The 110,510-nt window shown below is 46.1% G+C and carries 127 protein-coding genes, 1 tRNA gene and 1 other annotated feature (1 of these 129 running past the window's edge); of the genes, 14 read left to right on the top strand and 114 right to left on the bottom strand.

Translation table 11 applies throughout. The annotated features are described in order from the left end of the window. The 7 genes from A3GW_RS10875 to A3GW_RS0105680 all read right to left on the bottom strand — a co-directional run. Positions 1-658, bottom strand: partial view of a bactofilin family protein gene (locus A3GW_RS10875; RefSeq protein WP_018368342.1) — the 5' portion only. Its footprint begins 119 nt before the window's first position; 658 of the gene's 777 nt are visible here — the first part of the coding sequence; its start codon is at positions 656-658; the stop codon falls past the left edge of the window. 114 nt (positions 659-772) lie between these two features. Continuing rightward, the gene (locus A3GW_RS12210; protein ID WP_169333183.1) at positions 773-922 is read right to left on the bottom strand and encodes a pentapeptide repeat-containing protein; all 150 of its coding nucleotides are present in this window, start codon (positions 920-922) and stop codon (positions 773-775) included. After that, the gene (locus tag A3GW_RS0105700) at positions 885-1,157 is read right to left on the bottom strand and encodes a winged helix-turn-helix transcriptional regulator (protein ID WP_018368341.1); all 273 of its coding nucleotides are present in this window, start codon (positions 1,155-1,157) and stop codon (positions 885-887) included. The genes A3GW_RS12210 and A3GW_RS0105700 overlap by 38 nt, the downstream gene beginning before the upstream one ends. Positions 1,158-1,256: 99 nt before the next feature. Next, a complete protein-coding gene (locus A3GW_RS11835) occupies positions 1,257-1,403 on the bottom strand; it encodes a BOW99_gp33 family protein (protein ID WP_018368340.1) in 147 nt (48 codons plus the stop codon). Then, a complete protein-coding gene (locus A3GW_RS11830; RefSeq protein WP_169333182.1) occupies positions 1,379-1,552 on the bottom strand; it encodes a hypothetical protein in 174 nt (57 codons plus the stop codon). Before A3GW_RS11830 ends, A3GW_RS11835 begins: the two co-directional genes overlap by 25 nt. 217 nt (positions 1,553-1,769) lie before the next feature. Further along, a complete protein-coding gene (locus A3GW_RS0105685; RefSeq protein ID WP_018368338.1) occupies positions 1,770-2,054 on the bottom strand; it encodes a helix-turn-helix domain-containing protein in 285 nt (94 codons plus the stop codon). Between the two features lie 6 nt (positions 2,055-2,060). Further along, entirely contained in the window at positions 2,061-2,288 is a 228-nt protein-coding gene (locus A3GW_RS0105680) for a transcriptional regulator (RefSeq protein WP_018368337.1), read from the bottom strand. 379 nt (positions 2,289-2,667) lie between these two features. Here A3GW_RS0105680 and A3GW_RS12205 point away from each other — a divergent pair, with 379 nt between their 5' ends. The 6 genes from A3GW_RS12205 (at position 2,668) to A3GW_RS0105650 (ending at position 5,611) form a co-directional block, all read left to right on the top strand. After that, entirely contained in the window at positions 2,668-3,033 is a 366-nt protein-coding gene (locus A3GW_RS12205) for a helix-turn-helix domain-containing protein (RefSeq protein WP_018368336.1), read from the top strand. A 9-nt stretch (positions 3,034-3,042) separates the two neighbouring features. Further along, a complete protein-coding gene (locus tag A3GW_RS0105670; protein ID WP_018368335.1) occupies positions 3,043-3,264 on the top strand; it encodes a hypothetical protein in 222 nt (73 codons plus the stop codon). Further along, entirely contained in the window at positions 3,265-3,540 is a 276-nt protein-coding gene (locus A3GW_RS0105665) for a type II toxin-antitoxin system RelE family toxin (protein ID WP_018368334.1), read from the top strand. Positions 3,541-3,552: 12 nt separating this feature from the next. Continuing rightward, complete coding sequence (locus A3GW_RS0105660; RefSeq protein WP_018368333.1) at positions 3,553-3,939, top strand: ImmA/IrrE family metallo-endopeptidase; 387 nt, start codon at positions 3,553-3,555, stop codon at positions 3,937-3,939. A 94-nt stretch (positions 3,940-4,033) separates the two neighbouring features. Continuing rightward, positions 4,034-4,468 (top strand): Ltp family lipoprotein, encoded by a 435-nt coding sequence (locus tag A3GW_RS0105655; RefSeq protein WP_018368332.1) that lies wholly within the window; start codon positions 4,034-4,036, stop codon positions 4,466-4,468. Positions 4,469-4,528: 60 nt separating this feature from the next. Next, positions 4,529-5,611: a site-specific integrase gene (locus tag A3GW_RS0105650; protein WP_018368331.1), complete on the top strand. Its 1,083-nt coding sequence runs from the start codon at positions 4,529-4,531 to the stop codon at positions 5,609-5,611. Between the two features lie 28 nt (positions 5,612-5,639). Here A3GW_RS0105650 and A3GW_RS0105645 read toward each other — a convergent pair. The 3 genes from A3GW_RS0105645 to A3GW_RS0105635 form a co-directional block, all read right to left on the bottom strand. Then, positions 5,640-5,711, bottom strand: a tRNA-Arg gene (locus A3GW_RS0105645). A 145-nt stretch (positions 5,712-5,856) separates the two neighbouring features. Next, positions 5,857-6,327: an HD domain-containing protein gene (locus A3GW_RS0105640; protein ID WP_018368330.1), complete on the bottom strand. Its 471-nt coding sequence runs from the start codon at positions 6,325-6,327 to the stop codon at positions 5,857-5,859. Positions 6,328-6,379: 52 nt separating this feature from the next. Then, a complete protein-coding gene (locus tag A3GW_RS0105635) occupies positions 6,380-7,126 on the bottom strand; it encodes a TrmH family RNA methyltransferase (RefSeq protein ID WP_018368329.1) in 747 nt (248 codons plus the stop codon). 180 nt (positions 7,127-7,306) lie between these two features. Between A3GW_RS0105635 and A3GW_RS0105630 the strand changes: the two genes are divergently transcribed. After that, positions 7,307-8,290 carry an L-lactate dehydrogenase gene (locus A3GW_RS0105630; RefSeq protein ID WP_018368328.1) on the top strand — a complete coding sequence of 328 codons (984 nt, stop codon included), beginning with the start codon at positions 7,307-7,309 and terminating at the stop codon, positions 8,288-8,290. 180 nt (positions 8,291-8,470) lie between these two features. Here A3GW_RS0105630 and yidD read toward each other — a convergent pair whose 3' ends face one another. The 16 genes from yidD to A3GW_RS0105550 all read right to left on the bottom strand — a co-directional run bounded on the left by yidD (position 8,471) and on the right by A3GW_RS0105550 (position 21,426). Continuing rightward, positions 8,471-8,707 carry a membrane protein insertion efficiency factor YidD gene (gene yidD, locus A3GW_RS0105625; protein WP_018368327.1) on the bottom strand — a complete coding sequence of 79 codons (237 nt, stop codon included), beginning with the start codon at positions 8,705-8,707 and terminating at the stop codon, positions 8,471-8,473. Then, positions 8,704-9,429 (bottom strand): pseudouridine synthase, encoded by a 726-nt coding sequence (locus tag A3GW_RS0105620; protein ID WP_018368326.1) that lies wholly within the window; start codon positions 9,427-9,429, stop codon positions 8,704-8,706. Before A3GW_RS0105620 ends, yidD begins: the two co-directional genes overlap by 4 nt. Next, positions 9,419-10,009, bottom strand: coding sequence for an SMC-Scp complex subunit ScpB (scpB, locus tag A3GW_RS0105615; protein ID WP_018368325.1), 591 nt, complete (start codon positions 10,007-10,009; stop codon positions 9,419-9,421). The genes A3GW_RS0105620 and scpB overlap by 11 nt, the downstream gene beginning before the upstream one ends. Then, a complete protein-coding gene (locus tag A3GW_RS0105610; RefSeq protein WP_018368324.1) occupies positions 9,993-10,727 on the bottom strand; it encodes a segregation/condensation protein A in 735 nt (244 codons plus the stop codon). The genes scpB and A3GW_RS0105610 overlap by 17 nt, the downstream gene beginning before the upstream one ends. Beyond that, positions 10,717-11,460, bottom strand: coding sequence for a site-specific tyrosine recombinase XerD (xerD, locus tag A3GW_RS0105605; RefSeq protein ID WP_018368323.1), 744 nt, complete (start codon positions 11,458-11,460; stop codon positions 10,717-10,719). The genes A3GW_RS0105610 and xerD overlap by 11 nt, the downstream gene beginning before the upstream one ends. Continuing rightward, complete coding sequence (cbpB, locus tag A3GW_RS0105600) at positions 11,450-11,932, bottom strand: cyclic-di-AMP-binding protein CbpB (protein ID WP_018368322.1); 483 nt, start codon at positions 11,930-11,932, stop codon at positions 11,450-11,452. Before cbpB ends, xerD begins: the two co-directional genes overlap by 11 nt. Next, positions 11,929-12,450, bottom strand: coding sequence for a metallophosphoesterase (locus A3GW_RS0105595; RefSeq protein WP_040798609.1), 522 nt, complete (start codon positions 12,448-12,450; stop codon positions 11,929-11,931). Before A3GW_RS0105595 ends, cbpB begins: the two co-directional genes overlap by 4 nt. Beyond that, complete coding sequence (locus A3GW_RS0105590; RefSeq protein WP_018368320.1) at positions 12,432-13,421, bottom strand: nucleoside-triphosphate diphosphatase; 990 nt, start codon at positions 13,419-13,421, stop codon at positions 12,432-12,434. Before A3GW_RS0105590 ends, A3GW_RS0105595 begins: the two co-directional genes overlap by 19 nt. Then, positions 13,418-13,813 (bottom strand): hypothetical protein, encoded by a 396-nt coding sequence (locus A3GW_RS0105585; protein ID WP_018368319.1) that lies wholly within the window; start codon positions 13,811-13,813, stop codon positions 13,418-13,420. Before A3GW_RS0105585 ends, A3GW_RS0105590 begins: the two co-directional genes overlap by 4 nt. Continuing rightward, positions 13,810-14,634: a glutamate racemase gene (racE, locus tag A3GW_RS0105580; protein WP_018368318.1), complete on the bottom strand. Its 825-nt coding sequence runs from the start codon at positions 14,632-14,634 to the stop codon at positions 13,810-13,812. The genes A3GW_RS0105585 and racE overlap by 4 nt, the downstream gene beginning before the upstream one ends. 155 nt (positions 14,635-14,789) lie before the next feature. Beyond that, entirely contained in the window at positions 14,790-15,035 is a 246-nt protein-coding gene (locus A3GW_RS0105575) for a YneF family protein (RefSeq protein WP_018368317.1), read from the bottom strand. Between the two features lie 80 nt (positions 15,036-15,115). Next, complete coding sequence (locus tag A3GW_RS0105570) at positions 15,116-16,363, bottom strand: diaminopimelate decarboxylase (RefSeq protein WP_018368316.1); 1,248 nt, start codon at positions 16,361-16,363, stop codon at positions 15,116-15,118. Between the two features lie 139 nt (positions 16,364-16,502). Next, positions 16,503-17,486, bottom strand: coding sequence for a GMP reductase (gene guaC / locus A3GW_RS0105565; RefSeq protein WP_018368315.1), 984 nt, complete (start codon positions 17,484-17,486; stop codon positions 16,503-16,505). Positions 17,487-17,648: 162 nt separating this feature from the next. After that, a complete protein-coding gene (locus A3GW_RS0105560; RefSeq protein WP_018368314.1) occupies positions 17,649-19,226 on the bottom strand; it encodes a coiled-coil domain-containing protein in 1,578 nt (525 codons plus the stop codon). Positions 19,227-19,341: 115 nt separating this feature from the next. Then, on the bottom strand, positions 19,342-20,589 hold the full coding sequence (locus A3GW_RS0105555; protein ID WP_018368313.1) for an MFS transporter: 1,248 nt from the start codon (positions 20,587-20,589) through the stop codon (positions 19,342-19,344). Between the two features lie 225 nt (positions 20,590-20,814). Beyond that, positions 20,815-21,426 carry a DUF5052 family protein gene (locus A3GW_RS0105550; RefSeq protein WP_018368312.1) on the bottom strand — a complete coding sequence of 204 codons (612 nt, stop codon included), beginning with the start codon at positions 21,424-21,426 and terminating at the stop codon, positions 20,815-20,817. Positions 21,427-21,501: 75 nt separating this feature from the next. Here A3GW_RS0105550 and A3GW_RS12045 point away from each other — a divergent pair, with 75 nt between their 5' ends. Further along, complete coding sequence (locus A3GW_RS12045) at positions 21,502-22,194, top strand: hypothetical protein (protein WP_018368311.1); 693 nt, start codon at positions 21,502-21,504, stop codon at positions 22,192-22,194. A 38-nt stretch (positions 22,195-22,232) separates the two neighbouring features. Here the strand turns inward: A3GW_RS12045 and A3GW_RS0105540 are convergent, their stop codons facing one another. Further along, complete coding sequence (locus A3GW_RS0105540; protein ID WP_018368310.1) at positions 22,233-22,658, bottom strand: Lrp/AsnC family transcriptional regulator; 426 nt, start codon at positions 22,656-22,658, stop codon at positions 22,233-22,235. 109 nt (positions 22,659-22,767) lie between these two features. Here A3GW_RS0105540 and A3GW_RS0105535 point away from each other — a divergent pair, with 109 nt between their 5' ends. Next, positions 22,768-23,547, top strand: coding sequence for an MBL fold metallo-hydrolase (locus tag A3GW_RS0105535; protein WP_018368309.1), 780 nt, complete (start codon positions 22,768-22,770; stop codon positions 23,545-23,547). Between the two features lie 36 nt (positions 23,548-23,583). Here A3GW_RS0105535 and A3GW_RS0105530 read toward each other — a convergent pair whose 3' ends face one another. From A3GW_RS0105530 to fabM, 19 genes are all read right to left on the bottom strand, one after another. Then, positions 23,584-24,438: a bifunctional methylenetetrahydrofolate dehydrogenase/methenyltetrahydrofolate cyclohydrolase gene (locus A3GW_RS0105530; RefSeq protein ID WP_018368308.1), complete on the bottom strand. Its 855-nt coding sequence runs from the start codon at positions 24,436-24,438 to the stop codon at positions 23,584-23,586. 199 nt (positions 24,439-24,637) lie between these two features. Continuing rightward, positions 24,638-25,144, bottom strand: coding sequence for a phosphatidylglycerophosphatase A family protein (locus tag A3GW_RS0105525; protein WP_018368307.1), 507 nt, complete (start codon positions 25,142-25,144; stop codon positions 24,638-24,640). Between the two features lie 58 nt (positions 25,145-25,202). After that, positions 25,203-25,451 (bottom strand): hypothetical protein, encoded by a 249-nt coding sequence (locus A3GW_RS0105520; RefSeq protein WP_018368306.1) that lies wholly within the window; start codon positions 25,449-25,451, stop codon positions 25,203-25,205. A gap of 98 nt (positions 25,452-25,549) precedes the next feature. Further along, positions 25,550-28,201 (bottom strand): valine--tRNA ligase, encoded by a 2,652-nt coding sequence (locus A3GW_RS0105515; protein WP_018368305.1) that lies wholly within the window; start codon positions 28,199-28,201, stop codon positions 25,550-25,552. Positions 28,202-28,229: 28 nt separating this feature from the next. Then, positions 28,230-28,802: a flavin reductase family protein gene (locus A3GW_RS0105510; RefSeq protein ID WP_018368304.1), complete on the bottom strand. Its 573-nt coding sequence runs from the start codon at positions 28,800-28,802 to the stop codon at positions 28,230-28,232. A 15-nt stretch (positions 28,803-28,817) separates the two neighbouring features. Further along, positions 28,818-29,201 carry a VOC family protein gene (locus A3GW_RS0105505; protein ID WP_018368303.1) on the bottom strand — a complete coding sequence of 128 codons (384 nt, stop codon included), beginning with the start codon at positions 29,199-29,201 and terminating at the stop codon, positions 28,818-28,820. 255 nt (positions 29,202-29,456) lie between these two features. Continuing rightward, positions 29,457-30,227: an acetyl-CoA carboxylase carboxyl transferase subunit alpha gene (locus A3GW_RS0105500; RefSeq protein WP_018368302.1), complete on the bottom strand. Its 771-nt coding sequence runs from the start codon at positions 30,225-30,227 to the stop codon at positions 29,457-29,459. Next, entirely contained in the window at positions 30,224-31,090 is an 867-nt protein-coding gene (accD, locus tag A3GW_RS0105495; RefSeq protein ID WP_018368301.1) for an acetyl-CoA carboxylase, carboxyltransferase subunit beta, read from the bottom strand. Before accD ends, A3GW_RS0105500 begins: the two co-directional genes overlap by 4 nt. A gap of 66 nt (positions 31,091-31,156) precedes the next feature. After that, complete coding sequence (accC, locus tag A3GW_RS0105490) at positions 31,157-32,527, bottom strand: acetyl-CoA carboxylase biotin carboxylase subunit (RefSeq protein WP_018368300.1); 1,371 nt, start codon at positions 32,525-32,527, stop codon at positions 31,157-31,159. Positions 32,528-32,910: 383 nt separating this feature from the next. After that, positions 32,911-33,333: a 3-hydroxyacyl-ACP dehydratase FabZ gene (gene fabZ / locus A3GW_RS0105485; RefSeq protein WP_018368299.1), complete on the bottom strand. Its 423-nt coding sequence runs from the start codon at positions 33,331-33,333 to the stop codon at positions 32,911-32,913. Then, positions 33,330-33,806, bottom strand: coding sequence for an acetyl-CoA carboxylase biotin carboxyl carrier protein (gene accB, locus A3GW_RS0105480; RefSeq protein ID WP_018368298.1), 477 nt, complete (start codon positions 33,804-33,806; stop codon positions 33,330-33,332). The genes fabZ and accB overlap by 4 nt, the downstream gene beginning before the upstream one ends. Then, a complete protein-coding gene (gene fabF / locus A3GW_RS0105475; RefSeq protein ID WP_018368297.1) occupies positions 33,806-35,041 on the bottom strand; it encodes a beta-ketoacyl-ACP synthase II in 1,236 nt (411 codons plus the stop codon). The genes accB and fabF overlap by 1 nt, the downstream gene beginning before the upstream one ends. Positions 35,042-35,273: 232 nt before the next feature. Next, on the bottom strand, positions 35,274-36,008 hold the full coding sequence (gene fabG, locus A3GW_RS0105470; protein WP_018368296.1) for a 3-oxoacyl-[acyl-carrier-protein] reductase: 735 nt from the start codon (positions 36,006-36,008) through the stop codon (positions 35,274-35,276). Between the two features lie 8 nt (positions 36,009-36,016). Beyond that, on the bottom strand, positions 36,017-36,937 hold the full coding sequence (fabD, locus tag A3GW_RS0105465) for an ACP S-malonyltransferase (RefSeq protein ID WP_018368295.1): 921 nt from the start codon (positions 36,935-36,937) through the stop codon (positions 36,017-36,019). Between the two features lies 1 nt (position 36,938). Beyond that, positions 36,939-37,904, bottom strand: a complete 966-nt coding sequence (gene fabK / locus A3GW_RS0105460) for an enoyl-[acyl-carrier-protein] reductase FabK (protein WP_018368294.1) — start codon at positions 37,902-37,904, stop codon at positions 36,939-36,941. 187 nt (positions 37,905-38,091) lie between these two features. After that, positions 38,092-38,313 carry an acyl carrier protein gene (locus A3GW_RS0105455; RefSeq protein ID WP_018368293.1) on the bottom strand — a complete coding sequence of 74 codons (222 nt, stop codon included), beginning with the start codon at positions 38,311-38,313 and terminating at the stop codon, positions 38,092-38,094. A gap of 59 nt (positions 38,314-38,372) precedes the next feature. Continuing rightward, complete coding sequence (locus tag A3GW_RS0105450; protein ID WP_018368292.1) at positions 38,373-39,350, bottom strand: beta-ketoacyl-ACP synthase III; 978 nt, start codon at positions 39,348-39,350, stop codon at positions 38,373-38,375. Beyond that, positions 39,350-39,784 (bottom strand): fatty acid biosynthesis transcriptional regulator FabT, encoded by a 435-nt coding sequence (fabT, locus tag A3GW_RS0105445; protein ID WP_018368291.1) that lies wholly within the window; start codon positions 39,782-39,784, stop codon positions 39,350-39,352. The genes A3GW_RS0105450 and fabT overlap by 1 nt, the downstream gene beginning before the upstream one ends. 92 nt (positions 39,785-39,876) lie before the next feature. Further along, positions 39,877-40,665 carry a trans-2-decenoyl-ACP isomerase gene (fabM, locus tag A3GW_RS0105440; protein ID WP_018368290.1) on the bottom strand — a complete coding sequence of 263 codons (789 nt, stop codon included), beginning with the start codon at positions 40,663-40,665 and terminating at the stop codon, positions 39,877-39,879. Between the two features lie 173 nt (positions 40,666-40,838). Between fabM and A3GW_RS0105435 the strand changes: the two genes are divergently transcribed. Then, positions 40,839-42,188 (top strand): aspartate kinase, encoded by a 1,350-nt coding sequence (locus A3GW_RS0105435; protein WP_018368289.1) that lies wholly within the window; start codon positions 40,839-40,841, stop codon positions 42,186-42,188. Positions 42,189-42,292: 104 nt separating this feature from the next. Here A3GW_RS0105435 and A3GW_RS0105430 read toward each other — a convergent pair whose 3' ends face one another. The 28 genes from A3GW_RS0105430 to A3GW_RS10870 all read right to left on the bottom strand — a co-directional run bounded on the left by A3GW_RS0105430 (position 42,293) and on the right by A3GW_RS10870 (position 70,446). Further along, a complete protein-coding gene (locus A3GW_RS0105430) occupies positions 42,293-44,056 on the bottom strand; it encodes an ABC transporter ATP-binding protein (RefSeq protein WP_018368288.1) in 1,764 nt (587 codons plus the stop codon). A 2-nt stretch (positions 44,057-44,058) separates the two neighbouring features. Further along, positions 44,059-45,801, bottom strand: a complete 1,743-nt coding sequence (locus A3GW_RS0105425) for an ABC transporter ATP-binding protein (protein ID WP_018368287.1) — start codon at positions 45,799-45,801, stop codon at positions 44,059-44,061. Between the two features lie 50 nt (positions 45,802-45,851). Then, positions 45,852-46,325 carry a GNAT family N-acetyltransferase gene (locus tag A3GW_RS0105420; protein ID WP_018368286.1) on the bottom strand — a complete coding sequence of 158 codons (474 nt, stop codon included), beginning with the start codon at positions 46,323-46,325 and terminating at the stop codon, positions 45,852-45,854. A 3-nt stretch (positions 46,326-46,328) separates the two neighbouring features. Next, on the bottom strand, positions 46,329-48,197 hold the full coding sequence (locus A3GW_RS0105415) for an ABC-F family ATP-binding cassette domain-containing protein (protein ID WP_018368285.1): 1,869 nt from the start codon (positions 48,195-48,197) through the stop codon (positions 46,329-46,331). A gap of 16 nt (positions 48,198-48,213) precedes the next feature. After that, complete coding sequence (locus A3GW_RS12040; protein WP_083907118.1) at positions 48,214-48,420, bottom strand: Imm70 family immunity protein; 207 nt, start codon at positions 48,418-48,420, stop codon at positions 48,214-48,216. Between the two features lie 239 nt (positions 48,421-48,659). After that, on the bottom strand, positions 48,660-49,400 hold the full coding sequence (locus A3GW_RS0105410; RefSeq protein ID WP_018368284.1) for a TraX family protein: 741 nt from the start codon (positions 49,398-49,400) through the stop codon (positions 48,660-48,662). 210 nt (positions 49,401-49,610) lie between these two features. Beyond that, on the bottom strand, positions 49,611-50,837 hold the full coding sequence (locus A3GW_RS0105405; protein WP_018368283.1) for a CCA tRNA nucleotidyltransferase: 1,227 nt from the start codon (positions 50,835-50,837) through the stop codon (positions 49,611-49,613). Positions 50,838-50,956: 119 nt separating this feature from the next. Beyond that, positions 50,957-51,745, bottom strand: coding sequence for a hypothetical protein (locus A3GW_RS0105400; protein WP_018368282.1), 789 nt, complete (start codon positions 51,743-51,745; stop codon positions 50,957-50,959). A 22-nt stretch (positions 51,746-51,767) separates the two neighbouring features. Beyond that, positions 51,768-52,649 (bottom strand): GIY-YIG nuclease family protein, encoded by an 882-nt coding sequence (locus tag A3GW_RS0105395; RefSeq protein ID WP_026216612.1) that lies wholly within the window; start codon positions 52,647-52,649, stop codon positions 51,768-51,770. Beyond that, positions 52,633-52,926, bottom strand: coding sequence for a hypothetical protein (locus tag A3GW_RS0105390; RefSeq protein WP_026216611.1), 294 nt, complete (start codon positions 52,924-52,926; stop codon positions 52,633-52,635). Before A3GW_RS0105390 ends, A3GW_RS0105395 begins: the two co-directional genes overlap by 17 nt. Further along, positions 52,919-54,853, bottom strand: coding sequence for a DEAD/DEAH box helicase (locus tag A3GW_RS0105385; protein ID WP_018368281.1), 1,935 nt, complete (start codon positions 54,851-54,853; stop codon positions 52,919-52,921). Before A3GW_RS0105385 ends, A3GW_RS0105390 begins: the two co-directional genes overlap by 8 nt. A gap of 35 nt (positions 54,854-54,888) precedes the next feature. Next, the gene (locus tag A3GW_RS0105380; protein ID WP_018368280.1) at positions 54,889-55,650 is read right to left on the bottom strand and encodes a DUF6261 family protein; all 762 of its coding nucleotides are present in this window, start codon (positions 55,648-55,650) and stop codon (positions 54,889-54,891) included. Positions 55,651-55,683: 33 nt separating this feature from the next. After that, the gene (locus A3GW_RS11685) at positions 55,684-55,866 is read right to left on the bottom strand and encodes a hypothetical protein (RefSeq protein ID WP_149036273.1); all 183 of its coding nucleotides are present in this window, start codon (positions 55,864-55,866) and stop codon (positions 55,684-55,686) included. A gap of 70 nt (positions 55,867-55,936) precedes the next feature. Then, positions 55,937-58,648, bottom strand: coding sequence for a DNA methyltransferase (locus tag A3GW_RS0105375; RefSeq protein ID WP_018368279.1), 2,712 nt, complete (start codon positions 58,646-58,648; stop codon positions 55,937-55,939). 434 nt (positions 58,649-59,082) lie between these two features. Continuing rightward, the gene (dapB, locus tag A3GW_RS0105370; protein ID WP_018368278.1) at positions 59,083-59,847 is read right to left on the bottom strand and encodes a 4-hydroxy-tetrahydrodipicolinate reductase; all 765 of its coding nucleotides are present in this window, start codon (positions 59,845-59,847) and stop codon (positions 59,083-59,085) included. Between the two features lie 9 nt (positions 59,848-59,856). Then, positions 59,857-60,699 carry a DegV family protein gene (locus A3GW_RS0105365; protein WP_018368277.1) on the bottom strand — a complete coding sequence of 281 codons (843 nt, stop codon included), beginning with the start codon at positions 60,697-60,699 and terminating at the stop codon, positions 59,857-59,859. Then, on the bottom strand, positions 60,700-61,074 hold the full coding sequence (locus A3GW_RS0105360; RefSeq protein WP_018368276.1) for a DUF1149 family protein: 375 nt from the start codon (positions 61,072-61,074) through the stop codon (positions 60,700-60,702). It abuts the gene before it with no gap. A gap of 9 nt (positions 61,075-61,083) precedes the next feature. Next, positions 61,084-61,605: a hypothetical protein gene (locus tag A3GW_RS0105355; RefSeq protein ID WP_018368275.1), complete on the bottom strand. Its 522-nt coding sequence runs from the start codon at positions 61,603-61,605 to the stop codon at positions 61,084-61,086. 259 nt (positions 61,606-61,864) lie between these two features. Then, entirely contained in the window at positions 61,865-63,454 is a 1,590-nt protein-coding gene (gene cshA / locus A3GW_RS0105350; RefSeq protein WP_018368274.1) for a degradosome RNA helicase CshA, read from the bottom strand. 383 nt (positions 63,455-63,837) lie between these two features. Further along, positions 63,838-64,056: a YdbC family protein gene (locus tag A3GW_RS0105345; RefSeq protein WP_018368273.1), complete on the bottom strand. Its 219-nt coding sequence runs from the start codon at positions 64,054-64,056 to the stop codon at positions 63,838-63,840. 103 nt (positions 64,057-64,159) lie between these two features. Continuing rightward, the gene (gene recN, locus A3GW_RS0105340; RefSeq protein WP_018368272.1) at positions 64,160-65,818 is read right to left on the bottom strand and encodes a DNA repair protein RecN; all 1,659 of its coding nucleotides are present in this window, start codon (positions 65,816-65,818) and stop codon (positions 64,160-64,162) included. 53 nt (positions 65,819-65,871) lie between these two features. After that, positions 65,872-66,702 (bottom strand): TlyA family RNA methyltransferase, encoded by an 831-nt coding sequence (locus A3GW_RS0105335; RefSeq protein WP_018368271.1) that lies wholly within the window; start codon positions 66,700-66,702, stop codon positions 65,872-65,874. Next, the gene (locus A3GW_RS0105330; protein WP_018368270.1) at positions 66,695-67,561 is read right to left on the bottom strand and encodes a polyprenyl synthetase family protein; all 867 of its coding nucleotides are present in this window, start codon (positions 67,559-67,561) and stop codon (positions 66,695-66,697) included. The genes A3GW_RS0105335 and A3GW_RS0105330 overlap by 8 nt, the downstream gene beginning before the upstream one ends. 1 nt (position 67,562) lies before the next feature. Continuing rightward, on the bottom strand, positions 67,563-67,775 hold the full coding sequence (locus tag A3GW_RS0105325; RefSeq protein ID WP_018368269.1) for an exodeoxyribonuclease VII small subunit: 213 nt from the start codon (positions 67,773-67,775) through the stop codon (positions 67,563-67,565). Further along, positions 67,753-69,093, bottom strand: a complete 1,341-nt coding sequence (gene xseA / locus A3GW_RS0105320) for an exodeoxyribonuclease VII large subunit (protein WP_026216610.1) — start codon at positions 69,091-69,093, stop codon at positions 67,753-67,755. The genes A3GW_RS0105325 and xseA overlap by 23 nt, the downstream gene beginning before the upstream one ends. A 213-nt stretch (positions 69,094-69,306) precedes the next feature. After that, on the bottom strand, positions 69,307-69,645 hold the full coding sequence (locus A3GW_RS0105315) for an ATP cone domain-containing protein (protein WP_018368267.1): 339 nt from the start codon (positions 69,643-69,645) through the stop codon (positions 69,307-69,309). A 144-nt stretch (positions 69,646-69,789) separates the two neighbouring features. Further along, positions 69,790-70,047, bottom strand: coding sequence for a DUF2129 domain-containing protein (locus tag A3GW_RS0105310; protein WP_018368266.1), 258 nt, complete (start codon positions 70,045-70,047; stop codon positions 69,790-69,792). Positions 70,048-70,074: 27 nt separating this feature from the next. Continuing rightward, entirely contained in the window at positions 70,075-70,446 is a 372-nt protein-coding gene (locus A3GW_RS10870; RefSeq protein ID WP_018368265.1) for a rhodanese-like domain-containing protein, read from the bottom strand. Positions 70,447-70,548: 102 nt separating this feature from the next. Here A3GW_RS10870 and A3GW_RS0105300 point away from each other — a divergent pair, with 102 nt between their 5' ends. Continuing rightward, positions 70,549-71,184 (top strand): MBL fold metallo-hydrolase, encoded by a 636-nt coding sequence (locus A3GW_RS0105300; protein ID WP_018368264.1) that lies wholly within the window; start codon positions 70,549-70,551, stop codon positions 71,182-71,184. A 110-nt stretch (positions 71,185-71,294) separates the two neighbouring features. Here the strand turns inward: A3GW_RS0105300 and dnaX are convergent, their stop codons facing one another. From dnaX to A3GW_RS0105280, 4 genes are read right to left on the bottom strand one after another with little or no spacing between them, the layout of a single operon-like run. Then, positions 71,295-72,953 (bottom strand): DNA polymerase III subunit gamma/tau, encoded by a 1,659-nt coding sequence (gene dnaX, locus A3GW_RS0105295; protein ID WP_018368263.1) that lies wholly within the window; start codon positions 72,951-72,953, stop codon positions 71,295-71,297. Further along, positions 72,953-73,447 (bottom strand): GAF domain-containing protein, encoded by a 495-nt coding sequence (locus A3GW_RS0105290; protein WP_018368262.1) that lies wholly within the window; start codon positions 73,445-73,447, stop codon positions 72,953-72,955. Before A3GW_RS0105290 ends, dnaX begins: the two co-directional genes overlap by 1 nt. A 51-nt stretch (positions 73,448-73,498) precedes the next feature. After that, on the bottom strand, positions 73,499-73,783 hold the full coding sequence (locus tag A3GW_RS0105285) for a DUF1294 domain-containing protein (protein WP_018368261.1): 285 nt from the start codon (positions 73,781-73,783) through the stop codon (positions 73,499-73,501). Next, positions 73,774-74,502 (bottom strand): sulfite exporter TauE/SafE family protein, encoded by a 729-nt coding sequence (locus A3GW_RS0105280; protein WP_018368260.1) that lies wholly within the window; start codon positions 74,500-74,502, stop codon positions 73,774-73,776. The genes A3GW_RS0105285 and A3GW_RS0105280 overlap by 10 nt, the downstream gene beginning before the upstream one ends. 281 nt (positions 74,503-74,783) lie before the next feature. Between A3GW_RS0105280 and A3GW_RS11825 the strand changes: the two genes are divergently transcribed. Next, positions 74,784-74,936: a hypothetical protein gene (locus A3GW_RS11825; RefSeq protein ID WP_018368259.1), complete on the top strand. Its 153-nt coding sequence runs from the start codon at positions 74,784-74,786 to the stop codon at positions 74,934-74,936. After that, complete coding sequence (locus A3GW_RS11235) at positions 74,936-75,610, top strand: CPBP family intramembrane glutamic endopeptidase (protein WP_018368258.1); 675 nt, start codon at positions 74,936-74,938, stop codon at positions 75,608-75,610. The genes A3GW_RS11825 and A3GW_RS11235 overlap by 1 nt, the downstream gene beginning before the upstream one ends. Before the next feature lie 53 nt (positions 75,611-75,663). Here the strand turns inward: A3GW_RS11235 and smpB are convergent, their stop codons facing one another. From smpB to parE, 30 genes are all read right to left on the bottom strand, one after another. After that, a complete protein-coding gene (gene smpB, locus A3GW_RS0105265; protein ID WP_018368257.1) occupies positions 75,664-76,131 on the bottom strand; it encodes an SsrA-binding protein SmpB in 468 nt (155 codons plus the stop codon). Further along, entirely contained in the window at positions 76,094-78,457 is a 2,364-nt protein-coding gene (rnr, locus tag A3GW_RS0105260) for a ribonuclease R (RefSeq protein ID WP_018368256.1), read from the bottom strand. The genes smpB and rnr overlap by 38 nt, the downstream gene beginning before the upstream one ends. 156 nt (positions 78,458-78,613) lie before the next feature. Beyond that, a complete protein-coding gene (secG, locus tag A3GW_RS0105255; protein WP_018368255.1) occupies positions 78,614-78,850 on the bottom strand; it encodes a preprotein translocase subunit SecG in 237 nt (78 codons plus the stop codon). Between the two features lie 47 nt (positions 78,851-78,897). Further along, complete coding sequence (gene rpmG, locus A3GW_RS11465) at positions 78,898-79,044, bottom strand: 50S ribosomal protein L33 (RefSeq protein ID WP_083907116.1); 147 nt, start codon at positions 79,042-79,044, stop codon at positions 78,898-78,900. 61 nt (positions 79,045-79,105) lie between these two features. After that, positions 79,106-79,738 carry a GDSL-type esterase/lipase family protein gene (locus A3GW_RS0105250; RefSeq protein WP_018368254.1) on the bottom strand — a complete coding sequence of 211 codons (633 nt, stop codon included), beginning with the start codon at positions 79,736-79,738 and terminating at the stop codon, positions 79,106-79,108. Between the two features lie 4 nt (positions 79,739-79,742). Beyond that, complete coding sequence (locus tag A3GW_RS0105245; protein ID WP_018368253.1) at positions 79,743-80,111, bottom strand: ribosomal maturation YjgA family protein; 369 nt, start codon at positions 80,109-80,111, stop codon at positions 79,743-79,745. Between the two features lie 49 nt (positions 80,112-80,160). Then, positions 80,161-81,477, bottom strand: coding sequence for an FAD-containing oxidoreductase (locus A3GW_RS0105240; protein ID WP_018368252.1), 1,317 nt, complete (start codon positions 81,475-81,477; stop codon positions 80,161-80,163). Between the two features lie 207 nt (positions 81,478-81,684). After that, complete coding sequence (locus A3GW_RS10860; RefSeq protein ID WP_018368251.1) at positions 81,685-82,191, bottom strand: GNAT family N-acetyltransferase; 507 nt, start codon at positions 82,189-82,191, stop codon at positions 81,685-81,687. Between the two features lie 319 nt (positions 82,192-82,510). After that, a complete protein-coding gene (locus A3GW_RS0105230) occupies positions 82,511-84,457 on the bottom strand; it encodes a PTS fructose transporter subunit IIABC (RefSeq protein WP_018368250.1) in 1,947 nt (648 codons plus the stop codon). Beyond that, a complete protein-coding gene (gene pfkB / locus A3GW_RS0105225) occupies positions 84,454-85,365 on the bottom strand; it encodes a 1-phosphofructokinase (protein WP_018368249.1) in 912 nt (303 codons plus the stop codon). The genes A3GW_RS0105230 and pfkB overlap by 4 nt, the downstream gene beginning before the upstream one ends. Further along, the gene (locus A3GW_RS0105220) at positions 85,362-86,102 is read right to left on the bottom strand and encodes a DeoR/GlpR family DNA-binding transcription regulator (RefSeq protein ID WP_026216608.1); all 741 of its coding nucleotides are present in this window, start codon (positions 86,100-86,102) and stop codon (positions 85,362-85,364) included. Before A3GW_RS0105220 ends, pfkB begins: the two co-directional genes overlap by 4 nt. Before the next feature lie 146 nt (positions 86,103-86,248). Continuing rightward, positions 86,249-86,767 carry a bifunctional pyr operon transcriptional regulator/uracil phosphoribosyltransferase PyrR gene (gene pyrR, locus A3GW_RS0105215; protein WP_018368247.1) on the bottom strand — a complete coding sequence of 173 codons (519 nt, stop codon included), beginning with the start codon at positions 86,765-86,767 and terminating at the stop codon, positions 86,249-86,251. 1 nt (position 86,768) lies between these two features. After that, on the bottom strand, positions 86,769-87,665 hold the full coding sequence (locus tag A3GW_RS0105210; protein WP_018368246.1) for an RluA family pseudouridine synthase: 897 nt from the start codon (positions 87,663-87,665) through the stop codon (positions 86,769-86,771). Then, positions 87,650-88,063 carry a VanZ family protein gene (locus A3GW_RS10855; RefSeq protein WP_018368245.1) on the bottom strand — a complete coding sequence of 138 codons (414 nt, stop codon included), beginning with the start codon at positions 88,061-88,063 and terminating at the stop codon, positions 87,650-87,652. The genes A3GW_RS0105210 and A3GW_RS10855 overlap by 16 nt, the downstream gene beginning before the upstream one ends. Before the next feature lie 237 nt (positions 88,064-88,300). Further along, positions 88,301-88,765 (bottom strand): signal peptidase II, encoded by a 465-nt coding sequence (lspA, locus tag A3GW_RS0105200; protein ID WP_018368244.1) that lies wholly within the window; start codon positions 88,763-88,765, stop codon positions 88,301-88,303. Between the two features lie 17 nt (positions 88,766-88,782). Continuing rightward, a complete protein-coding gene (locus A3GW_RS0105195) occupies positions 88,783-89,679 on the bottom strand; it encodes a LysR family transcriptional regulator (RefSeq protein ID WP_018368243.1) in 897 nt (298 codons plus the stop codon). 597 nt (positions 89,680-90,276) lie between these two features. Further along, positions 90,277-90,567, bottom strand: coding sequence for a 50S ribosomal protein L27 (gene rpmA, locus A3GW_RS0105185; protein WP_018368241.1), 291 nt, complete (start codon positions 90,565-90,567; stop codon positions 90,277-90,279). Between the two features lie 38 nt (positions 90,568-90,605). Continuing rightward, a complete protein-coding gene (rplU, locus tag A3GW_RS0105180) occupies positions 90,606-90,920 on the bottom strand; it encodes a 50S ribosomal protein L21 (RefSeq protein ID WP_018368240.1) in 315 nt (104 codons plus the stop codon). 34 nt (positions 90,921-90,954) lie between these two features. Next, positions 90,955-91,028 (bottom strand) — a sequence feature (ribosomal protein L21 leader region). Between the two features lie 106 nt (positions 91,029-91,134). Further along, positions 91,135-91,671, bottom strand: a complete 537-nt coding sequence (locus tag A3GW_RS0105175) for a GNAT family N-acetyltransferase (RefSeq protein ID WP_018368239.1) — start codon at positions 91,669-91,671, stop codon at positions 91,135-91,137. Beyond that, positions 91,665-92,852 carry a CapA family protein gene (locus tag A3GW_RS0105170; RefSeq protein ID WP_018368238.1) on the bottom strand — a complete coding sequence of 396 codons (1,188 nt, stop codon included), beginning with the start codon at positions 92,850-92,852 and terminating at the stop codon, positions 91,665-91,667. Before A3GW_RS0105170 ends, A3GW_RS0105175 begins: the two co-directional genes overlap by 7 nt. A gap of 120 nt (positions 92,853-92,972) precedes the next feature. Continuing rightward, a complete protein-coding gene (locus tag A3GW_RS0105165) occupies positions 92,973-93,566 on the bottom strand; it encodes a sortase (RefSeq protein ID WP_169333181.1) in 594 nt (197 codons plus the stop codon). Further along, a complete protein-coding gene (locus tag A3GW_RS0105160) occupies positions 93,566-94,207 on the bottom strand; it encodes a hypothetical protein (protein WP_018368236.1) in 642 nt (213 codons plus the stop codon). The genes A3GW_RS0105165 and A3GW_RS0105160 overlap by 1 nt, the downstream gene beginning before the upstream one ends. A gap of 4 nt (positions 94,208-94,211) precedes the next feature. Further along, on the bottom strand, positions 94,212-95,084 hold the full coding sequence (locus A3GW_RS0105155) for a class C sortase (RefSeq protein ID WP_211205395.1): 873 nt from the start codon (positions 95,082-95,084) through the stop codon (positions 94,212-94,214). Between the two features lie 11 nt (positions 95,085-95,095). Then, on the bottom strand, positions 95,096-96,586 hold the full coding sequence (locus A3GW_RS0105150) for a SpaH/EbpB family LPXTG-anchored major pilin (protein ID WP_018368234.1): 1,491 nt from the start codon (positions 96,584-96,586) through the stop codon (positions 95,096-95,098). Positions 96,587-96,598: 12 nt separating this feature from the next. Beyond that, positions 96,599-100,942 carry an InlB B-repeat-containing protein gene (locus tag A3GW_RS0105145; RefSeq protein WP_018368233.1) on the bottom strand — a complete coding sequence of 1,448 codons (4,344 nt, stop codon included), beginning with the start codon at positions 100,940-100,942 and terminating at the stop codon, positions 96,599-96,601. Between the two features lie 37 nt (positions 100,943-100,979). Beyond that, entirely contained in the window at positions 100,980-101,552 is a 573-nt protein-coding gene (gene lepB, locus A3GW_RS0105140; RefSeq protein WP_018368232.1) for a signal peptidase I, read from the bottom strand. Next, a complete protein-coding gene (locus tag A3GW_RS0105135; RefSeq protein WP_018368231.1) occupies positions 101,545-101,817 on the bottom strand; it encodes a hypothetical protein in 273 nt (90 codons plus the stop codon). Before A3GW_RS0105135 ends, lepB begins: the two co-directional genes overlap by 8 nt. 72 nt (positions 101,818-101,889) lie before the next feature. Next, positions 101,890-102,288 (bottom strand): YkvA family protein, encoded by a 399-nt coding sequence (locus tag A3GW_RS0105130; RefSeq protein WP_018368230.1) that lies wholly within the window; start codon positions 102,286-102,288, stop codon positions 101,890-101,892. A 10-nt stretch (positions 102,289-102,298) separates the two neighbouring features. Further along, entirely contained in the window at positions 102,299-102,901 is a 603-nt protein-coding gene (gene fic, locus A3GW_RS0105125; RefSeq protein WP_018368229.1) for a protein adenylyltransferase Fic, read from the bottom strand. A gap of 148 nt (positions 102,902-103,049) precedes the next feature. Further along, positions 103,050-104,993 carry a DNA topoisomerase IV subunit B gene (parE, locus tag A3GW_RS0105120; RefSeq protein ID WP_018368228.1) on the bottom strand — a complete coding sequence of 648 codons (1,944 nt, stop codon included), beginning with the start codon at positions 104,991-104,993 and terminating at the stop codon, positions 103,050-103,052. A 130-nt stretch (positions 104,994-105,123) separates the two neighbouring features. On the opposite strand from parE, the gene plsY reads away from it, so the two are divergent. After that, entirely contained in the window at positions 105,124-105,765 is a 642-nt protein-coding gene (gene plsY / locus A3GW_RS0105115; protein ID WP_018368227.1) for a glycerol-3-phosphate 1-O-acyltransferase PlsY, read from the top strand. Between the two features lie 97 nt (positions 105,766-105,862). On the opposite strand, the gene A3GW_RS0105110 is transcribed toward plsY, so the two are convergent. The 6 genes from A3GW_RS0105110 to A3GW_RS0105085 form a co-directional block, all read right to left on the bottom strand. After that, a complete protein-coding gene (locus tag A3GW_RS0105110; protein ID WP_018368226.1) occupies positions 105,863-106,696 on the bottom strand; it encodes an amino acid ABC transporter substrate-binding protein in 834 nt (277 codons plus the stop codon). Positions 106,697-106,740: 44 nt separating this feature from the next. Then, positions 106,741-107,370 (bottom strand): amino acid ABC transporter ATP-binding protein, encoded by a 630-nt coding sequence (locus tag A3GW_RS0105105; protein WP_018368225.1) that lies wholly within the window; start codon positions 107,368-107,370, stop codon positions 106,741-106,743. A 12-nt stretch (positions 107,371-107,382) separates the two neighbouring features. Next, positions 107,383-108,024, bottom strand: coding sequence for an amino acid ABC transporter permease (locus A3GW_RS0105100; RefSeq protein WP_018368224.1), 642 nt, complete (start codon positions 108,022-108,024; stop codon positions 107,383-107,385). 204 nt (positions 108,025-108,228) lie between these two features. Next, positions 108,229-109,272, bottom strand: coding sequence for a zinc-binding dehydrogenase (locus tag A3GW_RS0105095; protein WP_018368223.1), 1,044 nt, complete (start codon positions 109,270-109,272; stop codon positions 108,229-108,231). Positions 109,273-109,304: 32 nt separating this feature from the next. Continuing rightward, positions 109,305-109,652, bottom strand: a complete 348-nt coding sequence (locus A3GW_RS0105090; RefSeq protein ID WP_018368222.1) for a cyclophilin-like fold protein — start codon at positions 109,650-109,652, stop codon at positions 109,305-109,307. Positions 109,653-109,722: 70 nt separating this feature from the next. Beyond that, entirely contained in the window at positions 109,723-110,118 is a 396-nt protein-coding gene (locus tag A3GW_RS0105085) for a MerR family transcriptional regulator (protein WP_018368221.1), read from the bottom strand. Positions 110,119-110,510 lie beyond the last annotated feature (392 nt).

Here is a 110,510-nt window from a genome sequence, read left to right as displayed (position 1 = left end):
AACAACCAACTCTCCACATCTTGTTTGATTTTGTGTAAGTAAAATGCCGTCCGCTAGACCAGTGATTTTTAAAGATGATGATATCTCCCAAATCATACACCCTAGCATCGCCAGACACCTCAGCATCGCCAGACACCTCAGCATTGCCAGACACCCTAGCATTGCCAGACACCCTAGCATTGCCAGACACCCTAGCATTGCCATACACCTCAGCATTGCCAGACACCTCAGCATCGCCAGACACCCTAGCATCGCCAGACACCCTAGCATTGCCATACACCCAAGCATTGCCATACACCCTAGCATCGCCAGACACCCTAGCATCGCCAGACACCTCAGCATCGCCAGACACCCTAGCATCGCCAGACACCCTAGCATTGCCATACACCTCAGCATCGCCAGACACCCTAGCATCGCCAGACACCCTAGCATTGCCATACACCTCAGCATCGCCAGACACCCTAGCATCGCCAGACACCCTAGCATTGCCATACACCCAAGCATTGCCCTCATGGCTCAAATTATCCTCCTTGTGGATATAGCCGCCCAATTCTCCTGTCTCAACACTACCAAAGCTAATTAAGGCACGAATGCGAAATAGTTTCCATCCCCAAAAGCTGATAGTATCGTCCATGACTAGCTCATATTTTTTGCTCATCTTAATTCCTCCTGTGGATAACTCGGTTATCCCCTTTCTTTATTTATAAGTATTAGATTGTTACTTAGTTAGTCTTTGTTATATATTTAGTTTTTGTTATATATTTATTATTTATTAACATCGTAATTTTTTTAGATTTGAATTTTTTAGATTTGAATTTTTTAGATTTGAATTTTTTAGATTTGAATTTTTTAGATTTGAATTTTTACGAAATGAATTTCTAAACCTAGTTTTCCGTAACGCCTGTGGAAAACTTTTTCTCAAACTGAGGCAAAATATAATCTTCAAAATACCAATCAACCAGTTTGAAATCAGCAGCGAACCAAAATATCTCTGCTCCTTGTTTGTAACCCCTGCCCTTTTTGATAGAGCGCATATAGCCTAATTGTTCTAAACGTTTGAAATACTTATCGACCGTGGAACGTGATAGACCTGTACGCTTTGCTATCTCTGGTGGGTGTATACGCCAAGAAATGTTGTTACTCAGCACAACTAGCATGATGCCTCTTGCTGTGTTGTCAACGTCTGGGTCGTTGATAAAATCGTTGCTGATAACTGTAAAATTTTTATTGCCGTTTTTATGGAAAGATGTATTGCATCAAGCACCCCCCTCCCATCTCTCCTCGTTGATTTTTCTGAAAATGTCATATACTGGGCTATCATCTGGGATAACATACCCTGTAATGTCATCTAGCTCTGTACCGTCTGCCATCACATGGCTTACGGTGTAATGTTGCTTAACCATGCCCTGTCCTTTCTAGCTTTTGCCAAAATAACAAGCGTATCTATCAGCTCAAGACCGACTAGGCTGTTGATGACAACCTCGCTAAGCTGATAATATTTTCGTTGCCAATTTTTCACTAAAAGTTGCTGTATACTGTCTAATTCTGTCATTTTGTGATATAATGTCAGTAGTTAAATTTCTCAAGCTCCTCAACTGGATTGCCGTCCAGAGGGGCTTTTTTAATGTCACCACCACAAACTCCTTTCTTTTTTGGTAGAATAGCTCTATTTCTCAAACTTAGGGAGTATAGAGCTTTTTTAATTCTGTTTCAGGGTTTGTTATAGCACCCCTAACCTAAAATCGCTTAGAAACGATTTTAGAGGCATTTTACAAACACCGATGCCAATTCTCCGCATACCATGAGCGCACCGCATCTCTCGGGTACTTGATATGGCTGCCTTTGCCACGGTCAAGCCTTGGAAAATCAGCGTGACGAGTATAGCGTGACAAATTCCCCACACTGCACCCGAACATTTTTGCTAATTCTTGTTGAGTCATTTCGATAGGCAAGAGAATTTCAACATCTAGGCTCTTAGTCTTATCAACAACCTTTTCCTGCAACATCTCGCCAAACTGGTTGGCTAGTTGTGTCAAGGTATCCTCAAACCTCATATTACTCTAATCTCCTTTCTGCTCATCTAATTCATTCCAAGGCTCATCAACGCCCAGAATACGAGACACCGCAAGTTTTAGCTCAACGCTCCCCTTGCCCTTGCTAAAAAGCTCAGTAATGGCACTAGACTTGCGACTAAATCCGACAGCTTGTGCCAAATCAGCATTTTTCCACCCTTTTAGGTTCATCTTGTCCTTGACAGCAGAGACCCAAATCTTGTGTTGTCGGCTCATACTAGCCTCCTTTCCTTATAATCAATCAAAATGTAAAGCGAAAAATCTCGAGAAACATTTAGATTAAAGTTAGGGGGTGTTGTCAACCACTAACTTTGATAAACTTAGTTTATCAACGATTTTTTAGCGAAAATAATTTTTTATAAAAATACTTGACTTTTTTTAGTTGTTTAGCTAAAATCAAGGTATAAGAAAAACATTAGACAGAACCTTACAAACTCGCCAAAGTTTTTATTTTTAGTTTTGTCTTTCGCTCTTGTTTTCGTTTAACAATTCGCCTTACAAATTATATTTTATATGTTTATCTAAAAAATGTCAAGAGTTTTTAGACAAAAAAATAAAATATTTTTTGTCATGTCTTAGAAAGGCTGATAAATCAATGTTTATAACCTTTGAGCGCATAAAAGAATTATGCAAAAAAAGAGGGATTTCAATAAATTTTTTAGAAGAACAGCTAGAAATAAGTAAAAACTATGTATATAGCCTTAAAAACAAGAAATTTCCATCAGCTGAACACATGGCTAAAATCGCCGACTATTTCCAAGTCAGCACCGATTACCTGCTGGGTCGGACAGATAACCCAGCCATCGCCAAAGATGACGCTCCCTTTTACTTTGAGGGTCAAGAGGTGGATGTTGAGGAACTCGCTGGCACAGCCATGCGGTTCAATGGCAAGCCCTTATCCGATAAAGATAAAAAAGCCATCCAAGGCATCATAGAGGGCTACCTACGCAGCCTAGAATAGGAGGACACCATGACCACTATTACACTCAATACCACACCACAGCAGGATAGGTTAATCACCAAATTCTTGTCTGAACACCCAGAAGCTCAAGAAAGCCTACTAGATACCCTCATTAGCCACATAGAGGACTTAGAGGATTACCAAGCTGGTATAGCTGCCCTAGCTAGTTACAACGCAAACGGGCAAAATGGCTACAGCCTCAAACAAACTAAAGAATTACTAGGGCTATAAATGTACAAGCTCATTATTACCCCAGAAGCCCTCAAACAACTTCAAAAACTAGGACAAGCACCCGCCAAGCAAATCTTAGATTGGCTAGAAAAAAATATCGAGGGTAGCGCTAACCCCAAAGCCAGCGCTAAGCCCCTAAAACACGGTTATAAAGGACTTTGGCGTTATCGTATTGCCAAAGACTACCGTGTCATCTGCGACATCCAAGACGACAAGCTCGTCGTCCTAGCCCTGAAAGTTGGTCACCGTAGCAAAATCTATAAACTGAAAAGATAGGAATGATTGCCAATGACAGAAAAAGAACTTTACAATGAGTTCGGAATTAGAATTTCTGTTTTTGATGAAAACTTACTGGATGATGATGGGTTCTATATCCCAGATTTGAGGACGATGTTCATCAGCAGTCGCATTCCAAAGGAAATGAGACATAAAGTAACCTTTCATGAACTCGGTCACAACGAGCATCTCCCTCATCTCTACCAAATCTTTCGTGAGAAGAACGAGTTAGATGCCAATCGCTACATGATACGTAACTTGGTCAAGATGGCGTTGTCCGAACTGGACGACCACACCGAATTTAACTATTTGACCTTTATGGAACATTGGCAACTAAAATCCATGACAGATGAAATCATGATTAAAGAAGAATATAAAAAATTAGTTAATGGAAAATAAAGCCAGAATGGCACTATTTACCTACTGCTCTTGATGTATTCCAATAAAACTATGTGCAATCACTGAACCACACAAAAAGCTGTTGGAGGATAATATGAAAAAACTGCTGTCGTATAGTGTCATTACACTATCAGCCCTCGCCCTTGTCGCTTGTTCATCCGAAACGAGCACAAAAGAAACTGCATCATCAAGTTCAGCTACGGAAAAAGTCGCAGCTAGCAGCTCACAAGACAATATCCCGACTGACTACAAAACAGCCCTCAAAAAAGCTGAAAATTATCTTGACACAATCCCTATGTCTAAAGAGGGACTGCGTAACCAACTTATCGAATTTGAAAAATATTCAGAAGAAGCTGCCCAATACGCTGTTGATAATATCAAAGCAGATTGGAATGAACAAGCACTGAAAAAAGCAAAAGACTATCAAGAAACTGTTGCGATGTCACCAGAGGCAATCCGCACACAACTGGTTGATTTTGAAAAATTTACCCAAGAAGAAGCTGATTACGCTGTCGCTAATCTAAACTAATCAAAATAAGCCCCCGCTATATCGCTTGAGCAGGGGCTTTAACGTAGAGGTATAAAAGTAATGGCATATTTTAGAAAGCGTGATAATGGCTGGGAATACCGTATCAGTTACAAGACACCTGACGGCAAATATAAGCAAAAGTCAAAATCTGGATTTAGAACAAAAAACGAGGCTACCCTTGCTGCTGCAAAAGCAGAGCAAGAACTATCTCAAGGGTTCGTAGAAGACGATAACAGCTTATTCAGTGACTACTTCATCAAATGGGCTGAACTTTATAAGAAACCAAACGTAAGCCCCTCAACGTGGTTGAAATACGAATACACCCATAAAAAAATCATCGCCTATTTTGGTCAAGCAAAATTGAAAACTGTAACCGCAAACAGCTATCAAGAGGCTATCAATAATTTTAGGGCTACACACTCCTGGCAAACTGTCAAGATGTTCAACACACACATTAGGCAATGCCTCAAAATGGCATTGCACACTGGCATTATCCAAAAAGACTTTACGATATTTACCACTCTTACCAAAGAAAAAGACAAAGACCTTACAAGCAATTACCTCGAAATCGACGAGTACCTAAAACTCATTGCGGATACTGGAAAAGAAATAACTTACAAATCCCACTTCTGCATCTATCTCATCGCTGTGACTGGTATGCGTTTTAGTGAGGCAATGGGATTAACTTACAATGACATCGACAAGGATAACCTAGAACTATCAATCAACAAGACCTATAAAGTATTTGGGGTCGCTAAAGGCTACGCCCCCACAAAAAACGAAAACTCAGTAAGAACAGTCCCTATTAGTCAACACACCCTAGACCTCCTAGAAAGCTACCAGAGCCGCTTTAGAGACGACGACAGGATATTAACAGGGTTATCTAACTCTGCTGTTAACAAGACCCTCAAAAAGCTCGTAGGGCGTGATGTACATGTCCACTCTCTCCGTCATACATACGTATCTTATCTGATTAGTCAAGGTTTAGAACTGTTTGCCATCTCAAAACTTATTGGACACAAAGACCTTAATACCACCCTAACTGTCTATGCCCACCTCCTAGCAGACAGCAAAGACAGGAATAACCAAAAAGTCCGTCAATTATTTGGGGCGGATTTGGGGCAAAATATCAAAAACCCTTGATTTTTCAAGGGTTTTTAGCGTTGTTTTATCCAGCCTAAGGGAATCGAACCCCTATCTCAAGAACCGGAATCTTGCGTGATATCCATTACACTAAGGCTGGCTACTTTCAAGTATATCATATTTCAGTAAATTTGAAAATAGTTAGATGATGATTTTTTGAGCACCAGTTACTAAATCCATATATCATCAGGGCTTAATCAATAACTAATTCATTAACAACCTCATCCGACAAATCAAGTTGCAGACTAACTGGCAAATACTTGCTTAAAAAATCTAGTCACAGGTTGCAAGCCTTCTCTGATTGCCCAATACTTATCAACTAAAGTCACGATATAACTCTCTTTATAACGAGGAAAAGCGATTGTTGCTCCCCACATGTGCTTCAAGATAATGTCTTCCTCCACCTTATTCGTATTGATTAGCTTTTTGGCATTGCGCAGAGCAATACGCGGATGTACCCAAGCATGGCTTTTATTAAACTTTTGGTGACGCCAGTCATAATAGAACAAATCGTGCAACAAACCTGCCCTAGCTGTACTCGCTGCATCCCATCCCAGTTTCTTGGCAATTTTATAACTCGTGTAAGACACATTTATCGAATGCTCCAAGCGAGTCGAATGATAATGGTGAACAATACTTTCTAGTCGTTGTACCTTTGGGTGGCGAATCAAATGATCGACCAGATCCATGTATTCCTTGTCATCTTTGTAATTCATCTTATTTTCCTCTCTAGTAGCCATAGCAGAGCAGCTAAGCATGTCTCTGTCTTCAGCGATTGACCAGACTGAACATCATAATCCCTGCAGCTACCGCAACGTTGAGACTTTCAGCCCGACCAGGCATAGGAATATGCACCAGCTCATCAGCCTGCTCAGCCATTGCCGCTGAAATCCCAGAACCCTCATTTCCCATCACTAAAGCAAAATGGTCGTAGCTAGTTAATGTCCGATAATCAACCGAATGCTCAGACAAAGTAGTCGCTAAAACAGGCACCTCAATAGCCTTCAGCTGGCTAACGATCTCTTCAATAGGCAAGCGGTAAATCGGCAAATGGAAGTGACTTCCTTGCATAGAACGTAAGGTTTTTTGATTATAAATATCTGCTGTGCGATGACTGATCAACACCCCATCGAACCCTGCGGCATCAGCTGTCCGAATCATCGTCCCAACATTTCCAGGATCCTGAATATCTTCCAAGACAAGATAGCGACCTTTTTCAAGTTTAGTTACATCTGGATGAGAAATGGCAACCTCTGCAACAATCCCTTGCGGTGATGGCGAATCAGATAACTCACGTAACACTTCCGGGCTAACAATGACAGCCTGTGACAAATCAGACACTCGGTAAGCCTCTTCTGCTAAAACAAACACACGCAGCATCTCTGCTCCAGACAATCGCGCTTCTTCAACAAGATGCCAGCCTTCAATCAAGTAAGAGGTGGTCCGATACTTCTTCTGCTGTAATTTTTTAGCCTGCTTAATCAAGCTATTTGCTTTGGAGGTAATGATAGTCATGGTAAATATTATAGCATAATCACTTAAAAAATACTGAAAGAAAAGATGTGTTTGTTATATAAAAATCAGTTCTGTGTTATTCTAAAACGCTTTCTGTCACTATTTTCACAATTTTTGGCTGACAAAGAGCAGACTTAGTGATACAATAAACATGTAAATCATTTTCAAAGGAGTTTTCACATGATCGCAACAAAGCAACACAAAAAAGTTATCCTCGTTGGTGATGGCGCTGTTGGTTCTTCTTATGCCTTTGCCTTGGTGACTCAAGGCATTGCTCAGGAACTCGGTATCATTGATATTGCCAAAGACAGAACTCAAGGAGATGCTGAGGACTTGAGCCATGCTCTGCCATTCACTTCACCAAAGAAAATCTACTCAGCAGATTATAGCGATTGCCACGATGCGGATATCGTTGTATTAACTGCTGGAGCTCCTCAAAAACCAGGTGAGACTCGTCTTGATTTGGTTGAAAAAAACTTGCGCATCAACAAAAGCATCGTTGAAGCAGTTGTTGCATCAGGCTTTGATGGTATTTTCCTTGTTGCAGCTAACCCTGTTGATATTTTGACTTACTCTACTTGGAAATTCTCTGGCTTCCCTAAAGAACGCGTTATCGGTTCTGGAACATCACTTGATTCTGCGCGCTTCCGTTACGCCTTAGCAGATAAAATCGGTATCGATGCTCGTTCCGTCCATGCTTACATCATGGGTGAGCACGGTGACTCTGAATTTGCCGTTTGGTCTCACGCCAACGTTGCAGGTGTGAAACTTGAACAATGGTTGCAAGATAACCGAGATGTTGATGAGCAAGGTCTCGTAGACCTCTTCGTTTCTGTTCGTGACGCTGCTTACTCAATCATCAATAAAAAAGGCGCAACCTATTACGGTATCGCTGTCGCTTTGGCCCGCATTACTAGGGCTATCCTTGATGACGAAAATGCTGTATTGCCACTTTCTGTTTATCAAGATGGTCAATACGACGGTGTTGAGGGCATCTTTATCGGTCAACCAGCCATTATCGGTGCACACGGTATTGTTAGAAATGTCAAAGTTCCTCTTAACGATGCCGAACTTCAAAAAATGCAAGCATCTGCTAACCAACTCAAAACCATCATTGATGAAGCTTTTGCCAAAGAAGAATTTGCTTCAGCTTGTAAAAATTAACAAAAAATCTGTTGAGAAGACTCAACAGATTTTTTCATACCCTTTAATAAGGAAACAGGACTTTATATATCATTCATGATGCCTTTGTCTTAAGCATGGGATAAGCAGTTATGACAAGGAGTTTTTTCTGCCCTAATCATCCCTTATGAAGCGCAAAGTATGGGAGTTGACATTTAGGCATTATTTGTCCTGTCTTTTTAAGCTGAAGTGGTCTGGCACTGGATCCTCACCACCAGCAGAAAATGGATGGCAGCGACAAATGCGAGCTGTGCCCATCAAGACACCTTTTGCGCCATGCTTTTCAATCGCTTCTATCATATAGGAAGAGCAGGTTGGCTGGTAGCGACAACTTGGGGGCAAAAGTGGGGACAAGACAGCTTGATAGAGCTTAACAGGGGCAATTAGTAATTGTTTCATTTGATATTGTTAAGGGCTGCGTTGTGCAACTGACTAATTTCTTTTTTATTGAGACGACGGTATTCACCCGGACGAAGCCCCGTCACGTCAAGGGTACCAAATCGTGTTCGTGATAGCTTGTCGACTAAAAGACCGACACTTTCGAACATTTTTTTAACCTGGTGATTCCGTCCTTCATGGATAGTTAATTCAACCACTGAGCGGTCTTTTTCCTTGTCTACTTTAAGAATGGTATAACGTGCAGGCTTGGTCTTTCTGCCATCAATGACAACACCTTTTGTTAAGGGACGCAGATTATCCTTGGTTGCAATGCCCTTGACACGCGCCACATAGACCTTATCAATCTCATTACGAGGATGAATCATTTTATCGGTAAAATCCCCATCATTGGTCAAAATCAAGAGACCAGTAGTATCCCAGTCCAGACGCCCGACAGGATAAATTCTCTCTTTAACCGTCGGCAAAAGGTCAATGACTGTTTTTCTGCCTTTGTCATCTGAAACACTGGAGATGACCCCTCTGGGTTTGTTGAGGAGGTAGTAGACTTTTTCTTCGTTGTAAATCGGTGTTCCCTCTACTTCAACCAAATCACCAGACTTGATGGTGGTCGCTAGTTCCGTGACAATCTGGCCGTTGACAGTCACTAGACCTTGCTTAATGAGCTCTTCCGCCTTACGGCGACTGGCTACACCAGCGTGGGCAATAAATTTATTAATTCTCATCTTCTCTTCTCCCTTCTAGTAGCTCTGCTATGTCGCCTGAGGCAAATAGATTACTCTCTTCTTCCTCAATCACAATGCTTGAGACATCTGGTAACTCCGCAAGGTCATTGATGCCCATAAAATCAAGGAAATAGGGTGTGGTCGCGTAAAGGTTGGGTCGCCCAATCACCTCTTTTTTACCAACCTCTGCAATCAAATCAAAGGCCAGCAATTTAGCAATGGCGCCACTTGAGTTGACCCCTCTAATGTCATCCACTTCAATCCGCGTAATGGGTTGCTTGTAGGCAATAATCGATAGGGTTTCAAGACTAGCTCGCGATAAACTCTGATTGGTCGGTGTTTTCGCGTAGACCTGCAACAGCTCCGCATACTCCTCTTTGGTCACCAAACGGTAAGCTTTCCCAGTTTCCAAAAGGCAAAGACTCGTCTCGCTATCTGAAAGGTACTTGGTGGCTAATTTTTCCAGTTGTTGGGTCAATGCTGACGCTGACAGGTTGAGCATTTCTGCCAACTGACGCAGGGTTAGTCCTTCTTCTCCTGCTACAAAAAGCAGGGCTTCTATCCTAGCTAGGTGTGACATCCGTCGCTCCTTTCTCTCCTATCCACTTGAGGTAAACCTCACCAAAATTTTCTGTCTGCGTGACCTCAATCGCCTTGATTTTAACCAGCTCTAAGACCGCTAAAAAGAGGGTAATCAGCTCACTCAGAGACGACCGATGCTCAAAAATAGCTACCAAAGTAAGCTGATGAGTTTGGCTAAAACGGTCTCTAATCTCATCCATCATGTCCTCGATTTTGTAATCATCTTTATCGATGGTCGTGTGACTGGTTCTGACTTGTTCCTGTTTCGCTGCCATCACCTTTGAAAAGGCTAAAAAGAGGTCGATAACCGACTTATCTGCTGTCAAGGTCATTCCTTCAGCGACAATTTCCTCTTTCGGTTTCGAAAAATGCAGGGCTCTCTGCTGGTGCTGTTCTGCTAAATCCTGGCTAACCTGTTTGTACAGTTTATACTCTTCTAACTGCTGGAGCAAGGTCATCTCTAAATCGTCGTCTTCAGGAGGTGCTTCGACCAACTTAGGCAAGAGCCTGCGGCTCTTAATGAGCATCAGCTGGCTTGCCATGACCATATAATCACCAGCCACCTCCAAACGCAGAGCAGTCAGAGTAGATACGTAAGCAAGGTACTGCTCGATGACGTCAATCAAAGGCACCTCATAGATGTCCATCTTATACTGAGATACCAGATGAAGGAGGAGGTCGAGCGGTCCTTCAAAATCTTTTAATTTAATGTCCATGTGTCTCATAGGTCATGAGCGTCTGAGTCGTTTTCAACCCCAGCTGCTTTGCCAAACTTGCTTGACTAACGCCACGACTTAATTCTGTGATGATGTACTGCTGTCGCAGTTTTTGAGCGGTCAAATCACCTAATCCCAAACTGGTGAGGTAGTGAGACAGGCGATTAAATAGCCATTGTCTTGAGTAGGATTTGCCATTCTTATCAAAGAGATAAGTGCCTGCTTGCACTCGTTCAAGATAGGGAACTAGGTTCTCTGGCAGGGAAAGTACCCTAATCAATTCTCCTTTTTTGATGGTCAACATCCGAAAATCGAGATTGATATCAGCTTGCTTAATGCTTTGAATCTCGCTGGGGGTCAACCCTAACTGCCAAATCAAAAGGGCAATCAGTTGACCTGCTGTCTGGTCAGTCTCAGAAAATAAGACAGACAAGTCCCGAATCGGCAGTTGAGTGGTCGTCTGTTTCACCTTATCAAGCGGTTTTAAGCGATGATAAGTCCCTACCTCTCCTTGCTCATACAGATATAGGAGAAATTGATTAATGGTAGACAATTTTCGTCTCCTAGCAGCAGGTTTCAGCGTAGAAATAGTAGTCTCGTAGACCTGCAACTTACTGCTTGTCATCTCATCTCCCACCACTTCTAAAAACTGCTGTAGGTCATAAGTATAGGCAGCTCTGCTATTTTCTGAGAGCTCCTTACTTGCTAAAAATCTTTCTAAGTTATTGGCCATCACTGACTTCTTTCTTAGGAATAAGGTGATAATATCCTGCAAAATTATGAAGGAGGCTATTGATAGCCTTGAGAATGGCTTTTCGCGTGATAATCCCCTTAAAATAGCCGTCGGCAGTCACTACTGGTAGAAAAGAGGCATCGACCAGTTTATGCATGATTTCGGTGAGGTCAGCTGTTGGCAAAATCGCCTCAAGACGTGTATTAACCATATGCGAAATGTCTAAATCAGCCAACTCTTCTAACGCCAATTCATGTTCAAACTGGTAATTAACAATGTCAGATACGCTAATCGTTCCGACATAGCGCCTATCCTTGGTAATGACTGGAACGCGTGAAAAACCGTTTCTTGACAAGAGTAACATGACATGATCGGTGTTATGCGTATCAACAAAAATGGCTAAGTCTTCTGCCGGTGTCAAATATGTTGTCCAATGAGACAATAAAAATTCTTCAAATTCTTTGGCAATCATCGACTAAATTCCTTTGATAAACGAGGGTAAAGCTGGTGATTGAGGTCGTAAAAATCCACACAAATAGTCTTGTCATCTGCCTCAATCACCGCATAGAGTTTCTCCTGTACCTCGCCACGTGGCTGGCTGACAGAGCCAGGGTTGACAAAGACCGTCTTGCCCTCTTGCCAAGCTGCTGCACGGTGCAAGTGTCCATAGAGACAGATGTCCGCTTGGGCCTCTTGTGCAAAATAAATCAGCTTGTCCCACATAAAATTGATGGCGTAGAGATGACCATGAGTCTGGGCGATTGTGAGATGTGGCAGGCTCGTCACCAGATGCTGGGAGTAACCCTCGTCGTAATCACAATTACCCTGTACGACCTGAATCCCTGACCAAATCTTGTCCGTACTAGGGAGTTCCGAGTCCCCATTATGAAATATCGCATCCACCTTGCCCTGATAATGCTCTTTGATGGCCTCAACCACCGCACGATCCCCATGCGAGTCGCTCATGACCACTAATTTAAGGCTTGCCATTCTGGAAATACCTCCAACAATTTTTTAAGGGCAATCGCCCGATGAGAATGGGCGTTTTTGTAGTCCGTACCAAGCTCTGCTGATGTTTTTCCTGTCTCTCCGACTAAGAATAATGGATCATACCCAAAACCACCATCACCTTTTGGTGCAAAATCGATGTATCCTGCCCACTCACCTTCTACCACTAAACTCTCACGATTAGGGGCCGCTAATACTAAAGTACAATGGAACTGGGCAGAGCGGTCTTTGGGTTCAAAGACCATGGCCAACTCATGCAGGAGCTTGGCGTTATTCTTCTCATCAGTCGCACCTGGTCCAGAAAAGCGGGCAGACCAGACCCCAGGCAGACCGCCAAGGATATCGACTTTTAGCCCTGAATCATCTGCCAATACCATCTGACCCGTCAGTTTGGAAATGGTCTCCGCCTTGAGGCGGGCATTTTCTTCAAAGGTCGTCCCAGTCTCTTCCACATCAGGTAAATCTGGGTAGTCATTGAGGTTTTCTACCGTCATACCCAGTTGCTTAAAGAATTTCCGAAACTCCTTGGTTTTACCTTCGTTTTTAGTGGCAATGAGAATCTTATCTCCCAGTCCAGCCTGCTGACCGAAGAAATCAGAAGCCTTGACACCACCTGTTGGAACATGCACATCAATGAGCCGGTCCCCTTCTGTGATCACAATCGCTCCAGCCTGTTGTGTCATGGTCAATTGACGACCTGCTGCATCATTGATGATGTCAATCACAAAGCGAATCAAGGAGACATCAGAGGCTTTTTTGATGACCTCAACCTGATAGCCTTGCATGCCTTTGCCATCGTCATAGTAAGGCGGGAATAACCCTTGCAACCTAAAGGCAAGAGCCTGAAGCTCCTCCTGCTCCTCCGGCAACAGGGCAGATAGAAAACTATGCCCGCCCCACTTACCGATAAACCAGTTCTTGTCGTCCTTGTATTCGTAAATTTTAGTTGTCATGTCTTATCCTCTATTTTTGTGAATTGCTCAAGGGGAAGACCACCTTGAGGAAGAATGAGTTGTACGACTTGCTGACCTTCTGTGATAAAAATTGCGCCATTTCTGTCCTCAGCAACAAGCTGGCGCTCAGTCTCTTGATTGATGATAGAAAGGACAAAATCAATCAGGCTCAATTGTGAGGACAGTCGTATCACCAGAACGTCATACCCTTGTTGAGCTAACCAAGATTCCTCAGATAAGGGAGCTCGGTCAAGGATAGTGGCTAATTGCTGATTGAGCAGATAGAGCTTATTTGACATGGGTTCGGCAAAGTGAGATAAAAGACTGTGTCCGCCCCACTTACCGATAAACCAGTTCTTGTCGTCCTTGTATTCGTAAATCTTATCTGTCATACAGTTACCTCATCTAGGCTAGCTACTAAATCAATATGGTTGACCGTGAAGGGAACATCTGGTAACCAATTGCCTGCGATATGGGCAAAGCTATCAGCTCCTCCGGTTGTGTAAAAACGGTGACCTTGCGCCGGCTGGCGAGGGTCTCGGTTGATGCCGAAATAGTTAAGCAAGACGGAGATGTCTCGCACACTCTCAGCTCCGCTATCAACCAAAGCCACCTCCTGCCCCATAACGTTTTGAATGATAGGGCGCAAGAGCGGGTAGTGGGTACAGCCTAAAATGAGGGTATCCACCTGACCAACCAAAGGCGCCAAGGTCTCATAAACAGCCTTCTTGGCCAAAGGTGAGTTCATCTGGTTGGACTCAACGATAGGAACAAAGGCTGGACAAGCCAAGCTCTCCACCTGACTTTGAGGGGCTAAACTGGTGATTTTCTCGCGGTAGATGTCCGACTGCACCGTCATAGGCGTGCCGATAATACCGATTTTCCCAGTTCTTGTTGCCTTAATCGCAGCGCTGGCTCCTGGCATAATGACCCCGATAACGGGAATATCCAGTTGGCTCTTGATGTCTTCCCACACCACTGCTGTTGCGGTATTACAAGCCAGTACAATCATCTTGACGTCCTGTTTGCGCAGAAAATTGACCAGCTCCCAAGTGTAGGTCTTAATTTGCTCGGCAGGTCTAGGGCCATAAGGGGCTCTAGCCGAGTCACCGATATAAACAACTTGCTCGTGGGGCAACTGGCGCATCAGCTCACGTACCACCGTCAGGCCACCAACGCCTGAGTCCAAAAATCCAATAGGTCTATTGTCCATCGTCTTCTTTCTGTGAGATTTATGAAAATAGCAGAGCTGTCAGCGCTAATCGTCGACGACACCTACTTTTACAATTGATGACGAGATCTTCCAACCAAAATCAAAAATCACGCCATTGGACGTGATTTGACAAGTTGGCAATCACTGCCCACTTCTTATTTTTTCTTGGCTTTAGCTCTTGCTTCCTTCTGTTGCTTTTGCATCTGACGAACAACAGCTTGAACCTTGGCTTCACTTGGTTTTTGACCCATCTGGCTCATCATGGTGCGGATAATATCCGCATTAAATGGTGGATTTTCTTCCAAATATTTTTCCATCTGTTTACGAGCGATGAAAGCACCGCCGACCAAACCGCCGAGACCTGCCAAAGTAATCAAGAGCATGGCTACCCAAATATTCATATCAATCGATACTCCGTTTCATTTTCTTATCTTAACCATTATAGCAAAAAATAAGCAAATTGACAAAGGGAAAATAACGACTAGTCACCAAAATCAAAGCCCATCACAGTTGCTAGATAGTCCTCTGGGGTTTCTGCCCGACGAATGAGACGCGGTGTGCCATCAGTCTGCCAGAGAATTTCTGCAGAGCGGAGCTTAGCATTGTACTGATAGCCCATAGAAAACCCATGCGCCCCCGTGTCGTGAATAACCAAGGTATCGCCAATCTCCGTCACTGGCAATTCACGTTCCCGCGCCAGCTTGTCATTATTTTCACACAGCCCACCGACCACATCGACCACAGCCGTCTCTGTGCTCTCAAGACGAGCCATGTTGGTCACATGGTGATAAGAGCCATACATGGCAGGACGCAACAGGTTGACACTAGAGGCATCTACCCCCAGATAGGAGCGGTAGGTGTGTTTTTTATGGGTAACAGTCGTCACCAAGAGCCCGTGCGGTGCCAGCATGAACCGCCCCAACTCCGTAAATATCTTGACCTCACCTAGACCAGCAGGGGTGAGTACCTCTTCATAAGCCTGACGGACACCCTCGCCGATAGCCATAATATCATTTGGCTGCTGGTCAGGATGGTAATTAACCCCAATACCACCTGATAGGTTGATAAACTCAAGGCTAATGCCTGTTTCAGACTGAATTTCAACTGCTAGCTCAAACAGCTGCCGTGCCAACTGGGGGTAGTAAGCGTTGGTCACTGTATTTGAAGCTAGGAAGGCATGAAGTCCAAAACTCTTAACCCCACGGTCTTTCAGGTAACGGTAGCCGTCCATCAGTTGTGCCCTAGTCATGCCAAATTTTGACTCCTCAGGGTGATCCATGATGTCTGTTCCCAGAGCAAAAACGCCACCTGGGTTATACCGCAACGAGATGGTCTCAGGTAGACCGACCTCACGCTCCAAATAAGCGATGTCCTCATAGGCATCTAGGTTAATCACCGCCCCAATTTTCTGGGCATAGGCGTACTCTCTTGACGGCGTGTTGTTGGAGGAGAACATGATGTCGGTAAAGCCAAGTTTGTGACTCATCAGCAGTTCTACCTCTGTCGCACAGTCCACCCCACAGTTCTCTTCTTGCAAGATTTTCAAAATCGCAGGGGTCGGCGTCGCCTTGACAGCAAAATACTCCTTAAAGCCCTTGTTCCAAGCAAAGGCCGCATTAACCGCTCTAGCTTTCTCGCGAATGCCCTGCTCGTCATACAAATGAAAAGGGGTCGGAAACTGGTCTGTTACTGTTCTCAGTTCTTCAGGACTGATAAATGGTACTTTCATCTATTTCTCCTCTGAAATAATCTTCTCCCATTATAACACAAGTCCTCAAAAAACTAGACCATCAGCTCTGCTATTACTGTTTGCCACAGAAGTTCGTCTGATAAAAAGCCAGTCCTAACTGACCAGCTTTTTCCTGTTACTAGATACTGTCCCCATTCCAGATGGAGTTTTTCACCACCACATAGTCTACATGGCGCAGGGCATCCACATCGCGACCACCCGCGTAGGAAATGGACGATTGCAAGTCCTCCGTCATTTCCTTGAGGGTATCGGCTAGATGACCCTTGGCTGGGAGGAGAATTTTCTTGCCTTCAACGTTTTTGTGTTCACCCTTTTGGAATTGGGAAGCAGAGCCAAAATACTCCTTGAAGAGTTGGCCATCTTCTTCAATCAACTGACCTGGACTTTCGATATGCCCTGCAAAGAGCGAACCAATCATGACCATGCTAGCCCCAAAGCGGATGGATTTGGCAATATCACCGTGGGTGCGGATACCCCCATCAGCAATAATCGGTTTTCTGGCCGCCTTGGCACAGAGTTTCAAGGCAGACAACTGCCAACCACCAGTTCCAAAGCCAGTCTTAACCTTGGTGATGCAGACCTTACCAGGACCGATACCAACCTTAGTTGCATCAGCACCCGCATTTTCCAGCTCACGCACCGCCTCTGGTGTGCCGACATTCCCCGCAATCACAAAGGTCTCAGGCAACTCTTTTTTGATGTGTTTAATCATATCAATCACACTGTCCGCATGCCCATGAGCGATGTCAATAGTGATAAACTCAGGCGCATCAGCTTTTAGTGACGTCACAAAGTCATACTCATAGTCCTTCACCCCCACCGAAATGGACGCAATAAGCCCTTGGTCATGCATTTTTTTGATAAATGCAGGGCGAGCTGCTTCATCAAAACGGTGCATGATGTAGAAATACCCATCGCGAGCCAACTGTTCAGCTACCGCCTCATCAATGATGGTTTGCATGTTGGCAGGAACCACCGGTAGTTTGAAGCGATGACCGCCGAACTCAACTGTCGTATCTACTTCAGACCGACTACGGACGATACACTTATTAGGGATGAGTTGAATATCTTCGTAGTCGAAAATTGGAAAATTATGGTACATCAGGTAACTCCTTGACTAAATAATTGACCTTCCTATGCTATCGCATCGCTAGGCAAAAACTTGCCTTTCCTTACCCATTTTACCACAACTGTCGTTTATTTCAATTTTTGTGTGAATAAAAATAAAAATAGTTCGTTAAAAACGAACTATTTTTATACCCTGTTAATGTGATAGCTCACCATAACGTTTTAAAATAGCTTGACGACGGGCTTTCAACCGTTCTTCTTCAGCTTGTAGGCGTGCTAAATTAGCTGATAAGATCTCCAACTCGGTGGTCAAGTCCTCGATTTCTGAGTTAACATCTGTCAATTCCTCACCCACATCGGCCAAATCCTCTTCGACATCAATTAGCTCTTCGGCTAATTCACTGCTGTCCGTCGGCAGAGGTTGTTCTTTAGCATCAGATGACCCCACCTCTGGTTGCCAGCCCACTAGCGTTTTTTGGCTATCCATGTGCAAATATTTACCTAATCCTTTGCCATTCTTGGTCATCAGGTACTTGATAAATTTCTTAATGAGACCTTCAAAGCCTGTGTCCTTGAGGTCTTTGTCCAACTCAGCGTAGACTTGGTCCTTGACTTGGGCTTTTTCCTCCTCAGTCAGAGGGCGACCAGCCTGGTCATACCAAATCCCGTCCTTAATCACAACTGGCATGTCTTCCTTCTCCTCCGTTACTGTTTTTTGTTCTGAAGTTTTTTGCTCTAGGTTAAAATCACCAGTAAGCTTGTCTATCATCTGCTGAATGAGACCTTGGTTAAGTTTATACTTGGTCGTTTGGTTATCATGGTCGACCAAAAGCAATTTGGAATTGATCAGTTTTTGAGTGTGAAAAGAAACCGCCGCTCCTGTAATGCCTAGTTTTTCTGCAATGACCTTATTCTTAGCATGGGGTTGAATCAACTCAGTTAGCACCTGATAACGGCTGATATCACTCATGGTCTTGAGAATGGTTGAGAAGCTATCCATATCTAAGACATCTCGCTGGTTCAATAGCTGATCCATCCGAGTAGAAGTCACCAGCCAGATAGGAAGGCTAAATTCCTTCGTGAAAAACATAGCCATGACCCTGATGTGAATAGGACTGAGCAAGATTAACTCATAGGTCGTCTGGTACTGCTCAGCCATGTTCGACATCCCTGCCATCGGAACATAGGCGAAAAAGGACTCTAGACCGAAGGCCTCCAAGTAAGACTGCCGCTCTGACGCAAACTGCTCATAGTAAGGCGCATAGATGGTCTCCACTTGACGCAAGACCTTAATCAAACCCTCTACTGTTTCTTTAGGGCTGTTGATAGCTTGATACCAGTACCACTTATTCTCGGCAGACATCTCGACCTTGTCCAGATAGGTCAAGAGAGGCACAGCCTCAATCTCCTCTTCAATATAGGAGCGTACCAGAGTCATCTGATAGGCTTTGATAATATCCTGCTCAGACAAGGTTTCAAAGAGATCAAGAGCCTCAGACAGGGTCTTGGGGTCATGCCCCTTGTCCAGTAGAATAATGTAAAGAATGTGGGAAATGGCATAGGCTTCACTCCAGAGGTTATAACGTTTGAGGTCTTCGTCTAAGGGTGATAGTTTATCTTTTATCTCTTCTTTAATCTGCCAGACATCGCTCAAAATATCTTTTTCTTTTTGATTTATATCCCATTCTAAGTCTCCTTCTTTTTCAAGCATAAAGAGGGGAACGTAGAGAAAGTCGACAATCTGGCTGTGGTGAGCATGGTAGGTATAGGTCATAGCAACTCCTTTAATCGCAATCTGTTATATCTATTATACCCCTTATCAACTCAACCGTCTAGGCTGATGAGTCAAAGTCAGACGATACAAGGTCTAACGGTGAACTCTAGAGGCTTTAAGCTCTGCTATTTCCAAAAAATGTCCAAATAACAAGAGCAATAGAAGCGATAAGGAACAATAAAGCTAATGGTGTCGGTGCAAGGACTAATACCAGCCCTGATAGGAGCAGGCGCACCAAGAGGATACCTGCGGTAAAGTAGGTGCTAATGCCTGATGAAATTGTTGCTAAGCGTTCTTCTGGCAGTTCATTCATTATAAGGGCATTCATTTTCGGATTGACAATGCCGACATTGACCATGGTGACAAAGAGGACAGCAATCATCAGGTAGGTATTGCCCAGCAAGAGTCCTAAGAAGAGAAGAGCTGGAGCTAGGGCTGACAGGCGCACGAGCTTTGTCACTTCCCAGTTTTTGGCAACTGACATGGTCAGCATACCGCCGATAATCTGACCAGACATGGCTGCCGCACTGATGAGGGTTAGGGTAAAGGGCAGATTCACGATAATCATGTTGGTATTCTGACTAGCAGCAAATAGAAAGAGCACATCCAATCCACTGAAAACAGCATTGAGCAGAGGAATAATTGTCATAACCGTCCGCAAAGCAGGGATTTGTTTAATTTCCCGAATAACCAGCTTGGAACTCTCCCACATCTGAACCAAAAAGTTTTGGCGTTCAATCGGGGCTTCAACGTCTTTAATCGGATCAGCAATCAAGAGAGCAGTGAGTTTAGGCTTAATCACTAGCATAATAAGCGCCGCTACTGCAAAAGTTGCCGCATTGAAAAAGGCTAAGTGCTGGTAACTCATCACCGCAATCAGCAGAGCTCCGCTAAACTTAAACACAATACTGAGCAAAGAGAAACTAGATTGACGAAAGGCCATGGCTTGCTCCCTCTCCTCAGCCTTAATCACCCGCAGGGAAATCGGGCTATACAGTCCATTTTCATACTGACCAGCCAAATCTGAGATAAAGTTAATCGTACTGGCAGCCAGCACCACCCACAAACTAGGCTCAAAGCCCATAAAGAAACCAATCAAGCTGTAGAGGCCGACACGCAAGACTAGTGTTCCCATAATCATCTCCAGCTTCTTCTTGGTCTGATCGGCTTTGATCCCCATAGCAAAGCTAAAGAGCATGGGCAGGGTTTCTGATAAGGTCACTGCTGAAATAGCGAGTTGACTATTGGGCAAAAGGAGGACATAATTCATCAGAGCCAGATAATACAAGGTGTCTCCGAAGTTAGAAATCGCATCTGCGACAAAAGTGGTCAAAAAGAGCTTATTTTTCAAAACTGTTTTCATGGTGTAAACCTCACGACTATTTTTTGATAAACGTTTATTTAATTTTATTTTAACAGATATTTTTATAAAGTCAATAGTTTTTTTGAATTAAATGATTATTTAATTTTAAATATAAAAAGAAACTGAGATGGTCACCATCTCAATTTCTACTACTTTATATTTAGTCTTAGAGTTCAAAGCAAGTTAACCTTAGCAACAGCTGCTAGTTTACTTTTGATTTTCTACTTAATCAAGCAAATCCGTGTCGTAAATCGTAAAGTCTGCACGATAGATAATCAAACGCTTGCCATCGATAAGCAGGTAGGTCGTATTGGGGATGCCATTTGGGGCAGAGGTCGATACCTTGTTCCCAAAATAAGTCGCTAGCGGCGTCCCATTCTGCGACCGAATGAGAATCAGTTTGCTCTGACCAGTCCAGTCGTTCTTGATTTGATTAAAGAAACGATTGACAAAAGGAAGCGAGCGGTCATCAGTCTCAAGCTCCACACTAGCCCCATACTTATCCATGTAATCTGTCAAGCCATCCTCAGAAAAAATTAGGGTTGACCCCACATGCAAGACCTGACTAGACCCTATCGTCACGTCAAGAACGGAGGATTCCTTGCTGATATTGCCCAGCTCATCGGTCATATCAAACCGATCATCGCTTTGGATAGATACTGATTTGCCTGTCAACTTGTCAATCACTTGCGAGTTTTCGTCAAAGGTTCGCACCGTCCCTGACAAGCCCAGATACTGCTCCTGCGTGGTCTTAAAAAAGTCGGTCACACTCTGACATCCTGCTAACACCAGCAGACCAAGGGCGGTCACCAGCCCGAGTTTTATTGTTTTTCTCATGTATGTTCTCCTTTTACGTTTCCATCATTATACCACAAACTTGCTCCCTCGTCCGCCTTGTGCTATGATAGACCTATGAACAAACGATTTTTCGCCCAACCCCAGACCCCTTCTCATAAGGCTTTTTGGAGGACAATAGCCGAGCTGTACAAGGCATTTATCACTCTAGAGCTTGTTGATGAGATGACTGAGCAGGTAAGCCCTAACAAGCTGACCTTGATTGAACAAAGGGTCAATCATCAACCGACCTTTAGATTGATAGCCAGCAACACAGAACATTTCATTGAGCTCCCCAACTTAACCCCAGAAGATTGGGACATATCAACCAGCTTAGCCCTCGCCAGTTACTTGATGACAGTTGGTCAACCAGAGCAGCTGCACTGGCTAGATAAGTTACCCTTACACGCTGCCATTACTGACCGAGATAATCGTCTCATCTACCATAACCAGAAACCCAAAGACCCCTTCTTCTTTGACGAGCTGGAACAAACCCCTGTTGAGGACTGGCTGATTCAAGAAGTTCAGACTAAACCTGAACACGCCGTCCATCTGCTTTTGCCTGCCACCTCTTTTGATCAGATACTCATCCAGTCCTATCAAGGGCTTTACGATAATAACCAGTTTCAGGGCATTTTTCAGCAGGTACAAGACATCAAGCCTATGCTCGCTAGCTATCTAACCGAGACAGGGCAGGCCATCGTCGGCTGGTCAGACACTACATCAGGGGCTTCCATAAAAAACAACCTCTTTGATGAGGAGGAATTTTAAGAATTATCTGACATGATAAAAAATACAATTGCTATTCACTAATCATCAAATGCAATAAAATTAACAACAGTGGATACCTGATAACTAGCGTATCGCTCCAGACCATCAAGAAAATGTGATAAATCTTCTATTTTTTCAAAATACATTTCCAGATGGTAACAACCATTCCCAGCAATCCGATAATGACGGTCAACATGATAGGCAAACCGACTAACATAGTCCTTATAGGATTGGTGGTTACCTTCTGTTAAAGTGACTAAGACTAGAACATGAACCATACACCCTGTTTGATGACGATTGAGTTCTACGGTATAACGCTGGATAACGCCTTGTTCTTCCATTTTCTGTAGGCGAGCCGTCACAGCAGGGGCTGTCAAATGGACAGCTTCTGCCATATCCTTAATTTTCAACCGACTATTAGCTTGCAAGAGGGTCAGTATCTGGCGGTCTGTCTGGTCTAGCATATCTTTCTTTCTAAACTAAAGTTTTTAGGGCAAATACTTTTGAAAACACCTGTATCTTCCTATGCTTTTAGTGTATCATAGTCCTATCAATTTTGAAAGGATTTGACACATGCAATTTCAACACCTTCGACAATCAACGGCTCGCCTGACCTATGCTGGAAAGACTTTCCTCATCGACCCCATGCTGGCAGAAAAGGGCGCTTATCCAGCTTTTGATGGAGCTGTTACGGGCAACACCCAGAACAACCCTCTAGTCGATTTGCCCCTGTCTTTGGTAGAACTGACCGCTGGGATTGATGCCGTCATCATCACCCACCTCCATATCGACCACTGGGACCCTGTGGCTGCTGAGGTACTGGATAAGGCTCTGCCGATTTTTGTGCAAAATGAAGCTGACGCTACCGTGATTGCCGAAGCAGGGTTTACCGATGTCCGTGTCCTGACCGAGGACACCAGCTTTGAGAGCATTTCCCTCCACAAGACCGATGGCGTACACGTCGAGGATATGAGCCAACTCTCTCCAGACATGCAGACCCTTATCGGTTCGGTCTGTGGGGTGGTCTTCCAAACAGAGGGCGAACAAACGCTCTACCTCGCTGGCGACACTCTCTGGAATGATGATGTCAAAACAGCCATCAATCGCTACCAGCCAGAGGTCATCGTCCTCAACGCTGGGGGCAATGCCCTTGAGGGCTTTGGTCGTGTCGTCATGGACAAGGCCGATGTCTTAGCTGTCGCTCGGCATTCAGAAGCTCAGCTCATCGCTGTTCATATGGAGGCCGTCAACCACTGGGCACTGTCTCGTCAGGAACTTGCTACTTTTGCTGAACAACACGGATTCGCTGACCGCTTACATATTCCACAAGACGGAGAAATAATAATACTTTAATCTAAAAAACGCCAGATGGCGTTTTTTATAATTCTCTTAGATATTCACTGTGCGCATGGCTGCCTGATAGGTTTGTTCTAGTAGCATGGTGATGGTCATGGGACCGACCCCACCTGGAACAGGTGTGATGAGACTTGCTAGTGGTTCGACCTCATCAAAATCAACGTCACCACAGAGCTTGCCATTATCGTCACGGTTCATGCCGACATCAATGACAACAGCACCTTCCTTGACAAATTCCTTGGTCACAAACTTAGCCTGACCGATGGCAACGACTAAAATGTCTGCGCTACGCGCCAACTCTGGCAAGTTTTGGGTGCGAGAGTGGGCAATCGTCACCGTTGCATTTTTATCCATGAGCAGCTGTGCCATTGGCTTGCCGACAATGTTACTACGACCAATCACAACCGCTCGTTTGCCAGCTAGTTCGACACCATAAGCCTCAACCATTGCCATAATCCCAGCAGGCGTGCAAGGCACCATGACGGGGTGTCCGCTCCAGAGGCGTCCCATGTTCATCGGATGAAAACCGTCAACATCCTTTTCTGGAGAAATGGCTAGCAAAACAGCCTCTTCGTCAATATGTTTAGGCAAAGGGAGCTGCACCAAAATCCCATGATAACTGGCGTCCACATTGTATTTAGAGATAAGAGCCAGCAACTCCTCCTGAGAAATAGTGTCAGGTACTCTTACCACCTCGCTCTTAAACCCAGCGGCAAGTGCTGACCGCTCCTTGTTGCCAACGTAAACCTGACTAGCAGGATCATCACCAACCAAAATCACGACTAAACCTGGGACAATAGCATGCTCTTCCTTCATCTGAGCAACTTTTTCTGCTAATTCCTCTTGCAAACGATTTGCTAAGCCTTTTCCATCAATTAATGTTGCCATTTGAACTCCTATCTCCATTGATACCACCATTCTACCAAAAAAAAAGATAAAAAGCATGTACTTTTTATCTCTTGTCAAGAAAATAACCAGCAGTTTCTCGACTAAATCGTAAGAAACTGCCTGAACAGCAACTTAAATCCAACCTTTTTGCTTGAATTCTTATTTACTATCGACTTCTTCTGCTCTTATTTAATGACTATCATTGATTCACAATTGCGATTTTTGATGGGTCATTGTGAGCCATGCGACTAGCTGCTGAAGCAGCAATAGCACAGACGATATCGTCCAAAAAGGTATGGCAACTCTGACCAACTTTACTATCTAAGCGCTTGATAATCCCAGGCTTGGTCTTATCCAAATAACCATAATTGGTAAATCCAATCGAGCCATAGAGATTAACAATGGACAGACCAAGAATCTCATCTATGCCATATAAGCCTTGGTCGCTGGTCAAAATCTCTCTCAAGGGTTGAGAGAGCATATCCTGCTCAGCCAATTTATCTAGCTCAATACCCGTAATGATGGCGTTTTGAACTTCTCTTTTTTCAAGCACTGCTTGGACATTTTCCAAACACTCCGCCACTGATAGATTAGGAATGTACTTATTCTGCAAATTTAACACTAATTCGGCAATATCTAACAGCTGAACCCCTCTTTCAACGAGGAGTGCATGCGATACTTGTCGCAGTTCTAAATCACTTATCATCTTCCTTTACCCTTCCTTGAAATGATGAACACCCAAATCCTATTAGACTAACAAGGAGTCATCTGAAACCTTTATTCAAGTGTTCCGAGGTTGTATTATCTGACCTTGGATTTTCCTGAGCCTTTGCTTGAATAAATGAAGGTTTTCTCCCCGTATTACCTCTATAATATATTTCAATGTCCTCTGTATTTCCTTCTATTTTAAACTTTTCAACTTGCGTTAAATCATCATCCATCACTAGATACAAACCTAAATTGGCTTGAAAATCCCAACCAAAAGCCGAGGCTGTTGCATTTGAGCTACTCATTTAATTACCTCTTAATTTGTAATTTCTTATTCCCATTATACCAAAAACCCCAGCAATCTGCTGGGGTTTATCGGTTATTGAAATACAGTTTTACCTGCTTACTTCCCCAACTTCTCCATCTCTGCAATGCGTGCTTTGGTGGCATCGTATTTGGTTTGGTAGTCGGTTTGTTTGTCTTGTTCTTTTTGGACGATGTCGGGTTTGGCATTGGCGATGAATTTCTCGTTAGCGAGTTTCTTGGTCACCATGTCCAGTTCTTTCTGCCATTTGGCCAACTCTTTGTGGAGGCGGTCTAGCTCTTCTTCGACATTGAGCAGGTCTGCTAGCGGCAGGAAGATTTCAGCGCCTGTGATGACGGCTGACATGGCGAGCTCTGGAGCAGCAATAGCTGCGCCAATCTCCAGCTTCTCTGGGTTGGTGAAGCGGGTGATGTAGTTGATATTGGCTTTAAAGAAGGCTTCTAGCTCGCTGTCTGCGGTCTTAATCAGGAGGGTAATCGGCTTGCTTGGGGCGACATTGACCTCAGCACGGGCGTTACGAACCGCACGAATCAAGTCTTTCAGGCTCTCGACCTCTGTCGCCGCTCTGCTATTGTCAAAAGAAGCATCCACCACTGGATAAGTGGCTACCACGATACTGCTATCAGAAATCTGACCAAAAATCTCCTCGGTCACAAACGGCATAATCGGATGGAGCAGGCGTAAAATGGCGTCAAGCGTGTAGAGGAGGACGGAGCGGGTGATGGCTTTTTCTGCCTCATCGTCGCTGTAAAGGACCTCCTTGGTCAGCTCGACATACCAGTTGGCAAAGTCTTCCCAGATGAAGTTGTAGAGATGGTGTCCAGCGATACCGAACTCAAACTTCTCAAAGGTGTCTGTGACTTTGGCAATGGTCTCATTGAGGTTGTGGAGAATCCAGCGATCGGTCACGTTGCCAGCTTGGCTCTTAGCGACCTTCTGCACATTGGCACGCGCCTCTTCAAGGGTCAACCCCTCACGGTTCATGAGGATATAGCGGGAAATGTTCCAGATTTTGTTTATGAAGTTCCAAGAAGCATCCATCTTCTCGTAGCTGAAGCGGACGTCCTGTCCTGGGGCAGAGCCGTTTGAGAGGAACCAACGCAGGGCGTCTGCACCGTACTGGTCGATAACATCCATGGGGTCAATCCCGTTGCCCAGAGACTTGGACATCTTACGCCCCTGTTCGTCACGGATGAGACCGTGGATGAGGACATTCTTGAATGGGCGGCGGTCAGTAAATTCCAGCGATTGGAAAATCATGCGAGACACCCAGAAGAAGATGATGTCGTAGCCTGTGACAAGGGTTGAGGTTGGGAAGTATCGGTTAAAGTCATGGCTGTCCGTATCTGGCCAGCCCATCGTGGAGAATGGCCAAAGGGCAGAGCTAAACCAAGTGTCCAGCACGTCCTCGTCTTGCACCCAGCCCTCACCTGCAGGGGCTTCTTCGCCGACATACATCTCACCAGCTTCATTGTACCATGCAGGAATCTGGTGACCCCACCAAAGCTGGCGTGAAATCACCCAGTCATGGACATTTTCCATCCATTGGAGGAAGGTATCGTTGAAACGTGGTGGGTAGAAATCAACCTTATCGTCAGTCTCTTGGTTGCTAATTGCCCGTTTGGCCAGCTCGTCCATCTTGACAAACCACTGGGTGGACAGGCGGGGTTCAACGACAGCACCTGAACGCTCAGAGTGTCCTACGGAGTGCACCCGTTTTTCGATTTTAACCAAGCTACCAAGCTCTTCTAGTTTGGCAACGACTGCCTTGCGGGCTTCAAAGCGATCCATGCCAGCAAATTCCGCCGCCAATTCGTTCATGGTGCCATCATCGTTCATGACATTGACTTGTGGCAAATCATGGCGTTGCCCAACGAGGAAGTCATTCGGGTCATGGGCCGGCGTGATTTTGACCACCCCTGTTCCGAATTCTGGATCGGCATGCTCGTCAGCCACGATTGGAATTGCTTTGTTGATGATTGGTAAAATAACGTTTTTGCCAATCAAGCCCCTGTAGCGTGGGTCTTCTGGGTTGACAGCGACTGCCACATCACCAAACATGGTTTCTGGTCTTGTGGTCGCCACTTCGAGACCGCGCGAGCCATCTTCCAGCATATAGGTCATATGGTAGAAAGCGCCCTCCACATCCTTGTGAATCACTTCGATATCGGACAGGGCCGTACGAGCAGCTGGGTCCCAGTTGATGATGAACTCACCACGGTAGATGAGCCCTTTCTTGTAGAGGTCGACAAAGACCTTGCGAACGGCTTTTGACAAGCCCTCATCCAGCGTAAAGCGGTCACGCTGGTAGTCCAAGGACAAGCCCAGCTTGCCCCACTGCTCGCGGATAGTGGTAGCGTACTCTTCCTTCCACTCCCAGACCTTTTCTAAAAACTTTTCACGACCGAGGTCATAGCGCGAAATGCCCTGCTCTCGCAGGCGCTCCTCCACCTTGGCTTGGGTGGCAATCCCTGCGTGGTCCATGCCCGGCAGCCAGAGAGCATCATAGCCCTGCATGCGCTTCTGGCGGATAATGATGTCCTGCAAGGTCGTGTCCCAAGCGTGCCCAAGGTGCAATTTACCCGTCACGTTTGGCGGTGGAATCACGATAGAATAGGGCTTGGCTGTCTCGTCACCAGACGGTGCGAAGACATCAGCCTCAAGCCATTTAGCGTAGCGACCAGCTTCTACTTCTGCTGGATTGTATTTAGGGGAAAGTTGTGTTGACATGGGGTGTCTCCTTATTCATTATTTTTTATCAATTTTTAGTCGTTCGCTCTTTTTTAATAAAAGCACCCAATGGTTGTGTATCTGCTGTTAATTCACGATAAACTCTTGCTCTACCATCACCCATATATTCTAGCGGGAAAAATGCCTCATTTCTGAAATACCCTTTATCATCTAAAAGACTATTATCTACCCAACGCTTAGTAATCTGAGCTGTAAAGTTTAGGTAATTCTGGTATTCCTCAACAGCTACTACACGACATTCTACAGAAATAGCGCATACTGTCAACAGAGGGGCATCCACGGTATCTGCAATCGTGTAAGAAACTTGCAGAGTCTTCAGCTTTTCTCGTTTCGTTAAGAAACCTGCTTTTTCCATCATAAAAGCTTGTTCCTTTGAAGGGATATTTAAAGTAAATTCTCTATGCTTTTGTATCTGTTCAGCAGCATTACTCCCTTTAAACATTCCTATAACCATCATATCTCCTAGGCTATATGATGAACTGGATGTCGTGATATTGTACTGAAATTTGTCATCTTTGTAGCCTAAAATGTAAACAGGAAAGCCATAGTATAACTTACTTGTTTCAAATGGTACTTTCATCTAGTTCTCCTCTTTCTATTTTACCACCACCTCAATCTTCACTCCATCAGGATCTTCACAGTAGAGGGCATAGTGGTTCTCTCCTCCTGCGTAGGGGTAGCGGTCATCGTAGAGGAGTTTGGTTCCTCTGGTCAACAAATCCTGTCTGAGTTGGTCAACCTGTTCACGGCTGCCACCATGGAAGGCTAAGTGATTCAGCCCTGTTCGGCAGCGGTGATAGCCTGCTTTTTGGAAATCATCTGGCGTTTGAACAAAGACGATATACTGCTCTGCCTTTTTCATAGAGAAACCTTGCACCCACTCCTGATATAGGGTATAGCCTAGGCGAGGGAGGAGAATGTCATAGAAGGCACGGCTGCGTGCCAAATTAGAAACATACAGTTCAATGTGATGGAGCATAAGTCTCCTTTCTGAAACGTCAAAACGCCCCTGTCAAAAGACAGGGACGATGTTGTTCAACTACCGCGGTACCACCCAAATTCGGGCTTGTACCCGCAACTTTGTTTGTTCAGTTTTAGCCATCAGCAACTAGTTTTGACCAACTCGCGGATTTCTCAGCCTCACCGCTTTCTGTACAGTTGTTTTCTCAAAACACCTCTGATGGGTTAATTCTATCATCTTTTTAACAGAATAGCAACACCTATTGCCAAAAAATCAATATTTTCTAAACCGTTGGTAACGGGCTTCTAATAACTCTTCTAACGGCAGTTGGCATAAGTGGTCAAGTTCCTTAATCAATTCACTTTTCAGTGTCGCGACAACTTCATTTGTAAATTTCCCATATTCAGGGATGACCTTGTCTACGACATCCAGCTTGAGCAGCTCATAAGAGGTGATTTTCATGAGCTCAGCCGCCTCCATGGCACGACTGCCATCTTTCCAGAGGATAGAAGCAAAGCCTTCTGGCGAAAGCACCGCATACATAGAATGCTCCAGCATCCAAACCTTGTCCGCCACTGCTAGAGCCAAGGCACCACCAGAGCCACCCTCACCGATGATGATGGCGATAATCGGCACTTTTAGGTCACTCATCTCCATGAGATTGCGGGCAATAGCTTCTCCCTGTCCCCGCTCTTCTGCTCCGACACCTGGATAAGCGCCCGCAGTATTGATAAAGGTAATGACAGGGCGACCAAATTTCTCCGCCTGCTTCATAAGACGCAGGGCCTTGCGGTACCCTTCTGGGCTAGGTTGCCCAAAATTACGGGCAAGATTGTCCTGAAGATTTCTCCCTTTTTGGATACCAATCAAGGTCACAGGCTGACCTGCCAATCGACCGACACCTCCAACAATCGCCCCATCATCTCTGAAATGCCGATCACCATGCAGCTCCATAAAATCATCTAGCAAGAGCTCAGCATAATCCAGAGCGGTCAAGCGAGCTTGGTCTCTGGACTGCTTGATGATGTTTCCGATGTCACTCATCGCACACCTCCATGTAGACTAATTAAGCGACTGATGGTCTCACGCAGGTGCTGCCGCTTGACGATAGCATCGACAAAACCATGCTCCAAGAGAAACTCTGCCTTTTGGAAATCATCTGGCAGCGTTTCCCGTACGGTACTTTCAATGACACGCCGTCCTGCAAAGCCAATCAAGGTCTGCGGTTCGGCTAAGATGATGTCCCCTTCCATGGCAAAGCTGGCTGTGACCCCACCTGTGGTCGGATCTGTTAGAATCGTCAGGTAAAAGAGCCCTGCATTGGAATGGCGTTTGACAGCAGCTGAAATCTTGGCCATCTGCATGAGGGACATAATCCCCTCTTGCATTCTAGCCCCTCCAGAAGCCGTAAAGAGGACGACTGGTAAGCGTTCTTGCGTCGCATGCTCAAACAGACGAGTAATTTTCTCTCCCACGACCGTCCCCATGGACGCCATGATAAAGTGAGAATCCATGATCCCAAGCGCCACTCTCTGTCCCTCAATCATAGCAGTCCCTGTCATCACTGCCTCATCCAGACCAGTCTTTTCACGGGTTGCCTGTAATTTTTCTATATAGTGAGGGAAGTCCAAAGGATTCTTGGTCTCAATCCCTGTAAACAGTTCCTCAAAACTTCCCTCGTCCACTGTCAGGGTCAAGCGATCGTGCGCTGTAATCCGAAAGTTATACTGACAAGATGGACAAGTCTTTTCTAGCCCCAAATCCTTCTGATAGATGGTCTGCTTGCAGGCAGGGCACTTGGAAAAGAGTTCGTCTGGCACCTCAGGCTTGACCTGTGGACGGACTTCTCGAGCAGAGCGATTGGGGTTGATACGGATATATTTTTCTTTTCGTGAAAATAAAGCCATTCTTCCTCCTTTTTAGCAGAGAGGCTGGGAGCTTATGCCCCAGCTTCTTGTGTGTATCTTCCTATTTTAGTCATGAGTGGCGTGGTAGTGCGGTAAAAATTCTTCCATCAAGTAGGCGGTGTCATAATCCCCTGCCACTACTCGCTTGTCCGCAATCAAGTCCAGCTGAAAGTCTGTATTGGTCACAACCCCTTCAATCTCCAGCTCATAGAGGGCTCGCTGCATCTTCATCAGGGCTTCAAATCGATTGGCCCCATGTACGATGACCTTGGCAATCATGCTGTCATAGTAAGGCGGAATGGTATAGCCGGGGTAAACAGCTGAGTCAACCCGCAAGCCCACACCACCACTGGGCAGGTAGAGATTACGAATCTTACCAGGGCTCGGTGCAAAGTTGAAGGCTGGATTTTCAGCATTGATCCGACATTCAATGGCATGACCTGTGATGGCGACCTCCTCTTGGGTCACCGATAGCGGCAGTCCTGCTGCGATGCGGATTTGTTCCTTGACGATGTCTACACCTGTTACAAATTCCGTCACAGGGTGCTCGACTTGGACACGGGTATTCATCTCCATGAAATAAAACTCACCCTTAGCTTCGTCCAAGAGAAACTCGATGGTTCCTGCATTTTCATACCCAACAGACTGAGCTGCACGCACGGCTGCCTGCCCAATCTTGTGGCGCATGGTTTGTCCAATCGCAATAGACGGCGCTTCTTCAAGGACTTTCTGATTGTTTCGCTGGAGCGAACAGTCCCGCTCGCCCAAGTGAATCACCTGCCCTTGCTTGTCTGCGAGGATTTGAACCTCAATGTGACGAGCTGGGTAGACCACTTTCTCCAAATACATGGCCCCATTGCCAAACGCTGCCTTGGCTTCTGACGAAGCTGACTCAAAGGCAGGCACCAGATCTTGAGCCTTTTCGACCTTACGAATCCCTTTGCCACCACCACCAGCTGACGCCTTGAGCATGACTGGATAGCCGATTTTCTCCGCAATGGCTAGCGCCTCCTCAGCAGAGAAGACCTCCCCATCTGAACCAGGAATGACAGGCACACCTGCCTTAATCATCTCGGAACGGGCATTGATCTTATCCCCCATGGTATCCATGACGGCACCAGATGGGCCAATAAACTGAATGCCCACCTCTTCACACATGGTCGCAAACTTGGAATTTTCACTTAAAAATCCAAAACCAGGGTGAATGGCTTCTGTACCTGTCACAACTGCAGCAGATAAAACAGCGTTGATATTCAGATAGGAGTCGATCGATTTGGCAGGTCCGACACAAATCGCCTCATCTGCCAAGAGCACATGAAGGGCGTCTTTATCCGCCTGCGAATAAATCGCCACCGTTTCAATTCCCAATTCTCTCGCTGCACGAATAATCCGTACCGCAATTTCGCCACGGTTGGCGATTAAGATTTTTTTGAACATACTTTTCTCTCTTTATGGCAGTTTCTGCTAAGACAGCTATCCTAGCCAAAGGTTTCCAATGAACACTTTTACATCACAGTAGCTGTTGGGTCGTTCACATCGCTAGGCTTGTGACCCAACCTGCTCCTTTTCCGATTTTCAGACTCGAACCTTCGAGAGTCACTTCACTGACTCTGGAAGTCTTGCGAGGATAGGACAACGACCTCGAACGCTCTGCGTTAGCGACTTCTGTATTCCCGCTTTCTGATTTTCAGGCTCGAACCTTAAGACTGGGACAAAAGTCTTGGTCTCTCCATGTTATTATCATACAGTCAACAAGACGCAGTGGTTGAGTGGGCTAACGACTCATCGAACCCCTCGGGTTACCGATTTTTGTCCCACTCTCAAGCCCCAATCGCAAAGGTCAGCGTCCCGCTCGCTGCCAGCTTGCCATCAACTTCGGCTTTGGCTTCAACAACTGCAATCGTGCCACGGCGTTTGACAAAGGTCGCCGTCATGACGAGCTGATCTCCAGGAACGACTTGCTTTTTGAATTTGACCTTGTCCATGCCCGCATAAAAGACCAACTTGCCCTTGTTTTCAGGCTTGGACAACTCCAAGACACCTGCTGTCTGCGCCAAGGCTTCCATGATGAGGACACCCGGCATGACTGGATATTGGGGAAAATGCCCATTGAAAAAGGGTTCATTGATGGTCACATTTTTCACTGCGACAATCGTATCGTCTGTCATCTCCAGCACCCGATCCACCAAGAGCATCGGGTAGCGGTGAGGCAGCACCTCTTTAATCTGGTTTATATCCATCATTTGATGCGCACCAATCCTTGTCCAAATTCGATGACGGCTTCATTGGCCACCAAGATCTCTGTGACAACCCCATCACGTGGAGCTGGCACTTCGTTCATCACCTTCATGGCCTCGATAATCATCAGGGTCTGTCCCTTCTTCACACTGTCTCCGACGGCCACAAAGGCTGGCTTGTCTGGAGCTGGCGACAGGTAGGCCACACCGACAAGCGGGCTCTCCACCACTTCCCCTTCGGCTTGTGCTGTTGGAACAATAGCAGAGCTAGCAGTCGCAGGCTTATCTAGGGAAACGACTGGCGTTTGCGCTTGAGGGGCAGCATTAGCCACCGCAGGCTGAGCAACTGGTGCCACGGCCAAAGCGCTACCTTCATTTTTACTAAAGGCAAGCTCATCGCTGCCATTCTTATAAGAAAATTCACGGAGACTTGAGCTGTCAAACTGCGCCATCAAGTCTTTAATTGCTGCTAATTCCATTAGCCCTCCCATTTCTTAAATGCTATAACCGCATTGTGACCACCAAAGCCAAAGGTATTGGAAATGGCATAGCGAATAGCCATATCCCGACCTTGTCCATAGATGACATCCGCCTCAATGTAGTCAGATACTTCTGTCGTGCCAGCCGTTTTCGGCGCATGGGCATGTTTCATCGCTTCGATAACAGCGATGGCTTCCACTGCACCCGCAGCCCCCAACAAATGACCTGTAAAGGACTTGGTCGAGGACACAGGCGTATTGGTTCCAAAGACAGAAACGATTGCGCCGCTCTCGCCCTTCTCATTGGCAGGAGTAGAAGTCCCGTGGGCGTTGATGTAGTCCACATCTGCTGGCTCGATGCCTGCTTCTGCAAGCGCCAACTTCATGGCCTTAATGGCCCCCAACCCTTCTGGATGTGGCGAGGTCATGTGGTGGGCATCACAGGTATTGCCATAACCCACGATTTCCGCCAAGATCGTCGCCCCACGTTTTTGGGCATGTTCCAGACTTTCCAAGACCAAAACACCTGCACCTTCACCCATGACAAAGCCATTTCGGTCCTTGTCAAAAGGAATCGACGCACGAAGCGGGTCTTCGGTCGTGGACATAGCGGTCAAGGCCTGGAAACCACCGATGGCAAATGGCGTAATGGCTGCTTCTGAACCACCAGCTAGCATGACATCTTGGAAGCCGAATTTGATTTCACGAAAGGCTTCGCCCAGCGCATCATTGGATGAAGCACAGGCCGTAATCACACACTTGCAGACCCCATTGGCCCCAAACCGCATGGCGATATTCCCTGCTGCCATGTTTGGCAGGGCTTTTGGCAGAGCCATCGGGCGAATCCGCTTGGGACCCTTGGTGTTCATTCGCTCCACTTGTTGCTCGATTTCCAAAATCCCACCGATACCGGTCGACAAAATCACCCCAAAACGATCTCTATCTAACGTGTCTGGCGTCAAACCTGCATTGGTGACTGCTTCTTCTGCCGCATAGAGGGCATAGAGCGAGTAGTCATCGTAGCGATTGGTGTCTTTTTTCGTAAAGTATTTATCAAAAGGGAAATCCTTGATTTCCGCGGCATTATGGACACTGTATTCACTCGTATCAAACTTGCTAATCTTGCCAATACCGACCTTGCCTGTGTATAGGCTGTTCCAAAATTCTTCTGGCGTGTTCCCGATTGGGGAAGTAATGCCGTATCCTGTAACGACGACACGATTGGTTTTTGTCATGGTGTTCTCCTTTTTGAACTGTACGATTTTTACAACTGTCACATCAACGAGACGCAGTGGCTGAGTGCGTCAAGGCGTTTGCGCCTTGAAGGCGAGAAATCGTGAGTTGCACAGCTCAAACAGCCTAAAGATGGCTGTTTGAGGTTGTGGATAGAGCGAGAAAGGCTCGCCACAATCGTCAGGGCTGTTTAGCTGATGTCATCAGCTTTTACACCCCTACTCAACTGTATTCTCATTGCATGGTCAATCCGCCATCAATGGCAATCACTTGACCGGTGAGGTAATCTTGACTGGCCAGAAAGACTGCCACATCAGCCACTTCCTCCGCTTGTCCAAAGCGTTTCATCGGGATTTGTCCCAGCATCGCCTCTTTAATCTTATCTGCCAACACATCTGTCATATCCGACTCGATAAAGCCTGGGGCAATGGCATTGACCCGCACATTGCGGCTGGCCACTTCCCGTGCGATGGACTTGGTCAAGCCAATTAATCCTGCCTTAGACGCTGCATAGTTAGCCTGCCCTGCATTGCCCATGAGACCAACCACGCTCGAGAGGTTGATAATCGCCCCCTCACGTGCCTTGGTCATGGGTTTTAGGACAGCTTGGGTCATGTTGAAGGCCCCTGTCAGGTTGATTTTAAGGACGCTATCAAAGTCCTCTTCCGTCATCCGCATGGCTAGACCATCCTTGGTAATGCCGGCATTGTTGACCAGAATGTCCACACTTCCCAGCTCTTCGATAGCTCTATCAACCATTTGCTTGGCCTGCGCTTGACTGGAAATGTCTCCTGAAATGCTCACCACCTTGACACCGTAGGGCTCAAAGGCAGCCAGCGTTTCTGCTGGAATCTCCCCACGACCGTTGAGCACGACATTGGCACCCAGACTGGCAAATTTATGGGCAATCGCCAAGCCAATCCCTCGACTAGAACCTGTCACAAAGACATTTTTTTGCTTGATTTCCATGATTTCTCCTATTGTTCCAGTAAAGCTTGCAGGCTCGCTAGGTCTTCAACGTGAGCAATACCTGCTGTCTTGTCCATTTTCTTGATAAAGCCAGACAAGACCTTGCCCGGACCAATCTCAATAAAGTTTGTCACCCCAGCTGCCTGCATGCTAGCAATCGACTCGTAAAACCGTACAGGCTCCATGACCTGACGAGTCAACAGACTTGGAATGTCCGCAGTCGCCATAATAGCCGCCTCGGTATTGCCAACGACAGGACAAGTTCCCTCATGAAAGGCCACTTCTTTTAGAGCAAGTGCTAGCTTGTCCGACGCCGGCTTGAGGAGTGCCGTATGAAAAGGACCAGAGACATTCAGTGGTATCAGGCGTTTGACGCCTTGCTCTTTGAGGAGTTCTACCGCCGCATCCACCGCCTCTACCTCACCACCGATGACAATCTGTGCTGGCGTGTTGTAGTTGGCAGGACTGACTACACCCAAGTGAGCGACTGCTTGACAGGCCTTTTCGATGACAGCGACATCCGTATTCAGGACGGCCACCATCTTGCCTGATCCAGCAGGAGCTGCTGTTTCCATATACTCCCCACGCTTGGCGATGAGGGCGACTGCTTCCTCAAAATCCAGATAGCCTGCTGCCACAAGGGCTGAGTATTCGCCCAAGGACAGACCTGCCATCATATCAGCCACCAATCCCTGCTCCTGCAAGAGACGGAAAATCGCCACAGAAGTCACCAGCATGGCTGGCTGGGTATAGCGGGTCTGATTGAGCTTGACCTCATCGGTATCGATAAGTTCCCTCACATCATAGCCCAAGACACGGCTAGCCGCTTCATAGGTCTCTCGGACAATTGGATAGGTATCGTACAAGTCCCGTGCCATCCCTAGACACTGCGCCCCTTGCCCTGCAAACAGAAAAGCTGTCTTTGTCATCTTATTCTCCAATACTTGCCCAACGCGCTGCTTCTTCCTTGATCACTGCAGCCGCACCGTAGTAAATATCCTTCAAAATCTCTTCACAAGTCTCTTCCCTGCTGATGAGACCTGCAATCTGACCTGCCATGACAGAACCATGGTCAACATCCCCGTCAACCACCGCATTGCGAAGGGCACCAGCTCCAAGCTCTTCGATCTCTTCAGCCGTCTTTTTACCCGCTAAGAAATCTTTCTCAGCCTGACTGTAAGCTGTCGCCAGCTTGTTTTTAATAGCACGGACAGGGTGCCCGACAACAGACGCCGACACCACCGTATCAATGTCCTTAGCTTTCAAAACCTTATCTTTGAAGTTTTGGTGGGCATTGGACTCTGTCGCCACAACAAAGCGTGTCCCTACCTGCACCGCCTCTGCCCCCAGCATAAAGGCTGCAGCCGCACCGTGACCATCTGCAATACCACCTGCTGCAATGACAGGAATCGTCACCGCTTCGACAACCTGACGCACCAAGGTCATGGTCGTCAACTTACCGATGTGTCCGCCTGCTTCCATACCTTCGGCAATGACAGCATCCACACCCAGTTTTTCCATGCGCTTAGCAAGGGCAACGGACGGCACCACTGGAATGACGATAATCCCTGCTGCATGCAAGCGTTCCATGTACTTCCCAGGATTTCCTGCACCTGTCGTCACGACCTTGACACCCTCTTCGATGACCAAATCCACGATGTCATCCGCAAAAGGCGATAGGAGCATGATATTGACCCCAAATGGCTTATCCGTAATAGACTTGACCTTCTGGATATTAGCACGAACAACCTCTTTTGGAGCGTTGCCCCCACCGATGATGCCCAGACCACCAGCATTTGAGACAGCACCAGCCAAATCGCCATCTGCCACCCATGCCATCCCCCCTTGGAAAATAGGGTATTTGATGTTTAATAGTGTTGTGATACGTGTGTTCATTTTAGTTCTTATCCTTTTTACAACTTAGCAAACCTGCTAGGAAAACAAGACAGGTTTCTCTTGCTTACCTAGCAAGTTTGATAAAAAAATATTTTTTCTATCAAACTATTCAGGTAAGAAGTAAGGCTAATCATTTAGCCTTAACTTCTATATTTTAATGATATTGATAGCTTCTTTATGGAACGAATTAAATTTTGCCTTCAACGTAAGCAACCAAGTCGCCAACGGTGTTCAAACCGTCTTCTGTTTCGATTTGGATGTCAAACGCATCTTCAATTTCTGAGATAACTTGGAACACATCCAATGAGTCAGCGTCCAACTCATCAAACGTTGTCGTGAGAGTAACTTCTTCAGCATCTTTGCCGAGCTCTTCAACGATAATTTCTTGTACTTTTTCAAATACTGTCATGATAGGGTCTCCTTTTTGGATAAAAATATTTTTATAAACGGGTGCTAACCCATTGATAACTAGATTGTAATCAGTAAACTACCCCAGGTCAAGCCACCACCGAAGCCTGATAAGAGGACGGTTTGGCTACCATCGAGACGAATCCGCCCATCGGCGACGCACTCGGAGAGCAGGATAGGAATGGACGCTGCGCTGGTATTGCCATAGCTCATCATGTTGGCTGGAAATTTAGTTAGGTCAGCGCCAATTTTTTGAGCCATCTTGTCAATGATGCGACTGTTGGCCTGATGGAGCAGGTAGTAATCGACAACCTCTGGCGATAAGTCATTGTCGGATAATAGTTGACGGATGCTTTTTGATACGGTCTTGATGGCAAAATCAAAGATAGCTCGACCGTTCATCTGAACCCGACTATCAGCCTGCTCTGCCATTGCCGCAAAAGGCGATGAAAACCCTGACTTCCCTGACCGCAAGGCCTGACTATGGGTGCCGTCGGTGTTGAGGCTCTCGGCCAGAAAATGCTGGTGCTCACTGGCCTCCAGCAAGACCCCGCCAGCACCGTCACCAAAGAGTACAGCGGTGCTGCGATCAGACCAGTCCAAAATCTTAGAAAAGACCTCCGCCCCAATGACAAGACCTTTTTGATAAAGACCAGACTGGATAAATTTTTCAGCGGTTGATAAGGCAAAGACGAAACCTGAGCAAGCTGCCGTAATATCAAACGCAAATGCACGCGTAGCTTCAAGAGCGCCTTGAACGAGAGCTGCTGTTGAAGGCATCATGCTGTCTGGCGTAATTGTCGCAACGATGATAAAATCAAGCTCTTCTGCCGTCAAGCCTGCTTTTTGCAGCAGTTGCTCAGCAACGGCTGTCGCTAACTGACTGGTGTCCTCTGTCTGGCTGATCCGCCTCTCTCTAATACCCGTACGACTAGCAATCCAGTCGTCGCTGGTATCCATGATTGCTGCGAGATCATCATTGGTCACCACCTGACTAGGTACGTAGTGAGCGACCTGACTAATTCTTGCATAGGTCATCACATCAAGTCCTCCAGAAACTGGTGAAGGCTAGCTAGACCTTTTTGAAGCGCTAGGGCCTCGCTCTCGCTCATATCGCCTAATACCTTTAACACCATATTTTTGTGGAACTGACGGTGGAGTCTATACAGCAAGCGTCCCTTGCTTGTTAAGCTAATGTAAACCACACGACGATCTGTCAGCGAACGTGTCCGTGTGATGTACCCTTTTGCTTCCAGTTTATTAAGGCTGGTGGTAACTGTTCCTAGGGTTAGGAGCAGCTCTTTTGCAATATCAGATGGTGTGACATCCTTGTTTATTCCAATAATGTCAATGGTGTGCATTTCCTTTAAACTAACATCCTTAAACTGACTTTGTCTCAGGCTGTTCTCCTCTACAACCAAAACACGGTTAAAAATATCTACTAAGTAACTATTGATTTGATTGTAGTCCACACCACACCCCCACTGTATCTTATCAAAGCTAGAACTTTGATGGTCAAATTATATCACAACCAAAGTTGTTTGACAAGAAAAAAATGTCATCACTAGTTTCCTGTAAATTTAGGGCGGCGTTTTTCAGTGTAAGCTCGAACGCCTTCTTTGAAATCTTCTTTGTAAGCTAAGTCTGACTGCAATTTCAATTCTAACTTAGCATAATCTTCCCAACCTGCAAATTCGCTAGCCCAAATCATCTGTTTGATTGCCGCATAGGATTGAAAAGAAGCTCTGTTTAATTTTGTGATCAGATTCGTAACCGTTTTGTCTAACTTATCTGACGTGCAAGTTTTATAAACAAAACCATAGTCTAAACCACGTTCAGCTGTTACAGCTTCTGCGGTCATCGCAAGCTGTGTCGCTCGATTGATTCCTAACGAACGGGTCAAAAGGAAAATACCTCCAGCATCGGGTGCTAGATTAACATTCACAAAGGCTTGGATAAACTTTGCCCGCTCGGTTGCGATGCAAAAATCTGCAGCGATAACCATGTTAAAGGCTGCACCAGCCACTGGGCCATCAACTGCCATAATCACTGGTTTTGGCAGACGCTTCAAGGCAAAGGAAATCGTGTTAACCAGCTCTGCTATTTTTACCAAAGACGACACATCATCGGCATCCACAGCCCGTTGCATCTCGGCTAAGTCTCCACCAACAGAGAACACCTTTCCCTCACCCTTGACCAGAAGAATCTTCACAGCTTGATCCTGATTGGCTAGCTCAATCGCTGCTAAAATCTCCTCGCAAATGGGTACATTAAAGCCATTAGAGACTTGAGGGCGATTGAGGGTCAGTGTGGCAACACCATCTGCTACCTCATAGATAATTTCTTCAAACATCTCCTTATCATCCCCTTGTATAGTTAGATAGATAAATCATTTGACAATCAAATGATTTACTTTATTATAACTGATTTAACTGAAAATGCAAGTAAAAACTGCAAAGCTACTGACAAAGTTTATTGTCTTTGCTATAATGTTAGGGTAAAGTTTTAGAAAGAATAGGACCACTCATGAAAGTAGCCAAATTTGGTGGTAGCTCTCTTGCTTCTGCCCAGCAACTAGAAAAAGTCTTTAACATTGTTAAATCAGATAATGAACGACGTTTCGTCATTGTCTCAGCACCAGGCAAACGTTCGGCAGATGACACAAAAGTGACCGATGCCCTGATTAAATACTACAAAAATTATACCGCTAATCACGATGTGACGGCTGATCAAAACTGGATCATCAACCGCTATAAAGCCATGGTTGATGAGCTTGGCTTGTCTAACAAAATTCTTGATGACATCGCATTAGCCATCGTCAGTCTTGCCACTCTGCCGAAAGAAGGAAACGAGTTTCTTTACGATACTTTTTTGGCAGCTGGAGAAGACAACAATGCTAAGCTGATTGCTGATTTCTTTAGACAAAGAGGGTTAGATGCTAAGTATATTCACCCAGAAGAAGCTGGCATTATCGTCACGAGTGAACCCGGTAACGCACAACTTCTGACATCAAGCTATAATGCCTTGCAAAAACTGCGTGATTCTGAAGAAATTTTAGTTATCCCTGGATTTTTTGGTGTGACAGTTGACGGACAAATCTGTACCTTCTCGCGAGGAGGGTCTGATATTACAGGCGCTATTGTTGCAGCAGGGGTTAAAGCTGATATTTACGAAAACTTCACTGATGTTGATGGGATATTTGCTGCTCACCCAGGTGTCGTTGACCAGCCACACTCCATTCCGGAGTTAACTTATCGGGAAATGCGCGAGCTGGCCTACGGTGGGTTCTCTGTTTTACATGATGAAGCGCTCATTCCAGCCTATCGTGGAAAAGTTCCTATTGTCATCAAAAATACAAACAACCCTGATCATCCTGGCACAACAATTGTCTTGGAGAGTCCCAAAAAAGACCAGCCAGTTGTTGGGGTCTCTGGGGATGATAAATTTGTCAGCATCAATATTTCCAAATACATGATGAACCGAGAAGTTGGATTTGGACGGAAGGTCCTTCAGATTCTTGAAGATTTGAATATCCGATTCGAACATATGCCAACAGGGATCGATGATTTATCCGTTGTTGTGCGTGAGCGTGAGCTTAGTCCAATCAAAGAGCAGGAAATCATCGATCAATTAACGCGAAAACTAGAAGTTGATCATGTTGACATTGAACGAGATTTGTCGATTATTATGATTGTTGGCGAAAACATGAAAAATCATGTCGGCGTTGCAGCCACTGCTACTTCTGCTTTAGCTAAAGAGGAGATTAACTTGGTGATGATTTCCCAAGGTGCCAGTGAGGTTTCCGTCATGTTTGTTGTTAAAACAAGCGATGAAAAAGCTGCAGTCAGAGCGCTGTACCGTGCATTTTTTAACTAGAAATTGATTGTGTGACCATCGTTTCAATACTTGGATTATCCATTAAATATTAAAGGCGTGAGAATGAAATAGTCTAGGAGGCTATTTCATTCTCACGCCTTTTTTTAATCTGCCTTGGCAAACTGGCTTTGGTAGAGTTCATAGTAGAAGCCTTTGTCAGCCAGTAAACTGTCATGCGTGCCTTGCTCAATAATCTGACCGTCCTTAAGGACCAAAATCTTGTCTGCTTCTCGGATCGTTGACAAGCGGTGGGCAATGACAAAGCTAGTTCTCCCCTGCATGAGCTTTTTCATGGCCTGCTGGATAAGTAGCTCAAGTCTTGTGTCCACTGACGAGGTCGCTTCATCCAAAATCAAGATTTTCGGGTCTGCCAAGAGGGCACGGGCAATGGTCAAGAGCTGTTTTTGCCCCAGCGAAATGTTGCTGGACTCTTGGTTCATTTCCATCTTGTAACCACCTGGTAGGGTGCGAATAAAGTGGTCCACGTTGGCAGCCTGAGCTGCTACCACCAGCTCCTCATCGGTCGCTGAGAGGTTACCAAACCGGAGATTGTCCTTGATGCTCCCTTCATAGAGCCAAGCATCCTGCAAAACCATACCAAACTGGCGGCGCACCGCCCGTCTATCCAGGTCTCTGATATCTCTACCATCTAGGGAAATAGCTCCCGCAGTCACATCATAAAAGCGCATGAGAAGGTTAATCAGAGTAGTCTTTCCTGCGCCCGTTGGTCCAACGATGGCAATCATCTCACCTGGTTCAACTGTCAGATTGAAATCTCGAATGAGGGGCTTGTCTGGACTGTATTGGAAAGAAACATTGCTAAAGGTCACTTGACCAGTCAAATTGATTTCGTCAGCCGTTTGGGGACTGCTCGTTTCTTCGTTTTCATCGAGAACAGCAAATATCCGTCCTAAAGATGATTTAGCGCTCTGCAATTGTCCCGACAACTGCGCTAAGGTCTGGACTGGCTGACTAATCTGCCAAACGTACTGAACAAAGGCCTGCATATTACCAATGGTCAATCGCCCTGCCAACACCTGAAGCCCACCTAAAAGCGCTAGAACGACATAGGTCAAATCAGAGATAGAGTTAAGCAGGAACATCAGACTGGATAAGAAACTAGCCTTGAAGCCAGCTCCCTGCAGGCTGCTGGTAATGTGGCGAAAATCTCGACTAGATGCTTCTTCACGACCATAGAGTTTGATAATGTTGAATCCCGTCAGATTCTCCTGAACAAACCCGTTAAGGTCTCCTAAAATTTTGGATTGCTCGGTGAAGTATGGCTGAGACAGCTTCAACAAGAACCGAGCCGTCAAGTAGGTGATGGGCATACTAACCATGACCACTAGCGCCAGCTGACTATTGAGCCAGACCATCATGGAGATGACCAAAATTAAACTCAAGACCGCATTAACAATCTGTAAGAAAGACTGCTGAAGAGCATTCGAGACGGTCTCTACATCGGTTGTAAATCGCCCTAAAAGATCACCAAACTGGTGCTGATCAAAATAGGCTACCGGCAGGCGATTGATTTTATGGCTGAGGTCTTGGCGTAAGTCACGCATCGCGCCTTGCACCACCTTAGTCATGTAGATATTGGCCAGGTAAACACCGACTTCAAAGAAGAGGGCACGCACCAGATAGAGCCCTAAAATTAGGGTCACATAGCGATAATTAATGCCTGCACCAGCGACACCTTTCGCCATATCAATCAGGTTTTGCGTCAACTCTGTGATAACTAAACCAATAACAAAGGGTTCCAAAACACCAGCTACAATACTGATGACCTTAAAGAATACAGCTAAAAAGAGTGAGCCTCGATAGCGACTAAGATAAGGCCACAGTCGCTTAAAACCTTGTTCTGTCATTCTTAGCCCTCACTTTCTGTCAAACTCTGGCTATTTAGCTGAGACTCTGCAATCTCGCGATAAATGGCATTGCTGAGCATGAGCTCCTCATGCGTCCCGCGCCCAACAATCTCTCCCTTGTCCAGCACGATAATCTGGTCAGCATCCATAATCGTACCAACCCGTTGCGCCACAATCAAGACCGTCGCATCCTGCGTCACCGCCTTCAACCGCCGCCGTACCTCGGCATCAGTCTTATAGTCCAAGGCTGAAAAAGAATCATCAAAAATATAAATATCAGCTTCCTTGACCACCGCTCGCGCAATCGACAGCCGCTGCTTTTGCCCACCAGACAAGTTACTACCACCCTCTGCCAACAAGCTCTCGTAGCCTTCCTCACGGCTAGCGATAAAGTCAGCTGCCTGTGATACTTGCGCAGCCTGATCTAGCTCTGGCAGGGTCGCCGTTTCCTTGCCGTACTTGAGGTTTTTTTCGATCGTTCCGGTAAATAGCAGAGCTTTCTGAGGAATAAAGCCTATCTTAGACCGCAAAGCCTTGAGGTTGTAGTCACGAACATCGACCCCATCGACCAAAATTTTCCCCAAGGTCACATCATAAAACCGAGGAATCAGGCTGACTAGACTAGATTTGCCAGACCCCGTTGAACCGATAAAAGCGATGGTTTCCCCGGGCTTGGTCTTAAAGGAGATGTTATGGAGAACAGGGCTCTCCGTCTCTCCTGGGTAAGCAAAGGTCACATTGTCAAATTCCAGATAGCCCTTGGTCGCTGTTTCCGTCACTCCATCCTCATTTGGTGCGATAGAGATAGGCATGGTCATCACTTCTCTAATTCGGTGACTAGAGACCGCCATCTTCGGATACATGGTAAAAAGGTTAGAAAAAAGCAAAAAGGAAAACAGCGCATGAAAGGCGTATTCGATAAAAGCAACCATGTCACCGATCTGCAAGTCTCCTCGCGACAGTGGCGGAATGGCAAACCAGACAATGGCGACAATCATGGCGATGATGATTTGCACAAAGAGGGGCTCAGTCAAGGCAGTCAGACGAAACAACTTGCTTGAGGTCTCTGTGAACGACTGGTTGGCCGTCGCAAACCTCTCTTCCTGAAAGTCTTCCCGTGCAAAGGCACGAACCACCCGTAAGCCTGTCAGGTTTTCTCGCACGTACTGGTTAATCTTATCCAGCGTTGTTTGCTGCTGCTCTGATAGGGGCTCCGTTCGTCTAGCGACGTAGACTACCACAGCCACCAAGAAAGGAATGGAGACCGCCACAATCCAAGCCATGGATGGGCTAGTGCGAAGAATCATAACCACCGAAAACAGCATCATTAGTGGGGTAATCATGCCAAGACGCAAGGCTTGATCAGCGAATTGCATGAGCATGTAGGCATCCGTTGTCATCCGAGTAACGAGAGAGGAGACGCCGATTTGCTCGTACTCATGGTGAGAATAAGCCTGAAGCTTGTCGTACATGTCATTACGCATGTCCTGAATCATGGTAGTCGTTAACTTGCTGGTGGCATAAGCCATGGTCAGGCGACCGACCAGACCAGCTAGACTGGCTAACAACATGACCCAAAACCAGCGGTAAAGGGCAGCTTCATTTTGCTGCACCAAGCCGTCATCAATCATTCGTGCCAAAATGGTCGGCAGACCTAGATTGACCACAATAAAGAGTAAAACCCCGACCACATTTAACAAGAGCCATTTGGGGTAATGTTTCAAATAAGACCAAATATATGCCATAAGTTCCTTTCTCGTCTTTCTGGAGTTGCAAGCTCAACAGTAAGTGACCATCACAGCGACTTAACCATCCAGACATCCATTAGGTAGTGTCCTGTTTCTTGGGTCAATGGCTGAGCTAATTGCTTGTAGCCCATCTTCTCATAGAGTTTGAGAGCAGCAGCTAGCTTGGTTGAGCTTTCTAGGTACATCTGCTCATAGCCTGCTTGCAGCGCTTTTTCTTCAATGTATGCCAAGAGCTGGCTGGCATAGCCTTTTCGACGGTAGTTTTTGTCTACATAGAGTTTTTGCAGCTCACAAACCGATTCTGAAATCGGACCAAAACCACCGCAAGCAACGACTTGCCCAGCATCTTTTAGGACAAAGTAGTCTGCTCGCTCCAAATCCGCATAATAACTCGCCAAGTCATCCAACTGCGGGTCAAAATAAGCTGTTCCAGGAAGAGCCAAGCCCTCGTCTTCCAGACAGTAGCGAATAAGAGTGGCCACCGCAGAGTTATCAGTTGGGGTGAGGTAATGAAGTTCCATCTCCTACCCCTCCAACTCACTCAAGTACTCATAGCGCTCGTACTTGGCAAGGAGCTGGTCATTTTGCTCGTCCAACTCTTTTTGCAGGTCGGACAGGCGGGCAAAATCCGCTCCACAGGTCGCCATCTCGCCCTCAATAGCAGCAATCCGCTCCTCCAGCTGGGCAATCTCCTCCTCGATGACCGCCCATTCCTGCTTCTCAAAGTAGGACATGCGCTTGCGCTCTGCTTTTTCCTTCTCCGCCTTTGGTTTTTCCGTTTTTGGAGCAATCGCAGAGCTGTCCAGCTCGAAGGCCTTTTCATCCAGATAATCGGTGTAGTTACCGAAGAACTCCCTAACACCGCCAGCCTCAAAAGCTAGAATCTTGGTCGCCACCTTGTCAAGGAAATAGCGGTCGTGACTAACCGTAATCACAGGACCTGCAAAGCCAGCCAAGAAACTCTCCAGCACCGTCAAGGTGGCGATATCCAAATCATTGGTCGGCTCGTCTAGGAGCAGGACATTGGGCTTTTCAATCAAGATTTTCAAGAGATAGAGCCTTTTTTTCTCGCCACCAGACAGCTTGGCAATCTGGGTGCCATGAGTTGAGCGAGGAAAGAGAAACTGCTCCAAGAGCTCGGAAATGCTGGTGGTGCCGACAGTTGTCTTGACCTCGTCCGCCACCTCTTGCAGGTAGTTGATGACCCGCTTGCTCTCATCCATCCCCTTGAGGTTTTGCGAGAAGTAGCCAACCCGCACAGTCTCCCCCATGTTAACCGTCCCAGCTGTGGCTTGCAAGTCTCCGCTAATCAGGTTGAGCAGAGTTGACTTGCCGACCCCATTGTCTCCGACAATGCCAATCCTGTCCTTATTTTGAATGAGCAGATTAAAATTGCTCAAAATCGGCTTGTCCCCATAGGAGAAGCTGACCTGCTCAAAATTGATGACTTTCTTACCAATCCGGCTTGTCTCAAAGGTGATGTCCAAGTCAGTCGTACTGGTCGTGGTCGCCAAATTCCCCTTCAGCTCATGGAAGCGATTGATCCTAGCTTGTTGCTTGGTCGCACGCGCCTGCGGCTGGCGACGCATCCACTCCAACTCCTGCTTGTAGAGTTGCTTTTTCTTGTGAAGACTAGCCGCATCTCGCTCGTCCTGTTCTGCCCGCAGGCGCACATAGTCTTGGTAGTTACCCTGATACTCAGTAAGGGAGCTGTTAGCCAGCTCAAAGATACGGGTGGCAACATTATCCAAGAAATAACGGTCGTGGGTGATAAACAGAACCGTTTTCTTACTGGTTTTCAAGTAGTTGGTCAACCAAGCGATGGTATCGATGTCCAGATGGTTGGTCGGCTCGTCAAGGAGCAAGAGGTCACTGTCTGACAAGAGCACCTGAGCCAGTTGAACCCGACGACGCAGCCCCCCAGACAGGGAGCCGACGGTGGCTTGCAAATCTGTAATTCCTAACTTGCTCAGAACCGTTTTGACCTCGCTCTCGATCGACCAGACGTCCAGCGCATCCATTTCTGCCATGACCTTTTCCAGCTCTTTCTGGCTCTCTTCTGAATAGTCGAGGAGCAGTGCTTCATAGCGTTTCAGCACTGCCATTTCCCTTAACTCCGATGACAGCACCGTGTCTAAGACGGACTTGCTATCGTCAAAATCAGGCTCTTGGGTCAGGTAGCTGATGGTGTAGCCCTTGGCAGCGGTAAAGGGCGAGCGGTCGCCGTCAAAGCCAGACCGCCCCGACAGAACGTCAAGGAGCGTGGTCTTGCCTGTACCGTTTACCCCAATCAGCCCAATCCGATCCAGCTCATGGACGATAAAGCTGATGTCCCGAAAAACCGCCTTGTCCCCAACGGACTTGGTTAAGTGTTCGATGATAAAGTTTGACATGTGTTTTCTTTCTAAATTAAATGGTGTCTATCTCAACTTTTTTATTAACTGATATGGCCTGCTCAAACACTCTAATCATCATATCAATTAAGTTGCTGCCATTAGCCGTTATAAAATAATCCGATAAATTCGTGATGCCAAGGTGAGTAACATCACCCCAAGGAGGTGTTGCTGACAAATCTTCAAAATCCCAAATGACTTGACTAGGTGGAAAAGCAGTCAGGGCTCATCTAATGGATTGCATTCCCAATTAAGGCTTGGTTCAAATCAACTTCCTCAACAAGTACTTGATACAATTTGTTCATGATGACTGGATACAAACCTCCCCAGGTGCTATTTCCCAAACGAATAAAACAACTGGGGGAAAGCGAATTGAAAAGCTCCTACCAAATGACCACTTCAAGCCTCATTAACTTGGGAGTTATCTTTAAACAAGGAACTCCTTTTATGTCATCATATTTCTTAAAACACCAGAGGCACATCACCATATAGCCAGATTCTCAAGATTCCAATCACAAATAAATGGGCAGGAAAATAGAGATAAAAGAACCATTTGGACAAGTGACTACTTCCCTTGTTGCCATCATAAGCCATCAAAAGAGGGAGAGATAGCAGTGTGCCGAATTGCAAGAGTCCGTAGAGTCTATCGATGAAAAGGGTGTAGACCATTGCATAGACACTGATCCAAATCAGATAATCCTGAACCTGCTTTTTCTTATCGCCCCGATGCTGATAGAGGAAAAAAGGCATCATGAGGGCAATATTGGACCAGTCTGCGGTAAAGGTTAACACGCAAAAAAAGATGATACTTGCGATTTTCAACCCATTACCAACCCTAGCATTTTTAAAAATAGCAATCAGCAAGACAGACATTGCTAGAGGAAAAAGGACACTCGTCTTGTTAAATAAGCTCCCTGTCATAACATTGAATGGCACTCCTAATCCAAAGCAAAAGGCAAAGTGAGACACCAAAGCAAAGCCAAACAACCGCCAAAAGTACTTGGTAATATCTTTGGTGTAAAAGCAACCTTCTGCAATAAAGTACCACATGATGGGAGCTGTCAGACGACCAATCAAATGTAAGAAGACAGGGAGAGGCTCCTTGACCAATCCAGGAAAGATCAACCAGGCTAAGTGGTCAATTGTCATCGCTACGATAGCAATTAGTTTCAGTTGGTTGGCATTAAATTTCAGTGTTGGCATTTCTTCTCCTAAAATTAGATTATCATTTCATCATCAGACCATACAGGGCACATTAGAATTTTATCAAGATAAGGAGTTCCTAGCACCTTTAATAGCTAACGATTAATAGCTAACGATGAGCGGCAGTTAAACGCTTATCCACAGATAATAGAACTGACAAGGTCAGCCAGAGTTATGAATCGAAACAGGATAACTTTCCAAAAATAGCGGTCAGCTTTCCTCAGCTTGGTTTTTAAATCTAGCTTGCTTGACCCACTCCCAAACTTGCTCCCGCTTATTCTCCACTTCCCCTGCCACAATCGCTCGCTCCAGCTCGTCGAGGATATCACCCAGTTGTGGGCCTGGTTTAATGCCGAAGTCTTGGATCAGGTCTCGCCCGGTGATAGCCATGTCTTGCTTGGAATGGATAGGGAGCTCCTCGTCTAATTGCTGGATCAGCGCTGGCTGGCTGGACAAGCCCTTGGCCTGTCTGAGGTCTTCCACCAAAAGCAGACAGTCCTTACCATAGCGGTAGACCAGCTGACGACTAGGCTCCGCACGCAGACGCTCACTGTAGGCAGACACCAGCTGATCGACCGCTTTCTGAAAGTCATTGGAGGTTTTCCATTTTTTCAGGAAGGCTTTGATGTCTCTGATGTTTAGGGCTAATAGCAAAGCAGCCCACGCCTGTTCGGAGCTGGTAAACTGGTAGCCCTCAGTGAAGTCATCACGCAAGGTCTCAAGCGCTGCTCCTTTTTCAGCCATATCAGGCAGAAAGTCATAGGCACAACTCGCTATCAGACTGGTCAGACCCGCCTGCCAAAACGGCGCGGTCAAGAGCTTGTCAAACTCGATGAAGACCCGCTCCACGGAAATCTTGGCTAACAAGGGTACCAGCTCTGCCATTGCCCCAAAAGTCGCAGGCTCAAGAGTAAAGCCAAGGCTAGCCGCAAAGCGAAAACCACGCATGATCCGCAGGGCATCCTCCTGAAAGCGCTCAGCAGGGACGCCAACCGCACGGAGCAGGCGGTGGTCAAGGTCAGCCAGCCCCTCAAAGAGGTCGATGACCTGACCGCTGCTATCGAGGGCAAAAGCGTTGACCGTGAAATCCCGACGCAGCAAGTCCTCCTCCAGCGAGCGGACAAAGGTCACACCAGACGGACGGCGATAGTCCACATAGACATCCTCCGTACGAAAAGTCGTCACCTCATAGCCCGTCTCACCGTCCAAAACCAGCACCGTGCCATGCTCAATCCCAATATCAACTGTGCGTGGAAAAACACTCTTGACCTCCTGCGGGTAGGCAGAGGTGGCGATGTCCACATCGTGGATCGGACGATCAAGAAGCGCATCTCGCACCGAACCGCCCACAAAATAAGCCTCGTAGCCCGCCGCCTGTAATTTCTCTAAAATCGGCAAAGCCTTCTGAAATTCAGAAGGCAGGGTATATAGTTTCATCATGACTATTCTTATCCTGTTCTCCATACTACCATACTTTATCTCTAATTATACCATATCCTCACTTTTTCATATAGTCCAAACAAAAAACCTCGCCACAAGGACGAGATTGAAATGTGTTAAAATTCAAATTTTGCAGAAGCAAGCATCTCCTGCAAACTAGCCAGAAGACTATCAATATCAGCAATCATCTCATCTATGCCACTTATTTCAATCCGCGGATCACCAGCAGCTGTTTCTACCAAGTCTTGATAGGATTGTCGAAGTGCCTCGCCCTCTTTTTGAACCGTTAAAATGGCATCAAGGTCAATTTCTCCAGTCTCCTGAGCTGGTGCTACAATCTCTTGTTCTACCTTCTCAATCCATGTCTGCTTTTGCTGCTCAAGTTGGTCACAGGTTTGCTTCAACGCCTTTATATTAGCTAACACTTTTGGCTTTTCTGAAGCAGGTTGACTAAGCTTTCTCGGCTTAGCTTCTTTCTGAGTCGTCTCCTTATGCTGATCCTTCTTAGCTTTGAGAAATATCGAACCGACAGCTTTCAGCAAGCGCCACAAAAGCCATAGACCAAAGAATGGAATCAGGATAAACCAGCCCTGAGGAAAGAAAAAGAAAGCTAGGAAGAAAAGAACAAACCAAACCTGACAACCTAGGCATCCTGGTGACTGGTCCGTGCCGTTCAATTGTGACTGGAGAGCTAAAACCTCATCGGCATACTCCTCAACCAACTTTTCTAAGCGAGCTTTTTTGACGGGGTTGTCCTCTGATGCTAAGGCCAGACGAGCCTCACTCAGTCGAGACTTGGCCGCCTCCAAGGATTGGTTGGTCGCCAAATAAGCTGTCTGGTGCTCAATCGCTCGTCTAGTCTCTCGCTGTTCTCGTGAAATAAAATCCCTATCTCTCCAATCCATTCACCATCTCCTTTTTCATTTCCTAATCTTTCGTCACCGTTATGAGAATCTGATGAAGTATTCGCTCCACCGCCTCCAGCTCGACCACAAACCACTCCGTCGCCTCGACTGCTCTGCCCTTGGCGTCAGCCACCTGCAACCGCACCCGCTTGTCGGCAAGGGCATGGTGGATGACCTTCTCCAGCTTGTGGGCGTCAAGGTTTTTGATCTCGTAGGAGCGGACCAACTGGACGGGGGCATAGAGGTAAGTGGCCTGGGTCTCAGTACCTGCCAGGCGCTTTTTCAGGTCTGTCGCGACACCAATCTTATAGAGGTTGGGCAGATCGAGAAAGCGCTGATCCTGTCCAGCATAGCGGACGATGTAAAGGTGACCAGTCGTCACTCCCTCCCCCATCAGGTCAATGTCCTCTAACCTCTCGGTGACAAACTGCCCCTGCCGTTTCTTGTCATAGAGGGAAGAGATGAGACTGAGGAGCCAGACCTGATTTGCCGTGCCATTTTCATAGACCACATGCACCTTGTGCTTGCGGTTGGTGCTGGCTGGGTAGTCCTGCCCTGTCTCTGGGTCATAAAGCCGTGCCACATGGAGCATGACCCCCTTGTCCACATAGAAGTTCCCCTGCTTGATAGGGTTTTTCTGGCTGATTCGATTGAGGTTTTCCACCTCTTCGACGGCTTTCAGTTGCCGCTTGCCACTAGCCAGATCCGCATGGACTTGGGCAAAGAGGTCACGGTAACGGTCAAAGCTTTGTCCCATCCGCCGTCGTTGGCTGGAGGTCGTCTGCGCTAGTCGACTGACAGTATCGGCATAACGGCTGGTGTCAAAGAGTTTCTCGTCTCGTCCCAGATCCACAAAAAGCTCCTCATCCTCCAAGAGGTCATCAAGGTCACGCCAATCTGTCATGGTCACCTCCTAGCAAGCCCAGCTCATCATAGGGCAGGCACCGCAACTTGCGGCTCTCGTCTGCCCGCAAGCCCTTCAAGTAGCGGTGTTTGAGCTTCTCTGCCAGACTGCCCGTCGCCAAGGGCGCTCTGCCCTGCTCACGCACCCAGTCCAGCAGGGCTTGAAACTTCTCCACTTCTGGGTCAAGGCTGGTCACCTTGACAGGCTTCATCTCCTCAAACATCTCCTGAAAAACAGCGTCCGCAAACACCGCCTCCAAGGTCATAAAGTTATCCATTTGCCCGCTCCCTCTCTTTCTGTCGTCTCAGTTCATCTAGTTTTGCCAAGGCATAGTAGAGCCGTTGCTCCTCCAAAGTCTTGGCATTGCGGTCAGGGTTTCTGCCGTAAATCAGGCGAAAGGCCTTAATCTGCGGTGCCAGCTGGCGGAGGTCTTCTGCTGTGAACTCAAACTTCCTGCTGTCAAAGACCTTGGCAATCAGGCTAAGCGTGTGGCTATCCACGTCCCGAGAGACCACCTCATAGGCTTTTTGGAAGGGGTTGACGCTATCGATCAAATCAATGGTCAAGTCATCCAGGTTGACAAACTTATCCGCCATCTTGAGCAGTTGCTTGTTCTCCTTATCTCGATGGGCGGTCGAGAGGTTGAGGTCAGCGACTAGGTGCTGACGAACCTCCTCGACCTCGGTTTGCTTGAGGTCGGGGTAAATTCTGGCAATGACCTGCGGAATCAACTGCTTGTTGATGACCTTGGCATCTGCCCCAGCAGAAATAGCCGCTTCGACCGTTGTATCCTGCAAGATAGAGGCCTTGAGCTCCACCATGTCCTGTTCGATGATATGCTGGATCCGCTCACTAGATGGCTTTGCCAAGCCCTTAATGTAAATATCTGCGCCTGATGATGTCTGGTCATCCTTGGTCTTGGGCTTGAACTTAAAGACGGGAGCCAAAACGCTTTCCATAAGCAGGCTAGCCGTGATGGCCTTCATGATGTTGTTGACCGCATACTGACTCTCGGCATCGTCCACATCTGGCTGGGCAATGAGGTTGGTAAACTGGGCGGTCGTCTTATTGGACGAATCTCTGGTTACCCGTCCGATAATCTGGACAATCTCCGTCAAGGACGACCGGTAACCGATGGTCAAGGCATACTCGGCATAAGGCCAGTCAAAACCTTCCTTGGCCATTCCCAGAGCGATAATGATGTCCAAATCATCCAGCTCCGTCATCTGATCCAGATAGGCGGTGACCTTATCCCGCCCCTCCTCGGTGACCAGGTCGGCGATTTTCAGCACCTGGCCTGTAGCCGTTCGCAGGTGGATGATGTTGTGCTCGTCCTTGTCAAGGTAGTCGCCCAAGCTATCCAAAATCTCGTCCACCTCACTGTACTTGTCCTTGCTGGACTCGCCAGAATTGACATTGGGGATATGGATAATGGTCTTTTTATCCATAAACTCTGGCAAGAGCTCAGGCAGGGCGGTGCGGTAATGCCCCTGATAGAACTTGTAATGCATGGCAAAGGACTTGAGGTACTGGTAGCCCTCCAGCTGCTCGTAGTAGGTATAGGTCACCCGGTCAAATCTCGCCTCGTCTGCTGGGTCTAGGATGGGCACGCTGTCCCCACGAAAGTAAGACCCCGTCATGGCAAAGATATGAGCCGTTGACAGCTGGAGGATTTCCCGCAGGGCTGTCCCCAAGACCGAACTGTCGTCCTGCGACACATGGTGGAACTCATCGATGGCCAGCAGGCAGTCATCAAAAGCCCCAGCGTCCAGCTGCTCGCAGGCAAAGCGCAGGGTCGCATGGGTACAAATCAAGACACGGTCATCTGGCCTGTCTGAGTGCATAAAGTCGACAAACTGGGTCACCTTGCTCTTGCTGGTGCCTGCTGTGGTCAGGTTGTTGCGCTCTGCTATTTCCCAATCCCAAAAGTAACCATGAGCCTTGAGCTGGGTTGAGCGAAAGGACTTGCCGATAGAGCGCTCGGGAACGGCGATGATGGCCTTTTTCAGCCCTTGGCGGTGAAGCTTGTCCAGGGCGACAAACATGAGGGCGCGGGACTTGCCAGAAGCTGGCGGTGCCTTAATCAGCAGGTGCTGGCTGTCGCGTTTCTCATAGACCCTGGCCTGCATCTCCCGCATGCCGAGGGCATCGGTGTTGACACTGGTCTTGGTCTGACCGTAGGTGATTTCAAAAACTTGGGACATGGCTTTCTCTTTTCTGTTTCGGGGCGGTTACGGGGCTAGGCTTGGCTGATGGGGTCCGAGGCTTCTGAGCTCTTGTCATCAGCCTTTTTGGCACCGACCCCCTTATAGCGCTTGCGGACGGTGTTGAGGTCATCGCGCAGGCTGGCCAGATAAGTCTTTTCAGGGTGGGCAGCCGCATTGACCGCCGTGTAGTCGACCACAAGGCTATAGCGTTCGGTCAGCTCCTTGCGGAGTTGCTTGCTCTGGCTAGGGCTGGTGCTGGTCTGCTCGGTCAGCCGTTCCTGATAAAGGGTTTCAAAGGCAGTCTGGGCTGCCTTGAGGCTGGCGATAGGCTCAGTCAAGTGGAGGGCAGCGATAGCAGAGCGGTAGGTGGACTTGCCCAGCTCCTTGAGGAGGTTGCGCAAGAGCTCCGTCTCCTCCTCATAGCTGGTCTTGCTGGTCAGCTTGTAGTTTTTGAGCAGGCTAGACAAGAGCTGGTGGCTGCTGGCGACAGGCTCGGTCTTGACACTCGAGTAGGCCCGCACCAGCTTGGTCACCGTGGTCAGAGCCAAATCCCGCTCCTTATCCGCAGCTTCCAGCTTTTTAGCTACCTGACTGGCACGGTTTTGGTGGAGACCCGCCTCAAAGGCGGCCAGCTGTTGCTCCATGAGGGGGAGCTGTTTCTTGTAAAAACCGTTATCCGCCCGCTCCACCTTGACAAAGGCGGTGAGAAGGGCGAGGCTTGAAGTCAATAGCTGAGCAGTATTGGCGTTGTCGAGACTTCTCAGATCGAGGGTGCTAATCTTGTATTTGTTCATAAAGGTATCCTTTCTAGGCAGTGCAGAATCAGGTCAAGCTAAGACCTGATAGGAGTTATCCAGCCAGAGACTGAACTGGGGTAAAGTGACATGGAAGTCAGCCAACACGACACCGTACCGAGCTAAAGCCATGTGGAGGCAAGCCAGAACGGAAGCGTACTGAGCTGAATCCAAGTGGAAGTCAACCAGTACGACATGGTACCGAGTAAAATCCAAAAGGAGGGAGGTGAGTACGATATCGTGCCGTTCTGAATCTATATGGAGGAAGAGCAAACGACTTTCTTTCCTAATCCTTGACCATCTCCTTATATCGATTCAACAAATGGCTGAGTCGTTCCTCGTCGTTGGCAAATGGGGTCTCCTTGTAGGCACGCTCGATCAGCTCGTCTAGCTTGCGGTGCTCCTCCCGTAGACTGGCTGGCATGACCTCACGGTTGTAGAGCTCTGCCAGCGTGCCACCCAGCTCCTCCCGCAGTCCCAAGATTTCCATGACCTGCTCCTCCAGCTGGTTTTTCCGCCGAGTGGAGAGTTCAGGCACAGGGAAGGTGTTGTAGACAAGACCAGCGGAGTACCGATAGTCTGTTTTCAACTTACCACCGATGGCACGGAGCCAGACCATGTGGAGACGACTCATCAGAAGCCCCAAAAGCCAGAGAGGAGCGCTGTAGATAGCCATGGCAGAGTCCGATATAATCGTATCTTCCCCAACAATCCCCATAGGCACATACTGACGATTTTCCGAAGAGACACGAGGGACGATGATTTGAATTTCAGTAGGTTCATTCGTTCCAAAAAATTTCCAAGGCATTTTAGCCAAATCATTTGTTGCTGGACGTTTAGATTTTAAACGATGTTGTCGTGTTTTTTCAATTCGAGTTGTAACAAGAGGATTATTTTGTACTTTCAGGTACTCTTGCTCTTTCAACCAAAAAGCGTACCTCTTTTTCCCCTTGATAAACTCCTCTGCTCCGATAAAAATTTTAAGATAAGGTTTTAATTCAGGGTAGCTAGAAAGAGCCTCTTGATACTCTTGTGGACTAAAAATCAAGCCACCCCCATCATTAGGCATGTTACCAAACACCATCTTAGGCAGACCATTCAAGACCTGAGACGAACTGGCGACAATGGTATCATCACCAGCTGTCAGGTAGGGGCTAATATGGTCAACCCCCAGCTGGGTCAGTTGGTCATCGAAAAGGTAGCGGACTGGGGAGGCATTTTGTTTGGTCGCTAAACTGATAATAGCAACCGTCACCCCAGCATTATGGGCAGCCGAGTTGCCCCACTTAAAGGAGGTGTAGGCAAAGTCGATGACCACCCTATTCAAGAGTTCTTGCCAGATGATGGCAACCTGCTCCCCCTGACAGATGGAGTTGGTCGATACAAAGGCCAGTTTACTATTAGCGGTAGTGATAAAGTCTGCTCCCTTATAAAACCAGCCAGCGATATAGTCCATTTTCTTATAGTTACCAGCCTTACCGATAGCCAGTTCTAAGTCAGTCTTCTGCTCCTTGCTCTGCAATTTCGCCCCAATATAAGGCGGATTACCAATCAAATAAATCTCATCATTTGGGCTGTGAGGAAGCACCTCATTCCAATCCAGTCGCAGGGCGTTGCCCTGGGTGATGTTACCCGCGTCCTTGAGGGGGAGAAGGGCTGGCTGGAAGTTGAGGTGGTTCTTCATCTCCACATTCATCTGGTGCTCGGCGATCCAAAGGGATAATCTCGCCACCTCGTGGGCAAAGTCGTCCAGCTCGATGCCGTAAAACTGGTTGAGGCTGATAGCAGACCGTTCAAAGAGGGAGATGCTGTAGTCTCCACGCAGGTCACGGAGGGTTCTGAGCAGGTCGATTTCCAGCCGCCGCATCTCCTTGTAGGTGATGATGAGGAAGTTCCCAGAGCCACAGGCAGGGTCAAAAAAGCGGATCTTGGACAGACGTGTCAGTAGCGCCTCTAACTCCTGCTCGTAGGCACGACGATTGGCACGACGGGTCTGCTCTTGGATGGACTTGTCCTCATTAGCATTGATCGCCTCGACAATCCCCTCATAGGTCGCCCTCAGGCTGTCCAAAAAGAGGGGCTTGATGACCTTCATGATATTGGGTACGCTGGTGTAGTGCATGCCCGCACTAGCGCGTAGCTCCTTATTAGCCACCGTCTGGATCATGGCCCCTAGGATATCAGGGTTAATCTCGTCCCAGTTGAGGAGCTCGCCCGCCTCGATGATCAGCTTTCTGGTTTTTCGGTCAAATTGCAGAGCTGTCCCCGCGTCTGTAAAGAGCTTACCGTTGACATAGGGAAAGGCGCTTAGCCAGTCTGCCTCTCTCGTCCTATCGAAACGGTCAAGACTGGCAAAGACCTGATTGAAAAAGTCGGTTAGGTCACTCCCGTCTTCCTGTGTCCGAGTCTTGATGGCATTGGTCAGGATATTCTTATCCATGATGCCCGTATCCTCGGCAAAGAGCAGGAAGAGTAGGCGAATGAGAAAGAGGTTGAACTCCTTCTCCTCCGTCGTCTGGTCGTCAAACTGGTTGATTTGCCACAGCTCATCGTAGAGTCTGGTGAACCGCTCCGCCGCCTTGATATCGGCAGGGTTTTCCCGTGCGTAGTCCACCTTTTCGATGCCATTCCAGGCCAGAAAAAAGTCTGCGTAGCTCGGCAATTCCCCAAAAGGAATCGCTAGGGTGTCACCTGTTTTAACATCCTTAGCTGCCAACTGGTCAAAGTCGGTCACCATGATGTAGCGAGGCTTGGACTTGACCCCAGCCAACTCCTGCTCGATTTGGTGCACCCTGTTAGCACAGGAGCTGCCCAGCGCCACCTGCTCGTAGTGGAGCTTGTTCTTGATGCTGGTGCCACCCTCTTTCCGCAACTTGGTCACCGTGCTCTTGGGAATGTCATAAAACCCCAAGAAGTCATAGAGGAAGCTGCCCTCATCAGGCTGTGCCACCAAGTCCCTTAACCCGTCTTCAATGCTGATAATGTCTAATCGTGCCATTTGGTTATACTAAGACAAAAGGCAGGCGCTTGACCACCCTACCTCCTGCGAGTAGTTCTGCTCAAGTGCCTGCCCAAATCTTTTTCTCCTTGACTGATAGTTTAAGATAGGTAAGGGAATGTCAATGACCTTACCTATCTGCTATACTAGTATAGCAGCAAAGTTGTCAGAAAATTCAATGCAACAAACCTCTCCTCATCACAAAACAAGAACCATTCTGAACCAAAACCCACCCCTAACCAGACAACACAACACAACACCCGACCAAACTAAATCCAAAAGAAAGCACGACAGCACAACACCGTACCGAGCCAATTCCAAAAGGAGGTAGATCTGTGCAGCACCAATCTACACCCAAGCAAGAAAAGAAAAAAAAGCCCTCTCTGTCGAGAAGACTTTACTGTCTATTCAGGTAGCTGGTTTGTATCCGTCACTTACAACACGTTCTCCAGACCATACACTAGTTGGTCACGCGTGACCACAGCCTTAATCCCGATATTGACCCCGCTCATAAAGGATACACGGTCATAGGAATCATGGCGAAGGGTCAAGCCCTCCCCCTGTGCCCCAAAGATGACTTCCTGATGGGCAACGAGCCCCGGTAAGCGCACGGAATGAATCCGCATGCCGTCCACTTCCGCCCCACGTGCTCCTGCCAGCAACTCCTCCTCGTCAGCAGCCCCTTGTGGCTTGCTTTGGCGGGTCTCACGCAGGAGCTCTGCGGTCTTAATGGCTGTGCCTGACGGCGCATCTTTTTTCTTATCGTGATGGAGCTCGATAATCTCCACATCTGGGAAATACTTGGCTGCTTTCTGGGCAAATTCCATCAAGAGGATGGCGCCAATCGCAAAGTTAGGGGCAATCAAGCCGCCCAGCTTTTTCTGACGAGACAAGTCAATCAGCTCGGCGATTTGTGCCTCGGTAAAGCCAGTCGTCCCTACGACAGGGGCAAATCCCTGCTCAAGAGCAAATCGAGTATTGTTATAAGCGACCGCAGGGGTCGTGAAGTCCACCCAGACATCAGCAGAGAAGCCCACCAAGTCCGCCTTATCGGTGAAGACAGGCACGCCCTCAACCTCTTTTTCAGTCGCAAAAGGGTCCAAGAGACCGACCAACTCTAGCTCAGGGTCAGCCTGTACCATCTGGACAGCTGTCGACCCCATCTTGCCTAAAAATCCTGCAATAATAACCTTAATCATATCACTTCCTTATACAATAGGGGTAATGCCAAAGGCGATGCCCCCCTCACCCAGATGGGTCGCGATGACACTATTGAGCGGTACAATCTCTGCGGATAAGCCCAGCACCGCCAGCAACTGCTGAAACTCTCTCGCCTTATCAAGGGCGTTGGTGTGGAGAATGGCAATCTCATAGTCACCATCGGCTGTTCGCTCTTGCAAAATCTCCACCAGTCGCTTGACTGCCTTTTTCTCCGTGCGAACTTTTTCATATACTGTAATCACGCCCTCTTCATTGAAATAGAGGATAGGCTTGATGGACAGGAGGTTGCCGAGAATGGCAGAGCCGTTTGACAATCGTCCACCCTTCACCAAGTGATTCAAATCATTCGCCATGATAAAAGCGTTGCTTTTCGCGATTTTTTGATTGAGCTTGTTCAACATCGTCTCAAAATCAACTCCCGCATCTGCCCAGTCAAGGGCATTTCGCACCATGCTGGTCAAGGGAACAGAGGTAATCTTACTATCTGGAAAAGCGATAGTCAAGTCACTGTGCTCCTCCATCAAATACTGGATATTTTGGAAAAAGCCCGAAATCCCACTAGAGAGAAATAGACCAATCGCATGAGTATAGCCTTTGTCTGGTAAGCTCGATAAAATCTCATCAAGTTGTGCCACACTGGGCTGGCTGGTCGTTGGCAAGGCTTGGCTAGCTGCCATCTTGGCATAAAAGTCTTCAGGTGTCAGATTGACCCCTTCAACATAGGTCTCTCCGTCAATGGTAATCGGAATATCCAGAACAAATAAGCCTTCGCGACGTCTCAAATCCTCTGAAAGGTAGGCAGAACTATCTGTAATAACAGCTAACTTCATTTAAAACTCCAAACTAATCCCAGGACGATCTAGGGCAACTTCTGTTACTTCATAGGTTAGACGGCGCAACATATCAAGCAGGGGCGCGGATACCTCTTCTACGTCATGTTGCGAAAATTCGCTCGGCGACTCAACCAAACGGTTATGCAAATAGTTAATTTGCGACATCACACCGCTCACTACAAAATCTTGCTGGACAATAATAAAGTGCAAGACCGCCATAAATGTCGTCTTTTGGTTTTCTTCACTCTTTTCTATAAGTTGAAACTTGACTTCTGCATTCGATTCTGGTGCACCATGCTCTTTTTCCCATTCATGATTGCGGGCATCGTAGTGGTAGGCATTAACAAAAACTTGTTCTCTAGTGAGTTCCATGTTGTCTCCTTAAAATTTTTTCTGTGGGTGTTTTGCAACAATCTCTGGATGGTTTGCCAAGGTACTGAGACCTTTTTCTGTTAACAAATAAGCACGTTCTTGACAGTATTGTTCTAATTCTTGATCAGAAAAATGCGTTAAAACTGCTTTATCCAAATCAGCACGTTTCATCTTTGACAAACCGCTTATCCCTTTGTCCTTAAGCCAAGCTTTTAATTGAGCAATCGGCTGATGGCGCAGGGCATCTCTTGCCCCTTCAATAAAGACATAGCCCTCTTCAATTAACCAAACCAGGTCATGTTCAGCATCAATCCCATAGGTCGTTGCAAAGTATTTGTGAGGTTGGCTAGTGGTTAGGTAGCTCCCAAACTGAATACGCCAGAGCAAAATGACATGCCCAGGCAATAGCCCTTCAGTTGTTCGCTCCATCTGACGCTTGGCAATCGGCTTAGCTAAAATTTCATCCAGATACTGGTCTGGAACACGTGGGTATTCGGCATGATTTGCATAAATGGTCGTTATTGTTGTCATTTAACTATTATACCATATCTCTTGTCAATCGTCATCTAGTAAAACAGTGGTAGTGTAGCGAGTTTTCCTTGCGATAGGACAATTATCCTAACAGAAATATTAGCACAGGGTAATCAATCACTAGAGTAGTGGAAGCGCAATGTCACTAAAAAGATGCTAATTACCACAATTATATCTGCGGCAATTAGCATCTTTCATCTTACTTTTTATGTGCATTAGATGAGAAAGAGGTTTTTACCCTATTCTCATTTGTTGGACATTACTTATCACCTTTATTCCGAATCACAAAACCAGTTTGCTTTTCACTGGAAGTACGGTGAGGGCGCTTGTTGTCTTTTTTTACGACATCACGCTGGTTTCTATTGGACCTGCGCTTAAAGTCTCTACGGTCACCATCGCGGTCATCCCGGCGACGGTCGCCACGATAGCCTCCACGACGGTCGCGACCAGCTCTATCGTCACGGTCTGAACGTCCTCGACTCCCTTTTCCTTTGGATTGACCAGGGGCAAACTTGAAAGGCAATGGTTTTTCTTGAGCAATTTCCACCTTAGGCATGGTATCTGGGTTTGGTACGGTGAGAGTGAGGATGTATTGCGCCAACTCCTCTGGGCTAAACTCGGTAGCCAACTTGATGGCATCAGCCTTGAACTTGTCAAATTCCGCACGGATAGCTTCATCGGCGAAATCACGCTCAATTTTCTTAAGCGCTACTCGCTTGGTTGCCTTGAAGGCCTCTTCTGCTGTCGCAGGCTTCATGCCCTTCATGCGCTTTTTGGTTAAATTTTCGATAATGGCCAGATAGCCCATCTCATTTGGTGAGACAAAGGTAATAGACTGACCAGATTTGCCCGCACGACCTGTCCGACCGATACGGTGCACATAACTCTCTGGGTCTTGCGGAATATCATAGTTGTAGACGTGGGTCACGCCAGAAATGTCCAAGCCACGGGCAGCAACGTCTGTTGCAACCAAAATATCCAAGGTATCATTTTTGAAATCACGAAGAACACGTAGGCGTTTGCCCTGATCAAGATCCCCATGAATCCCTTCAGCGCGGTAGCCACGAAGCTTGAGCCCTCGAGTCAACTCATCAACACGGCGTTTGGTTCGACCAAAGACGATGGCCAATTCTGGCTGCTCCACATCCATAAGGCGGGTCATGGTATCAAACTTTTCATGCTCCCGTACGCGGATATAGTACTGGTCAATCAGCTCTGTCGTTAACTCCTTAGCCGCAATTTTAACGTGTTCAGGTTCTTTCATAAACTGGACACCGATGCGCTTAATCGGGTCAGGCATGGTCGCTGAAAACAGCAAGGTTTGACGGGTTTCAGGCGTGCGACTGATGATGGCTTCGATATCATCAAGGAAGCCCATATTGAGCATCTCATCAGCCTCATCCAAAATCAAAGTCTCAATCCCATCTAGTTTCAAAGCTTTACGTTTGATTAAATCAAGCAGGCGACCTGGTGTTCCAACAACTACGTGGGCACCTGATTTGAGGGCCTTGATTTGCTTTTCAATGCTAGATCCGCCATAAACAGAGCGAACTTTGACGCCCTTATCCCGACCGAAGCGGAAAAGCTCTTCCTGACTCTGCACCGCCAATTCACGGGTCGGCGCGATAACTAAGGCCTGTACCGCAGGATTCGTCGTATCAATCTTATCAAGGGTCGGCAAGCCAAAAGCGGCGGTCTTTCCTGTTCCCGTCTGGGCTTGACCAATCACATCCTTACCAGCTAAAGCTAGTGGGATAGTCAGCTCCTGAATCGGCGACGGGGTGGTAAAGCCTGCTGTCTCCACAGCAGATAAAATCTCTGAGGACAGAGCAAGTTCATTAAAATTCATGTTATCTTCTTTCTAAAAAGGCAGTGCGAAGCTGCCTTATCACGCTTTTCTATATCGTTGAACAAACAACCTAACTAGTATAACACAAAATTCACAATTAAGGTGAGATTAACTTTGAAAGTTCACATAACACGTTTTCATTGTTGCAAACAGCTGCTTTTAAGCCGTTAGCATCGTAGATAACCGTCTCCTAAGCGTTTAACAACGGAAACGTCACATCTTTACTGACTTAATTTCAATAAGCTATTTTTAACGACTAAGAAATCATCTTAAAATGCTTTCATGCAATTGATTGACAAATAGCAAAAGGATCTGGTTCTATTAGCATAGTTCCAAATCCTTTCGACAACATGTCCCTCAAGGTCTAGGGATACTTCATGTTTTTAATACCCTGGTCGGAAAGCGTCCAGAATGGTTTTAAATTCCTCGTTGGTGAAGGTGATGCCCTTGCCCATCTTGGTGTGGTCTTCGTTCCACATCCGGATATCAAATTTAGGCTCAGCCCCGTTAAAGCTCACTCGGTTGAGCTCCTTACTCCATCCTTTATCGTTGGTCGATAGGACAAGCAATCTCTCTGTAATCTCAAATGTAAATTCTGACATGGTCAGCCTCCTTAAAATAGTTTGGAAATCTCTTCCTAATAAGTTATTCGAAAACTCTTGTAAAAAAATGATAGATTTTTTAACTTTTTTATGATTTTTTTACCTAGATGCCAAGTAATTCTCGGGCTTGCTGTCTAGCTGTTTCTGTGACGTTTTCCCCAGCTAGCATTTTTGCAATTTCTTCCACCCGTTCATCTGTTGTCAAGAGGCGAACTGTGGACACGGTGCTCTTTTCATCGCTTTGCTTTTCAATGAAGAATTGATAATCTGCGATAGCGATAACTTGTGGTAAATGAGAAATGGCTAGAACCTGACCGTGGCTGCCAATTTTATAAATTTTTTGTGCAATAGCTTGACCAACACGACCAGAAACACCCGTATCCACCTCGTCAAAAACAATAGCTGTTTTATCTTCACGTCTAGCAAAAGCAGACTTAACAGCCAGCATCAACCGAGACAATTCGCCTCCTGAAGCCACCTTGACTAAAGGCTTAAATTCTTCACCTGGGTTGGTTGAAATGTAGAACTCGACAGTCTCATTTCCCTCACGGCTAAATTTTGAGCTGGTGAAACGAACCTGAAAACGCGCCTTTTCCATGTAAAGGTCTTTTAACTCTTGATGAATATCTTCTTCTAACTGTTCAGCAAGCTGGTGTCTAGCTGTAGAGAGCTCTTTCACTTGATTGACAAGGTCACGTTCAATGATTTTCAGTTCCTTTTCCAAATCTTCAAACGAAAAATCATCTCCTGTTAAGAGCGCATATTCTTTGCTAATTTGCTCAAAATAAACCAAAACATCATCAACTGTGCCGCCATATTTTTTTGTCATGCTATGAATCACGTCAAGACGATTCTCGACCATCATCAAGCGCTCACCATCAAACTCCAAATCATCAATGGTAGCACCTAAACGCCTAGTAATCTCCTCTAAACCATAGTAACTCTCAGTAAGTTGTTGGGACAATTCCTGATAGGTTGCATCATAGTCTTCAATGGTCTGGAGGTCATTCATGGCTGAACGAATATTGGACAGGCTGGAAAAATCCTCGTTATCTAGTAAGGCATAGACATTAACCAGCGTATCTGCGATGGTTTTATGGTTCAGCAAGCGTTCCCGCTCCGCTAGCAAGTCTTGGTCTTCACCAGATTTTAGTTCGGCTGCTTCTAACTCTGCAAGCTGGAACTCCAACATCTCGATTCGCGCCCGATGCTCCTGTTGATTTTTTTTGATCGTCAGTAAATGCTTGCGCTTTTTGCGATAACTGTCAAAGCTTGCCTGATACGCTTTTTTCAAGTTCCAAAATGCTTGCTCACCAAAGCTATCTAATAACCTGATATGGTGTTGAGGACGCATCAGCTCTTCTTGATCATGTTGACCATGAATATCAACCAAATGTTCACCAATAGCTTTCAAGGTTGATAAATTGACCAACTGACCATTAACACGACTGACTGATCGCCCATTGGCAGAAATCTCTCGGCGAATAATCAACTCCTCAGTTGGCTCAATCCCGTTATCCGTCAGCAGCTGGGTCAAAGAACTGCTATAATTGACAGAAAATAACCCTTCGATTTCTGCTTTTAGTTGACCGTGGCGAACCACATCGTGACTGGCGCGACTACCCAGCATCATGTTCATGGCATCAATGATAATTGATTTGCCGGCACCTGTTTCACCAGTCAGGACCGTCATCCCCTTATCAAAGGTCAGGCGAATCGCTTCAATAATCGCAAAATTTTTAATCGCAATTTCCTGTAGCATCAGTTCTCCTTCTGAGTTTGTCGTTCACAATCGGTAAGATTGGTTGGGTTAGTTTAATGATCGCTGCTCTCGCGTTTAAAGGTATCATGAGCATTTTGAACAACTCTTACAATTTTTTCTAGCACTAATGATTGAGGAGCAGGAGATTTTTCGAGGTGAGCTAAAAATTCAATATTGCCTTGACCTCCTTGAATAGGAGAGAAATCAAGGTTCAGAACTGAAAAACCTAACTGGACTGACCTGTCTACCACCTCACGTATGACCCGTTCATGGACAGCCTGATCTTTAACAATACCATTTTTCCCAATAAATTCTCGCCCAGCCTCAAATTGCGGTTTGATTAAGGCTACTACTTGCCCATCATCAGCTAAAATCTCATGTAAGGCTGGCAGTATCAGGGCTAAGGAAATAAAGCTCACATCAATCGATGCCACTGTCGGCTGACCATGTGTAAAATCTGCCAAGCTGGCGTAGCGAAAATTGTATTGTTCCATGGATAGGACACGTGGGTCTTGTCGCAACTTCCAAGCCAGTTGATTAGTACCGACATCAACAGCATAAACGGACTTTGCACCCGCCTGTAGCATAACGTCTGTAAACCCACCTGTTGAAGCCCCAATATCAAGACCAATTTGGTCAAAAACAGATAATCCAAAAGCAGACAGCGCCTTCTCCAGCTTTAGCCCACCACGACTAACATACTTCAAGCGCTCGCCTTTTAATTTGAGTTCCGTTACTTCATCAATCTTCTCACCAGGTTTGTCATAGCGTTGCCCGTTCATCACAGCAACCACTAGACCAGCCATCACGCCACGTTTGGCCTGCTCCCTTGTCTCAAAAAGCCCTTGCTTATAGGCAAGCACGTCAACACGTTCTTTAGCCATGAAGTCGCAACCTTTCTATCATGTCTCGGACTTTTCTTAAGTCCATATCCTCGTCTCGCTCTAGTTTTTGGAAAATAGCTAGCGCTTGATCCAAACAATCATTGAGAAGGTCATAGGACTCATTTAGACCTAACAGTCTTGGATAAGTTGATTTTTGAGCTGATAAGTCTTTTTGTGGTGTCTTTCCTAACTCTTCAAAGCTAGCTGTCACGTCCAAAATATCATCACGAACTTGGAAAGCTAAACCAACCAGTTCGCCTGCTAAACGCAAATCAGCGATTGATAAACTGTCCAGCTCAGCGATTATCCCAGCGGCAAGGAAGGGAAAAGCAAGCAACTTGCCCGTCTTGTTGGCATGAATCGTTTTTAGTTCAGTGACTGTCAACTGACGACCTTCTCCCATCATATCGAGCATCTGACCACCCACCATACCATAGGTGCCAGCAGCTTCCGACAGCTCAGCGATTAAGTTTAGTCGTACTTGAGCTGGCAACTCAGCCCTAGCAATCAGACCAAACGGGTCTAAAAACAAGCTATCACCTGCTAAAATCGCTGTAGCGTCGTCGAACTGCTTATGGTTGGTCAAGCGACCACGACGGTAGTCATCGTTATCCATGGCAGGCAAATCATCGTGAATCAAACTACCTGTATGAATCATTTCAAGACCAGCAGCCACCTGATAATGGGCATCTGTCAACAACACGCCGAAACCTTCTAACAGTTGCAAGAGCAAGACAGGGCGAAGACGTTTACCACCGCTATCGATAGAATAGTAAATAGCCTCGTTAAGGCGTTTGGCTACTGGCCATTGATCATAGTAAGCGGCTAAGGCTTTGGTGATGCCATCAATATGCTTCATCTTAATCTAAATCCTTTTCACTGCCGTCAGCTTGCATCACCTTAACCAGCGTTTGCTCCGCCTCAGCTAGCGTTTGCTGTAGGGTTTTCGATAGTCCAATTCCTTTTTGGAACTCACTCAGCGCCTCTTCTAAGGGAACGTCACCATTTTCCAAGCGGTTGACTATCGCCTCTAAGGCCTGCAAATTTTCTTCAAATGTTGGTTTCTTTGACATTTTTAACCTCCACGTCTAATTGCCCATCTTGTAGTGTAATGGTCAGCTCATCACCAGCCTTAATACCTTGCACTGATGGTGTGATGATGTCTTCTTTTTGGATGAGGGCAAAGCCTCGTTTCAAGATACGATCCGTATCTAGAGACAGAAGCCTTGTCTCATATTGCTCAACATCAGCTTGGCAAACTGCAATCTGATGTTTCATGTGTTGAACTAGTCGGTGCTGATAACTGAGCACTTGCTCAGCTCTTCGTTCAACTGTTCCTGCCAGGTCTTGACTCAACAAACGCTGGTGCAGTAGCTGGCGAGAAGCACCTACGTCCATCACTCGCCCTTTAAAATGATGTGTTAAGGTCGTCAGCAACTTGTCCAAACGCTGTAAATAGCTATCATAAAGTCGCTCAGGCTGGCGAAAAATCACCGACTGATTCAGCTTTGCCACACGCTCCTGTTGATAAGTCAAACGCCGTTGCATGGCCTGATATAGTCGTAATTGCCTGTCCTTGACAAAAGCGACGACATCAGCCTTGGTCACAGGCGTGGCCAGCTCAGCAGCAGCTGTCGGTGTTGCTGCACGCTTGTCCGCCACAAAATCTGCTAAAGTGGTATCCGTTTCATGACCGACACTGGAGATAATGGGTAGGCGAGATTCAAAAATAGCTTCGACGACCATTTCTTCGTTAAAAGCCCATAAGTCTTCAATTGAGCCACCGCCTCGCCCAACAATCAACAAATCAAGGTCAGTGCGCTGATTTGCTAAGCGGATGTTCGTTGCGACTTCATGAGCAGCCCCATCCCCTTGAACTTTAGTCGGAAATAGTAAAATCTCAACACCTGGGAAACGGCGACTAACTGTGGTGATGATGTCCTTAATCACTGCCCCACTGGGGCTTGTAATAACACCGATTTTGCTGACAAACTGAGGCAGAACTTGTTTATGGCGGTCATCAAAATAGCCTGCTTCTCCCAGCCGCTTTTTTAACTGTTCAAAAGCAATAGCTAGGGCACCAATGCCATCGGGCTCGGCTTTTTCGATGACAATAGAGTAACTACCGCCAGGTTCATAAAGTTGGATACGACCAACAACATTGAGCTTCATGCCTTCTTCTAGAGCGAAACCCAGTGATTTATAAATACCAGCCCACATGGTGGCTTGAATCACAGCCTTGTCATCTTTTAGGGAAAAATACTGGTGAGTTGGCCGTCTACGAAAGTTAGACACTTGACCAGTCAAATAAACCCGTTCCAAGTAAGGATCACGGTCAAACTTTAGTTTTAAATACTTGGTTAAGTCGCTAACCGATAAATAGTTCACCAGAACACCTCCCAATTGATACTTTTTATTATAGCATAAAAACCTGCATTCTAACGGATATTTGCTAGACTTGTTTGCCGTTTAGCCCGAACGCTCATCAGTTCTCTTTGCCAATATTTGGTAAGAACGCTTGCGGATAAGGACTAAAATCAAGTTCAAGTCAAAGCACATCAGTTGTGAATACAGGCTCTGAGTAGATGGTCAATCGTCGAAAGATTATCTAATCTGATCAAATTTTAGATGGACACTAATTAAATCGCCATAGCCATTACGCTCCAAATCGCGTTGCAAACGATAAGAGATATAGTGCTCTGCGATATTGAGGTAGCCAGCTTCTAAAAGGCGATATTCAACCATTGATTGAATCATCGAAATTGTTGGACGCTCAACCTGTGCCTCATGCAAATCAATGACGACTTTCTTAGTTACTTCAGCCAAATTTTCACGCCAAGTATCATCAATCACATAGACTGTTCGTGCGGCTTTAATGATGGCTTGATAAATCTTATCTGGGTCAAAGTCAGCTAACTGACCATTTCGTTTAATAATTTGCATCGCAAACCTCCTTGAAAATATTAAAAGCGTTTTCTTTCTTCTATTATCTAATAAAGTGACTGCTTTTGTCAAGGGTTTTCTTTGAAATTTTCAATTCTTCCAATCAAAGTGAAAATGGACTGACCACTATCAAGCACTCGGTCACTAGACCAGTTCATGAGCAGTCAGATTACCAACAAATTGGCGGTCAATGTCATCCAGATAGGACGGTTGGACACTCTTGACAAATTTCAGAGCCTTGAGCTCTGTCATCACGGTCTCGATGTCATCTGCTGGTACATAGATGAGGACATAGCGACATTTCTTAGAATGGTAGTGAAAATCACCGTACTTATTAAGTTTTCGACTATCACGATTATAATAAAGATGGACAAAAAGTCCCACGCGGCTCGGTGTTTCCATAAGCCCTCCTCTTGGTTATACTTTCTTCTATGATAACATGGCAGAGCTATCTAAGCAACCAAAAAACTGAGATGATATCACCTCAGTGTAATCAGCTCTGCTATTGCCAAACTCTTGGTAATCAAAGCCACGTGCAACCATATCATCGATAGAGCCTACATCGACCACGTTGGTGTAGCCCTTTTCTTCCAAAAGGCTTTTGGCTTCTTTAGACTTAATCCCTAAGCGGCAGTGCACATAGATTGGCTGCTCCTTGTCCTCTGGCAAGTCAGTTGTCGCTAAATCCTCCAAGGGAGCGCTCTGACTACCCTTGATGTGCCCAGCTGCATAGGCAGATGCTGGACGAACATCTAATAACAGTGCACCTTTTTCAATAGCAGAAAAAATATCTGTTGTCATCTCTAAACTCCTTTCATGACTATTTTATAATTTTTTTGACCAGATGTGTTATTTTTGTCCTGAATTCATGCAAAATATAAGGTTTTGTGCTATACTGGTCTTATGAAAATTTTAAAAACCATCAACGCTGTTGCTAGTGAAAACACCTACTTTCTCACTAACGATCAGGCTGTCTTGGTCATTGACCCAGGTAGTGATAGCCAAAAAATTATAGACACTTTGACCAATATTGACAAACCTGTTGCAGCCATTCTCTTAACCCATACCCATTATGACCACATCATGAGCGTGGACATTATCCGCGAAAAATTTAACCATCCGCCTGTTTATGTGTCAGAACATGAGGCCAGCTGGCTCTATACGCCTGTTGCTAATCTTTCTGGATTAGCACGCCATGATGATATGGCCGATGTGGTCATCCAGCCAGCAGAGAAAATCTTCGTGCTTCACCAAACCTATCAACTGGCGGGGTTTGAGTTTACTGTGCGACCAACTCCAGGGCATTCTATCGGAGGTGTCTCTTTTGTCTTTGACCAAGACGAAATAGTCATCACGGGTGATGCTCTCTTCAAGGGGACTATCGGACGAACAGACTTGCCAACCAGCGATCATCAAGCGCTCCTGACAGGGATTCGCGAACAGCTCTTTACCCTGCCTGACCACTATACGGTCTACCCTGGGCACGGCATGAACACGACGATAGGAAATGAAAAACGGTTCAACCCTTATTTTTCTTAAACCCAAACCCGTACTAACCATCTAAAATCGCTTAACCATCAACCTAAACTATTGATCACAAAGAGGTCCTATCGAAAATTATACGTTTCGATAGGACCTCTTTTGACGATTTAATCATCTACCCATTCAATCTTCTCTGCTAGAAATTGAAAAGCTTCTGGGACAACTGGTGCTTCTTGAGGCACTTCTTCTGCTGGCTGGTCGTTGGACCGATGCTGTCTAGCAAACTCTGTCCGAAGCAGCTGGAAATCAGCCTTGGTCACCGCCATAATATTTGGCGAGAACCCAGCTGCTTGACTCATGATATTGCCAAAAATAGTGTTCAGATCGCCTCGCTTCATGACCTGCTCGGCACTAAAGGCCGTTTCAAATGCTAGGAGCGCATTTTCTGCGTTGGCTAAAACAGGTTCAGAACCAAGCAATAAGGCCCTGTCCTGCGGTGAAATGCTGTCTAAAATCTCATTCCAGGCCCCCTTAAGGGCATCCAGATAGGCGCGTGACTGCTGAGCTTCCTGCACAGTCTCTGCCATAATCTCCAAAACCTTGCGTTTGTCCAGCTTGTAGGCATTTTTGATTGGTGCTGCTTTCTTTTGGGAAATAGCAGAGCTACTTGGTTGTTGCTGGAGACTAGCTAGTAAGGTCTTGAGCTCTGTGAGTTGATGCTTCAAGCTGCTAAGCTGTTGAGCCACATCATCAGGCAGAGTTGTTTCCTGTGCTGGATTTGCCAATTTGATGGTCATCATTTCAGCGTATAATTTGGGATGACTGCCTGATTTTATCTCGGACAAGCTCCTCGTCACAATGTCAATCATGGTAAAGAGCTGCTCTGCAGGTAAGGCAAGGTGAGCCTGATCTCCTAATCCATCAACCTCACCACCATGCTGAGCGATTAAGAGGTCTCGCATGTAGGTCAGCAAATCAGTCGCAAAGCGACCCATGCTCTTCCCACTATCAAAGATGGTCTGCAAATGCGTCAGGGCAGACAAGCTATCCTGCTCTGCTATGGCACCAAAATAAGCCGATAAAGCGGTCAAGGCAATCGTTCCTGTGATGTCCTCTACAACACTTGTCGTTAGCTGGGTTCCATCTGATAAACTAAGCGCCTGATCAAGGATAGATAAGGCGTCACGCATCCCACCTTGTGCCTGCTTGGCAATAATAGCTAAAGCTTGTTCGTCATAGGTGATTTGTTCTTGGTCGAGGACATGGGCTAGATGCTCTCGGATAGCCGCAGGCTTGATGCTCTTGAACTCAAAGCGCTGGACACGCGACAGGATTGTTGCTGGAATCTTGTGAAGTTCCGTGGTCGCAAGGATAAAGACCACATTATCTGTCGGCTCTTCTAGGGTCTTGAGCAAGGCATTAAATGCCCCTGTCGAGAGCATGTGCACCTCGTCGATGATGTAAACCTTATACTTAGCTCGGCTGGGGGCATAGGTCGACTTGTCTCTGATGTCACGGATTTCATCGACCCCATTGTTAGAAGCCGCATCGATTTCAATGACATCTTCTAAGGCCCCTCTAGTAATATCTTGACAGAGGTCGCAGGCATTACAAGGTTCACCGTCCACCTGATTGGGACAGTTCATGGCCTTGGCAAAAATCTTGGCAGCGGAGGTTTTACCTGTTCCTCTAGGACCTGAAAAGAGGTAGGCATGGCTAATCTTGCCCGTCGCCACTGCCTGCTTGAGGGTCTTGGCGATAACTTCTTGACCAACCATCTCGTCAAAGGTTTGGCTACGGTATTTGCGGTATAGGGCTTGATACATTAGTCAGCTCCAAACATGTCAAAATTAAAGCGGGTCTTGGTTAATAGCAGAGCCACAAACTGCTCTAGGTAGTTTTGGTCAACGTCATCGTAGTCACCGATGACATGACTATCCAAATCCAGCACCCCGATGAGCTGACCATTTTTAACCATCGGCACGACGATTTCAGACATGGCCGCTGAATCACAAGCGATGTAATTAGCATGCTCCTTGACATTTGGTACAATCAGGGTCTCACGTTTATCAGCAGACTCACCGCAGACTCCTTTCCCTAGAGCGATATGAACACAAGACACCTTGCCTTGGAAAGGACCTAAAATCAATTCTTGCCCATCAAACAGGTAAAAACCTGTAAAAACGGAGTTCGGTAAGGTCTGATTGATTAGGGCTGAAGCGTTTGAAAGATTAGCTAAAGCGTTGGTTTCTTGAGCAAACAGCGCCTCAGCTTGTGCCAGCATAAGCTGGTAATTAGCAATTTTTTGAGATTTTTCCATAAAACCATTATAACAAAAAAAGAGACGATTGCCCACAACCAAGCAATCGTTTTAAAAATAGCGGAAAACAAGATAAAAAGTGCCTATACTTAAGACGATACCTAACCACCAAGCCAAATGGAAATACCATTTTTTTGTTTTATGGTGACAGAGCAGAGCAGCCACATAAGCACCTGTACCACCGTAGATAGATGTTATGGTCAACAGCGTTTTTTCAGACACGCGCCATTCTCCTCTGATGGCACGGTACTTGTCCCAAATATAAACTAAACCGACCGCTATGTTCCAAACTAGCCATAGCATGGTTAACCATTGACGAAAAGTTATTAGTTCCATAAGGTCGTCACCACAGTCAGAATTCCAGAACAAGCAATCAGCCAATAAGTGGCTTGCCGCAAATGATTAGAGTTTAATCGCTCGTTAAGACGATGGGCAATCTGCAAGCCTCCTGTCATGGCTAAGAGACCCAGAACGATAAAAGGCAGGTGAGACGAATCCAGAATGCCTTGTTGCAACCGAAGCACTAAATTGACTGCGCTAACCAGTACAAAAGATAACTGCAAGGTCGCGAGATATTCTTCACGACTTTTAGAAAAGGCTAGGTACAGCACAACCATCAGCGGACCACCAATCCCAAAAAAACCATCACTCAGACCAGATAGCCCACCCACAATGACCTTCGTCATCAGGTTAGGTGTTATGACAAGATTATCCTTAACCAGCAAAAAATAAAGAGCCAACACGATTAAAAAGACACCGAAAGCTAGTTTTAGACTAGTCGTATTAAGCCTTGGTGCCATCTGGATAGCGGTCAAACTCGCCATGAGATAAACGGCGACAATCACCCAGATATTGCTCCAATTAACATGCTGTCGATAACGATAGAAAATCATCCCACAAATCCAAATAGCAATCGCACCAGAGACCCCAGCTGCTTCTGGCAAAGGCAAGAGATAGGGCAAAACAAGCATACTGATAACACCTGCTCCAAAACCTGTCGTTCCTTGAACAATCCCCCCGATAAAGGCTGCCAAGGCAAATAACATATAGGGCATAACCCCTCCTTTCTACACACGTTTTCTATCATACACTATTTTTTAATTTCCTTCTACTCAGAAAACTTATTGAACAAGAGTTAGTTTTCAACACAATTAAATCATTCTTGACGACATTACTATCGGGTGATAAAATGATGGTAAAATATTGTTAAAACTAACCATTCCGGACGTTTCGATGACTGTTTGGGAATTAGCCGTCAAAAACTCCCTGATATTGCTATACTTAGAACATCACTGGCCAGTGGTAACAATAACAATTTTTAAGGAGAATTTGTTAGATGAAAACTCAAGCAATGACACCATTAACTCAAAAAGAATTACTCAACATTAGCGGTGGAGTTGCGGTTATTGACCCATTTGCCTGTGGCGGAGGTAGTCGCGTCATGTCACCTGATAGTTATGAGGAAAAAATCAAATGGAGAACTCCCTAATGGCACCATCTTCTGACATCAAACAACACCTCAAGCGATTGGGTTATCCAATCTTGATGGTCATCCTATATCGTTGCTATGAGTACGTCGTTATCTTATACAGAAAAAATAGTTTTGGCATCACAAATGTCTCTATCGTTAACTTTTTTGCCACGCTAATCCTACTGGCAAGCTATGTTTTTATCCTCAAACATTTTCAAAAAGAGCTTTTCCATCATTGGCGCGTGACCAAACAGCAGGTGATGATAGCTCTCTTGCTCTTTGTCTGTGCTCAGTTACTCCGTCTCCCTATAAAATCACTGATAAACTATGGTGGAACAAGTAGTTTTCAGAAAGAATTGAGTTTTTTGAGTTTCGTCCCCTTGGCACAAGTCTTGCTCATTTTAGATTATAATGTTATCGGCCCTATCCTAGAAGAGCTCATCTGTCGTGCCGGTTTTATGGATGCTTATTTCAAAAACTCACGCTATTACCTCGATGTCTTATTGTCAGCTTCTTTCTTTTCAGCCTTCCATTTTATCGGCTATTCATGGTCGTGGACAGCCTTTATCTTTTATCTGATACCTGGTCTAGCCCTATCTATGGCTTATCGCTACAGTAAGAACATCTACGTCCCTATCGTGATGCATATTGCTTGGAATAGTCTTGCTGATCTTTGGGCTTTGATTAGCTGAGTATTTTTCCTCAACAAAAGAGCAACCCTCTGACCTTTGTCAGAGGGTTGTGTTTATCGTCCATTAAAGTTCTTCATGGTGCGTTTAATATCCCTGTCCTGGTCACGACGCTTGATGGACTCACGCTTGTCGTAGTCGTGTTTCCCTTTGGCCAAACCGATTAAGAGCTTGGCAAAGCCATCCTTGAGATAGACCTTGAGCGGTACGATGGTCATGCCTGTGCCCTTGACCTCCTGCTCCAGCTTCGCGATTTCCTTGCGCTTGAGGAGGAGCTTGCGGGTACGCTCAGGGTCGGTATTCCAGATATTGCCCTGCTCAAAGGGGCTGATATGCACATTGACCAGCCAAGCCTCCCCTCGCTTGATCTGCACATAGCCATCCTTGAGCTGGATCCGCGCCGCACGGACACTCTTAATCTCCGTCCCTGTCAGCACCAACCCTGCCTCATAGGTCTCTACAATCGTGTAATCATGCCGCGCCTTCTTATTTTGCGCGACGACGTTTCCCTGCCCCTTTGCCATGCTTTGCTCCTTTCTTAGCCTTGTCCTTGAGCTTTTTGCCCTTCTTCTGCTCTCTTTCTTTTTGGGAAATGACAGCCTTACCTGACCGCAGGTGATGAGACTTGCTGTCACTTCCCTTGTCCTCGTGACGCTTTTTATGCTGCCGTCTAGCACGGCTAGTTCTGTCTGACTTCGCTGGCTTTTCCCTAACATCTAGGTCGCTCGGCAGGTAGTCAAAGTCAATATCACCCGTCTCCTTGTCCGCCCTGGTCAGTTTGACCTTGATGGGCTGACCAACACGGAAGACCACACCAGATTTTTCCCCATGAAGACTGAGCGTCCGTTCGTTGTAATGATAATATTCTGGGAGATTGGTCACATGAATCAGACCCTCGATGGTGTTTGGCAACTCGACAAAGAGACCAAATTTGACCACGCTGGAGATGATGCCTTCAAAGTCTTCACCCACATGTTTTTCCATGTACTCAGCTTTCTTCATGGCTTCAACCACTCGCTCCGCATCGATGGCGCGACGCTCTAAAGCCGATGATTGGCTGGCAATCTCAGGAATGATTTGCTCAAAATGCTCCACTTGCTCAGCCGTCAAATGACCGTACTCTCTGATTAACCGATGCACCAAGAGGTCAGGGTAACGGCGAATGGGGCTGGTAAAGTGGGTGTAAAAGGCTGCTGCCAACCCATAATGACCGTGATTGTGCGCCGAGTACCTCGCCTGCTGCATAGAGCGCAACAGCATCATGGATAACACATCACTGCCTGGCTGACCCTCGATATGTTTCATAACATCTTGCAGGGCTTCTTGCGAAATCTTGCTGGCCGTTCCTCGAACCCGAACCCCAAAAAGGCTAGCATAGTCGATGAATTTCTGTAACTTTTCTGCCTTTGGCTCCTCGTGAATCCGATAGATGAAGGGCAGGTTGATCTTGTTGAAGTGCTGGGCCACGCATTCGTTAGCTGCAAGCATGAAGGACTCAATCAAGCGCTCAGCAACCCCACGTTCCCTGACAACAACATCAAGAGGCAGACCCTTTTCGTCAACGAGAATCTTACTCTCTCTGGTATCAAAGTTGAGACTACCCCGACGCTCCCTCATCTGCTCGAGAATCCTGTGTAGCTCTGCCATGTCCCTAACCGCCTCAGCAATCAAGTGATACTGTTCCAACAGAGCCTCATCGCCCGCCAACATGCCATTAACGTCGGTGTAGGTCATGCGGTAGGTGGTCTTGATGACTGACTGGCAGATTTGGTAATCAACCACGCGCCCCTGACGGTCAATCTCCATGATGGCCGACTGGGTTAGACGGTCCACCTGCGGGTTGAGGGAGCAAATGCCGTTAGACAGGCGTTCTGGTAGCATAGGCACCACTCGGTCAGTCACATAGACTGATGTCCCCCGCTTGAGGGCCTCCTTGTCCAGCTCGGACCCTTCAGTCACATAATAGGACACATCAGCGATGTGAACCCCCAGCTCGAAGTTGCCGTTGTCCAACCGCTTGATGTGAACAGCATCGTCCAAGTCCTTGGCATCCGCGCCATCGATGGTAAAAGTCAGTTCCTGACGCAAATCGACCCGACCAACATAGTCCTTCTCTTGCGGTACATCAGACACAGCATCGGCCTCTGCCAGTGCAACTGCTGGGAACTCGGACACAATATCCATGCTCTCTAGCACCTCTAGGACATCAATCCCAACATCCCCCTCGTGACCGATAATGTCACGAATGCTCGCTACAAAATAATCATTTTGGCGACTAGGATAAGTCTCAATATCAACCTTGACAACCTCTGTTCCTTCAAGCACCAGCGAGGTTGGCTTGAGGTAAATCCGTTGCTGGATTTTCTGGTTTTTACTGGTCATGTAGCCGATGTAGTCTGGCTGTTGAGTGTCAAGTATCACCTTGCCAACAACAGTTGTGAGCGCACGCTTGACCACCTTGACCACACGGGCTTCAGCAGCCGTGCCTTTTAGGCGGTCGCCGACTTTGGTGATGGCAACCTCAACGGTATCACCATCCAAGGCATGGCCGACATCATTACGACCGACAAAAAGATCATTTTCTGCCTCATCGACACTAACAAAACCAAAACCTGCCTTATTGGCACGGAAAATTCCTGTGAGGGTGATGTCCTGTCTCTGTGGTTTCTTAGTGTTTAGGGCAATGTTCCCTTGGTCATCGAAGGTAAGTAGCCTTTGACTTTCTAGTTTGGAAATGGTCTTGACCAGGTCACGAAAGCCTGCCGAGGTCGCCATATCGAGACCTTCAGCGAGCTGATGGACACTGGACTTGCCATGCTCCTGTAAATAAGTTAGTAATTGTTCTTTCATTTCCTTTAATCCTTATGTTTGATATCATGTATCCTTTTTTCACAGACCACACCGTCTGATTGTTCTGTCAGGGGAGGTTTAAACCAGTAGAGGACATCGCTCTGCTATTTTCAAAGCAATAAAAGAGCTTGGGACAACCGTCACAAGCTCACTTGACTATTTACTTGATAAAATAGCTAGCACTAAGGCAATGGCCATCCAGAAAAAGACCAAAACTCCCGTGAAACGTTGCATAAATGCTTCAAATCCACGTGCCTTTGTCCGCTCAAAGAGAGCTTCTGAACCACTGCTATCGAAAACGTTGCTGCTTGGGTTTTTCTGCGGTTGCATAAAAATTGCGACCACTAAGAGCCCAGATAAAACAAGTAAAATGGTGAGTAAAATGCTATACATCTCGTGTGTCCTCCACTATCATCTTGACCATTCTAACACATTTTCACTTAACATTCAAGATGTAAGGTCACTTTTCTCTCTTTGGGACAGTATTTTGTCACTTGAATTTTTTCTGGATGAGTGGTTTTATTTTTACTGGTCAGGTAATTTTTACTGCCGCACTGGCTACACTTGAGATGGATTTTTATGCGCATGGCTGCTACACTTCCTTCTGACTAGAATAAATGCGTTTCTCATTATACCACAATCCTTCAGTTAAATCACCTGCTGTAGGATCTCCGCTAAGAGAAGATAGCCTGCTTCGCTGAGATGTAGTCCATCTTTTGTTAAATCAGGGGCAAGTTGACCAGCTTCATTCAGGAAAGAGTGGTAAGTGTTCACTAACTCCACACCCGCTAGGTCATCTGCTAAGGTAGCATAGCCTTTATTCAGGTCTTGGATTGCCTGATTTGTCCGATTATCCACGGTATGATGATAGACCTTATCTTCATTCACTGGTAAAACTTCAAGCAGATAGACTGTCGCTAATGGGTAATCCGCCCTAATCTGACCAATCATCTCCCGAACGTTAGCAAGCGTTTTTTCACGTGGCAAATCATAGCCAATATCGTTAGTCCCAATCAAAAGTACCACTTGACGAACTGCTGAGCCAAACACATGAACTGCTAGGTGGTCCAGAAGGTGCTGGCTGGTTGAGGCTGCGCTACCACGATTAGCCCAAGCACGCTTGATGTCCATCAAACGCTCAATGGGGAACCATTCGGTGATGGAATCCCCGATAAAAATCAATTCAGGATAAACCAAGGTTTGATGGTTAAGGCGACGATAATCTTGCCGCTTCTTGTCACGTATTTTCTCGTAGTATTGATCCATTTTTGGGGTAATCACTGCGTCACTCCTTTATTAATAGTCGATCATCAATCAGAAAAATAGCCAGAATGCCAACAGCATAGGCGACTAAATCCCAAAAGCGGAAGCCTTGTCCTAAAAACAAATGCCCTAGTGTCGTCTGCCTGATAGCAACAAGCCAGTCCCACGTCAACAGTTGGGACCATTCCACCACAAAACTAGTGACTAGCGCTATAATAGCTGTTGTTCGACGACTGGTTGACATCAAAATCAGCCGATAACCCAAATAAACAGCAATAGCCCACAGGGCATCACCTAGTTCTGCCGGAAAAACCACTAGCTTTCTGGATGATAAGCCTAGAAAAATAGTCAGGATTAAGAGATAGAAGTAACTTTTTCTGTTAATGAGCATAGCCTATTATACCATAAAACCACCAACTTCTCAGTCAGTGGTCATTTTTTTAGAAATTAAAGACATCGTTCAAGTTCTCAGCCATCGTTGGATGAGTGAAGAGTTGGTTCTTGATGTAGGTGTAAGGAATCTTATTGTCAATCGCCATGGTGATAAGGTTAATAATCTCCTGAGACCCAGCTCCAAAGAGGGTCGCTCCCAGGATAAGCTTGGTCTTTTTGTCCACGACGACCTTGTAAATACCACGGAGATCGTTGTTGACATGGGCACGTGGCATGTTCGCAACTGGCAATTCATTAGCGATGACCTCGTAGCCTGCAGCAATAGCCTCTTTTTCGGTCAGCCCAACACGAGACAGGGCTGGTTCGATAAAGACAGTCGTCGGTACCTGACCGCGATCACTACGTTTGTAGTCACCGTTGCCGGTCAGTTTGCCAAAGACGATACGGAAATCATCTAACGAGGTGTAGGTAAACTGAAGACCTCCATTGACATCGCCGACAGCGTAGATGTCTTTAATCGTTGTCTCGCAGTAGTCATCTACCTTAATGGCCCCACGCTCAGTCAGTTCGATGGCGGTGTTCTCAAGACCCAAATCCTCAGTAGCTGGCTTGCGACCTGTAGCATAGAGAACAGCATCAAAAGCATAGTCTTGCCCATCTGCAGTTACAAGGACAGCCGCTCCACTATTTTTCACCCCAGAAATCGAGACACCGAGTTTGAAGCTAACGCCGTCTTCCTCTAGGTAGCTCTTAGCCAACTTAGCGACCACTTCCTCATCGCGACCGAGAATGGTCGGTGCGGCATCAAAAACAGTCACTTGGCTGCCTAGTTTGCTGTAAAGGCTAGCGAACTCGAGACCGATGTTGCCACCTCCAATGATGCCCAAACGCTCAGGGCGCTCAGTCAACTGCTGGATACCTGTGCTGTCATAAACACCAGCGGTATCTAAAAGCCCATGAATCGGCAGGACATTGGATTTGGCTCCTGTATTGATCACAATGATATCCGCCGTTAACTGCTCCTTGTCCTCACCAGCCGTCAGCTCCACGGTCTTGTTTGCAACAAAGCGGGCACGGGCATTATAGAGATCAACACCTGCGCCTTTAAGAACAGCCTCGTTCTTGTTACGCAGACGGGTCACAACAGTTTCTTTTTGGGACATGGCTTGCGCAAAATCCCAGTTCTTCTCAGCTGCCACAATCAAGGTCTTGGTTGGGATACAGCCGATGTTAATGCAGGTCCCACCGTACATAGCCGAATTTTCCTCGACCAGAGCCACCTTTTTGCCAGCTGCTGACAGTTTGCCAGCCAGAGTCTTACCAGCCTTACCAAAGCCGATAACCAATAAATCGTAATGGGTCATAAGACGCCTCCTTTTTCTTCTGCTCCTTCTATTCTAGCAAAAAAGACCGAACACGTCTGATTTTCGCTACGGTAGCGAACAAGATGAGCAAAAATCAGCAACAAGTCTGTACCGAAGCAGTTGTTAACTAAAATAACAGAGTAGTGCGTGACAAAAACTTTGGTTCATTCTGAAAGATGTCACCACTACCATTTTGACTATTAATTGTCAACGATTTTTATTTGTCAAAACCTGCTTTTGCAACCAGACAATATCATGCCATCGGTTAAACTTGTAGCCAACTTCCTTAAAATGTGCGACCTGTTCATAACCACGTTTTAGATGAAAAGCAATGGAAGGCTCGTTAGGTAGAGCAATGCAAGCCAGAAAATTGACAATACCCATTGCAACAAGCTGGCGCTCAAGCTCATCGTAAAGCGCTTTGCCAATGCCGTGATGGCGCACAGTCTGGTCAACATAAACCGACAGCTCAACCGTCCAATCATAGGCTGCTCGATTCTTATAGGAACTAGCGTAGGCATAGCCAAGCAAAGCACCGTCAGTACCTTCAGCGACGAGATAGGGAAATTGCTGACTGATGGTATGGATTCGCTGGGCGAAATCGTCAGTGCTAGGCACCTCAATCTCAAAGGTGATTGCTGTATCTGTCACATAAGGGGCGTAAATGGCGACAAGCGCTGCCGCGTCCGCAGGGGTTGCAGGTCTAATCTTCATGGTCTCATTATACCACAAGGAGAGCAAAATAGCTTTTCTGACAGTGATCGTGCAGGTGTTACATCTGTTACATCGTTATATGGCTTGATAGAAAAGATTTAACGAGAAAAATGAAGAAGATAAAAAGGAAACAGCGGACAACTACTACAACTATCTCTAAACTAATTCATTAGTAGGACAAGCGAAGGCTCTGATGAAGCTCTCCCCAGATACTGGTGAGCTTTTTTTGTAGCAGTTGTAGCCGGTCTGTCAGGTCTGATGGCTTTGCTAATCTTTTCAACCATATAAAAACCCCGCCACAAGGACGAGGTTTAAGCGCTTATTTTGCCTGACGCAAAGCACCGTAAAGGATACCTGAGACAATAGCTCCAATGAGGATAAAGGCGATGTAGAGCACTGGGTTGCTGGTAAGAGCAATCACGAAGATACCACCGTGTGGCGCCATGAGCTTGATACCAGACAGACCGACCAAGGCACCCGCCAGAGCAGAACCCGCTACAAAGCTAGGAATCGCACGCGCTGGGTCAGCTGCACCGAACGGAATCGCTCCTTCCGTGATGAAGGACAGCCCCATCACAATATTGGTCAAACCAGAGTTACGCTCTTCAGCAGTGAACTTGTTTTTGTAAAGGAGAGTGGCAACAAAGACCGCAAGTGGTGGCACCATACCGCCAGCCATAACCGCTGCCATCGCTACAGAACCACCGTTGGCCACAGTCGCTGCCAAAGTTCCTGTACCAAAGACGTAGGCCGCCTTGTTGACTGGACCACCCATATCGACTGCCATCATGCCCCCAAGGACAAGACCGAGGAGAATAGCAGAGCTGCCTTCAAGACCTGACAAGAAGCTGTTCATGCCTTCGTTAATTGCTGCCATAGGGATATTAACAAAGTACATGAGGAAACCAGTAATCAAGACACCAAGAAGTGGGTAGAGAAGGATTGACTTGATCCCCTCCAGAGATTTTGGCAAGTTTGCCAAGGCTTTCTTAAGACCAAGGACAACCGCACCAGCCAAGAAACCACCGACAAGGGCACCGAGGAAACCTGATGATACCGCTGCTGGTACAGCACCTTCTGCTGCTGCACCAAATTCAATCTTACCGATAGCCAGACCGTCTTTAGCGATGGCACCCGCCACGAAACCAGCAACTAGACCTGGTTTTTCAGCAATAGAGTAAGCAATATAACCAGCGAGAAGTGGCAACATGAAGCCGAAGGCTGCCCCACCGATTTTCATGAACATGGCTGCTAATTCATTATAAGAACCAAGACTACCCAGACTATCCTGTGGCACACCAAGAGCACCGTCGATCAAGAAGGCCAAGGCGATGATGATGCCGCCACCGATAACAAATGGGAGCATTTGAGACACCCCGCTCATGAGGTGCTTGTAGAAGGCACCACCAAGGCTAGTTGGTGCAGCGCTCGCCTGTGTTTGTGAACCATTAGCTGCCACGTAAGTGTCCGCCTTTCCATCTAAGATGATAGTGATGAGTTCTTCTGTTTTCTTGATACCGTCTGCGACTGGACGTTGTACCAGTGGTTTACCGTTAAAGCGGTCCATCTCCACTGCCTTATCTGCTGCGATGATAACCCCTTTGGCATTTGCAATGTCCTCAGCAGTCAAGCGGTTATCGACACCTGAGGCACCGTTGGTTTCTACCTTGATCCCAACACCCATCTCAGCCGCTACTTTTTTAAGAGCCTCTTCTGCCATATAGGTGTGGGCAATCCCAGTGGTACAAGCTGTGACCGCTACGATAAAGTCTTGACTAGCTGGGGCTGGGTTGTCAGCTGGAGCTGTCGCAGCGGCTTCTTCTGCGTTGAAAGCTGCCACTACCTCTTCTGCTGAGCCTGCTTGACGGAGTTTTGCCGCAAAGCCCTCTTTCAATAGGTACTTAGACAGGTCTGCAAGAGCTGCCAAGTGGGTATCGTTTGCCCCTTCTGGCGCTGCAATCATGAAGAACAAGTCCGTTGGCTGACCGTCCAGCGATGCATAGTCCACACCCTTGTTTGACTTAGCAAAGAGGACAGTCGCCTCCTTAACTGCAGCATTTTTGCTGTGGGGCATGGCAATCCCATCACCGAGGCCCGTTGTCATCTGCGCCTCACGGTTCATGATCCCTGTTTTAAAGGTGTCTGCATCTGTCACCACACCTTGTTCCACCAATTTCGCAATCATCTCATCGATGGCTGCTTCTTTTGTTGTTGCTTGCAAGTCCAGCAACATGACATTTTTGTTCAGTAAATCCTGAAGTTTCATCGTGTTTCTACCTCTACTTCTTGATAAGTTTCTGCGATAAAGTTAATGTCAGCCAAATCATCTGAGAAGGCTGTGGCCGTGCCACAGGCGACACCCCATTTGAGGGCTTCAACTGGGTCACCAGTCTCAACCAGCTTCCCTGTAAAACCAGCCACCATGGAGTCTCCTGCACCGACCGAGTTTTTCACCACACCCTTGATCGGCTTGGCGAAATAAGCCGCTTCTGGCGTCACGAGCAGCGCACCGTCGCCTGCCATGGACACAATCACATTTTGAGCACCCTTGGCCAAAATCTCACGGGCATAGCGCTCAACATCGTCCAGACCATTGAGTTCTACCCCAAAAATAGCTTCCAGCTCATGATTGTTTGGCTTGACAAGCAACGGCTGATGGGCCAAGCTGTCCAGCAAGGTCTGTCCTTCAAAGTCACAGACCACCTGTGCACCGGTCTCACGCACCAGCGGAATCAAGTGATTATAGACCTGATTGCCCAGACTGGCTGGTGCAGATCCTGCAAAAACAACCACATCCTCAGCCGTCAACTTACCAAGCTGGCTTTCCAGCTCTGCCATCTTGTCCGCAGAAATGACAGGCCCCGCCCCGTTGATTTCCGTCTCCGTGTCGGCCTTAATCTTGACGTTGATACGGGTGTCCTCCGCCACTGTGACAAACTGGTGAGCGATGCCCTCAGCGGTCAAGCCATCACGGATAAAAGCACCCGTAAAGCCACCGACAAAGCCTGTCGCCTTACTCTCTATGCCTAAGCGATGGAGAATGCGGCTGACGTTAATGCCCTTGCCACCGACATACTTATCGTCGCTGGTCATGCGGTTGACACTGCCTGTCTCCAGGCTGTCCAGCCGAACGATAAAGTCGATGGAAGGGTTGAGTGTTACCGTATAAATCATAGGTCAATCACCCTCGTTTCTGTTTTTAGTCGTGTAAGGATTGCCTTATCGGTCGTCGTCGTCAGGATTGTCACTGCCGTCACGGGTGCCACCTTGACAAAGGAAACCTCGCCCAATTTTGAGCTGTCCGCCAAAATATAGGTCTGGCGGCTGTTGGCAATAATGGCGGACTTGACCGCTGCCTCCGCCATATCTGGCGTGGTCAGATAGCCATTGTCAATGCCATTCATCCCTAGAAAGGCTTTGTCAAAGTTCAGTCCTTGGATTTGGGTCAATGCCAGAGGGCCGATAGAAGCATCCGTTGAAGACTTGATGTCCCCACCGATGATGATGGTCCTTATGCCCCGATCCACCAGCTTAACCGCATGGTGAATCGAGTTAGTCACTACCGTCACCTGCTGATTTAGCTCTTCGACCAGCAAGTCTGTCGTCGTCCCAGCATCGATAAAAATCACATCTCCATCCGCTACCAAGGTCTTGGCATAGCGGGCAAGACGCTGCTTATCTTGCACGTTTTTGACAGATTTTTGCTGATTGGTCAGCTCTTCCTGTAAGGTCTGGATTTTCTCCGCCCCACCGTGAATCCGACGAAGCTTGCCTTCCAGCTCCAGTTCATCCAAATCCCTGCGAACAGTAGACTCAGAGGTCGCTAGCAAATCAACCAAGCTCTCCAAACTCACCACCCCATCCTGAGCAATTTTCTCAGCAATCAGGCGCTTTCGTTCTGATTTTAAGATGAGCTCCACCTCCTTTGCAATCGTTTACGCTATTAGTTTACCATATTTTCTGCCAATGTCAAGCAATATCTCCCAAAAACTTTCAAATTAGCAATAAAAAAAGAAACAAGCCCACGACTTGTTTCTCTAATCAGCCCATTAACAATTTAATCTCCTATGATGCTGATCCCATCCTTGCCATCTGTCTCAATCATCTCAACCAAGACTTCTTCGGTGCTTGATGTCGGCAGGTTCTTACCCACATAGTCCGCCCGAATGGGCAATTCCCGATGACCACGATCAACCAAGACTGCTAAGCCAACACGGGCAGGTCGCCCTAGACTGACTAGCTTATCGATGGCCGCCCGAATCGTCCGCCCAGTGTAGAGCACATCGTCAACCAAAATCACATCGCGAGCCGTCACATCAACGGACACCACGCTAGTATCCTCTGTCACCTTGATATCGTCCCTAAACGGCTTGGTGTCCAACTCAATCACTGGCAGCTCCAACCCTTCTAGACTCAAAATCCGCTCCTGCATTCGTCTTGCGATATGAACACCTCGGGTCTTAATACCAGCCAGCACCACCTTATCCAGCTCCTTGTTGCGCTCGATAATCTCATAGGTCATCCGCGTGATGGCCCGCTGCATGGTTACGCCATCAACGATTTCTTTACTTTTCATCTTAGCCTCTCCTTAGTTTTTCTAGGGTTTCTTGGAAAATAGCTGGCGCAGGAGCCGTAAAGACCATCTCCTCACCTGACGTCGGATGGGTAAAGCCCAGTTTCTCAGCATGTAAAAACTGTCCCTGACCAGCTAAGGTTTTCTTAGGACCGTAGGCAGGGTCACCAGCCACAGGGTGACCGATGTAGGCCATGTGGACACGGATTTGGTGAGTTCGCCCTGTTTCCAAGGTCAGCTCGACCAAGCTGTAATCCCCAAACCGCTCCAAGACTTGAAAGCGAGTCAGGGCAGGCTTGCCTTTAGCCGTCACGGCTTGTTTTTTTCGGTCCTTGTCACTGCGACCGATAGGGGCTTCGATGACCCCGCGGTCGGTCGGCAGGTTGCCATGGACAATAGCCAGATACTTTCTCAAGGATTTCTTATCTTTGAGCTCCTCAGCCAGAGCCTGATGGGCAGCATCAGTCTTAGCAATCATGAGCAGACCTGACGTGTCCTTGTCAATCCGATGGACGATGCCTGGTCGTACAATGCCGTTAATGCTGGACAAATCCTTGATATGGTAGAGCAGAGCATTGACTAGCGTTCCTGTCGCGTGACCTGCCGACGGATGCACCACCATGCCTTGCGGTTTGTTAACAACCGCCACTTGGTCATCTTGGTAGATGATTTCCAGAGGTAAGTCCTCTGGCAGGTAGTCCACGACCTCTTCTTGAGGCAACGTGTAGGTGATGACATCACCTGCTTTAACAGCGTACTTGGCCTTGGCAGCCCTGCCATTGACCAAAACCCGCCCAGCCTTAATCTCATCGTTGGCGAAGCTACGGGAGAGGTCAGTTAAGTCGGCCAAAGCCTTGTCCAGGCGGCTACCGCCGTCTATAATGGTTAGTTCTTTTTGCATAAGGTTCTTTCTAGGAAAATAGCAAGCAGGCTGCCAACAGCGACGCCTGCGGTGTTCATGAGAAGGTCAGTGACATCGCTCATACCGATAGCAAGGAGCCACTGGAGGGCTTCATAGCTGAGGCTTAACAGAAAGCCTAGAGTCATGACCTTTGTAACTGCCCAGCGGGGCTTAGTTAGTTTGAGTAAGAGACCAAAGGGAATAAAAGCGACTAGGTTAAAAGCCACCTCCAGCCAAACCACCTGACCATTGATGATGAGCGGTTCGGCAAAGGGCACCCAGTTGATGTAGCGGTAACTGGTAAAGGCGATTGGCGCTCCAAATTTGAAGAGAATCCCCCAAGTCAAGCAGATAACATAGACAATCAGTAAACGACGGATGAATTTTAGTGACACCATACGGTAACCTCCATAAGGCACTAGTGATGTGTAATAAGGGATCAGACATCCCAAATAGCTATCAGGATAAGTCTCCAGACCAGTTGGACGTCGTCGTTAGCTCAGCGCAAAGCACGAAACAAACAATGATAACAATCCATCTAGCCAGCTGTCAGACCTATCTATGACTGATATGTTTGACAGGCAACGGATCGGATAACCAACTCCCAACCTGCCACTTCTTGTAAAGACGGGAGACTACGGCTTCTGCTTTTCCAGACGCTCCTCCCACCAGAGGGCAACAAACATGAGGGCAACACCGACGGTCAAGTAACTATCTGCCACGTTAAAAATAGCAAAATCCATAAAATCCAAATGCACCATATCGATGACATAACCCAGACGGAGACGGTCGATGAAATTCCCAACACCACCAGCCATCATTAAGGTCAGAGGCAATAAACTCAGCCAATGATTTTTGGATTTAACAAAATAAATGATTGCCCCCGTTAGGAAAACCAGAGTGACTACTGTAAAAAACCACTGCTGATCTTGCAAAATAGAAAAGGCCGCACCACTATTTTGGACATAGGTCAAACTGAAAATCGGTGGCAAAAAGGGCTTAATATCACCTAGTCCAATGTTTGCCACTACCCATAACTTGCTCCATTGGTCAAGACCGACCAGAACAAGCGCTAAAACTGCCATCATTAGTTTTTTCATACCAACTCCTTAGGGTCTTAATCACTGAAATAAGCCGTCATGACCTCAACAAATTTTTGAGCACAACTCGATAGCGCCATCTCCGCACGTTTGACATAGACCAACTTATTGTCTGTCGCTCCTTCCAGCGGAATGACTGTGATGCCATTGACACTGGCACTATCTAAGAAACCAGACCCTGTCGCAAATGCATCCGTCCGCTCCAAAATCCCATTTAAGGTGGCACGGTCCGTCACCTTGTAAATCAGACTAGATTCCGTGCGATCAACTAGATTTTCAGAGTAATAGAGGTACTCGTCCTTTTCTTGGGTAAATAGCACAGCAGGTAAGCCAGTCAAGTCATCTAAAGTCAGACTAGGCTTGCTAGCCAATCTATGGTGTTTACCCAGATAGATATGAGTTTGAAAACCAATCAGGTCAATCGCTTCAAGGCCTTGCTTCTCCATCTTACGACGAATGCCCTCTTCATTTTGAGGACTGAGGTAAACAATGCCTAACTCACTATGCCCATCGATGACCTCATCGAGGATTTGTACCGTCGTCGACTCAAATATCCGAAAATGCCTAAATTCAGGATATTTTTCAGAAAACCGCGTCATTAAAGGGGCTAAAAAATCATAGTGCTGGCTGGAAATTGAAAACTCTCGTCCCTTGCCACTCGACTGCGTATACTGGTTTTCAAAAGAATCAAAAGAGCCAACCAATTTCTGAGCCTTTTCAAAAAAAACTCGACCACGCTGGGTTAAATGCGTTCCTGAAGTTGTTCGATTAAAAATTTTAAAGCCAAGCTCATCTTCCAAATCTTTGACCGCCACGGATAAACTAGGCTGGCTAACGTAAAGATTGGTCGCTGCCTCACGAAAAGTACCGCTATTGGCAATTGCTACAACGTAGCGTAATTGTTGAATGTTCATTAATTTTTCCTCATATTTTCTCTATTATAACACAAAAACCCAGCAGCTGCTGAGTTTTAACGATTAGTTCGTTCAATGGTAGTAACTGAATTTGGTAACTGCTTAAAATTTGTCGGACCCTGCTTTTCAGACAAGTTTTAAGCATGATAGTCTCTCCCTCATCAACAGATATGTCACTAGGTTCATATAGCTCATAGCCAAAAATTGCACCTGGTTCAACGTTAGGTTGATTATTACCCAAACTATCCATAACATAAACTTGTTTGCCTAGCCCATCATGTTAAGATAAAAAATGATTATCTAAGATTATTTCAACACCACTATAGTGATTGTAAATGTAAAGTGCCGACTGTTCAATAAGGTAAGTTTGCGGTCATTCCAAGTTTTTCAGTGTTTACTCTCCCTGTACTGCTAAAAAATAATAACATAGTCGTAATCAGACACCGAATAAAGCAGGCACAAGTTTTAAAAATGGAGTCATTCTTGATGTTATAAGCCTTTGCTGATAAAAAAACATCGACTAAAAGCCGATGTTTTCCCTATTCGACTCCTCCTTACCGATGAAGTGGAGCCAATAAAAAGATTCTCAGAACCTTTTTATTTCGCGATTGGGTAAACAGAAACCTGTTTCTTATCGCGACCTTTACGCTCGAAACGTACAACGCCTTCGATTTTAGCGTAAAGGGTATCGTCACCACCGCGACCAACGTTTTGACCTGGGTGGATGTGAGTACCGCGTTGGCGGTAAAGGATTGAGCCGCCAGTTACAGTTTCACCGTCTGCTGCCTTAGCACCAAGACGCTTAGCTTGTGAGTCACGTCCGTTTGACGTTGAACCCCCACCTTTTTTACTCGCCATGAGGAACAAGTTTTCAAGATTTTTCAACATAATAGTGTCCTTTCTTTTGTGTGTTCTAGGTTGTCAGATTAAGCGTTGATAGCTTTGATAACAACTTTAGTGTACGGTTGACGGTGACCTTGTTTACGGTGGCTACCTTTTTTAGGCTTGTATTTGAAAGTAACAACTTTCTTTTGTTTGCCTTGTTTTTCAACTGTACCAACAACAGTCGCTCCTGAAACAAGCGGTGTACCAACAATTGTTTTCTCACCACCAACAAGAACAACCTCGTCGAAAGTAACGTCTTGACCAGCTTCAACATCAAGTTTTTCAACATAGATGACTTGGTCAACTTCAACCTTAACTTGTTTACCACCAGTTTTGATGATTGCGTATGTGCTCATGATGCACCTCCTATAAAGATATTGGTAGGGAAATTCCCTTGTGAAGACTCGCCTTGTAGCGTGGGTACGAAACCTCTTAAAACGCTAGTCGTGCGGTTGCACAGGATGTGCATGTAGTCAACATTACTATTCTACCACGGACAAGGGATTTATTCAAGGATTTTACTTTATTTTTTAAACTATTTACTCTGTTCGGCAATCATTGCCTATGCCATCATGTTATCCTTATCTTTAGAAGCCCCAGACTAGTGCGGTTGAGCTCCTTTGCTAGTTTCTGATAATCAATGCCATCTGTCGTAGCGACAATTTCGTAGACTTCATTCAATTCATGGAACAGGCGATATTGCCTGCGAAAGCCATTCTTCTCGTAAAAAGCTAGACGTCTAAGACGTTGGTCATAATTACTCGCTGTCTCCTCCATAGGCTCAATACATAAGACTAGCGGTAGTCCTTTTGCCTGCTCGGCTATTGTTCGCAACATAGCTGAGCCGTAACCTTTGGAACGAACCTCGTCATTAACTGCCAGCAGAAAAACAAATATCCCTTGAGTTGTCCTCACGGTATAGGCAAAACCTGCAAAGACGTTCTTGTCGTAATAGGCAAGGAAATTAACTTGAGACTGAAGAGCAAACAAGCTAGCGAGTAGATAAGGCGGGCGCTCTTCTGGCGGAAAAGCTGCATTATAGAGGCCTTTTACCGTTTGATAAGAGGGCGAAAATGGATAAATCGGGTAAGAAGTTAAGGTCACCATATCACATTCACCAAACCGTTAATCTCTTGATAAGCTGTGTCTACACGCGCCTTCATCGCATCGTCCAGCAGATCACGGTAACGCCCTCCCTCAATAAAATCCTGCAAGACAATGACACGATAATCAACATATTCATATCCCTCACTGCCATAAGCACCAAGACCAGTCGCCCAAAGCATGGTTGGGTGGGCTGTGACTGTTTTAACAAGTGTCTGCTCACCTGTTTTCTCAAAAGTGACATCCATCAGGACACCACGCTCTGTCCAGATGTTGCCAAGAGTTTCCAGACGTTGGTCAGAAAGAAAATTTCCCATAGAGTAGATGATGAACTTCTTCTCCCCGTCTTTTTCAAGTGTTTCTGAAGGCTGCGGCACATGGGGATGACCGCCAAATACGACATCAGCCCCCCAGTCAATCATCTTATGATAGAGGGTGACTTGCTCTTCGCTAGGCTCAAGCGCCTCCTCAACCCCCATCTGTGGCATGATGATGGTGACATCTGCTTCTTGTTCCGCTCGCTCTATCTCAGCTTGCATTTTGGTTTCATCTAGGTCAGATAGGTGGCGGGTATACTCTTCTTCAGACAGATTGCCTTCCATTCCATTAAAGCCATAGGCATAACCTAAAATAGCAATCTTAATGCCGTTGACCTCCTTAATCACCAAACCATCTGTCGAACGGTCATTTGGGTAAAGTCCAACAGGAGTCACCCCCAAATCTGAAAAAATCTGATGAGTGCTCAAGGCTCCTGATAAACCTGTATCTAAGATGTGGTTATGCGCGAGGTCAACAACATCATAACCAGCACTTTGTATCGCCTGAGCAGCTTCTATGGGTGCATTAAACAGAGGATAACCATTTGGCGGTAATTCGGGATTGATTGTCCCTTCAAAATCACCGATGGCCAGATCTGCACCAGAAATCCATTCCTTGACATACTCATAATGATGTTCTAATTGATAACTGCCATATTGGTGCAAGGCACTGGTATACAACCTGTCATGATAGAGCAGATCTCCATTTGCGATAACACGCGCCGTATGAGTTTCTAGCTCTGGTGTGCTTGGTTGAATAGTCTCCGCATCTGGTTGCAAATACCTGCCTAGCTGCATGAAACAAATCAGCAACAAAGCTGCCAAAGAGCTACTTAGCATTAACTGATCTTTTTGTTTAGCCAACATATCTTCTCCTTTTCAGTTTATTATACCACAATTTGAAGAAACAAGTTGTCAAATCAAGTTTGTCCTTAACATCGAAAAAGAGAGCCAAGTAGGCTCTCATCAGTATCCTATGAACAACGCTCAGCTATTGCCAACAAAACTACAACGCACCAAAACACGAGCTAAGCCGGAAGGTGTGCAGGTAAACAAGCTCAAATCCCAATCCTTGTCACTAGAGGTGTCTTTATAGACCTGATCGACCTCAGTCGGTTCAATCGTTTGGCGATTGGTCACACGGTAGCGGTAAATCCGACCAGTAACAGATTTGAGAATAATCTCTTCACCCATGTCGAGGTCTTTTAATGGCTCAAAATGACTGGCGTAATTATGGGCACAAACAACCAAATCATTCGTGTAATAAGAACCATTGTAGCGAACCGGAGTCTGGGCTAATTGGTCATAATTGTAATCTGCTGCGATGGGGAGAGTTATCCCTAAGCGTGGGATATGGAGTGTACCGATAAAATCAACACCGTCAATCGTCTCAACCGGCATCTCCCCATTTTCTGAGCCGAATGGTTTTTGGCTTTCTTTTTTTTCTAGTTCTTGAGCAACAACATTTGAAGCTGTTGCTGCCTGATTAGCTTCTTGGAAATTAAACAAAGCAAAGACACATCCAGATACCATTAAAAGAATCCCTAACATTCTCAATGCAAAGCGTCTTACTGGTGTCACTAGCTCTGCCCCCTCTTCATGAAAGAAATACCTATCAATACTACACCCAAGACATTTAGGAGGTAAACTGGCCACCATACCTGACCAGTGTAAGGTAAAACTTGGGTGCGTTTGAGTGTTGGAGATGGCGTTACAGTCTTTTGCTTACTCACGATTGGCGACATTTTCTCAATCGCATTGATGGTGTACTGCCCATCTTTAGGAATAGTAATCAAAAATGGTTTAAGTAACTCATAGCCGTCTGCTGGAGTTTCTTGGACAAACAGATAGACCCCCTGAGCCAATTGAGGCACCACCAAGCCCTCATTAGAGTCAATAGTTGCTTTAACTACCGGGGTATCTTTTTCCACATAAGAAGTTAGTATCTGAGCATAGTTGGCACTGTTGTCAGATAACTGAGTGGCTTCTAAAGAAATTGGGGCTGACTGATAAGTTGGCAACAGCTCATAAGAACGAGGATTATCAGATGACACACTAGCAATCTGATAAACCACTATATCCCCACCGAGGATAGGTTTGGCATCATAAGTGGGTTGAATAATCACTGTGCCCGTTTGCTCCTGAGCACTTACCGATAGTGGCAAGAAAAGAAAACATAAGGCTATCAACATAAATGTCAAGCGAGAAAAAATCTTAGGCATGTTGTTACTCCTTTCTCAACCATTTGGTTAAAATTTTGCGTCGTTTTTGGTGATGATGAGTGGAGGTCAGAAAGACAATGAGCAAGCCAATCACCATCGGCACAGCGATAAAGGGTGCAATATAAATCGGCTCAATTTGAATGGCATCCGCAATAACCAAGGCATCTCCATCTTCATTTGCCACGCGATGTCCGCGAACTAAGAGACGATGAGTATTAACACCGTAAGGGGTACAGGTCAATAGGGTCTGGTAATCTTTACCTTCTTCAATTTGGATATTACTAAGATCTTTTGGCAATACTGTCCGAATCTGATCCACCTCATAGGTATAGGTCTCATTGAGGATACTAACTGTCCATCGGTCTCCGACCTTCAACTTGTCTAGGTCTGAGAAAAGCTTAGCTGAAGGCAAGCCTCGATGTCCTGATAAGACGGAATGGGTTGAATCACCACCAACAGGAAGACTGGTCCCCTCCAAATGCCCGATTGAGGTCTGTAAAACATCTTCTGAAATTCCATGATACAAAGGCAGAGTCACATTGATTTTAGGAATGGTAATGTAGCCCATATTTCCCGTGTCATCAATTGACAGAAGCTTATTGTAGACCTTAATCTCCTCATCAGTCATGTGCCACTTGACACCTGTTTCTTTGAATTGACTGTTGTAAGCCGCTGCTTCTTCGAGAAGTCGCTTGTAGTGACTGGTATCAATCTTGGTCACCTGTTCTTGATAAGCCATGATGGCTTGTGATTGGTGAAAAGAATTCCAGTAATCAGCGACAGAAGGATAGGCCAGCAAACCTATCCCTATGACGATTATCGCGATGAGCAGTGCTGAAACAGTATCAATCTTGCGTTTTTTCAATTGTCTGCTCATACTAAGAAAGACTAGTCACGCAAACGACGACGTGCCACCATGACAACACCTGCACCGACGATGAGGCTAGCACCCAGTGTATAGAAGACAGTCGTACCAAATCCACCAGTTGATGGCAATTCTGCACCTTGGTTGTTCTCAATCTGTGGTGTAGCTAATAGTGTATCTCCATCAGCTGTATTCTCATCAAATGTCAATGTAACTGTAGTCGGTTCTTTTTTGAGATTATACCCTTTTGGTGCTTCAGTTTCGATAAGCTGGTATTCGCCAGCAGCCAAGCCTGAGAACGTTGCAATTCCCTGATTATTTGTCGTCTCAACTGTTGCTTCAGCTTGTGTCTCAACCTCAGACCATTTGTCTGCAGTTTTATCAAACTTCATGAATTTACCATTTCGCTTAAGAACAAACTTAGCACCTTCAAGTGTCTTGGTCGGTGTTTGACCGTCTACTTTTTTAACAGTGATTTCACCATCGTAGACATGAACCTCTTTACCTGGATCAGTATTTTTAGTGTTAGGGTTGATGGTTGCCTTGTTTTTGTTTTTAGCATCAGCAGTTGAACCTTCTGCAGCAGCTGATTTCAAGACACCAGTATAGGTTACTTTAATTTTGCTGATAGGTTTGTAGAAGAAATCATCCTTATTACCGTATCCACTTTCTGTAGAAGCTGTTTTAGTCTTCGCCCACGGGATAGTAATTTCAAATCCTGTTTCTGTTTTTGTTACTTTATAGGTTCTTTCAACTCCGTCAAGCTCAGTCTCTTCTAACACTTCATCATCGACAGTAACCTTGATAGAATCTTTGTTAAATTTTATCCCTTCGCCAAGGTTATCTTTAATAACATATTGATAAACTTTCTCGCCTTTTGCGTAGTAAGTTGCGTTATTGTAATCAAGCGTGTAGGTAATCGTATCACCTACAGAGTACGTTTTTGTTTGGGAATCAATGGTTTTGCCACCGTTTTCGCCCCAAGTTGGTTCATTATTTTTTTCTTGGATGGTCGCATTTGGCGCAGCAGATGTCACCATGATGGTTGCGCCACCGCCAACTGTTGTCCCAACAAAATAGTAACCATAAGGAACATTGAGCGTTTCAACACCATCACCGTTATTCTCTGTGGCTTCAGTAGTTGCTTCAGCTTTTGTTGCTTCAACAAAAGTTTTTGCCCAGTCTGCAATTTGCTGGTCTGTTGTTTCTTCCTTCTTAACGACGTATGTCAAATCGCCGTTTTCAAAAGTATCAAACAACGTTGAGAATGCTTCATTTTTGTACATTGCCTCTTTGCCTTTTGGCAAGGTATAGGAAACACCCTTTTTGTCTGCATCTGGTCCAGTGATTGTCGCATCAAAAAGTTTATAGGCTTTGTACGTAGCACCTTTTTGAGTACTGTTAACCGTAATAGTTGCTTGAGACTCACTTGCCGATACAAGGTGACCTGCTGGCGCAACAGAGCCAAGCACTAATGAAGCAGCAAATAGGGTAGTTAATAAACGTTTTTTCATGATGTCCTTTTTCTAGTATTGTCTTTCAATACGGTTTTTTAGATAGAGTGTTAGCGTGGCTAGTGTGATTAGGATAACACCAGCAAGTGAAACAACAGTTTGCCCAATACCACCAGTACTTGGTAATTCCGTTCCTCTGGAATTGGTTATTTTGAAACGATAGTTAAGTTTCCCATCAGGTTCTTCAATCACCTGAGACGGGGCAGTATTGCCATCTTGTAGCAGGCTAGCACCACTATCTGTGACAGAGAGGCGTAAATCATCTGTAGCGAGATTATAGCCATCTGGTGCTTTCACTTCAGCAATGCGGTAATCACCTGTTGGGAGCATCACCTGCTGGCCATCTGCAAAGGTCAATAACCCATCAGAACCAGAGGTTACTCCCGTGTACTTAGCCGGCAAAATCCTGTCACCGGCTGAGTCGACAGCATACACATCAAAGACTGCACCTGCCAATGGTTGGTTGAGGTTTTCAACGCTAACCTTTTGCAGGGAAATCAGCTGGCGCTTACGCGTGTTAGTGAAGACGATGTCGATGTTTCCATCTACTGTTACTGTTAGCGGACTAGCGTCTTGGTGGTTAACCGTCTCATCAGCTTTCCCTGATGGGCGATTTTTGTGTGTCACCGTCACAGTGACATCAAAGTCCTCAAGTTCCTGCTCTCCGATCGTGATCTCGGAATCATAAGGAATTGTATAGGTCTTCGTCTGACCATGTGAAAGCTTGAAGGTTGTCACATCAAGAGCCTCGTTTGGAAAGAACGTAAAGAGTACTTGCTTATCTTTATCCGTCCCCTTGACATTCTTGGTGACTCGAACGGTATAGGTCTTCGGTTTCCAAACAGCATAGAGTGTGTTTGAGGTATCAGGCTGGTTATCTAGACCAATGTCCTGTCTTGGCTTAAATTGCACAATGCCTTCGCTAGCCTGGTCTTTGCTAGTATGCCAACCGATAAGGTCATAACCCACACGAGTAAAGTAGGTAGCTGACTCTGCTTGATAAGTCTTATTGAGTTCTAACTTGGTGTGCTTAACACTGGTTAGTATCTTACCATTTTCCTGACGAGAACCACCGTTTCCATCATAAATGAGGAAGGTGTCCTTGGTTGGTAATTTCTCAATTGGTATCAACACTGGGTAAACTGTTACGGTTTTGTTTCTATCCGCCAAATGGCTTAGAACTGTCGCTGCATCATAAGGGCTGTAGAGCTTGCCATTATAATGCCAACCTCTAAAGGTATAGCCTTCAGGTATTGTTGGCCGACTTAAGAGGGTGAAGTTTGATTGGTCATCGTAGCGCTGGCGATCAACCGGTTCGTTAGAGGTCATGACACGACTGCCACCAGGCGCGATTAGAGGTTGACCATTTTGGTCAACAGCTTGATTGCTATAGGTCACATGGAACTCGCCAACACGCCGCCACTCAGCTCTTAGAGTAATGTCTGAGGTTACAGCAGTGTTAAAATCATAGAGTTTTTTCGTGCCATCTGGATTGATTTGATACCAAGCAATCAATTTGTAAGCGTCTTTTTCGTAACTATACTTCTGTGTCTTATCAGTATTGATATCATTGGCATTGGTTGTATAGATAGACTTGTAGATGCCGTTTTGCGGTATCGTACCGCTAACGGTATCGTTGCGATAGTAGTAAGTGCCATCTGGGTCTACCACATAATCTCTAGTAGCAGCCGAGTAGGTGTCAGGGACTTTTTCGCCGTACGGTATCTTCAGCAGAGTTCGCTCAACCTGACCTCCCTCAGGTTCAATAATGACCCTATGAGTGATTTTTTCCCAGCCTGCGTAAACCTTAGCGTCCTGTGCCGGCATGGTGGTTGACCAGTCGAACTCCTGTGTCATGGCAGCGTCCTTGTACCACTTGCCATTCCAGCGATAGCCTAGACGACTTGGAACAGGCTGAACTTCACTCGTATCTGGTCTATAAGAGGTTAGAGGAGCCTCGTACTTGACGGAGCGACTTGGGAAGTTTTCCAACGGATCTTCATTCAGTGGGTCCAGATATTTGAAATTGTAGGATAGGCGCCTGTAACGAACTTCTAAGTTGTAGTATTGTTTCGGCGGCACATTAAAATAACCACTAGGCTCATTTAATAACACACTTTCTTTCCGAGGACTTCCTGCTGGAGCAATCTCTGTCCAGTTAGTAACAGTAGTTTTATTTTTTTGTGTGACTTTATAAGAATATGCCTCAAATCCAGTATATTTTTCACTGAAATAGAATGTTCCTCCTCCAGCAGAGCCTTTGTCCTGAGCTGCATCTACATACCCACCATTGATATTTTCTTTGTAAAAAGTAACATCAGAATTCTTATTATTCCCCCAAAAAAAGCGAATCTCATTATTATGGGCAACATCAGTTGGTAACTTAAACTCACCTAAATAACTCATACCACTAGTACCGTAATTGGTATAATAACTCCAGATGGTCCTATTACGCGTTGATGGCCAGCCCGCCGTTAGTGGAGTTTCATATAACCCCTTGTAGACCGTTATTTGCCCATGTCTTTCATCCCAAACCCAACTGTCTCTTCCTGGATCACCTCTTTGATAAAACTTCATCGTAATCACATTACGATCAAGGTAAACATTTATCACTGATGATCCGTCTGGCTTTACAACAACATTCTTATCCGATTTACTACTATTGAACTCAAACCCTGTCGGAACAGTATAATCTGACGATTGCAAATTCACTGTAGTTCCGACTGTTTCGGTTCTATTTTTTTGACCAGCGTAGTCATAGGTTTTTAAAGTTGTATCAGGCTTATCTGTTGCACTCTGATTCCATATAATCACTGTCACATTTGCTTTTGCTGGAATCCACTTAGCATAAACCTTAGTATCAGCCGTTATGCGCGTTGTTCTGAAGTTAAAGCGTGTATTACCATTTTGGCTGGTCACCCAGCCGCCAAAGGTGTATCCTGGTCTGGTGGGATTAGGAGGTTGTGGAGTAGTCTCACCGTCATAGACGTAGCGAGGAGCAATATAGGTTGCGCCTGTATCGATGTCTCCTGTGATGAACTCTACCTTCTTAGCCTCTTTGAAAATAGGGTAAAAGAGCGTATCTCCTGTGATTGTCGCGTTTTTAGCCTCTGTTTCACTGATGATAGCGCCATTTTTTGTCTTGGACCATCCTGCAAAGGTCTGCGTTGCGGTTGGAGGCTGTGCCTTGACCGTGGTCAAGTCATAGGTGCCTCGTCCATTGGTCAAGGCTAACTGCTCACGTTGCAAGATAACCGTTCCCGCAGCATCGTCATAGAAGGTCACATAAGCAATACTGCTGTATTTAGGACGAATGATTCGCTCTTGAGTGGCTGTCACCCTTATCGGTTGGTTAAAGACAACTTGTTCACCGTAGGTATTGCTAGCTTTATCATAGTAATACCAACCTTCAAAATGCTTATTGACAGCAATCACTGGTATGCCGACATCTTTTAGACTTTCACCGTTTTTGAGCACTTGCTGGCTAGCATCAGCATTTGAGGCTGTTTTAAAGGTAAATGGCGTTCCGTCAGTATTTTCAAAGCGATAGGTTATCCGAGGGAGCGGTGTGGCATTTTGAACAATAGCATAAACAGAGAAAGAGGTCGTCTCAAAGGCAACATCACTAGCCAACTGTTTGGTCTCTTCTGTTGACTTGGTTTCAAGTACCTCAAGTTCACCTGTGTCTTTGAAATGAACAATATCCAGTTCATCACTCTTGATGTCCAGAGGTTCTTTATAAGACACTTGAACCGTTACGGGAGCTTGAGGTTGTATCTCTTGCTCGTCGTCGTAGAGTTTGATGTCATAGAGGACAACATCTTTGATATCGTCGATGGTTTTGTCTATTTTGTCCAAGGCTTGATGACGATAAGCCTCGTACTCAGCCATTTCTTTTCTTATTTCTGTGACATCCAAACGTGTTGCTAATGGCAACTTGGCATCCTGCTGTGCTTGGACTTTTACCGTATAAGTCGGTGTCTCGACAGTGACCTCACCCTCAAGATAGGACTGGCTTGGTACTGGCTCTACTTTGGGCTCGCTAGTCGTGCTCTCAGTCGATGACGTCGTGGCAACTGAGGAGGTCTCAGACCCATCCGTTACTGAAGTTTGGCTGGTTTCTGTGGTTGTTGCTTCTTGAGTCTCCTGCTCTTGAGAATCTGAGGGTGGTGACAAACTTGTCGAAGTTGTTGTCTGGTTCGCGTTATTGCCTTCCAGTGTAATGGCAGGTAGAATTAAAAAATAGGTAGTTAAAAATGTCGTCAGGATAGCCGTTGCCCAAAAAGCACTTTTCCAAAACGGACGGTGCCGATAGGTTTTTAGCGATTGTAAGACCCATTTATACCATGTTTCCAATGAACTTCCTCCTTTCTATTTGTCTGTTTATTATCGATTATTTAATCGTCCCAATTTCTTGCAAAGGCCAAACCCTAAAAATAATTTTTCCGACGATTTGTTCTTGTGAAATCCCACCAATCGACGTATGCCTAGAGTCCAGAGAGGTTGCACGGTTATCTCCCATGACAAAGAGTTGACCGTCTGGCACTTGATAAGGGTAAGTCAGATTTGTTTGCCCAAGAGATTGCTCCAAAATATAGGGTTCATCTAATTTTTTCTGATTCACATAGACGTCACCATCGTCGTTGATGTCAACCCAGTCACCAGACTTGGCGATGACGCGTTTGACCAAGATTTTATTATTGTAGTAAAAACTAATCACGTCTCCACTATCAAAGTCAGTTCCCTTCACAGTGAGGACGATATCGCCTTCTTGGAGGGTCTTATCCATCGAATGCCCATAAATCCGCAAAACTGGAAGCCACAGGACTGCAATGAGAACCGCGGTAGAAGCAACAGCCATTAGAATGTATAAGGTATTTCTCACGATTGCCCAAAATCGCTTACGATAGGTTAATCTATTCAGTTCTGTTGATAACGATTGAGTTGTTAACTTTACATCAGACATCCGCTTGGTGACCTCTTTCCTGAGCTTGCGATTGAATGCTCAGCAAGTAATCATCCGCAGCTTTTTGCGCCGCTTCAAAGACTTCATTCAGAGCCAAGGCGGCCTCAGCGATAGAGCCAGCCTTTTCCAATCGTATCCTTTTTTCGTTAAGAGCTTCTTCCAGTGCTAGGATTTTTTGCTCCTGTTTTTCAATAACTTGCTGCTGGTGCAACATCATTTCAAGTAACTGTTCACGCTTTAATTTGCGTAACTGGTTCTGTTCCATAACTGTCTTTCTACACTTGAATTAGCCATATACTTTCAATTCTATGATACAATATAGACTTTTGTCAAGTTTTTATACTTTATTTTTCCACTCCCTATACGCCTCAATGTCCTTATGGACTTGTTTCCAGACGGTGGCGATAACGAGAGCATCATCCATCTGACCGAGGAAGGGAATCCAGTCAGGGACGACATCAAGCGGCGATAGGAAGTAAATCAAAGCGCTAACGATAGCGATGATAGACTTGATCGGAACAGTTTTGTACTCACCTTTCCAGTAACTTCTTACCATGCTAATCAAAATCGGAATCGATTTGATTTCCTGACTGACAAAAGGAATCCACTTGATTTTCTTCTCTAATTTCTCCAAAAACGGTTCCATTTTGGCGTCATCTTTGAGCAAATCTTCTGCCTTTTTGTAGCGATTTTGCAGTTGCTCAATGGCTTGAGTTTTGGTCATTTTTGTTTTCATAAGCTTTCTCCTATAAGTCTTCTGTCTTAAACAAAGTGTAGCCTTCGTAGTAATAGGACGTGTCTAGTCCTTTGAAAAAGGTTTGTTGGCCTAAATCGTCTGTCAGAGCCTTGAGCAACAGGTATTTGAGTTCGCCAGTTGAGACATGACTTCTGACCATGGCATTGAGATACTCGTCCTTATCAATTCTATTCCAATCAACAACCTGTCCCAGACTAGCTCGCAACATACAGTCCAGCCATAACCTCATCGCTCTGCCATTGCCCTCACGAAAAGGATGGGCAATATTCATATCGGCGTACTTATCCACAATCTCGTCGAAAGTCTGATGAGGGAGCTTGTCAATATAGACCAAGGACTGCTCAAGAAATATCCGAGGAGCAAACCGGAAGTTATCTTTTGCAATGTTGACATCACGGATCTTTCCAGCGAAGTCGTAGATGTCCGAAAAGAGTGCCTTGTGGATGGCAGACAAGCCCTCAAAAGTGCCAACTTCAATCTTAAATAGTTGGCCACTATCAAAAAGTTTTTTGGCGGCCTGCTTGCTGAGCAATTCCTCCTGACGAGCCAGCTCCGCACTATTGGTCAGACCGAGTTTGTTTTCTAGGACCATAAAGCCTCCATACACTATTTAATTAACTTAAGATTTTTTCAACTCGTCAAGGTTCAAAAGAATCCGAGATTCTTCTAAACTCAGAATAACAAATATGGTTGAGGTGTAAATGTCATCATACCTTTTTCTTCCCATATTTTATCTCCCCCTAAAACACCGTCTGTTCCTCCAAGCTAAACCGCACATTCTCCTCAATCCATTTGCGGCGAGGTTCGACCTTGTCGCCCATGAGGGTGGAGACGCGGCGCTCAGCACGCGCTAGGTCATCAATGGTCACCTGAATGAGGGTGCGGGTCTCAGGGTTCATGGTAGTCTCCCAGAGCTGGTCGGCGTTCATTTCCCCTAGTCCCTTGTAGCGTTGGAGAAGAGCGCCTTTTCCGAACTCTTTTCGCAAGTCCTCCAGCTCACCGTCCGTCCAAGCATAGGCGATTTTTTCGGTTTTTCCTTTGCCTTTGCTCATCTTATAGAGTGGCGGCAGCGCGATGTAGACATGCCCCGCCTCGACCAGAGGTCGCATGTAGCGGTAGAAAAAAGTTAAGAGTAGGGTTTGGATATGGGCACCATCTGTATCCGCATCGGTCATGATAATAATCTTATCGTAGTTGATGTCAGCGATATTGAAATCCGCCCCAACACCAGCTCCAATCGTATAAATCATGGTGTTGATTTCCTCGTTTTTGAGGATGTCGCTCATCTTGGACTTTTCGGTATTGATAACCTTGCCTCGTAGGGGTAAGATTGCTTGAAACTTGCGGTCACGGCCTTGCTTGGCAGAACCGCCCGCTGAATCTCCCTCGACTAGATAGAGCTCATTTTTCTGGGCATTTTTAGACTGGGCTGGGGTCAACTTACCAGATAGCAACCCCTTGTCTTTCTTGTTTTTCTTGCCACTTCTGGCATCATCACGCGCCTTTCTGGCCGCTTCTCTGGCATCTCTGGCACGAATGGCCTTGCGGATGAGGTTGCTGGCCGTTTCGCCATTCTCCATGAGGAAAAAGGTCAATTTCTCGCTGACAATGCTATCGACAATAGGACGAGCAAGAGGACTACCCAGCTTATCCTTGGTCTGCCCTTCAAACTGGAGATGGGCTTCGGGAACAAGGATGGATAGGACAGCTGACAAGCCCTCACGATAGTCAGACCCCTCTAAGTTCTTGTCCTTTTCCTTCAGAAGCCCTGTTTTTCTCGCATAGTCATTGAGGCTCTTGGTAATGGCAGTCTTAAACCCTGTTTCGTGCGTACCGCCGTCTTTGGTGCGGACATTGTTAACAAAGGAGAGAATATTGTCAGAAAAGCCATCGTTGTACTGCATGGCGATGTCCACCTGAAACTCCTGTTCCTCTCCTGTAAAGGCGATAATGGGGGTCAAGGTTTCCTTGTCTTCATTGAGATAGGCGACAAAATCCTGCACCCCATTTTCATAGTGGAAGCTAGCTTCTTCTCCAGACCGCTGATCCAGCAGGGTCATGGTGACGTTTTTGAGGAGAAAGGCAGACTCTTTTAAGCGCTCTGCGATTGTTCCATACTTAAACTCAACCGTGGAGAAAATCCGTGGATCGGGCAGGAAACGAACGGTCGTACCAGATTTGGACTTAGGAGCGGTGCCGACTTTTTCAAGCGTGGTCACGGGCTTTCCGCCGTCCTCAAAGCGCTGGCGATAGATGCTCCCCTCACGGGTAATCTCCACCTCCAACCAGCTAGAGAGGGCGTTGACGACGGACGAGCCAACTCCGTGGAGACCACCAGAGGTCTTGTAGCCTCCCTGACCGAACTTGCCCCCTGCGTGGAGGACGGTAAAGATAACCTCAACCGTCGGAATCCCCATGGCGTGAAGACCAACGGGCATGCCCCGCCCACTGTCTGCCACTGTCACCGAGCCATCGGCATTTAAGGTCACACTGATTTTGTCCCCAAAACCTGACAAGGCCTCATCGACCGCATTGTCCACAATCTCCCAGACCAGGTGGTGCAGCCCCACGCCATCGGTCGAGCCGATGTACATGCCTGGCCGCTTTCTGACTGCGTCTAGTCCTTCCAGCACCTGAATGGCGTCATCATTATAGTTTGTTACGTTTATTTCTTTCTTAGGCATCTATGACCTCCAAATTTGTCATCTCTTTATTTTACCGATTTTTGAGACAAATGGCAAAGCAAAGTTGCTTTTTCTCTCATTTTAACGTTCATTTAGTTTGTTTGTCAAAGTTTTATGGTATAATAGCGCTATGAATAGTTTTATTTTTGGCATCATTGCCTACCTGCTAGGCTCCATCCCAACAGGCCTCTGGATTGGCAAACAATTTTACAACATCAACCTGCGAGAACACGGTTCTGGCAATACTGGTACGACCAATACCTTTCGTATTTTAGGGAAAAAAGCTGGCATCATCACCCTGCTTGTCGATGTTCTAAAAGGAACAGTAGCGACACTTTTACCCATCTGGTTTGGCATTGACGGCGACTTAGCCCTACTGATTGGCTTCTTTGCCGTGTTAGGACATACCTTTCCCATCTTTGCCCAGTTCAAAGGCGGCAAAGCAGTTGCCACATCTGCAGGTGTCTTGCTAGGTTTTGCCCCTGCTTTCCTGATTTTTTTGCTGGTGATTTTCCTACTGATACTCTACCTTTTTAGCATGATTTCCCTAGCCAGTGTGACAGCTGCTAGCGTCGCTATCATCGGCGTGCTGACTTTTCCTGCAATGAGCTTTCTCATCAGCGATTACAGCCTGATTTTTACAGGCTTAATCATCGCCATTGCCAGCCTTATCATTATTCGTCACAGAGACAACATGGGACGTATCAAGAACAAGACTGAGAACCTCGTCCCTTGGGGGCTTAATCTCAGCAAGCAAACCAAGAAAAATTAAAACAAATGTTAAGCCCCGTTAGGGGCTTTTCCTTGTCTTAATCAACGTAAAAGGCAAAGCAATTAGCTCTGCCATTTTTCCTATATCGGTAAAAAGATTAGTTCTTCACATCTTCGGTGGCTAAATCTTCACCAAACCATTTTTTTGAAATCTCTTGGAATTTGCCGTCTTCATAAAGTTTTTTGAAGGCTTTGTTGATGTTTTCAACCAATGTTTTGTCGGATTTTCGTGCACCGACAGCAAAGTTCTGCCCTTGAAACTCTTTAGAAATGTCAATCACATTATAATTTCCAAGCTCGCCTTCTTCTGTTAGGTAGTAGTTGGCATAGATGTTATCGACCAGCAAACCATCAATCCGATCACTCTTTAAGTCGATGAAGGCTTGCGTAAATGTTTCATACTGGGTTGCATCATTGTCTTTGACAATATCTTTCAAAATAGCTGGGTTACTTAGGAAGGTATCGTAACTAGATGAGCCAGACTGTGCTCCCAAAGTCTTATCAGCCATATCAGCAGCTGAAGTAATCCCTGATGATTTTTTGGTGATAATGACGTCAGAAGTCGGCAGGTACGGGTCTGTAAACAAGACTTTTTCAGCGCGCTCCTCAGTTAAAGAGTAACCGTTCCAAATCAGGTCAATCTTACCGTTGTTCAGCTCAGTTTCTTTCAAGTCCCAGTTGATGGGTTGCCACTTGATAGCAATCCCGTACTGGTCAAAGACAGCAGTCGCTAAGTCGATATCAAAACCAACATAGTCACCTGACTTGTCCTTGAAGCCCATTGGGACAAAGGTCTCGTCAAAACCGATGGTAATAGACTTTTCAGACTCATAGGTCGTCCATTTGTCAGCAGATGTCTCTGTCTTACTGCCACAAGCAGCCAAGGTCAAGCTCGTTACAAGTGCTAAAGCACCCAGATAAAACTTCTTCATAATATTTTCCTCTTCTTTTGTTCAATAGCAGAGCTGGCAAGCGCCTAACTCGGATTTATTTTCAGAATTTGATCTGAAATATGTTCTGCAAAGGCCATGTCGTGGGTGACCACAATTTGGGTCATGCCACGGTCACGATTAGCGATGATCATTTTCTCCACTTCTTGTCGGAGATGGGGATCAAGCGCTGATGTCGGCTCGTCGTAGCCGATGATTTTTGGGTCAATCATCATGGCCCGCGCGAGGGCGACCCTCTGCTTCTGACCGCCAGAGAGGGAGTGGGGATAGGCCTGTTGGTGTTCAGCCAGGCCTAGCTGCAGTAACAAGTCACGAGCTTTCTGCTCTGCAATTTCCTTAGACAATCCCAAGGTTTTAATCGGCGATAAGGTCAGGTTCTCCAAAACTGATAGGTGAGGAAAAAGTTGAAAATCTTGAAACACAAAACCGAGAAGATTAGCTGTCTCCAAGTGGTCGATGGGAACAGCTTGACCGTTATAGATAATCTCACCTGAGTCAAGGCTCTCAAGCCCAGCCAACATACGAAGCAGAGTCGTTTTGCCACCACCAGATGGACCAACTAAGGACAAAACTTTACCTTCTTGAACCGTCAGATTAAACTGGTCGAAAATGACCTTGTCCCCAAAGGCCTTGCTGATATTTTTTAACTCTAACATAAGCCCCTCCTCCTACTGGTAATAGTCGAATTTTTGCTCAACTTTTTTAGACAAAATGGTCACAACGCCGATGAGAAGCAGGTAAATGCCCCCAGCGATAAACATAGGAATCAAACTGGCATCACGGTTTGCGGCTGTTTTGGAAGCCAAGAGCAAATCGCCAACCCCAAGCACATAGACCAAGGAAGAATCCTTGACCAAGTTGATTACTTCATTGAAAATGCTAGGCAGAACAATCTTGACCACCTGCGGTAAAACAATATGGACAATAGTCTGAACAGGGGTCAAGCCCAGAACCTTGGCAGCTTCATACTGCCCCTTTGGAATAGCGGCAATCCCACCACGGAAAATCTCAGCAAAATAGGCTGCATAGTTCATGGTAAAGGCAATGATAGCCGCTGGCATCCGATCAAAAGTTATCCCAACGCTCGGCAAAACATAATAGAAGAAAATCAACTGCAGAAGCAAAGGTGTGCCGCGCATAATCCAGATGTAGATATTGAACAGCCAGTTGACTAATTTGATATTGGCTCGCATGGCAAAAGCAACCAAAGCACCTAGCGGAATAGATAGGGCGATGACAATGAAAAAGACCTGCAAGGAAACCAAGGCACCCTGTAATAAACTGGGTAAAATGTCTAATAGGTAAGCCATAAGCCCTCCTAAATGTAATATTGAAAATAATTATATCAGATTTTCCTGTTTTAGCAAGACTTTCAGGCTTATTTTTAGTAAAAATTCGGGAATATCGACAATCATAACATCACCTAAGTTATGGAGAAAGCCCCCCTTTTTTGACTTACTAGAAGGTAAAAACAGAGAGAGTTATGTTTTTCACTCCCTCTGTTTATAGCTCACCTAGTCAACAACCAGCATCGATTTGATGCTCTTACGATCCGCCATATCTCGGTAAGCTTGGTTAATATCATCTAGACGATAACTTGTGGTGAACACTTTTCCTGGATTGATGTCTCCATCTAATACAGCCTTTAGCAACACCTGTTTATTGTAGGTGGTCACACTAGCTGATCCACCGGCAACCGAAATATTGCGAGCAAAGGTAGACCCCAATTTGTGTTTATCATAGTGCGGTACACCAACGAAACCAACACGACCTCCATTACGAAGTACCCCCAGTGCTTGATCAATCGCAGCCTCTGTTCCGACACATTCAAGAGCGGCATCCGCACCTCCACCTAGTAGCTCACGCACTCGTTTAACACCTTCTTCGCCACGTTCAGCGACAATTGCAGTCGCCCCAAGCTCCAGAGCTAATTGTTGGCGATCGGCATGTCGACTCATGAGAATAATCTGAGAAGCTCCCATCATCTTGGCTGCAATGACAGCACACTGACCAACAGCACCATCTCCAATCACGACGACCTTGTCTCCTCGTTCAACCTGAGCACAGCGAGCGGCATGATAACCCGTCGGCATTACATCAGCAAGTGTCAAGAGCGATTTTATCATGCCTTCTGAATAATCTGATGGTTGTCCAGGGACTTTAACTAAAGCCCAATTTCCATAATGGAAACGGATGTATTCGGACTGGTAGCCACCTCCCCAGTTTGTCGCCCCGGGATGATTATCGCAAGTTCCATCGAAACCTGCACGGCAAGCGCCACAAGTGCCGCAACCATGTGTAAAGGGAACGATGACAAAATCACCCGGCTGAACCGTCGTAATGGCAGAGCCAACCTCTTCAACAATTCCTAAAGCTTCATGACCGCTGTTTGGTGAATGGGCCGCCTTATCATCGCCATGTGAATAAGACCAGAGGTCCGATCCACAAACACAGGCACGCACCACCTTGATAATGACATCATCATCTGCTTGCAAGGTCGGTTTTGCCACCTCTTCAATAATCATCTGTCCTGCTTGTTCAAAAATAGCTGTTTTCATCTTAGCCTCCATTTAATTATATTTTTCAACTATTATTGTGCTAGGGTAAACGATACCCTTACGTCCCCTTGTCCTAGGGACTCTTTCAAACCCTCTGTGTTGACAATATACCCGAGATTGGTGTAGGCATACGACGACTCAAAGGATTCGTAAAAAATAACCAAACCATCGCCAGACCAAAGTTTGACATCACCTTTTTCAATCTGATGAGCTACTTCATCATGGCGTGTCAAGCCTGCATCTAATCGAGCATATTTTTCATTTTGATTGACATCTATCATCTCAATGGTTAAAGGAAGTCTGTCGGTGAATTCGTGAGCCGCAGGGCTGTCAACCAGCTGCAACTGAAAAACACGCTCACCAATAGAAACATTGACCATCTGAATTACCTCCTGTTTCTGTGAGACATCTCGACAGCTGGACAACAAAATCAGCCCAACGAGAGTGAAGCTAATCAGTATCAGTCTTTTCATGAGAAAAAGCTTCATATTCTGTTGAGTTAAGCTGTTCGTAGTGAGTGATTTTCTCCTCTAAGCGTTGCAAACTCTCTTCGATAACGGCTTTTGATGCTTCTAAGCGTGCTTGCTCAGACCGCAATATGGCTAAGCGCTCTGCCATTGTCTCATCGCCCGCCTGCACCAAAGTCATATAGGCGCTCAACTGTTCGATGGACATCCCAGTCGCTCGAAAGCAACGCACAAACTCAATCGCGGAGACATCTTGCTCTGAAAACACCCGCACCCCTGCCTTGTTCCGAGCAATCGGCGGCAGAAGACTGATTTTTTCATAGTACCGAATGGTATCTGGACTAAGTCCTGTTTTCTCACTGACTGCTTTGATGTTCATTGGCACACCTCCCTGTTGATAGTTGTATTATACACCTTTGAGTTAACTCCAAGTCAAGCGTTTTTAGCTTTTTTCGATTAACCAGTTTTGGAAATAAAAACATACTAAGATTAGTAGTGAGGAAATCTCCGACGGGAGAGAGTACTCACTACTTTTTTCATTCTCAAGATGATAAAGTAGAGGTGTCTTGTTAAGTCGTGGGGCTTTTTGACGCTAGACGTCGCAACAAAAACTGGCAAGACACCTGTTTTAGAAAGAATGTTATCAAAGTATGTGGGACGCTAGACGTCGAGTATTGAAAATGACATCTCTAAAACAAGGAATCATTCAAGACAAAGAGGTAGTATCATGCGTGCAGTTTTCGGGATTGATGTGAGTAAGGCAAGTTCAGA

Source organism: Streptococcus entericus DSM 14446 (genome assembly GCF_000380025.1).
Lineage (GTDB): Bacteria > Bacillota > Bacilli > Lactobacillales > Streptococcaceae > Streptococcus > Streptococcus entericus.
The sequence above is the reverse complement of the archived record's forward strand: the minus strand, read 5'-3'. Positions and strand labels throughout refer to the sequence as shown.

What these genes read in the sequence shown, in the direction of transcription:
- A3GW_RS0105700 (WP_018368341.1), bottom strand. Translation starts at nt 1,157, where the DNA reads ATGCTAGTTGTGCTGAGTAACAACATTTCTTGGCGTATACACCCACCA.
- A3GW_RS11835 (WP_018368340.1), bottom strand. Translation starts at nt 1,403, where the DNA reads ATGGTTAAGCAACATTACACCGTAAGCCATGTGATGGCAGACGGTACA.
- A3GW_RS11830 (WP_169333182.1), bottom strand. Translation starts at nt 1,552, where the DNA reads ATGACAGAATTAGACAGTATACAGCAACTTTTAGTGAAAAATTGGCAA.
- A3GW_RS0105685 (WP_018368338.1), bottom strand. Translation starts at nt 2,054, where the DNA reads ATGAGGTTTGAGGATACCTTGACACAACTAGCCAACCAGTTTGGCGAG.
- A3GW_RS0105680 (WP_018368337.1), bottom strand. Translation starts at nt 2,288, where the DNA reads ATGAGCCGACAACACAAGATTTGGGTCTCTGCTGTCAAGGACAAGATG.
- A3GW_RS12205 (WP_018368336.1), top strand. Translation starts at nt 2,668, where the DNA reads ATGTTTATAACCTTTGAGCGCATAAAAGAATTATGCAAAAAAAGAGGG.
- A3GW_RS0105670 (WP_018368335.1), top strand. Translation starts at nt 3,043, where the DNA reads ATGACCACTATTACACTCAATACCACACCACAGCAGGATAGGTTAATC.
- A3GW_RS0105665 (WP_018368334.1), top strand. Translation starts at nt 3,265, where the DNA reads ATGTACAAGCTCATTATTACCCCAGAAGCCCTCAAACAACTTCAAAAA.
- A3GW_RS0105660 (WP_018368333.1), top strand. Translation starts at nt 3,553, where the DNA reads ATGACAGAAAAAGAACTTTACAATGAGTTCGGAATTAGAATTTCTGTT.
- A3GW_RS0105655 (WP_018368332.1), top strand. Translation starts at nt 4,034, where the DNA reads ATGAAAAAACTGCTGTCGTATAGTGTCATTACACTATCAGCCCTCGCC.
- A3GW_RS0105650 (WP_018368331.1), top strand. Translation starts at nt 4,529, where the DNA reads ATGGCATATTTTAGAAAGCGTGATAATGGCTGGGAATACCGTATCAGT.
- A3GW_RS0105640 (WP_018368330.1), bottom strand. Translation starts at nt 6,327, where the DNA reads ATGAATTACAAAGATGACAAGGAATACATGGATCTGGTCGATCATTTG.
- A3GW_RS0105635 (WP_018368329.1), bottom strand. Translation starts at nt 7,126, where the DNA reads ATGACTATCATTACCTCCAAAGCAAATAGCTTGATTAAGCAGGCTAAA.
- A3GW_RS0105630 (WP_018368328.1), top strand. Translation starts at nt 7,307, where the DNA reads ATGATCGCAACAAAGCAACACAAAAAAGTTATCCTCGTTGGTGATGGC.
- yidD (WP_018368327.1), bottom strand. Translation starts at nt 8,707, where the DNA reads ATGAAACAATTACTAATTGCCCCTGTTAAGCTCTATCAAGCTGTCTTG.
- A3GW_RS0105620 (WP_018368326.1), bottom strand. Translation starts at nt 9,429, where the DNA reads ATGAGAATTAATAAATTTATTGCCCACGCTGGTGTAGCCAGTCGCCGT.
- scpB (WP_018368325.1), bottom strand. Translation starts at nt 10,009, where the DNA reads ATGTCACACCTAGCTAGGATAGAAGCCCTGCTTTTTGTAGCAGGAGAA.
- A3GW_RS0105610 (WP_018368324.1), bottom strand. Translation starts at nt 10,727, where the DNA reads ATGGACATTAAATTAAAAGATTTTGAAGGACCGCTCGACCTCCTCCTT.
- xerD (WP_018368323.1), bottom strand. Translation starts at nt 11,460, where the DNA reads ATGGCCAATAACTTAGAAAGATTTTTAGCAAGTAAGGAGCTCTCAGAA.
- cbpB (WP_018368322.1), bottom strand. Translation starts at nt 11,932, where the DNA reads ATGATTGCCAAAGAATTTGAAGAATTTTTATTGTCTCATTGGACAACA.
- A3GW_RS0105595 (WP_040798609.1), bottom strand. Translation starts at nt 12,450, where the DNA reads ATGGCAAGCCTTAAATTAGTGGTCATGAGCGACTCGCATGGGGATCGT.
- A3GW_RS0105590 (WP_018368320.1), bottom strand. Translation starts at nt 13,421, where the DNA reads ATGACAACTAAAATTTACGAATACAAGGACGACAAGAACTGGTTTATC.
- A3GW_RS0105585 (WP_018368319.1), bottom strand. Translation starts at nt 13,813, where the DNA reads ATGACAGATAAGATTTACGAATACAAGGACGACAAGAACTGGTTTATC.
- racE (WP_018368318.1), bottom strand. Translation starts at nt 14,634, where the DNA reads ATGGACAATAGACCTATTGGATTTTTGGACTCAGGCGTTGGTGGCCTG.
- A3GW_RS0105575 (WP_018368317.1), bottom strand. Translation starts at nt 15,035, where the DNA reads ATGAATATTTGGGTAGCCATGCTCTTGATTACTTTGGCAGGTCTCGGC.
- A3GW_RS0105570 (WP_018368316.1), bottom strand. Translation starts at nt 16,363, where the DNA reads ATGAAAGTACCATTTATCAGTCCTGAAGAACTGAGAACAGTAACAGAC.
- guaC (WP_018368315.1), bottom strand. Translation starts at nt 17,486, where the DNA reads ATGTACCATAATTTTCCAATTTTCGACTACGAAGATATTCAACTCATC.
- A3GW_RS0105560 (WP_018368314.1), bottom strand. Translation starts at nt 19,226, where the DNA reads ATGACCTATACCTACCATGCTCACCACAGCCAGATTGTCGACTTTCTC.
- A3GW_RS0105555 (WP_018368313.1), bottom strand. Translation starts at nt 20,589, where the DNA reads ATGAAAACAGTTTTGAAAAATAAGCTCTTTTTGACCACTTTTGTCGCA.
- A3GW_RS0105550 (WP_018368312.1), bottom strand. Translation starts at nt 21,426, where the DNA reads ATGAGAAAAACAATAAAACTCGGGCTGGTGACCGCCCTTGGTCTGCTG.
- A3GW_RS12045 (WP_018368311.1), top strand. Translation starts at nt 21,502, where the DNA reads ATGAACAAACGATTTTTCGCCCAACCCCAGACCCCTTCTCATAAGGCT.
- A3GW_RS0105540 (WP_018368310.1), bottom strand. Translation starts at nt 22,658, where the DNA reads ATGCTAGACCAGACAGACCGCCAGATACTGACCCTCTTGCAAGCTAAT.
- A3GW_RS0105535 (WP_018368309.1), top strand. Translation starts at nt 22,768, where the DNA reads ATGCAATTTCAACACCTTCGACAATCAACGGCTCGCCTGACCTATGCT.
- A3GW_RS0105530 (WP_018368308.1), bottom strand. Translation starts at nt 24,438, where the DNA reads ATGGCAACATTAATTGATGGAAAAGGCTTAGCAAATCGTTTGCAAGAG.
- A3GW_RS0105525 (WP_018368307.1), bottom strand. Translation starts at nt 25,144, where the DNA reads ATGATAAGTGATTTAGAACTGCGACAAGTATCGCATGCACTCCTCGTT.
- A3GW_RS0105520 (WP_018368306.1), bottom strand. Translation starts at nt 25,451, where the DNA reads ATGAGTAGCTCAAATGCAACAGCCTCGGCTTTTGGTTGGGATTTTCAA.
- A3GW_RS0105515 (WP_018368305.1), bottom strand. Translation starts at nt 28,201, where the DNA reads ATGTCAACACAACTTTCCCCTAAATACAATCCAGCAGAAGTAGAAGCT.
- A3GW_RS0105510 (WP_018368304.1), bottom strand. Translation starts at nt 28,802, where the DNA reads ATGAAAGTACCATTTGAAACAAGTAAGTTATACTATGGCTTTCCTGTT.
- A3GW_RS0105505 (WP_018368303.1), bottom strand. Translation starts at nt 29,201, where the DNA reads ATGCTCCATCACATTGAACTGTATGTTTCTAATTTGGCACGCAGCCGT.
- A3GW_RS0105500 (WP_018368302.1), bottom strand. Translation starts at nt 30,227, where the DNA reads ATGAGTGACATCGGAAACATCATCAAGCAGTCCAGAGACCAAGCTCGC.
- accD (WP_018368301.1), bottom strand. Translation starts at nt 31,090, where the DNA reads ATGGCTTTATTTTCACGAAAAGAAAAATATATCCGTATCAACCCCAAT.
- accC (WP_018368300.1), bottom strand. Translation starts at nt 32,527, where the DNA reads ATGTTCAAAAAAATCTTAATCGCCAACCGTGGCGAAATTGCGGTACGG.
- fabZ (WP_018368299.1), bottom strand. Translation starts at nt 33,333, where the DNA reads ATGATGGATATAAACCAGATTAAAGAGGTGCTGCCTCACCGCTACCCG.
- accB (WP_018368298.1), bottom strand. Translation starts at nt 33,806, where the DNA reads ATGGAATTAGCAGCAATTAAAGACTTGATGGCGCAGTTTGACAGCTCA.
- fabF (WP_018368297.1), bottom strand. Translation starts at nt 35,041, where the DNA reads ATGACAAAAACCAATCGTGTCGTCGTTACAGGATACGGCATTACTTCC.
- fabG (WP_018368296.1), bottom strand. Translation starts at nt 36,008, where the DNA reads ATGGAAATCAAGCAAAAAAATGTCTTTGTGACAGGTTCTAGTCGAGGG.
- fabD (WP_018368295.1), bottom strand. Translation starts at nt 36,937, where the DNA reads ATGACAAAGACAGCTTTTCTGTTTGCAGGGCAAGGGGCGCAGTGTCTA.
- fabK (WP_018368294.1), bottom strand. Translation starts at nt 37,904, where the DNA reads ATGAACACACGTATCACAACACTATTAAACATCAAATACCCTATTTTC.
- A3GW_RS0105455 (WP_018368293.1), bottom strand. Translation starts at nt 38,313, where the DNA reads ATGACAGTATTTGAAAAAGTACAAGAAATTATCGTTGAAGAGCTCGGC.
- A3GW_RS0105450 (WP_018368292.1), bottom strand. Translation starts at nt 39,350, where the DNA reads ATGACCTATGCAAGAATTAGTCAGGTCGCTCACTACGTACCTAGTCAG.
- fabM (WP_018368290.1), bottom strand. Translation starts at nt 40,665, where the DNA reads ATGTTTGAAGAAATTATCTATGAGGTAGCAGATGGTGTTGCCACACTG.
- A3GW_RS0105435 (WP_018368289.1), top strand. Translation starts at nt 40,839, where the DNA reads ATGAAAGTAGCCAAATTTGGTGGTAGCTCTCTTGCTTCTGCCCAGCAA.
- A3GW_RS0105430 (WP_018368288.1), bottom strand. Translation starts at nt 44,056, where the DNA reads ATGACAGAACAAGGTTTTAAGCGACTGTGGCCTTATCTTAGTCGCTAT.
- A3GW_RS0105425 (WP_018368287.1), bottom strand. Translation starts at nt 45,801, where the DNA reads ATGGCATATATTTGGTCTTATTTGAAACATTACCCCAAATGGCTCTTG.
- A3GW_RS0105420 (WP_018368286.1), bottom strand. Translation starts at nt 46,325, where the DNA reads ATGGAACTTCATTACCTCACCCCAACTGATAACTCTGCGGTGGCCACT.
- A3GW_RS0105415 (WP_018368285.1), bottom strand. Translation starts at nt 48,197, where the DNA reads ATGTCAAACTTTATCATCGAACACTTAACCAAGTCCGTTGGGGACAAG.
- A3GW_RS0105410 (WP_018368284.1), bottom strand. Translation starts at nt 49,400, where the DNA reads ATGCCAACACTGAAATTTAATGCCAACCAACTGAAACTAATTGCTATC.
- A3GW_RS0105405 (WP_018368283.1), bottom strand. Translation starts at nt 50,837, where the DNA reads ATGAAACTATATACCCTGCCTTCTGAATTTCAGAAGGCTTTGCCGATT.
- A3GW_RS0105400 (WP_018368282.1), bottom strand. Translation starts at nt 51,745, where the DNA reads ATGGATTGGAGAGATAGGGATTTTATTTCACGAGAACAGCGAGAGACT.
- A3GW_RS0105395 (WP_026216612.1), bottom strand. Translation starts at nt 52,649, where the DNA reads ATGACAGATTGGCGTGACCTTGATGACCTCTTGGAGGATGAGGAGCTT.
- A3GW_RS0105390 (WP_026216611.1), bottom strand. Translation starts at nt 52,926, where the DNA reads ATGGATAACTTTATGACCTTGGAGGCGGTGTTTGCGGACGCTGTTTTT.
- A3GW_RS0105385 (WP_018368281.1), bottom strand. Translation starts at nt 54,853, where the DNA reads ATGTCCCAAGTTTTTGAAATCACCTACGGTCAGACCAAGACCAGTGTC.
- A3GW_RS0105380 (WP_018368280.1), bottom strand. Translation starts at nt 55,650, where the DNA reads ATGAACAAATACAAGATTAGCACCCTCGATCTGAGAAGTCTCGACAAC.
- A3GW_RS0105375 (WP_018368279.1), bottom strand. Translation starts at nt 58,648, where the DNA reads ATGGCACGATTAGACATTATCAGCATTGAAGACGGGTTAAGGGACTTG.
- dapB (WP_018368278.1), bottom strand. Translation starts at nt 59,847, where the DNA reads ATGATTAAGGTTATTATTGCAGGATTTTTAGGCAAGATGGGGTCGACA.
- A3GW_RS0105365 (WP_018368277.1), bottom strand. Translation starts at nt 60,699, where the DNA reads ATGAAGTTAGCTGTTATTACAGATAGTTCTGCCTACCTTTCAGAGGAT.
- A3GW_RS0105360 (WP_018368276.1), bottom strand. Translation starts at nt 61,074, where the DNA reads ATGGAACTCACTAGAGAACAAGTTTTTGTTAATGCCTACCACTACGAT.
- A3GW_RS0105355 (WP_018368275.1), bottom strand. Translation starts at nt 61,605, where the DNA reads ATGACAACAATAACGACCATTTATGCAAATCATGCCGAATACCCACGT.
- cshA (WP_018368274.1), bottom strand. Translation starts at nt 63,454, where the DNA reads ATGAATTTTAATGAACTTGCTCTGTCCTCAGAGATTTTATCTGCTGTG.
- A3GW_RS0105345 (WP_018368273.1), bottom strand. Translation starts at nt 64,056, where the DNA reads ATGTCAGAATTTACATTTGAGATTACAGAGAGATTGCTTGTCCTATCG.
- recN (WP_018368272.1), bottom strand. Translation starts at nt 65,818, where the DNA reads ATGCTACAGGAAATTGCGATTAAAAATTTTGCGATTATTGAAGCGATT.
- A3GW_RS0105335 (WP_018368271.1), bottom strand. Translation starts at nt 66,702, where the DNA reads ATGGCTAAAGAACGTGTTGACGTGCTTGCCTATAAGCAAGGGCTTTTT.
- A3GW_RS0105330 (WP_018368270.1), bottom strand. Translation starts at nt 67,561, where the DNA reads ATGAAGCATATTGATGGCATCACCAAAGCCTTAGCCGCTTACTATGAT.
- A3GW_RS0105325 (WP_018368269.1), bottom strand. Translation starts at nt 67,775, where the DNA reads ATGTCAAAGAAACCAACATTTGAAGAAAATTTGCAGGCCTTAGAGGCG.
- A3GW_RS0105315 (WP_018368267.1), bottom strand. Translation starts at nt 69,645, where the DNA reads ATGCAAATTATTAAACGAAATGGTCAGTTAGCTGACTTTGACCCAGAT.
- A3GW_RS0105310 (WP_018368266.1), bottom strand. Translation starts at nt 70,047, where the DNA reads ATGGAAACACCGAGCCGCGTGGGACTTTTTGTCCATCTTTATTATAAT.
- A3GW_RS10870 (WP_018368265.1), bottom strand. Translation starts at nt 70,446, where the DNA reads ATGACAACAGATATTTTTTCTGCTATTGAAAAAGGTGCACTGTTATTA.
- A3GW_RS0105300 (WP_018368264.1), top strand. Translation starts at nt 70,549, where the DNA reads ATGAAAATTTTAAAAACCATCAACGCTGTTGCTAGTGAAAACACCTAC.
- dnaX (WP_018368263.1), bottom strand. Translation starts at nt 72,953, where the DNA reads ATGTATCAAGCCCTATACCGCAAATACCGTAGCCAAACCTTTGACGAG.
- A3GW_RS0105290 (WP_018368262.1), bottom strand. Translation starts at nt 73,447, where the DNA reads ATGGAAAAATCTCAAAAAATTGCTAATTACCAGCTTATGCTGGCACAA.
- A3GW_RS0105285 (WP_018368261.1), bottom strand. Translation starts at nt 73,783, where the DNA reads ATGGAACTAATAACTTTTCGTCAATGGTTAACCATGCTATGGCTAGTT.
- A3GW_RS0105280 (WP_018368260.1), bottom strand. Translation starts at nt 74,502, where the DNA reads ATGCCCTATATGTTATTTGCCTTGGCAGCCTTTATCGGGGGGATTGTT.
- A3GW_RS11825 (WP_018368259.1), top strand. Translation starts at nt 74,784, where the DNA reads ATGAAAACTCAAGCAATGACACCATTAACTCAAAAAGAATTACTCAAC.
- A3GW_RS11235 (WP_018368258.1), top strand. Translation starts at nt 74,936, where the DNA reads ATGGCACCATCTTCTGACATCAAACAACACCTCAAGCGATTGGGTTAT.
- smpB (WP_018368257.1), bottom strand. Translation starts at nt 76,131, where the DNA reads ATGGCAAAGGGGCAGGGAAACGTCGTCGCGCAAAATAAGAAGGCGCGG.
- rnr (WP_018368256.1), bottom strand. Translation starts at nt 78,457, where the DNA reads ATGAAAGAACAATTACTAACTTATTTACAGGAGCATGGCAAGTCCAGT.
- secG (WP_018368255.1), bottom strand. Translation starts at nt 78,850, where the DNA reads ATGTATAGCATTTTACTCACCATTTTACTTGTTTTATCTGGGCTCTTA.
- rpmG (WP_083907116.1), bottom strand. Translation starts at nt 79,044, where the DNA reads ATGCGCATAAAAATCCATCTCAAGTGTAGCCAGTGCGGCAGTAAAAAT.
- A3GW_RS0105245 (WP_018368253.1), bottom strand. Translation starts at nt 80,111, where the DNA reads ATGCTCATTAACAGAAAAAGTTACTTCTATCTCTTAATCCTGACTATT.
- A3GW_RS0105240 (WP_018368252.1), bottom strand. Translation starts at nt 81,477, where the DNA reads ATGACCCATTACGATTTATTGGTTATCGGCTTTGGTAAGGCTGGTAAG.
- A3GW_RS10860 (WP_018368251.1), bottom strand. Translation starts at nt 82,191, where the DNA reads ATGAAGATTAGACCTGCAACCCCTGCGGACGCGGCAGCGCTTGTCGCC.
- A3GW_RS0105230 (WP_018368250.1), bottom strand. Translation starts at nt 84,457, where the DNA reads ATGAAACTTCAGGATTTACTGAACAAAAATGTCATGTTGCTGGACTTG.
- pfkB (WP_018368249.1), bottom strand. Translation starts at nt 85,365, where the DNA reads ATGATTTATACGGTAACACTCAACCCTTCCATCGACTTTATCGTTCGG.
- pyrR (WP_018368247.1), bottom strand. Translation starts at nt 86,767, where the DNA reads ATGAAAAGTAAAGAAATCGTTGATGGCGTAACCATGCAGCGGGCCATC.
- A3GW_RS0105210 (WP_018368246.1), bottom strand. Translation starts at nt 87,665, where the DNA reads ATGCAAAAAGAACTAACCATTATAGACGGCGGTAGCCGCCTGGACAAG.
- A3GW_RS10855 (WP_018368245.1), bottom strand. Translation starts at nt 88,063, where the DNA reads ATGGTGTCACTAAAATTCATCCGTCGTTTACTGATTGTCTATGTTATC.
- lspA (WP_018368244.1), bottom strand. Translation starts at nt 88,765, where the DNA reads ATGAAAAAACTAATGATGGCAGTTTTAGCGCTTGTTCTGGTCGGTCTT.
- A3GW_RS0105195 (WP_018368243.1), bottom strand. Translation starts at nt 89,679, where the DNA reads ATGAACATTCAACAATTACGCTACGTTGTAGCAATTGCCAATAGCGGT.
- rpmA (WP_018368241.1), bottom strand. Translation starts at nt 90,567, where the DNA reads ATGTTGAAAAATCTTGAAAACTTGTTCCTCATGGCGAGTAAAAAAGGT.
- rplU (WP_018368240.1), bottom strand. Translation starts at nt 90,920, where the DNA reads ATGAGCACATACGCAATCATCAAAACTGGTGGTAAACAAGTTAAGGTT.
- A3GW_RS0105175 (WP_018368239.1), bottom strand. Translation starts at nt 91,671, where the DNA reads ATGGTGACCTTAACTTCTTACCCGATTTATCCATTTTCGCCCTCTTAT.
- A3GW_RS0105170 (WP_018368238.1), bottom strand. Translation starts at nt 92,852, where the DNA reads ATGTTGGCTAAACAAAAAGATCAGTTAATGCTAAGTAGCTCTTTGGCA.
- A3GW_RS0105160 (WP_018368236.1), bottom strand. Translation starts at nt 94,207, where the DNA reads ATGCCTAAGATTTTTTCTCGCTTGACATTTATGTTGATAGCCTTATGT.
- A3GW_RS0105155 (WP_211205395.1), bottom strand. Translation starts at nt 95,084, where the DNA reads ATGAGCAGACAATTGAAAAAACGCAAGATTGATACTGTTTCAGCACTG.
- A3GW_RS0105150 (WP_018368234.1), bottom strand. Translation starts at nt 96,586, where the DNA reads ATGAAAAAACGTTTATTAACTACCCTATTTGCTGCTTCATTAGTGCTT.
- lepB (WP_018368232.1), bottom strand. Translation starts at nt 101,552, where the DNA reads ATGTCTGATGTAAAGTTAACAACTCAATCGTTATCAACAGAACTGAAT.
- A3GW_RS0105135 (WP_018368231.1), bottom strand. Translation starts at nt 101,817, where the DNA reads ATGGAACAGAACCAGTTACGCAAATTAAAGCGTGAACAGTTACTTGAA.
- A3GW_RS0105130 (WP_018368230.1), bottom strand. Translation starts at nt 102,288, where the DNA reads ATGAAAACAAAAATGACCAAAACTCAAGCCATTGAGCAACTGCAAAAT.
- fic (WP_018368229.1), bottom strand. Translation starts at nt 102,901, where the DNA reads ATGGTCCTAGAAAACAAACTCGGTCTGACCAATAGTGCGGAGCTGGCT.
- parE (WP_018368228.1), bottom strand. Translation starts at nt 104,993, where the DNA reads ATGCCTAAGAAAGAAATAAACGTAACAAACTATAATGATGACGCCATT.
- plsY (WP_018368227.1), top strand. Translation starts at nt 105,124, where the DNA reads ATGAATAGTTTTATTTTTGGCATCATTGCCTACCTGCTAGGCTCCATC.
- A3GW_RS0105110 (WP_018368226.1), bottom strand. Translation starts at nt 106,696, where the DNA reads ATGAAGAAGTTTTATCTGGGTGCTTTAGCACTTGTAACGAGCTTGACC.
- A3GW_RS0105105 (WP_018368225.1), bottom strand. Translation starts at nt 107,370, where the DNA reads ATGTTAGAGTTAAAAAATATCAGCAAGGCCTTTGGGGACAAGGTCATT.
- A3GW_RS0105100 (WP_018368224.1), bottom strand. Translation starts at nt 108,024, where the DNA reads ATGGCTTACCTATTAGACATTTTACCCAGTTTATTACAGGGTGCCTTG.
- A3GW_RS0105095 (WP_018368223.1), bottom strand. Translation starts at nt 109,272, where the DNA reads ATGAAAACAGCTATTTTTGAACAAGCAGGACAGATGATTATTGAAGAG.
- A3GW_RS0105090 (WP_018368222.1), bottom strand. Translation starts at nt 109,652, where the DNA reads ATGGTCAATGTTTCTATTGGTGAGCGTGTTTTTCAGTTGCAGCTGGTT.
- A3GW_RS0105085 (WP_018368221.1), bottom strand. Translation starts at nt 110,118, where the DNA reads ATGAACATCAAAGCAGTCAGTGAGAAAACAGGACTTAGTCCAGATACC.